The sequence below is a fragment of the Actinomadura madurae genome (genome assembly GCF_047130825.1).
Taxonomy (GTDB): domain Bacteria; phylum Actinomycetota; class Actinomycetes; order Streptosporangiales; family Streptosporangiaceae; genus Spirillospora; species Spirillospora madurae.
Genome location: NZ_CP083237.1, coordinates 6,914,653 through 7,021,807, shown reverse-complemented (window position 1 = coordinate 7,021,807; position 107,155 = coordinate 6,914,653). Strand labels below are relative to the sequence as shown.

At 72.8% G+C, this 107,155-nt stretch carries 113 protein-coding genes, 2 pseudogenes and 1 riboswitch (1 of these 116 cut by a window edge); of the genes and pseudogenes, 47 read left to right on the top strand and 68 right to left on the bottom strand.

Annotated elements, in window-relative coordinates:
* The 3 genes in view from K8Z49_RS32285 to K8Z49_RS32275 are tightly spaced (at most 58 nt apart) and all read left to right on the top strand, a layout consistent with a single transcriptional unit that may run on beyond the window.
* Nucleotides 1-1,733, top strand: the 3' portion of a protein-coding gene (locus tag K8Z49_RS32285) for a PQQ-binding-like beta-propeller repeat protein (protein WP_412515961.1). It extends 406 nt beyond the left edge of the window; only the last 1,733 of its 2,139 coding nucleotides appear in the window; the start codon falls outside the window, past its left edge; the stop codon is at nucleotides 1,731-1,733.
* A gap of 3 nt (nucleotides 1,734-1,736) precedes the next feature.
* Nucleotides 1,737-3,047 (top strand): serine/threonine-protein kinase, encoded by a 1,311-nt coding sequence (locus K8Z49_RS32280; protein ID WP_412515960.1) that lies wholly within the window; start codon nucleotides 1,737-1,739, stop codon nucleotides 3,045-3,047.
* Nucleotides 3,048-3,105: 58 nt separating this feature from the next.
* Nucleotides 3,106-3,780: a DUF6962 family protein gene (locus K8Z49_RS32275; protein ID WP_021596863.1), complete on the top strand. Its 675-nt coding sequence runs from the start codon at nucleotides 3,106-3,108 to the stop codon at nucleotides 3,778-3,780.
* On the opposite strand, the gene K8Z49_RS32270 is transcribed toward K8Z49_RS32275, so the two are convergent.
* From K8Z49_RS32270 to K8Z49_RS32260, 3 genes are all read right to left on the bottom strand, one after another.
* Complete coding sequence (locus tag K8Z49_RS32270; protein ID WP_143118425.1) at nucleotides 3,762-4,487, bottom strand: hypothetical protein; 726 nt, start codon at nucleotides 4,485-4,487, stop codon at nucleotides 3,762-3,764. The genes K8Z49_RS32275 and K8Z49_RS32270 overlap by 19 nt on opposite strands.
* A 110-nt stretch (nucleotides 4,488-4,597) precedes the next feature.
* Entirely contained in the window at nucleotides 4,598-4,795 is a 198-nt protein-coding gene (locus tag K8Z49_RS32265) for a hypothetical protein (RefSeq protein ID WP_412515959.1), read from the bottom strand.
* Nucleotides 4,796-4,922: 127 nt separating this feature from the next.
* Nucleotides 4,923-5,303 (bottom strand): VOC family protein, encoded by a 381-nt coding sequence (locus tag K8Z49_RS32260; RefSeq protein WP_412515958.1) that lies wholly within the window; start codon nucleotides 5,301-5,303, stop codon nucleotides 4,923-4,925.
* A gap of 114 nt (nucleotides 5,304-5,417) precedes the next feature.
* Between K8Z49_RS32260 and K8Z49_RS32255 the strand changes: the two genes are divergently transcribed.
* Nucleotides 5,418-6,449, top strand: coding sequence for a permease (locus K8Z49_RS32255; RefSeq protein ID WP_152563875.1), 1,032 nt, complete (start codon nucleotides 5,418-5,420; stop codon nucleotides 6,447-6,449).
* Complete coding sequence (locus K8Z49_RS32250; RefSeq protein WP_021596859.1) at nucleotides 6,446-7,198, top strand: TIGR03943 family putative permease subunit; 753 nt, start codon at nucleotides 6,446-6,448, stop codon at nucleotides 7,196-7,198. Before K8Z49_RS32255 ends, K8Z49_RS32250 begins: the two co-directional genes overlap by 4 nt.
* Before the next feature lie 54 nt (nucleotides 7,199-7,252).
* On the opposite strand, the gene K8Z49_RS32245 is transcribed toward K8Z49_RS32250, so the two are convergent.
* The 4 genes from K8Z49_RS32245 to K8Z49_RS32230 all read right to left on the bottom strand — a co-directional run bounded on the left by K8Z49_RS32245 (nucleotide 7,253) and on the right by K8Z49_RS32230 (nucleotide 11,281).
* Nucleotides 7,253-8,224 carry a polysaccharide lyase family 1 protein gene (locus tag K8Z49_RS32245; RefSeq protein WP_412515957.1) on the bottom strand — a complete coding sequence of 324 codons (972 nt, stop codon included), beginning with the start codon at nucleotides 8,222-8,224 and terminating at the stop codon, nucleotides 7,253-7,255.
* A gap of 17 nt (nucleotides 8,225-8,241) precedes the next feature.
* Entirely contained in the window at nucleotides 8,242-10,059 is a 1,818-nt protein-coding gene (locus tag K8Z49_RS32240; RefSeq protein ID WP_412515956.1) for a rhamnogalacturonan lyase, read from the bottom strand.
* Nucleotides 10,060-10,098: 39 nt separating this feature from the next.
* Nucleotides 10,099-10,665 (bottom strand): SigE family RNA polymerase sigma factor, encoded by a 567-nt coding sequence (locus K8Z49_RS32235; protein ID WP_412515955.1) that lies wholly within the window; start codon nucleotides 10,663-10,665, stop codon nucleotides 10,099-10,101.
* Between the two features lie 91 nt (nucleotides 10,666-10,756).
* Nucleotides 10,757-11,281: an Lrp/AsnC family transcriptional regulator gene (locus K8Z49_RS32230; RefSeq protein ID WP_021596855.1), complete on the bottom strand. Its 525-nt coding sequence runs from the start codon at nucleotides 11,279-11,281 to the stop codon at nucleotides 10,757-10,759.
* 108 nt (nucleotides 11,282-11,389) lie between these two features.
* Between K8Z49_RS32230 and pdhA the strand changes: the two genes are divergently transcribed.
* Genes pdhA through K8Z49_RS32215 form a run of 3 tightly spaced genes read left to right on the top strand, consistent with a single transcriptional unit; the run spans nucleotide 11,390 to nucleotide 14,720 of the window.
* A complete protein-coding gene (pdhA, locus tag K8Z49_RS32225; protein WP_412515954.1) occupies nucleotides 11,390-12,487 on the top strand; it encodes a pyruvate dehydrogenase (acetyl-transferring) E1 component subunit alpha in 1,098 nt (365 codons plus the stop codon).
* A 5-nt stretch (nucleotides 12,488-12,492) separates the two neighbouring features.
* A complete protein-coding gene (locus K8Z49_RS32220) occupies nucleotides 12,493-13,491 on the top strand; it encodes an alpha-ketoacid dehydrogenase subunit beta (protein ID WP_075021361.1) in 999 nt (332 codons plus the stop codon).
* The gene (locus K8Z49_RS32215; protein WP_111832589.1) at nucleotides 13,488-14,720 is read left to right on the top strand and encodes a dihydrolipoamide acetyltransferase family protein; all 1,233 of its coding nucleotides are present in this window, start codon (nucleotides 13,488-13,490) and stop codon (nucleotides 14,718-14,720) included. Before K8Z49_RS32220 ends, K8Z49_RS32215 begins: the two co-directional genes overlap by 4 nt.
* Here K8Z49_RS32215 and K8Z49_RS32210 read toward each other — a convergent pair.
* Nucleotides 14,707-15,348: a TetR/AcrR family transcriptional regulator gene (locus K8Z49_RS32210; protein WP_021596851.1), complete on the bottom strand. Its 642-nt coding sequence runs from the start codon at nucleotides 15,346-15,348 to the stop codon at nucleotides 14,707-14,709. The two genes, K8Z49_RS32215 and K8Z49_RS32210, sit on opposite strands and share 14 nt — an antisense overlap.
* Nucleotides 15,349-15,443: 95 nt before the next feature.
* On the opposite strand from K8Z49_RS32210, the gene paaA reads away from it, so the two are divergent.
* From paaA to paaE, 5 genes are read left to right on the top strand one after another with little or no spacing between them, the layout of a single operon-like run.
* Nucleotides 15,444-16,394 (top strand): 1,2-phenylacetyl-CoA epoxidase subunit PaaA, encoded by a 951-nt coding sequence (gene paaA, locus K8Z49_RS32205; RefSeq protein WP_021596850.1) that lies wholly within the window; start codon nucleotides 15,444-15,446, stop codon nucleotides 16,392-16,394.
* The gene (gene paaB, locus K8Z49_RS32200) at nucleotides 16,394-16,678 is read left to right on the top strand and encodes a 1,2-phenylacetyl-CoA epoxidase subunit PaaB (protein WP_021596849.1); all 285 of its coding nucleotides are present in this window, start codon (nucleotides 16,394-16,396) and stop codon (nucleotides 16,676-16,678) included. The genes paaA and paaB overlap by 1 nt, the downstream gene beginning before the upstream one ends.
* Before the next feature lie 7 nt (nucleotides 16,679-16,685).
* On the top strand, nucleotides 16,686-17,576 hold the full coding sequence (gene paaC / locus K8Z49_RS32195; protein ID WP_412515953.1) for a 1,2-phenylacetyl-CoA epoxidase subunit PaaC: 891 nt from the start codon (nucleotides 16,686-16,688) through the stop codon (nucleotides 17,574-17,576).
* Nucleotides 17,570-18,058, top strand: a complete 489-nt coding sequence (gene paaD, locus K8Z49_RS32190; RefSeq protein WP_024934526.1) for a 1,2-phenylacetyl-CoA epoxidase subunit PaaD — start codon at nucleotides 17,570-17,572, stop codon at nucleotides 18,056-18,058. Before paaC ends, paaD begins: the two co-directional genes overlap by 7 nt.
* Before the next feature lie 3 nt (nucleotides 18,059-18,061).
* Complete coding sequence (gene paaE, locus K8Z49_RS32185; protein WP_075021235.1) at nucleotides 18,062-19,141, top strand: 1,2-phenylacetyl-CoA epoxidase subunit PaaE; 1,080 nt, start codon at nucleotides 18,062-18,064, stop codon at nucleotides 19,139-19,141.
* 56 nt (nucleotides 19,142-19,197) lie between these two features.
* On the opposite strand, the gene K8Z49_RS32180 is transcribed toward paaE, so the two are convergent.
* From K8Z49_RS32180 to K8Z49_RS32170, 3 genes are all read right to left on the bottom strand, one after another.
* The gene (locus K8Z49_RS32180; protein WP_021598551.1) at nucleotides 19,198-19,917 is read right to left on the bottom strand and encodes a chitinase; all 720 of its coding nucleotides are present in this window, start codon (nucleotides 19,915-19,917) and stop codon (nucleotides 19,198-19,200) included.
* A complete protein-coding gene (locus tag K8Z49_RS32175; protein WP_021598550.1) occupies nucleotides 19,917-20,438 on the bottom strand; it encodes a lytic polysaccharide monooxygenase auxiliary activity family 9 protein in 522 nt (173 codons plus the stop codon). Before K8Z49_RS32175 ends, K8Z49_RS32180 begins: the two co-directional genes overlap by 1 nt.
* Nucleotides 20,439-21,207: 769 nt before the next feature.
* Entirely contained in the window at nucleotides 21,208-22,068 is an 861-nt protein-coding gene (locus K8Z49_RS32170) for a hypothetical protein (RefSeq protein WP_412515952.1), read from the bottom strand.
* Between the two features lie 481 nt (nucleotides 22,069-22,549).
* On the opposite strand from K8Z49_RS32170, the gene K8Z49_RS32165 reads away from it, so the two are divergent.
* Nucleotides 22,550-24,151: a GMC family oxidoreductase gene (locus K8Z49_RS32165; protein WP_412515951.1), complete on the top strand. Its 1,602-nt coding sequence runs from the start codon at nucleotides 22,550-22,552 to the stop codon at nucleotides 24,149-24,151.
* On the opposite strand, the gene K8Z49_RS32160 is transcribed toward K8Z49_RS32165, so the two are convergent.
* The 5 genes and pseudogenes from K8Z49_RS32160 to K8Z49_RS32140 form a co-directional block, all read right to left on the bottom strand.
* A complete protein-coding gene (locus K8Z49_RS32160; protein ID WP_021598547.1) occupies nucleotides 24,148-24,582 on the bottom strand; it encodes a protein-tyrosine phosphatase family protein in 435 nt (144 codons plus the stop codon). The two genes, K8Z49_RS32165 and K8Z49_RS32160, sit on opposite strands and share 4 nt — an antisense overlap.
* Nucleotides 24,579-25,130, bottom strand: a complete 552-nt coding sequence (locus tag K8Z49_RS32155; RefSeq protein ID WP_075021238.1) for a CGNR zinc finger domain-containing protein — start codon at nucleotides 25,128-25,130, stop codon at nucleotides 24,579-24,581. Before K8Z49_RS32155 ends, K8Z49_RS32160 begins: the two co-directional genes overlap by 4 nt.
* 38 nt (nucleotides 25,131-25,168) lie before the next feature.
* Nucleotides 25,169-27,679 carry an ATP-dependent Clp protease ATP-binding subunit gene (locus K8Z49_RS32150; protein WP_412515950.1) on the bottom strand — a complete coding sequence of 837 codons (2,511 nt, stop codon included), beginning with the start codon at nucleotides 27,677-27,679 and terminating at the stop codon, nucleotides 25,169-25,171.
* Nucleotides 27,680-27,889: 210 nt separating this feature from the next.
* Nucleotides 27,890-28,300, bottom strand: coding sequence for a helix-turn-helix domain-containing protein (locus K8Z49_RS32145; protein ID WP_412515949.1), 411 nt, complete (start codon nucleotides 28,298-28,300; stop codon nucleotides 27,890-27,892).
* Between the two features lie 91 nt (nucleotides 28,301-28,391).
* Nucleotides 28,392-28,781: pseudogene (locus tag K8Z49_RS32140) on the bottom strand (hypothetical protein); the annotation flags it as partial.
* 233 nt (nucleotides 28,782-29,014) lie between these two features.
* On the opposite strand from K8Z49_RS32140, the gene K8Z49_RS32135 reads away from it, so the two are divergent.
* A complete protein-coding gene (locus tag K8Z49_RS32135) occupies nucleotides 29,015-30,037 on the top strand; it encodes a methyltransferase (protein ID WP_412515948.1) in 1,023 nt (340 codons plus the stop codon).
* On the opposite strand, the gene K8Z49_RS32130 is transcribed toward K8Z49_RS32135, so the two are convergent.
* The 6 genes from K8Z49_RS32130 to K8Z49_RS32105 form a co-directional block, all read right to left on the bottom strand.
* A complete protein-coding gene (locus K8Z49_RS32130; protein WP_021599934.1) occupies nucleotides 30,009-30,962 on the bottom strand; it encodes a helix-turn-helix domain-containing protein in 954 nt (317 codons plus the stop codon). The genes K8Z49_RS32135 and K8Z49_RS32130 overlap by 29 nt on opposite strands.
* 100 nt (nucleotides 30,963-31,062) lie before the next feature.
* Nucleotides 31,063-32,400, bottom strand: coding sequence for an NADP-specific glutamate dehydrogenase (gene gdhA, locus K8Z49_RS32125; RefSeq protein WP_052357314.1), 1,338 nt, complete (start codon nucleotides 32,398-32,400; stop codon nucleotides 31,063-31,065).
* Between the two features lie 180 nt (nucleotides 32,401-32,580).
* The gene (locus K8Z49_RS32120) at nucleotides 32,581-33,228 is read right to left on the bottom strand and encodes a DUF4360 domain-containing protein (RefSeq protein WP_412515947.1); all 648 of its coding nucleotides are present in this window, start codon (nucleotides 33,226-33,228) and stop codon (nucleotides 32,581-32,583) included.
* Nucleotides 33,229-33,270: 42 nt separating this feature from the next.
* A complete protein-coding gene (locus K8Z49_RS32115) occupies nucleotides 33,271-33,921 on the bottom strand; it encodes a DUF4360 domain-containing protein (protein WP_024934529.1) in 651 nt (216 codons plus the stop codon).
* A gap of 246 nt (nucleotides 33,922-34,167) precedes the next feature.
* Nucleotides 34,168-34,524 (bottom strand): DUF488 domain-containing protein, encoded by a 357-nt coding sequence (locus K8Z49_RS32110; RefSeq protein ID WP_033330410.1) that lies wholly within the window; start codon nucleotides 34,522-34,524, stop codon nucleotides 34,168-34,170.
* Nucleotides 34,525-34,571: 47 nt separating this feature from the next.
* Nucleotides 34,572-34,787, bottom strand: coding sequence for a hypothetical protein (locus K8Z49_RS32105; RefSeq protein ID WP_024934530.1), 216 nt, complete (start codon nucleotides 34,785-34,787; stop codon nucleotides 34,572-34,574).
* 101 nt (nucleotides 34,788-34,888) lie between these two features.
* Between K8Z49_RS32105 and K8Z49_RS32100 the strand changes: the two genes are divergently transcribed.
* A complete protein-coding gene (locus tag K8Z49_RS32100; protein WP_024934531.1) occupies nucleotides 34,889-35,086 on the top strand; it encodes a hypothetical protein in 198 nt (65 codons plus the stop codon).
* Between the two features lie 62 nt (nucleotides 35,087-35,148).
* Here K8Z49_RS32100 and K8Z49_RS32095 read toward each other — a convergent pair whose 3' ends face one another.
* Nucleotides 35,149-35,940, bottom strand: coding sequence for a hypothetical protein (locus tag K8Z49_RS32095; RefSeq protein ID WP_024934532.1), 792 nt, complete (start codon nucleotides 35,938-35,940; stop codon nucleotides 35,149-35,151).
* Nucleotides 35,941-35,952: 12 nt separating this feature from the next.
* Nucleotides 35,953-36,201 (bottom strand): hypothetical protein, encoded by a 249-nt coding sequence (locus K8Z49_RS32090; RefSeq protein ID WP_021600580.1) that lies wholly within the window; start codon nucleotides 36,199-36,201, stop codon nucleotides 35,953-35,955.
* 454 nt (nucleotides 36,202-36,655) lie between these two features.
* Here K8Z49_RS32090 and K8Z49_RS32085 point away from each other — a divergent pair, with 454 nt between their 5' ends.
* The gene (locus K8Z49_RS32085; protein ID WP_024935848.1) at nucleotides 36,656-37,879 is read left to right on the top strand and encodes a PucR family transcriptional regulator; all 1,224 of its coding nucleotides are present in this window, start codon (nucleotides 36,656-36,658) and stop codon (nucleotides 37,877-37,879) included.
* Between the two features lie 53 nt (nucleotides 37,880-37,932).
* Here the strand turns inward: K8Z49_RS32085 and K8Z49_RS32080 are convergent, their stop codons facing one another.
* The 5 genes from K8Z49_RS32080 to K8Z49_RS32060 form a co-directional block, all read right to left on the bottom strand.
* Nucleotides 37,933-38,832, bottom strand: coding sequence for an alpha/beta hydrolase family protein (locus K8Z49_RS32080; RefSeq protein ID WP_412515946.1), 900 nt, complete (start codon nucleotides 38,830-38,832; stop codon nucleotides 37,933-37,935).
* 376 nt (nucleotides 38,833-39,208) lie between these two features.
* Nucleotides 39,209-40,801, bottom strand: coding sequence for a CocE/NonD family hydrolase (locus K8Z49_RS32075; protein WP_075021242.1), 1,593 nt, complete (start codon nucleotides 40,799-40,801; stop codon nucleotides 39,209-39,211).
* Between the two features lie 41 nt (nucleotides 40,802-40,842).
* A complete protein-coding gene (locus tag K8Z49_RS32070; protein WP_075021243.1) occupies nucleotides 40,843-41,958 on the bottom strand; it encodes a hypothetical protein in 1,116 nt (371 codons plus the stop codon).
* A gap of 59 nt (nucleotides 41,959-42,017) precedes the next feature.
* Nucleotides 42,018-42,620, bottom strand: a complete 603-nt coding sequence (locus K8Z49_RS32065) for a DJ-1/PfpI family protein (RefSeq protein WP_021599479.1) — start codon at nucleotides 42,618-42,620, stop codon at nucleotides 42,018-42,020.
* Entirely contained in the window at nucleotides 42,617-43,564 is a 948-nt protein-coding gene (locus tag K8Z49_RS32060; protein WP_075021244.1) for a GlxA family transcriptional regulator, read from the bottom strand. Before K8Z49_RS32060 ends, K8Z49_RS32065 begins: the two co-directional genes overlap by 4 nt.
* A 329-nt stretch (nucleotides 43,565-43,893) precedes the next feature.
* Here K8Z49_RS32060 and K8Z49_RS32055 point away from each other — a divergent pair, with 329 nt between their 5' ends.
* On the top strand, nucleotides 43,894-44,040 hold the full coding sequence (locus K8Z49_RS32055) for a hypothetical protein (RefSeq protein ID WP_412515945.1): 147 nt from the start codon (nucleotides 43,894-43,896) through the stop codon (nucleotides 44,038-44,040).
* Here K8Z49_RS32055 and K8Z49_RS32050 read toward each other — a convergent pair.
* The 3 genes from K8Z49_RS32050 to K8Z49_RS32040 all read right to left on the bottom strand — a co-directional run bounded on the left by K8Z49_RS32050 (nucleotide 44,024) and on the right by K8Z49_RS32040 (nucleotide 46,115).
* Nucleotides 44,024-44,575: an ATP-binding protein gene (locus K8Z49_RS32050; RefSeq protein ID WP_143118428.1), complete on the bottom strand. Its 552-nt coding sequence runs from the start codon at nucleotides 44,573-44,575 to the stop codon at nucleotides 44,024-44,026. The two genes, K8Z49_RS32055 and K8Z49_RS32050, sit on opposite strands and share 17 nt — an antisense overlap.
* Nucleotides 44,576-44,670: 95 nt before the next feature.
* The gene (locus K8Z49_RS32045) at nucleotides 44,671-45,312 is read right to left on the bottom strand and encodes a class F sortase (protein ID WP_412515944.1); all 642 of its coding nucleotides are present in this window, start codon (nucleotides 45,310-45,312) and stop codon (nucleotides 44,671-44,673) included.
* Entirely contained in the window at nucleotides 45,309-46,115 is an 807-nt protein-coding gene (locus K8Z49_RS32040) for a hypothetical protein (RefSeq protein WP_024935845.1), read from the bottom strand. Before K8Z49_RS32040 ends, K8Z49_RS32045 begins: the two co-directional genes overlap by 4 nt.
* A 200-nt stretch (nucleotides 46,116-46,315) precedes the next feature.
* Here K8Z49_RS32040 and K8Z49_RS32035 point away from each other — a divergent pair, with 200 nt between their 5' ends.
* Nucleotides 46,316-47,191 (top strand): arylamine N-acetyltransferase family protein, encoded by an 876-nt coding sequence (locus K8Z49_RS32035; RefSeq protein ID WP_412515943.1) that lies wholly within the window; start codon nucleotides 46,316-46,318, stop codon nucleotides 47,189-47,191.
* Here K8Z49_RS32035 and K8Z49_RS32030 read toward each other — a convergent pair.
* Nucleotides 47,188-49,869: a helix-turn-helix transcriptional regulator gene (locus K8Z49_RS32030; protein ID WP_024935844.1), complete on the bottom strand. Its 2,682-nt coding sequence runs from the start codon at nucleotides 49,867-49,869 to the stop codon at nucleotides 47,188-47,190. The genes K8Z49_RS32035 and K8Z49_RS32030 overlap by 4 nt on opposite strands.
* Nucleotides 49,870-49,964: 95 nt before the next feature.
* Between K8Z49_RS32030 and K8Z49_RS32025 the strand changes: the two genes are divergently transcribed.
* Nucleotides 49,965-50,516, top strand: coding sequence for a hemerythrin domain-containing protein (locus tag K8Z49_RS32025; protein ID WP_021598515.1), 552 nt, complete (start codon nucleotides 49,965-49,967; stop codon nucleotides 50,514-50,516).
* Nucleotides 50,516-50,704 (top strand): hypothetical protein, encoded by a 189-nt coding sequence (locus K8Z49_RS32020; RefSeq protein WP_021598516.1) that lies wholly within the window; start codon nucleotides 50,516-50,518, stop codon nucleotides 50,702-50,704. Before K8Z49_RS32025 ends, K8Z49_RS32020 begins: the two co-directional genes overlap by 1 nt.
* A gap of 73 nt (nucleotides 50,705-50,777) precedes the next feature.
* On the opposite strand, the gene K8Z49_RS32015 is transcribed toward K8Z49_RS32020, so the two are convergent.
* Nucleotides 50,778-51,137, bottom strand: coding sequence for a DUF3140 domain-containing protein (locus tag K8Z49_RS32015; protein ID WP_021598517.1), 360 nt, complete (start codon nucleotides 51,135-51,137; stop codon nucleotides 50,778-50,780).
* Between the two features lie 94 nt (nucleotides 51,138-51,231).
* Here K8Z49_RS32015 and K8Z49_RS32010 point away from each other — a divergent pair, with 94 nt between their 5' ends.
* Both K8Z49_RS32010 and K8Z49_RS32005 read left to right on the top strand, forming a co-directional pair.
* Nucleotides 51,232-52,698 (top strand): aminotransferase class I/II-fold pyridoxal phosphate-dependent enzyme, encoded by a 1,467-nt coding sequence (locus K8Z49_RS32010; RefSeq protein WP_021598518.1) that lies wholly within the window; start codon nucleotides 51,232-51,234, stop codon nucleotides 52,696-52,698.
* Between the two features lie 72 nt (nucleotides 52,699-52,770).
* Nucleotides 52,771-53,604, top strand: a complete 834-nt coding sequence (locus K8Z49_RS32005; protein WP_021598519.1) for a phosphoribosylaminoimidazolesuccinocarboxamide synthase — start codon at nucleotides 52,771-52,773, stop codon at nucleotides 53,602-53,604.
* Nucleotides 53,605-53,611: 7 nt separating this feature from the next.
* Here K8Z49_RS32005 and K8Z49_RS32000 read toward each other — a convergent pair whose 3' ends face one another.
* From K8Z49_RS32000 to K8Z49_RS31965, 8 genes are all read right to left on the bottom strand, one after another.
* Entirely contained in the window at nucleotides 53,612-54,001 is a 390-nt protein-coding gene (locus K8Z49_RS32000; protein WP_024935843.1) for a YccF domain-containing protein, read from the bottom strand.
* A 71-nt stretch (nucleotides 54,002-54,072) separates the two neighbouring features.
* Complete coding sequence (gene trxA, locus K8Z49_RS31995; RefSeq protein ID WP_024935842.1) at nucleotides 54,073-54,387, bottom strand: thioredoxin; 315 nt, start codon at nucleotides 54,385-54,387, stop codon at nucleotides 54,073-54,075.
* Nucleotides 54,269-54,766 (bottom strand): MerR family transcriptional regulator, encoded by a 498-nt coding sequence (locus K8Z49_RS31990; protein WP_146877540.1) that lies wholly within the window; start codon nucleotides 54,764-54,766, stop codon nucleotides 54,269-54,271. Before K8Z49_RS31990 ends, trxA begins: the two co-directional genes overlap by 119 nt.
* A gap of 101 nt (nucleotides 54,767-54,867) precedes the next feature.
* Nucleotides 54,868-56,160, bottom strand: a complete 1,293-nt coding sequence (locus tag K8Z49_RS31985) for a carbohydrate-binding protein (RefSeq protein ID WP_412515942.1) — start codon at nucleotides 56,158-56,160, stop codon at nucleotides 54,868-54,870.
* 169 nt (nucleotides 56,161-56,329) lie between these two features.
* Nucleotides 56,330-57,019 carry a maleylpyruvate isomerase family mycothiol-dependent enzyme gene (locus K8Z49_RS31980; protein ID WP_412515941.1) on the bottom strand — a complete coding sequence of 230 codons (690 nt, stop codon included), beginning with the start codon at nucleotides 57,017-57,019 and terminating at the stop codon, nucleotides 56,330-56,332.
* 141 nt (nucleotides 57,020-57,160) lie between these two features.
* On the bottom strand, nucleotides 57,161-58,444 hold the full coding sequence (locus K8Z49_RS31975; RefSeq protein WP_024935839.1) for an RNA polymerase sigma factor: 1,284 nt from the start codon (nucleotides 58,442-58,444) through the stop codon (nucleotides 57,161-57,163).
* Nucleotides 58,444-58,863, bottom strand: a complete 420-nt coding sequence (locus K8Z49_RS31970) for a YciI family protein (RefSeq protein WP_021595261.1) — start codon at nucleotides 58,861-58,863, stop codon at nucleotides 58,444-58,446. The genes K8Z49_RS31975 and K8Z49_RS31970 overlap by 1 nt, the downstream gene beginning before the upstream one ends.
* 136 nt (nucleotides 58,864-58,999) lie before the next feature.
* Nucleotides 59,000-59,401: a YybH family protein gene (locus K8Z49_RS31965; RefSeq protein ID WP_235206477.1), complete on the bottom strand. Its 402-nt coding sequence runs from the start codon at nucleotides 59,399-59,401 to the stop codon at nucleotides 59,000-59,002.
* 25 nt (nucleotides 59,402-59,426) lie between these two features.
* On the opposite strand from K8Z49_RS31965, the gene K8Z49_RS31960 reads away from it, so the two are divergent.
* On the top strand, nucleotides 59,427-59,795 hold the full coding sequence (locus K8Z49_RS31960; RefSeq protein WP_220126792.1) for a winged helix-turn-helix transcriptional regulator: 369 nt from the start codon (nucleotides 59,427-59,429) through the stop codon (nucleotides 59,793-59,795).
* Nucleotides 59,796-59,800: 5 nt separating this feature from the next.
* On the opposite strand, the gene K8Z49_RS31955 is transcribed toward K8Z49_RS31960, so the two are convergent.
* Both K8Z49_RS31955 and K8Z49_RS31950 read right to left on the bottom strand, forming a co-directional pair.
* Nucleotides 59,801-60,541: a tRNA(His) guanylyltransferase Thg1 family protein gene (locus K8Z49_RS31955; RefSeq protein ID WP_250372909.1), complete on the bottom strand. Its 741-nt coding sequence runs from the start codon at nucleotides 60,539-60,541 to the stop codon at nucleotides 59,801-59,803.
* 85 nt (nucleotides 60,542-60,626) lie between these two features.
* Nucleotides 60,627-61,634 carry a nitronate monooxygenase gene (locus tag K8Z49_RS31950; protein WP_412521212.1) on the bottom strand — a complete coding sequence of 336 codons (1,008 nt, stop codon included), beginning with the start codon at nucleotides 61,632-61,634 and terminating at the stop codon, nucleotides 60,627-60,629.
* Between the two features lie 63 nt (nucleotides 61,635-61,697).
* Between K8Z49_RS31950 and K8Z49_RS31945 the strand changes: the two genes are divergently transcribed.
* Nucleotides 61,698-62,606 carry an NAD(P)-dependent oxidoreductase gene (locus K8Z49_RS31945; protein WP_021595266.1) on the top strand — a complete coding sequence of 303 codons (909 nt, stop codon included), beginning with the start codon at nucleotides 61,698-61,700 and terminating at the stop codon, nucleotides 62,604-62,606.
* On the opposite strand, the gene K8Z49_RS31940 is transcribed toward K8Z49_RS31945, so the two are convergent.
* The 5 genes and pseudogenes from K8Z49_RS31940 to K8Z49_RS31920 form a co-directional block, all read right to left on the bottom strand.
* Nucleotides 62,603-63,121: a zinc-binding dehydrogenase gene (locus K8Z49_RS31940; RefSeq protein ID WP_412521210.1), complete on the bottom strand. Its 519-nt coding sequence runs from the start codon at nucleotides 63,119-63,121 to the stop codon at nucleotides 62,603-62,605. The two genes, K8Z49_RS31945 and K8Z49_RS31940, sit on opposite strands and share 4 nt — an antisense overlap.
* Before the next feature lie 2 nt (nucleotides 63,122-63,123).
* Nucleotides 63,124-63,267: pseudogene (locus tag K8Z49_RS31935) on the bottom strand (alcohol dehydrogenase catalytic domain-containing protein); the annotation flags it as partial.
* A gap of 139 nt (nucleotides 63,268-63,406) precedes the next feature.
* Nucleotides 63,407-64,657 (bottom strand): cytochrome P450, encoded by a 1,251-nt coding sequence (locus K8Z49_RS31930; RefSeq protein ID WP_111832607.1) that lies wholly within the window; start codon nucleotides 64,655-64,657, stop codon nucleotides 63,407-63,409.
* Between the two features lie 81 nt (nucleotides 64,658-64,738).
* Nucleotides 64,739-65,521: a crotonase/enoyl-CoA hydratase family protein gene (locus K8Z49_RS31925; protein WP_021595270.1), complete on the bottom strand. Its 783-nt coding sequence runs from the start codon at nucleotides 65,519-65,521 to the stop codon at nucleotides 64,739-64,741.
* A gap of 9 nt (nucleotides 65,522-65,530) precedes the next feature.
* Nucleotides 65,531-67,291: an acyl-CoA dehydrogenase family protein gene (locus K8Z49_RS31920; protein ID WP_021595271.1), complete on the bottom strand. Its 1,761-nt coding sequence runs from the start codon at nucleotides 67,289-67,291 to the stop codon at nucleotides 65,531-65,533.
* 86 nt (nucleotides 67,292-67,377) lie between these two features.
* On the opposite strand from K8Z49_RS31920, the gene K8Z49_RS31915 reads away from it, so the two are divergent.
* On the top strand, nucleotides 67,378-68,109 hold the full coding sequence (locus tag K8Z49_RS31915; protein ID WP_412515940.1) for a PaaX family transcriptional regulator C-terminal domain-containing protein: 732 nt from the start codon (nucleotides 67,378-67,380) through the stop codon (nucleotides 68,107-68,109).
* Nucleotides 68,110-68,120: 11 nt separating this feature from the next.
* On the opposite strand, the gene K8Z49_RS31910 is transcribed toward K8Z49_RS31915, so the two are convergent.
* Nucleotides 68,121-68,732 carry a TetR/AcrR family transcriptional regulator gene (locus tag K8Z49_RS31910; RefSeq protein ID WP_021595273.1) on the bottom strand — a complete coding sequence of 204 codons (612 nt, stop codon included), beginning with the start codon at nucleotides 68,730-68,732 and terminating at the stop codon, nucleotides 68,121-68,123.
* A gap of 72 nt (nucleotides 68,733-68,804) precedes the next feature.
* Between K8Z49_RS31910 and K8Z49_RS31905 the strand changes: the two genes are divergently transcribed.
* Nucleotides 68,805-69,095, top strand: a complete 291-nt coding sequence (locus tag K8Z49_RS31905; protein WP_075021258.1) for a hypothetical protein — start codon at nucleotides 68,805-68,807, stop codon at nucleotides 69,093-69,095.
* A gap of 4 nt (nucleotides 69,096-69,099) precedes the next feature.
* Here K8Z49_RS31905 and K8Z49_RS31900 read toward each other — a convergent pair whose 3' ends face one another.
* The 6 genes from K8Z49_RS31900 to K8Z49_RS31875 form a co-directional block, all read right to left on the bottom strand.
* On the bottom strand, nucleotides 69,100-69,522 hold the full coding sequence (locus tag K8Z49_RS31900) for an acyl-CoA thioesterase (protein WP_075021259.1): 423 nt from the start codon (nucleotides 69,520-69,522) through the stop codon (nucleotides 69,100-69,102).
* 122 nt (nucleotides 69,523-69,644) lie between these two features.
* A complete protein-coding gene (locus K8Z49_RS31895) occupies nucleotides 69,645-70,247 on the bottom strand; it encodes a superoxide dismutase (protein ID WP_021595276.1) in 603 nt (200 codons plus the stop codon).
* A gap of 95 nt (nucleotides 70,248-70,342) precedes the next feature.
* Entirely contained in the window at nucleotides 70,343-70,495 is a 153-nt protein-coding gene (locus tag K8Z49_RS31890) for a hypothetical protein (RefSeq protein WP_021595277.1), read from the bottom strand.
* 89 nt (nucleotides 70,496-70,584) lie between these two features.
* Complete coding sequence (locus K8Z49_RS31885; RefSeq protein ID WP_143118430.1) at nucleotides 70,585-70,881, bottom strand: hypothetical protein; 297 nt, start codon at nucleotides 70,879-70,881, stop codon at nucleotides 70,585-70,587.
* Between the two features lie 59 nt (nucleotides 70,882-70,940).
* Nucleotides 70,941-71,951 (bottom strand): ribonucleotide-diphosphate reductase subunit beta, encoded by a 1,011-nt coding sequence (locus K8Z49_RS31880; protein ID WP_235206476.1) that lies wholly within the window; start codon nucleotides 71,949-71,951, stop codon nucleotides 70,941-70,943.
* Nucleotides 71,948-74,224, bottom strand: coding sequence for a ribonucleoside-diphosphate reductase subunit alpha (locus tag K8Z49_RS31875; protein WP_412515939.1), 2,277 nt, complete (start codon nucleotides 74,222-74,224; stop codon nucleotides 71,948-71,950). The genes K8Z49_RS31880 and K8Z49_RS31875 overlap by 4 nt, the downstream gene beginning before the upstream one ends.
* Before the next feature lie 137 nt (nucleotides 74,225-74,361).
* Nucleotides 74,362-74,504, bottom strand: a riboswitch (cobalamin riboswitch).
* Between the two features lie 148 nt (nucleotides 74,505-74,652).
* Here K8Z49_RS31875 and K8Z49_RS31870 point away from each other — a divergent pair.
* The 8 genes from K8Z49_RS31870 to K8Z49_RS31835 all read left to right on the top strand — a co-directional run bounded on the left by K8Z49_RS31870 (nucleotide 74,653) and on the right by K8Z49_RS31835 (nucleotide 82,368).
* Nucleotides 74,653-75,285, top strand: a complete 633-nt coding sequence (locus K8Z49_RS31870) for a hypothetical protein (protein ID WP_143118431.1) — start codon at nucleotides 74,653-74,655, stop codon at nucleotides 75,283-75,285.
* A gap of 77 nt (nucleotides 75,286-75,362) precedes the next feature.
* Nucleotides 75,363-76,076, top strand: a complete 714-nt coding sequence (locus K8Z49_RS31865; protein WP_412515938.1) for a YcnI family protein — start codon at nucleotides 75,363-75,365, stop codon at nucleotides 76,074-76,076.
* A complete protein-coding gene (locus K8Z49_RS31860; RefSeq protein WP_412515937.1) occupies nucleotides 76,073-76,609 on the top strand; it encodes a copper resistance protein CopC in 537 nt (178 codons plus the stop codon). The genes K8Z49_RS31865 and K8Z49_RS31860 overlap by 4 nt, the downstream gene beginning before the upstream one ends.
* Nucleotides 76,610-76,668: 59 nt before the next feature.
* Nucleotides 76,669-77,448 carry a group II truncated hemoglobin gene (locus tag K8Z49_RS31855; protein ID WP_412515936.1) on the top strand — a complete coding sequence of 260 codons (780 nt, stop codon included), beginning with the start codon at nucleotides 76,669-76,671 and terminating at the stop codon, nucleotides 77,446-77,448.
* Nucleotides 77,449-77,480: 32 nt separating this feature from the next.
* Complete coding sequence (locus K8Z49_RS31850) at nucleotides 77,481-77,624, top strand: hypothetical protein (RefSeq protein ID WP_412515935.1); 144 nt, start codon at nucleotides 77,481-77,483, stop codon at nucleotides 77,622-77,624.
* Between the two features lie 119 nt (nucleotides 77,625-77,743).
* Nucleotides 77,744-79,885 carry an MMPL family transporter gene (locus tag K8Z49_RS31845; protein ID WP_412515934.1) on the top strand — a complete coding sequence of 714 codons (2,142 nt, stop codon included), beginning with the start codon at nucleotides 77,744-77,746 and terminating at the stop codon, nucleotides 79,883-79,885.
* 14 nt (nucleotides 79,886-79,899) lie between these two features.
* Complete coding sequence (locus K8Z49_RS31840) at nucleotides 79,900-80,466, top strand: TetR/AcrR family transcriptional regulator (protein ID WP_412515933.1); 567 nt, start codon at nucleotides 79,900-79,902, stop codon at nucleotides 80,464-80,466.
* A gap of 84 nt (nucleotides 80,467-80,550) precedes the next feature.
* Entirely contained in the window at nucleotides 80,551-82,368 is a 1,818-nt protein-coding gene (locus K8Z49_RS31835) for an asparagine synthase-related protein (RefSeq protein ID WP_412515932.1), read from the top strand.
* 84 nt (nucleotides 82,369-82,452) lie between these two features.
* On the opposite strand, the gene K8Z49_RS31830 is transcribed toward K8Z49_RS31835, so the two are convergent.
* Nucleotides 82,453-83,046, bottom strand: coding sequence for a TetR/AcrR family transcriptional regulator (locus tag K8Z49_RS31830; RefSeq protein ID WP_075021265.1), 594 nt, complete (start codon nucleotides 83,044-83,046; stop codon nucleotides 82,453-82,455).
* A 120-nt stretch (nucleotides 83,047-83,166) separates the two neighbouring features.
* On the opposite strand from K8Z49_RS31830, the gene K8Z49_RS31825 reads away from it, so the two are divergent.
* On the top strand, nucleotides 83,167-83,988 hold the full coding sequence (locus K8Z49_RS31825; protein WP_024935831.1) for an SDR family NAD(P)-dependent oxidoreductase: 822 nt from the start codon (nucleotides 83,167-83,169) through the stop codon (nucleotides 83,986-83,988).
* Nucleotides 83,989-84,171: 183 nt separating this feature from the next.
* Complete coding sequence (locus K8Z49_RS31820) at nucleotides 84,172-84,837, top strand: rRNA adenine N-6-methyltransferase family protein (protein ID WP_412515931.1); 666 nt, start codon at nucleotides 84,172-84,174, stop codon at nucleotides 84,835-84,837.
* 63 nt (nucleotides 84,838-84,900) lie between these two features.
* Here the strand turns inward: K8Z49_RS31820 and K8Z49_RS31815 are convergent, their stop codons facing one another.
* Genes K8Z49_RS31815 through K8Z49_RS31805 form a run of 3 tightly spaced genes read right to left on the bottom strand, consistent with a single transcriptional unit; the run spans nucleotide 84,901 to nucleotide 86,116 of the window.
* Nucleotides 84,901-85,104: a DUF397 domain-containing protein gene (locus K8Z49_RS31815; RefSeq protein ID WP_412515930.1), complete on the bottom strand. Its 204-nt coding sequence runs from the start codon at nucleotides 85,102-85,104 to the stop codon at nucleotides 84,901-84,903.
* A 14-nt stretch (nucleotides 85,105-85,118) separates the two neighbouring features.
* A complete protein-coding gene (locus tag K8Z49_RS31810; protein ID WP_412515929.1) occupies nucleotides 85,119-85,322 on the bottom strand; it encodes a DUF397 domain-containing protein in 204 nt (67 codons plus the stop codon).
* Entirely contained in the window at nucleotides 85,319-86,116 is a 798-nt protein-coding gene (locus K8Z49_RS31805) for a helix-turn-helix domain-containing protein (RefSeq protein ID WP_412515928.1), read from the bottom strand. Before K8Z49_RS31805 ends, K8Z49_RS31810 begins: the two co-directional genes overlap by 4 nt.
* Nucleotides 86,117-86,326: 210 nt before the next feature.
* Between K8Z49_RS31805 and K8Z49_RS31800 the strand changes: the two genes are divergently transcribed.
* Together K8Z49_RS31800 and K8Z49_RS31795 are read left to right on the top strand one after the other, a co-directional pair.
* Nucleotides 86,327-86,527 (top strand): hypothetical protein, encoded by a 201-nt coding sequence (locus tag K8Z49_RS31800; protein ID WP_143118432.1) that lies wholly within the window; start codon nucleotides 86,327-86,329, stop codon nucleotides 86,525-86,527.
* On the top strand, nucleotides 86,524-86,838 hold the full coding sequence (locus K8Z49_RS31795) for a hypothetical protein (protein WP_412515927.1): 315 nt from the start codon (nucleotides 86,524-86,526) through the stop codon (nucleotides 86,836-86,838). The genes K8Z49_RS31800 and K8Z49_RS31795 overlap by 4 nt, the downstream gene beginning before the upstream one ends.
* A gap of 51 nt (nucleotides 86,839-86,889) precedes the next feature.
* On the opposite strand, the gene K8Z49_RS31790 is transcribed toward K8Z49_RS31795, so the two are convergent.
* Nucleotides 86,890-87,105 carry an EF-hand domain-containing protein gene (locus K8Z49_RS31790; protein ID WP_075021271.1) on the bottom strand — a complete coding sequence of 72 codons (216 nt, stop codon included), beginning with the start codon at nucleotides 87,103-87,105 and terminating at the stop codon, nucleotides 86,890-86,892.
* A 263-nt stretch (nucleotides 87,106-87,368) separates the two neighbouring features.
* Between K8Z49_RS31790 and K8Z49_RS31785 the strand changes: the two genes are divergently transcribed.
* From K8Z49_RS31785 to K8Z49_RS31775, 3 genes are read left to right on the top strand one after another with little or no spacing between them, the layout of a single operon-like run.
* Nucleotides 87,369-89,051, top strand: a complete 1,683-nt coding sequence (locus tag K8Z49_RS31785; RefSeq protein ID WP_021595345.1) for an AMP-binding protein — start codon at nucleotides 87,369-87,371, stop codon at nucleotides 89,049-89,051.
* Nucleotides 89,048-90,691, top strand: a complete 1,644-nt coding sequence (locus K8Z49_RS31780; protein ID WP_075021272.1) for an AMP-binding protein — start codon at nucleotides 89,048-89,050, stop codon at nucleotides 90,689-90,691. The genes K8Z49_RS31785 and K8Z49_RS31780 overlap by 4 nt, the downstream gene beginning before the upstream one ends.
* A gap of 56 nt (nucleotides 90,692-90,747) precedes the next feature.
* Complete coding sequence (locus K8Z49_RS31775) at nucleotides 90,748-91,569, top strand: helix-turn-helix transcriptional regulator (RefSeq protein ID WP_075021366.1); 822 nt, start codon at nucleotides 90,748-90,750, stop codon at nucleotides 91,567-91,569.
* Here the strand turns inward: K8Z49_RS31775 and K8Z49_RS31770 are convergent.
* The 3 genes from K8Z49_RS31770 to K8Z49_RS31760 all read right to left on the bottom strand — a co-directional run bounded on the left by K8Z49_RS31770 (nucleotide 91,515) and on the right by K8Z49_RS31760 (nucleotide 95,250).
* Nucleotides 91,515-92,936 carry an MFS transporter gene (locus tag K8Z49_RS31770; RefSeq protein ID WP_412515926.1) on the bottom strand — a complete coding sequence of 474 codons (1,422 nt, stop codon included), beginning with the start codon at nucleotides 92,934-92,936 and terminating at the stop codon, nucleotides 91,515-91,517. The two genes, K8Z49_RS31775 and K8Z49_RS31770, sit on opposite strands and share 55 nt — an antisense overlap.
* Before the next feature lie 313 nt (nucleotides 92,937-93,249).
* Entirely contained in the window at nucleotides 93,250-94,485 is a 1,236-nt protein-coding gene (locus tag K8Z49_RS31765) for an alanine racemase (protein ID WP_075021274.1), read from the bottom strand.
* Entirely contained in the window at nucleotides 94,486-95,250 is a 765-nt protein-coding gene (locus K8Z49_RS31760) for an ABC transporter permease (protein WP_021595340.1), read from the bottom strand.
* Between the two features lie 83 nt (nucleotides 95,251-95,333).
* Here K8Z49_RS31760 and K8Z49_RS31755 point away from each other — a divergent pair, with 83 nt between their 5' ends.
* Nucleotides 95,334-96,170 (top strand): polysaccharide deacetylase family protein, encoded by an 837-nt coding sequence (locus tag K8Z49_RS31755; protein ID WP_244938795.1) that lies wholly within the window; start codon nucleotides 95,334-95,336, stop codon nucleotides 96,168-96,170.
* A gap of 16 nt (nucleotides 96,171-96,186) precedes the next feature.
* Here K8Z49_RS31755 and K8Z49_RS31750 read toward each other — a convergent pair whose 3' ends face one another.
* Nucleotides 96,187-98,346, bottom strand: coding sequence for an MMPL family transporter (locus K8Z49_RS31750; RefSeq protein ID WP_412515925.1), 2,160 nt, complete (start codon nucleotides 98,344-98,346; stop codon nucleotides 96,187-96,189).
* 209 nt (nucleotides 98,347-98,555) lie between these two features.
* Between K8Z49_RS31750 and K8Z49_RS31745 the strand changes: the two genes are divergently transcribed.
* From K8Z49_RS31745 to K8Z49_RS31735, 3 genes are all read left to right on the top strand, one after another.
* Entirely contained in the window at nucleotides 98,556-99,854 is a 1,299-nt protein-coding gene (locus K8Z49_RS31745) for a sensor histidine kinase (RefSeq protein ID WP_235206473.1), read from the top strand.
* Nucleotides 99,818-100,462: a response regulator gene (locus K8Z49_RS31740; RefSeq protein WP_021595336.1), complete on the top strand. Its 645-nt coding sequence runs from the start codon at nucleotides 99,818-99,820 to the stop codon at nucleotides 100,460-100,462. Before K8Z49_RS31745 ends, K8Z49_RS31740 begins: the two co-directional genes overlap by 37 nt.
* An 82-nt stretch (nucleotides 100,463-100,544) precedes the next feature.
* Complete coding sequence (locus K8Z49_RS31735) at nucleotides 100,545-101,411, top strand: hypothetical protein (RefSeq protein WP_111832624.1); 867 nt, start codon at nucleotides 100,545-100,547, stop codon at nucleotides 101,409-101,411.
* On the opposite strand, the gene K8Z49_RS31730 is transcribed toward K8Z49_RS31735, so the two are convergent.
* Nucleotides 101,408-102,181 (bottom strand): enoyl-CoA hydratase/isomerase family protein, encoded by a 774-nt coding sequence (locus K8Z49_RS31730; RefSeq protein ID WP_021595334.1) that lies wholly within the window; start codon nucleotides 102,179-102,181, stop codon nucleotides 101,408-101,410. The genes K8Z49_RS31735 and K8Z49_RS31730 overlap by 4 nt on opposite strands.
* Nucleotides 102,182-102,545: 364 nt before the next feature.
* Here K8Z49_RS31730 and rho point away from each other — a divergent pair, with 364 nt between their 5' ends.
* Nucleotides 102,546-103,784 (top strand): transcription termination factor Rho, encoded by a 1,239-nt coding sequence (gene rho / locus K8Z49_RS31725; protein WP_083597645.1) that lies wholly within the window; start codon nucleotides 102,546-102,548, stop codon nucleotides 103,782-103,784.
* Nucleotides 103,785-103,818: 34 nt separating this feature from the next.
* Here rho and K8Z49_RS31720 read toward each other — a convergent pair whose 3' ends face one another.
* Nucleotides 103,819-105,423 (bottom strand): serine/threonine-protein kinase, encoded by a 1,605-nt coding sequence (locus tag K8Z49_RS31720; protein WP_081842742.1) that lies wholly within the window; start codon nucleotides 105,421-105,423, stop codon nucleotides 103,819-103,821.
* A 117-nt stretch (nucleotides 105,424-105,540) separates the two neighbouring features.
* Nucleotides 105,541-107,115, bottom strand: a complete 1,575-nt coding sequence (locus K8Z49_RS31715) for an acyl-CoA synthetase (RefSeq protein ID WP_021597379.1) — start codon at nucleotides 107,113-107,115, stop codon at nucleotides 105,541-105,543.
* Nucleotides 107,116-107,155 lie beyond the last annotated feature (40 nt).

Below are 107,155 nucleotides of genomic sequence, written 5' to 3'. Positions count from 1 at the left end.
GCGACCTGAAGCCGGGGAACATCATGCTCACCGCCGCCGGGCCCCGGGTGATCGACTTCGGCATCGCCCGTCCCGACGACGCCATCACGATCACCCGGGTGGGCGCCACCCCCGGCACCCCGGGGTTCATGTCGCCCGAGCAGGCCGCCGGGCTGCGGACCGGACCGGCCGGCGACGTCTTCTCCCTCGGCACCGTGCTGGCCTACGCGGCGACCGGGGTGGAGCCGTTCGCGGACGACGGCATGGCGGCGGTCCTGCGGCGGGTGAAGGAGGCGCGGGCCGACCTCGCCGGGATAGCCGACCCCTGGCTGCGGGACCTGATCGGCGACTGCCTGCGCCTGGAGCCCGAGCGGCGCCCCACCGCCGCCGGCCTCCTCGCCAGGCTCGACGGAGCCGGGCCGGCGCAGGGCTCCGGCTGGCTGCCCGCGAGCGTCGCCGAGGCCATCGACCGCCGGACGGCCCGCGCCCGGAGGATGCCCGAGGACTCGCCGCCCGAGGACGAGCCGGCGCCGCCCACCGTCCCCGACCAGGACCGGATGTCGGAGGAGACCGCCGAGCCCGAGGCCGGGGACGGGGACGGGGACGGGGACGGCGCGACCGGCTCGCCGAGCAGGCGGGCGTTGCTCGTCGGCGGTGCCGCCGCGCTCGCGACCGCCGGGGTGATCGGCGGTGCGGTCACGCTGCGCCGCGGCCGGGGCGGCGGCGCGCGGGCGGCGGGCGCGCCGCCGAGGCCGACCGCGACGACGCCGACCGCCCCGCCGCCTCGGGCGACGTCGCGGTGGAAGGTGAAGGTGGACGACTACTACCCCGACCTGCTCGCCGCCGGCGAGGTCCTCCTGGCGCACGGCGACGGCATGCTGAAGGCCCTCGACCCCGACACGGGGAAGACGCGCTGGAAGCACCGCTCCTTCGGCATCGACCACGTCAGCGTGGACGGCGACGACGTGTTCGTCGTCGACCACTTCGCCTCGCGCCTCACCATGCTCCGCGCCGAATCGGGAGACGAGCGCTGGAGCCGCCCGTGGCCGTCCGAGCGCAAGGTCCCGATGTACCCCGTGGCGGGCGCGTCGACGGCCTGCTTCGGCTACGACTCGGTGACCGCCCTGGACAGGGCGGACGGCGACCGCCGCTGGAACGCGCGCGTGAAGACCGAGCTCGGGATCGCCGTCACCGAGGACCTGGTGATCACGGTCGACCGGACGAAGGTGTCCGCCCTGGACGCCGGCAGCGGACGCCCCCGATGGACCTGTCCGGCGTACTGGGCGCACTATCCGCAGGCCAGCTACGGGCTGGTGTTCTTCTGCGACGGGCGTGGGACCGTGCACGCGCTGCGCGCGGACACCGGCGCCCTCGTCTGGAAGAAGCGGATGGGCGAGACGGTCTACGAGAGCTTCGGCTTCGGGTCGGGCGGCGGGGTGGTCCACTTCGGCACCGCGGCCGGCGACGTGTCCGCCGTCCGGGCGGCGACCGGTGAGGTCGTGTGGTCGCGCCGGGTCGGGCCGCGGGCGTCCCGGAACACGTGGAACGCGCTCGGCACCACTGGCGACCGGGTGTACGTGGGCTGCGCCGACCGGAACGTCTACGCGCTCGACGCGGCCGACGGGCACACGGTCTGGACGTACCCGGCCGACGTCACGGTCCGGACGTCGGCGCCCGTCGCCATCGGCGGGTCGGTGTTCATCGGCACCGCCGGCGGATACGTGCGGGCCCTCTCCCCACCGGGCGGGGGCTAGCGGATGCAGGGGCTGGAGCACGCCGATCCCCGGCAGGCCGGGCGTTTCCGGCTGCTGGCGCGGGCCGGGTCGGGCGGCATGGCGGTCGTCTACCTCGGCCGGTCCGCGAGCGGGCGGGCCGCCGCGGTGAAGGTGATGCACGCCGACCTCGCGGGCGACCCCGAGCACCGGGCTCGCTTCCGCCGCGAGGTGGCCGCCACCCGGGCCGCCGGCGGGCCGTACGGGCCCGGCCTGATGGACGCGGACCCGGACGCGCCCCGGCCGTGGATGGCGACCGAGTTCCTCCCGGCGGTCTCGCTGCGCGACGCCGTCCGGCGGACCGGCCCCCTGCCCACGGACGCCGTCCGGTCCCTGGCCGCCGGGCTCGCCGAGGCGCTCGCCCTGATCCACCGCGCCGGGTACGTCCACCTCGACCTCAAACCGGCGAACGTGCTGCTCACCGCGGACGGGCCCCGGGTGATCGACTTCGGCATCGCGGCCGAGCGGGACGGCACGGGCGGGACGGCGCCGGGCACACCGGCCGGATCCCGCGGATACATGTCGCCCGAGCAGGAGGCGGGCGAGCCCATCGGACCGCCGAGCGACGTCTACTCGCTGGGCTGCACGCTGACCTTCGCCTGCACCGGCGCCCCGCCCACGGAGCGATCCGTCCCCATCGCCGACGAAGGGCTGCGGACGGCGATCGCCGAGTGCCTGCGGTCCGCCCCGGACACCCGGCCGGAGCCCGCCGAGCTGGCCGTACGGCTGGCCGCGCAGGAAGGGCAGGCGGCCTGGCCGCCACCGCCGATCGCGGCCGAGATCCGCCGGCAGACCGCCGCGATGGAGAACCCGCCGGCGCCCCGACCGCGTCCGGCGAAGCCCCGGAGGCCCCGGTGGGCACTGCTGTCCGCCGCGGGCGCCCTGGCCGTGGGCTGCCTCGCCGCGGGCGTGCTGCTCCTGGACGGGCCGGGCGGGGCCAAGGCGGGCGGGTCCCCGTCCCCGACCGCGCCGTCCCCGACCACGCAGGCGGCCGCCCCCGCCACCCCGTCGCCGCCCGCCGAGCGGACCCGCGTGCTTGAGTTCTACCTGACGGGCGACGTCACGCTGACCTCGCTGACGTACACGATCAACGGGAAGAGCACGACGCTGAAGGACGTCGAACTGCCGTGGCGGACCGCCGTCGACATCCCGGCCGCCCCCGGGCCGGCCGAGTGGAGCATCAAGTACCGCCACCCGCGCGGCGAGGTCGGCTACCGCGTCGTCGTGGACAGGATCATGAACGGGTACGGCGGCGGGGGCGGGAACACCAGCGGCGGGAGCCACGGCACCGCCTGACCCCGGACGGCCGGGGCGCCGGTGACCTGCTGGGCGATATGCCGGTAACGTGCGAAGTGTGCTTGCCGAACCCGCGCCCGCACTGACCGATCTCGCCCTGGGGCTGATCGTCGTGGCGCTCGCGGCACGGCTGGGGCGCGCGTCGACGGCGCACCGGCACTGGCGCACGTCCTTCTGGTGGGCGGGACTGGCGGCGATCGCCGGGTTCGTCCACCACGGCGTGGTGAAGTACTCGGAGCGGTGGAGCGAGCCGAGCTGGGCCGTCATCAGCGCGATGGTGGTCATCGCGGTGTCCTACCTGCTGGCGGCCACCGTCGCCGAGGTGCTCGGCCCGCGCCACCGCAGGACCTTCTGGCTGCTGCGGTCGGTCGGGATCGCCGCCTACGCCGTCCTCGCGGTCACCGGGCACGCGGGGGTGTCCGCCCTGCTGGCCTGCGAGAGCCTGACGATGATCTGCATCCTGGCGCTCTGGGGGTGGGCGGCCCGCCGCCGCCATCCGATGGCCGTCCCGGTGATCGTCGCGATGGTCGCCAGCGGCGCCGCGGCGGCGGCCAAGGCGATCGACCCGAGCGTCACCGAACGCGTCGCGCTCGACCCGACGTCCGTCTACCACCTCGCCCAGATCGTCGGCATGGTCCTGCTCTACCTGGCGGTCACCGCCCCGCGGCACGCGGACGCCCTGGCCGCGCCCGGCGGCCAGGGCGGCCCCGCCGGTCAGCGGACGTCGACGTAGTCGTCGCGCGACTTCTGCCGGTCGAAGTTGCTCGTGCCCGGGAAGTAGGCGCGCCAGGTCCCGTCCCGCTTGGCCTTGAACGCCTTGCGGAAGCGGCCGTCCTTGGCGGTCTTCGTGGCCCCCATGTACGTCCACGTCTTCGCGCCCTTGGGACGGAAGTAGACCCGGATCGGCTTCCCCGAGTAGGACGTGTATCCCAACCCGATGTTGTCGACACGCTTCAGGCGACCGGACACCGTGATCGCGCGGCCCTTCCGCACCGGCTCCGGCGCCGCGTTGGCGCTCTGGATCACCGTGTCCCACTTCTCGTACCAGTGGTCTTCGCGGCTCCCGAGGGCCTTCCCGCTCTTGTTGTAGGCGATGACCCGCACGCGCCATTTACCCAGGTGGCTGAGCTTCGAGGGGCATCCGGCGCCCCAGCCGACCTCGTCCCCGGGCAGGACGCGCTTGTAGGCCGACGGGACCCGCCCGTCGGGGTCGATGATGTACACCTTGGAATAGGCGACGACCGGCCCCTCGGTGCCCCAGACCCAGACGTCCATGGCGCAGGACTTGCTGTACCCGCCCTTGCCCACGGAAAGGCGCTTCGGCACCTTGATGTGGAACTGCAGCGTTTCGGCCCCGGCGGCGGTGGGGGCTCCACCGGCCACCAGGCCGGCCGCCACCCCGAGCGCGACGGCGCCCGAGACGGCCTTTCTCCGAGTCATCGACATTCCGTCCTCCTGTCCCAGACGATCATTCCAGTGATCTCTGTAACGGTGGACGAACCGCCCTGTCCACGGCCTGAACCGGTCATCGCCGGCCCGGAGCCGCTCGCTCAGTGTTCGAGGTGGTAGTCGGCGGGGTCGAGACGGCGGGTGCGGCGGCGGTAGGCGGTCATGGAGCCGGGCCAGTTGTTGGTGTTGCGGTGGTCGGCGTCCAGGTACCAGCCGTCACAGCCGCCCTGGTTCCACACGGTGCCGGCCAGGCGGCCCTGCGCGGCGGTGTCGAAGCCGTCCAGGACGTCCTCTCGCACGGCTCGGGCCGGCGCTGGCGGTGCCGGCCGTCGCCGCCGTCCCGCACCACGAGCCCGCGTCCCGCCCGTCCCCCGCCCGCGAGGACGGCGGCGGGGCCTTGGCGCCCCTTCCTTCCCGGCTGCCGGCTCAGCCGCCGCCGTAGGGACGGGTGATGATTTCCAGGAGGTGCCCGTCGGGGTCGTCCCAGTAGACGCCGCGCCCGCCGTCATGGCGGTTGATCTCGCCGGAGCGGCTGCGCATCGGGTCGGCGTAGTGGGCGAGGCCGCGCTCGCGGATCCGGCCGTAGATCGCGTCGAAGTCGTCCTCGCTCACCAGGAACGCGTAGTGCTGCGGCGCGGGGACGGAGCGCGCGTCCAGGAAGTCCAGGGTGACGTTGTTGGACAGCCCGACCGTCAGGAAGTGGCCGAACGGCGCGGGCGGGTCCACACCGAGCATCTCGGCGTAGAAGCGGGCCGACGCGGCCTTGTCCGTGACGTGGACGATCGTGTGGTTGAGCTCGACTGCCATGATCGGCCTCCGGATGAGAGTATAACTGGAGGATTATCCTCCGAATGCTACCACGGAGGGGTCCTCATGAGCGTCCTACCCGAACCCGGCGGCCGGCTCTGGAACGATGGCCGCATGGGTGATCGGGTCGGCCTCCGGGTGGCCGAGGACGAGGTGCTCCCGCCCGGTGACTGGGGGCGCCCCGCTGCGGCGGCGCCGGGAACCCGCGCCGCGTGGGCGTTCGCCGCGCTGGCCGCCGCGCTGGTGGCGGGGCGGGTCCTCGTGGCGCCGGACGTCGACGCGCGGGCGCTGGACGCGTGGGCGACGATCTTCGTGGCGGTGTGCGTGCAGGCGCTGCCGTTCCTGGTGTTCGGGGTCGCGCTGTCGGCCGCGATCACCGCGTTCGTCCCGCCCGCGGTGTGGCGGCGGGTGCTGCCGCGCCGGCCGGCGGCGGCGGTCCCGGTCGCGGGCGCGATGGGGGCCGTCCTGCCCGGGTGCGAGTGCGCCTCGGTCCCGGTGGCGGGCGGGCTGATGGCGCGCGGGGTGGTGCCGGCCGCCGCGCTCACGTTCCTGCTCGCCGCCCCCGCGATCAACCCGGTGGTCCTGGTCGCGACCGCGGTGGCCTTCCCCGGCAAGCCGGAGATGGTGGCCGGCCGTTTCGTCGCGTCGCTGGTGGTGGCCATGCTTGCGGGGTGGGCGTGGCTGCTGCTCGGCAGGGGCGAGTGGATCAGGATCCCGTCCCGCCCGCACGCGCACGGCGCGGCCGGACGGCTGGAGGCGTTCCGGCAGGCCATGCGGCACGACATCATGCACGCCGGCGGGTTCCTGGTGGTGGGCGCGTGCGCCGCCGCGACGATCAACGCGGTGGTGCCCGCGGCGTGGGTGGAGTCGGCGGCGGGCAGCGCCGCGGTGTCGGTGCTCCTGCTGGCGTTCCTGGCCGTGCTGATGTCCATCTGCTCCGAGGCCGACGCCTTCGTCGCGGCCAGCCTGTCGCAGTTCTCCACCACCGCGCGGCTGACGTTCCTCGTGGTGGGGCCCATGGTGGACCTCAAGCTGATCGCGCTGCAGGCGGGCTTCTTCGGCCGCCGGTTCGCCGTCCGTTTCGTCCCGCTGACCTTCTGCCTGGCGGTGGGCGTCAGCGTCCTGGTGGGAGGGCTGCTGTCATGAGCAAGTCCGCACAGAACCTGCTGCTGGTCCTCATCGGCGCCGCGATGCTGTGGATCACGCTGGGGAGCGGCGAGTACGTCAACTACGTGCGGCCCGCCTTCCGGTACCCGCTGGTGGTCGCCGCCGCGGCGCTGCTGGTGCTGGGCGCCGCCGGGCTGCGCAGGGAGTGGCGCGACACCGGCGGCTCCCACGACGACCAGGACGGCGACGGCTCCCAGGACGACGGTCACGGGCACGCCGGCGGGCCCAGGGTGGCCTGGCTGCTCTGCCTGCCCGTCCTCGCGATCTTCGTGATCGCCCCTCCGGCGCTCGGCTCGTTCACCGCCACCAGGAACACCGGCCGGACCGCGCCGCCGCCCGCGCCGTCCGGCGGGTTCGCCGCGCTGCCGAGCAGCGGCGAGCCCGTCCCGATGAAGATGGGCGAGTTCATCGGCCGGGCGTACCAGGCGCAGACGGGCGACCCCGCGACGTTCACGGGCGTCCCCGTCCGGCTGACGGGGTTCGTCACCCCGGCGGGGAAGGGGGCGCGGGGCTGGCAGCTCACCCGGCTGAAGGTCGCCTGCTGCGCGGGCGACGCCATCCCGTTCCCGGTGATGGTGCGCGGCCTCCCGCGCCCGCCCGCCGACGCGTGGGTGCAGGTCGACGGGGTCTGGGAGCCGCCCGCGACGGGGCAGGAGGCGACGGTCGTGCAGACGCTGCGCGGACGGTCCCTCAAGCGGATCAAGAAACCCGCCAACCCCTACGAGTGACCCGGCCCGCCACCGGCCTCGCCGTTGAAGCGGTGACGCGCCCGGACGGCCCGGTCAGATGCGGCCGACGCCCGCGCCGGCCATGACGGTCCCCTTCACCGTGGCGCTGGACTCGGGGGTGTAGGAGTACGGGATCGCCGCGACGGACCCGGGGTCGCGGGTCGCGGGCGTGCCCGAGTCGACGAGGTGGTTGTTCAGGGCCTTGATGTTGCCCTCGTCGGACGAGCCCTCCTGGAGCGAGGTCGGCCGCTCGACGTTCTCGAAGTAGTTGCGCTCGACGAAGACGCCCGCGTTCTCGGTGGACGCGACGCCGTAGCTCCCGATGTCGTTGTAGTAGTTGTTCAGCACGTGCACGGGGTTGGCGAACCGGACCCGCGGGTGGCGCTGTCCCGTCCCGTCGAACCAGTTGTGCACGTACGTGACCCGCAGGTGCCCGAGGTCCTCGCCGGCGTTGCCGTCGCTGTGGCCGAGCAGGGCGGTCTTGTCGTGGTCGTGGTAGTGGTTCCACGACACCGTGACGAAGTCGGACCCGCGCTTGACGTCGGTGAGGCCGTCGTTCCCGCCGGACAGGTCGTTGTGGTCGATCCACACGTTCGTCGAGTACTGGACGTTGATCGCGTCGTCGCTCGCGCCGGTGAACGTCAGGTTGCGGATGATGACGTTCCTGGCCTCGGAGACGTTGAGCCCGCCGCCGGTGATCCGGCCGGACGAGCCCACGCCGATGATCGTCTTGTCGGACGCCACCTTCTGCATGCCCGACACGGCGATCGTGCCGGTGATCCGGATGGTGTACGGGGTGCTCGACGTCGCGTAGGAGTCGAGCTGGTCCGCGTTCGCCGCGGTCACCGTGGCGCCGGACGCGCCGCCGGTGGTCCCGCCGTTCATGCTCGCGTACCCGACCGGGGACGCATCGGCCGCGGCGGCCGGACGGGCCGGGGCGGCGGCGCCGGTGGCCGGGGCGGCGGTGGCGGCGGTCGCGGCGAGGGCGGCGGCGAGCGTTCCGATGAGCAGGGGTCTGGTGGCCATGCGGGGTCTCCTTCGTCTCATCGCACGTAGATCTGCGGGCGGGGCGGGGCGGACATGCCGTCCCCGAGGAAGAAGCTCGGGTGCGGCGGCTGGTTGTAGGCGGTGTTCTGCCAGGCCAGCGCGGTCCGGTACTGGGTGTCGTGCAGGAGCGTGTAGATCTTGCGGTCGGTGACCTCCCTGGTGGTGAAGACACGGAGCCGGGTGTCGTCGCTCGACGGCCAGACGACCTCCTCGCGCCAGTCGCCGAGCAGGTCGCAGGACAGCGACGGGACGGCCTTCGTGCCGTTGTTGGAGTGCACGCCGGACGCGGTCAGCAGCCGGGTGTCGCCGGACGTGCCGTACTTGTCGACGCGGGTCCCGTCGAGCAGCTCGCGCACGGGGTCGGCGTCCCACCAGGCGAGGAAGTTGATCGACGACGGCTTGCGCCCCGCGTTGTTCCCGGCGACGCCGCGCAGCTCGGAGACCGACGCCGACCAGAACTCGGCCCCGGGACGTCCGGCCCAGATGTCCCCGGCCACGCCGCGGCCGTTGTCGCAGCACGCGGGCGTCGACCACAGGACCTGCCCGCTGCGCGGGTCGAGGTAGAGCGAGGACGGCTGCCCGGACGACTCGCTGACCTTGAAGTACTCCAGGCCGGGACGCGCCGGGTCGAAGTCGCCGAGGTGCTGGGCGTCGCCGTGGCCGGTCCGGGCCGTCCAGAGGCCGCGGCCGTCGTCGTCCACCGCCATGGCGCCGTAGACGATCTCGTCGCGGCCGTCCCCGTCGACGTCGCCGGCCGACAGGCTGTGCGAGCCCTGCCCGTCGTAGCCCCGGCCGGCGTTGGTGGAGCTGTCGGTGTCGAACGTCCAGCGTCGGGTGACGCGGCCGTCCCGCCAGTCCCACGCGGCGATCACGGTGCGCGTGTAGTACCCGCGCGCCATGATCAGGCTGGGCCGGACGCCGTCCAGGTAGGCGGTTCCGGCGAGGAAGCGGTCCACGCGGTTGCCGTACGAGTCGCCCCAGTCGGACACGTTCCCGCGGGCCGGGACGTAGTCCGTGGTCGCCAGCGCGGCGCCCGTCCGGCCGTCGAACACGGTGAGGTATTCGGGGCCGGTGAGGATATATCCGGCGGAGTTGCGGTGGTCGGCCGAGGCGTCGCCGATGACCCTGCCGGTGCCGTCGACGGTGGCGTCCGCGGTCTTCATGGCGACCTCGGCGCGCCCGTCGCCGTCGTAGTCGTACACCTGGAACTGCGTGTAGTGCTGGCCGGCCCGGATGTTGCGGCCCAGGTCGATCCGCCACAGCCGGGTGCCGTCCAGCCGGTAGGCGTCGATATAGACGTTGCTGGTGTAGCCGCTCTGCGAGTTGTCCTTCGAGTTGGACGGGTCCCATTTGAGGACGAACTCCAGGCGCCCGTCGCCGTCGAGATCGGCCGCGCTCGCGTCGTTCGCGCTGTAGCCGGACCCCGGCGGCTGGACGGGCACGTCCAGGTATCCGTCGCCGAACCGCAGCGCGGCCTCGGACGGTGCGCCCTCGACCCCGTCCACGACCGGCCGGACGGTGTAGGACGCTCCGGCGGGCGCGCCCTCGTCCCGGTAATTCGTCGAGTTCGTGACCGTGGCGACGCGGGCCGTGCCCCGGTACAGGTTGAAGGTCGTGCCGGGCGGGTCGGTGCCGAGCAGGCGCCAGCCGACGTAGTTGCCGTTGCCGGACCGGACGCTGATCAGGCCGCGGTCGAGGTCCTCGGCCTGCCGGGCGGCGGCCTGCGCCACGGCGGCCCGCGGTCCGGGCGGAGGGGCCGCGGTCCCGGCGAGAGCGAGGACGAGGGCGAGCGCGAGACGGAAGGTCGATCTCACGGCGACTCCCAGGGCGGGGGGCGGGAAAGCCTTTTCCCACTAGTCGCCGGCCGCGCCCGGAAGGTTGCCGCGCCGCTCCGGCGGCCGGTCCGCCAGCTGCCTCACCAGCTCGGCGGCGCCCTTGGCGGTCTGGCTCTTCACGGTGCCGACCGTGACGCCGAGGCAGCGGGCGGTGTCCTTCTCGGACAGGTCGAAGGCGAGCCGCAGGACCACGCAGGCGCGCTTGCGCTGCGGCAGCCGCCGCAGCGCCGCCCGGACGTCCACGGCCGCGGGGACGTCCGGCGGCGGGACGTGCTCCCCGGCGACCGCCCGCATCCGCTCCAGCGTGTCGCGCTCCCGGACGAGGGCCCTGATCCGGCTCCTCGACATATTGACGACCATCCGGCGCACGTAGGCGAGCGGCTGGTCGGCGGCCCGCACCCGGTCCCACCGCTGCCACGCGGCGGCCAGGGCGTCGGCCGCGAGGTCGTCGGCGCCGTCCGGATCGCCCAGCAGCAGGTAGGCCAGCCGCGCGAGCTCGCGGTGGTGCCGCTCGAAGAACCCGTGGAACTCGCTGCGGGCGGCATCAGGAGAGCGCTCCCATAACGCCCGCCGGGATCCGTTCACCGATACTCCTCTCGGCTCCGGCCCGCAGAGAAAGCGCTTTCAGCCGAACGTAGGGACGCGCCCGCCGCCCGTCAACCCGCCTTTCGGGCGTTCAGGTTCCCGGCGCCTCGGCGCCGTCCTCGGTGCGGTGCACCTGGGTCTCGTCGAAGATGAGCCAGGTCCGGGTGGAGCGAACCCCTTCGAGGGCGTGCACGCGAGCCAGGACGATGTCGCGCAGCGAGGCGTTGTCGGCCGTGCGGACCAGCATGACGAGGTCGACGTCCCCGCCGACGAAGGCCAGGTGCTCGATGCCGGGGACCTCCCGGAGCCGGGCCGACACGTGGCGCCAGGAGTTCTGCTCGATGGTGACCAGCACGTAGGCCGCCGTCCCGAGGCCGGCGCGGACCGGGTCCACCCGGGCGCCGAAGCCGGTGATCACGCCGTCGGCGATCAGCCGTTCCACCCGGGCGTGGGCGCTGGAGCGGGAGACGCTGACCCGCTCGGCGAGGGCGCGCATGGACAGCCGGCCGTCCGCCTGGAGTTCGCGGAGGATGGCGCGGTCGACGCCGTCGAGGGGCGCCGCCGATCGTCCGGCGGGCCCGGCGGGCGGCGGGGCCGCGGGCGACAGATGGTTCATCCGAGCTCCGTTACTGGGCCGTACGTCCTGGATTTATGCCGTCTATTGAGTCTTATGTCCGGTCTGGTTCATATTCCTAGCACCGATCGAGTGCGGAGGTGGGGGCGTATGGCGGGCCGGGTGGAGGAGCTGCTGCCCTCGGCGGAGCCCGTGCGGTTCCTGACCGACGGCGGCGCGGCGGTGCGCGGGCGGCAGCGCTACCCGGTGCCGGATCCGGAGCTGCTGCGCCGGGCGCACCGGGCGATGGTCGTCGGACGGCGGTTCGACGCGCAGGCGACCGCGCTGACGAAGCAGGGCCGGCTGGCGGTGTACCCGTCCAGCCACGGGCAGGAGGCCTGCCAGGTCGGGGCCGTGCTCGCGCTGGAGGACGGCGACTGGTTCTTCCCCACCTACCGGGAGTCGGTCGCGCTGGTGTCCCGCGGCATCGACCCCGTCGAGGTGCTCTCGCTGCTCAGGGGCGACGCGCACTGCGGCTACGACCCCGGCGCCCACCGCACGGCGCCGCAGTGCACGCCGCTCGCGACCCAGACCGTCCACGCGGCCGGCCTCGCGTACGCGGAGCGGCGCAAGGGGACGGGACGGGTCGCGCTGGCCTGCGTCGGCGACGGCGCCACCAGCGAGGGCGACTTCCACGAGGCGCTCAACTTCGCGGCCGTGTTCAAGGCGCCCGTCGTCTTCCTGGTGCAGAACAACCAGTACGCCATCTCGGTTCCGCTCGACCGGCAGACCGCCGCACCTTCCCTGGCCCACAAGGGGATCGGGTACGGCGTGCGCTCCGAGCGGGTGGACGGCAACGACCCGGTCGCGGTGCTCGCCGTCCTCGCCGCGGCCGTCGAGCACGCCCGGTCGGGCGGCGGGCCGTTCCTGGTCGAGGCGCACACGTACCGGCTCGAAGCGCACACCAACGCCGACGACGCGTCCCGGTACCGGCCGGACGCGGAGGCCGAGGAGTGGCGGCGGCGCGACCCGATCGCCCGGCTGGAGACGTACCTGCGGCGCCGCGGGCACCTCACCGACACCGACGTCGCCGCGTCGGCCGCCGAGGCGGAGGAGTTCGCCGAGCGGCTGCGCACCCGCATGAACGCGGACCCGGACCTCGCCCCCATGGGGCTGTTCGACCACGTCTACGGCACGCCGACCCCGCAGCTGGACGAGCAGCGCGCGCAGCTGCGGGCCGAGATCGAGGCCGAGGAGGCGCTGTCGTGATCACGATGGCCCAGGCGCTCAACACCGCGCTGCGGGACGCCCTCGACGGGGACGAGCGGGTCGTGGTGTTCGGCGAGGACGTCGGCGCGCTCGGCGGCGTCTTCCGCGTCACCGACGGGCTCGCCGCGAAGTTCGGCGGCGACCGCTGCTTCGACACCCCGCTCGCCGAGTCCGGCATCGTCGGGTTCGCGGTCGGCATGGCGATGGGCGGGTTCCGGCCCGTCGTCGAGATGCAGTTCGACGCGTTCGCCTACCCGGCGTTCGAGCAGATCGTGTCGCACGTGGCGAAGATGCGGAACCGTACGCGCGGGAAGGTCGCGCTGCCGCTCGTCATCCGCGTCCCCTACGCGGGCGGGATCGGCGGCGTGGAGCACCACTGCGATTCCAGCGAGGCCTACTACGCGCACACGCCGGGGTTGAAGGTCGTCACGCCGGCCACCGTCGAGGACGCCTACTCGCTGCTGCGGGAGGCGATCGACGACCCCGACCCGGTCGTCTTCATGGAGCCGAAAAAGCTGTACTGGTCGAAGTCGGACGTCGAGCGGCTCGACCGGACGGAGCCGTTCGGCCGCGCCGCCGTCCGCCGCCCCGGCCGCGACGCGACGGTCGTCGCCTACGGGCCGACCGTGCCGGTCGCGCTGGAGGCCGCCGGCGCCGCCGCCGCCGCGGAGGACTGGGACCTGGAGGTCATCGACCTGCGGACGATCGTCCCGTTCGACGACGCGACCGTGGCCGCGTCCGTCCGCCGGACGGGGCGCTGCGTGGTGGTCGGCGAGGCCGCGGGGTTCGGGGGCGTCGCCGCGGAGATCGCCGCCCGGGTGCAGGAGCGCTGCTTCCACAGCCTGGAGGCGCCGGTGCTGCGGGTGACGGGGTTCGACATCCCGTACCCGCCGCCCATGCTGGAGCACCATCACCTGCCGAGCACCGACCGGATCCTCGACGCGCTCGACCGCCTCCAGCGCGACGACCGTCCCGACACGCGGTTCCTGGACGGTGCCCGATGAGCGAGGCGACGGTCTTCCGGCTTCCCGATCTGGGCGAAGGGCTCACCGAGGCCGAGATCCTGGAATGGAAGGTGAAGGTCGGCGACACGGTGACCGTCGACCAGAGCATCGTCGAGGTCGAGACCGCCAAGGCGGCCGTCGACGTCCCCGTCCCCCTCGCGGGCACGGTCGCGGAACTGTACGCCGAGGCCGGGACCGTGGTGGAGGTCGGCGCCCCGCTCATCGCGATCACCGCCGAGGGCGCGGCGGCGGCCCGGTACCGGGAGGAGGAGCGGGCCGGGTCCGGGAACGTGCTGGTCGGGTACGGGACGCGGGAGCCGCGGCGGTCCCGGCGCCGGGTGGCGCGGCCGGACCCCGGCCCGACAGCCGTGCCCGCCCGCGGCGAGGCCCCCCGGGTCATCTCGCCCGTGGTGCGGCGGTTGGCGCTGGACAACGGCATCGACGTCGGGGCGCTGACGCCCAGCGGGCCCGGCGGGGTCGTGCTGCGGCGGGACGTCGAGACCGCGATCGCGGCGCGTCCCGGCGAGCCCGAGGACGGGGACGGCGTGGTGCGCGTCCCGCTGAAGGGCGCGCGCCGGACGGCGGCGGAGCGGCTGTCCCGCAGCCGCCGCGAGATCCCGGACGCGACCACGTGGGTCGACGTGGACGCGACCCGCCTGGTCAAGCTCAGGAAGGACATCCAGCGCTCCGGCGCGCGGGTGGGGATGCTGGCCCTGTTCGCCCGGATCTGCCTGGCCGGGCTGAAGCGCCATCCCGAGCTCAACGCCTACGTGGACGTCGAGCGGCAGGAGATCGTCCGGGTGCCGGAGGTCCATCTGGGGTTCGCGGCGCAGACCGACCGCGGTCTGGTGGTCCCGGTCGTCCGCGACGCGCACGCGATGACGCTGGCCGAGCTCGCCGCCGCCCTCCGGGAGCGGACGGACGGCGCCCGGGAGGGGCGGCTGGCTCCGTCCGACCTGACCGGTGGCACGTTCACGCTCAACAACTACGGCGTGTTCGGCGTGGACGGCTCGACCCCGATCATCAACCATCCCGAGGCGGCCATGCTCGGCGTCGGGCGGATCGTCGAGAAGCCCTGGGGCCACAAGGGGAAGGTCCGGCTCCGCAAGGTGACGCAACTGTCGTTCACCTTCGACCACCGGGTGTGCGACGGCGGCGTCGCCGGGGGATTCCTGCGCTTCGTCGCCGACTGCGTGGAGCGCCCCGAGGTCCTCGTCACGAATCTGTAGCGTCACCAGCGGGGCGGCGGCGCAGGCCGTCGAACGCGACCTTGCAGAGCGCGTCGGCGATCTCGCCGGCGCCCGCCCCGCCGCGCGGCCGGTACCACTCGATCAGCGAGTTGACGAGGCCGAACAGCAGCCGGGCCGCGATCGGCGGGTCGACGTCGGGGCGGATGTCGCCGTCGGCCTCGGCCTCCGCGACGAGCCCGGAGACGAGGTGGTCGAACTCGCGGCGGCGGGCCAGCGCCCGCTTCTCGACGGCGGTGTTGCCGCGCACCCGCAGCAGCAGCGTCACGAACGGCTGCTCGGCGACGAGGACGGCGACGCTGGCGCGCACGAGGTGCTCCAGCCGGTCGATCGCGCGGCCCGGCCGGGCCACGGCCTCGGCGGCGGCGGCGAAGAGCCCGTCGAGCGCGCGGTCCACGGCGAGCTGGAGCAGCTCGTCCTTGCCGGCGACGTGGTGGTAGATCGCGGACTTGCTGATGCCGAGCCGCTTCGCCAGGTCGTCCATGCTGGTGCCGTCGTAGCCGCGCTCGTTGAACACCGTGACGGCGACCCGCAGCAGCGACTCCTTGTCGTAGCCCGGCCGGCCGCGCCGGTTCGCCCGCCTGCCGCCCTCGTTGGTCACGGCGGTCATTATCGCAGCGTCCGGGGGTGCGCGCCCTTCCCCGCGGGCCGGTACCGAGCTAAAATACTGACTGAACGGACGGTCGGTAATTCACGGGAGGGCGGATGACGCTGGAGCAGTTCGAGCGGACGATCGACCGCGACCAGCGCATCGAGCCGCGCGACTGGATGCCCGAGAAGTACCGGTCCACGATGGTCCGGCAGATCGCCCAGCACGCCCACTCCGAGATCATCGGGATGCAGCCGGAGGGCATCTGGATCACCCGCGCGCCGTCGCTGCGCCGCAAGGCGATCCTGCTCGCCAAGGTGCAGGACGAGGCGGGCCACGGCCTGTACCTGTACTCGGCGGCCGAGACGCTCGGCGCCGACCGCACCGACCTGACCGAGCGGCTGGTCTCCGGCCGGCAGAAGTACTCGTCGATCTTCAACTACCCGACGCTGACCTTCGCCGACGTCGGGGTGATCGGCTGGCTGGTGGACGGCGCCGCGATCTGCAACCAGGTGCCGCTGTGCCGCAGCTCCTACGGCCCCTACGGGCGGGCGATGATCCGGATCTGCAAGGAGGAGTCGTTCCACCAGCGGCAGGGCTACGAGCTGCTGATGACGCTGATGCGCGGCACGCCGGCCCAGCGGGAGATGGTGCAGGACGCCGTGAACCGCTGGTGGTGGCCGTCCCTGATGATGTTCGGCCCGCCCGACGCCGACTCGACGCACACCGCGCAGTCCATGGCCTGGAAGATCAAACGGCACACCAACGACGAGCTGCGGCAGCGGTTCGTGGACATGACCGTCCCGCAGGCCGAGGCGCTCGGCGTCACGCTCCCCGACCCGGACCTGACGTGGAACGAGGAGCGCGGCCACCACGACTTCGGCGAGATCGACTGGTCCGAGCTGAAGCGCGTCATCAGCGGCGACGGCCCTTGCAACGCGGAGCGGATCGCGGTGCGCAAGGCCGCCCACGAGGACGGCGCCTGGGTCCGCGAGGCCGCCGCCGCGCACGCCGCCAAGCAGGCCGCGCGCAATGCCGGGCGACCGGTCGGGAGGGAGGCGTCCTGATGGAGAAGGACTGGCCGCTGTACGAGGTGTTCGTCCGGGGCAAGCGGGGCCTGAACCACGTGCACGTCGGGTCGCTGCGCGCCGCCGACGACACGATGGCGCTGCGCAACGCCCGCGACCTGTACACGCGGCGGAACGAGGGCGTGAGCATCTGGGTGGTCAAGGCGCGGGACATCACCGCGTCCAGCCCGGACGAGAAGGACGCGTTCTTCGACCCGAGCGGCGACAAGGTCTATAGGCACCCGACGTTCTACGAGATCCCCGACGACGTCCCGCACATGTGAGGCTCCGATGGCCCTCCACGACCCGTTCGACGCGGACAACCCGTTCCACGCGCTGACCCAGGACGACGGCGACCCCCGCTGGGCGTTCGGGACCGGGTTCCACGACCCGCTCGCCGGGATCGACGCCTCCGTCCCGGACGGCCTGGACCCGGGCGACCTCGCCGCCTACTGCCTGATGCTCGGCGACGACGCGCTGATCATGTCGCACCGGCTCCAGGAGTGGTGCACGCACGCGCCCGAGCTGGAGGAGGAGGTCGCGCTCGCCAACATCGCGCTGGACCTGCTCGGCCAGGCCCGGCTGCTGCTGGCCCGGGCCGCCGCCGCCGAGGACAAGGGCCGGGGCGAGGACGACTTCGCCTACTTCCGGGACGCGCCCGAGTTCCGCAACGTCGGCCTCACCGCGCTGCCGAACGGCGACTTCGCGCAGTCGACCGTCCGGCTGCTGCTGTTCGCGACATGGCGGCTGGCGCTGCTGGACCGGCTCACCGCGTCCGGCGACCAGGTTCTCGCCGCGATCGCCGCGAAGAGCGTGAAGGAGGTCGCCTACCACCGCGACCACGCCGCGCTGTGGACGATCAGGCTCGGCGACGGCACCGACCTCTCCCACGAGCGCGCGCAGCGTGCGGTGGACGAGGTGTGGCCGCACACGGGCGAGCTGTTCGGCGTCCACGAGATCGAGCGGCGGATGGCCGCCGCGGGCGCGGGGGTCGACCCGTCCGCCGTCCGCGCGGAGTTCGACGCGGTGCTCGACGAGGTGCTGGCGGCGGCGACGCTCCGGCGTCCCGACCCCGTACCGCCCCGCGTGGCCGGGCGCGACGGCGAGCACCCCGCCGCGATGACCGCCCTGCTCGCCGAGCTGCAGGGGCTGGCCCGCGAGCATCCGGGGGCGGAATGGTGAGCGCCCGCGCGGTCGCCGAGACCGTCACCGATCCCGAGCTGCCGATGGTCACGCTCGCCGAGCTCGGCGTGCTGCGCGAGGTCACCGAGGGGCCCGGCCGCGTCGAGGTGACGATCACCCCCACCTACACCGGCTGCCCGGCCCTGGACGCGATGCGCGACGACCTGCGGAACCGGCTCGCCGAGGCCGGGTACGCCGAGGTCCGGATCCGCACCGTGCTCGACCCGCCGTGGACGACCGACTGGATCAGCGGGCCGGGCCGCCGGAAGCTGGCCGCCGCCGGGGTCTCGCCGCCCGGCCCCGCGCCGCGCCGCGCGTCCGGCCCGATCCCGCTCGCGCTGGGCCCGACCCGGCGGGTCGCCTGCCCCCGCTGCGGGTCCGCCGACACGGTCGAGCTGTCCCGGTTCGGGTCCACGGCCTGCAAGTCGCTGCGGCGCTGCGACGCCTGCCACGAGCCGTTCGAGCACTTCAAGGAGATCTGAGCCGTGACGCTCACCGAGGTCGCACCGCGCCGCGCCGGCTTCCACTCGCTGCGCGTCGCGGACGTCGAGCCGCTCTGCGACGACGCGGTCGCGGTCACCTTCGACGTCCCGCCGGAGCTGGCGGACGCGTACGCGTTCCGGCCCGGCCAGTTCCTCACGCTCCGCCGCGTCCTGGACGGCCGGGAGGAACGCCGCTCCTACTCGATCTGCGCCCCCGCCGGGGCGGCGCCGCGCATCGGGGTCCGGGAGATCCCGGACGGGCTGTTCTCGTCCTGGCTGGTCCACGAGGTGCGGGCGGGCGATGTCGTCGAGGTCCTGCCGCCGTCCGGCACGTTCGTGCTCGACGCCCCCGGGGCCGAGCACCACGTGCTGATCGCCGCCGGCTCCGGGATCACCCCGGTGATGTCCATCGCCGCGTCCGCCCTCGCCGACCCCGCCGCCCGCGTCACCGTGCTCTACGGCAACCGGCGCAGCGGGACCGTCATGTTCGCCGACGAGCTCGCCGACCTGAAGGACGCCCACCCGGACCGGTTCGAGCTGGTGCACGTCCTGTCCCAGGAACCCCGCGAGGCCGAGCTGTTCAGCGGCAGGCTGAACGCGGACCGGCTGCGCGCCCTCCTGCCGCTCCTCGTCCCCGTCGCCGACGTCGGCCACTGGTGGCTGTGCGGGCCGTTCGGCATGGTCACCGACGCGCGGGACGTCCTGCGGGGCTTCGGGGTGCCGCGCGAGCGCGTCCACCAGGAGCTCTTCCACGTGGACGAGGTGCCGCCCGAGCCGAACCGCACGCGGTCCGCGCCGTCCGGCCCGGCCAGCGAGGTCACCATCGTCCTGGACGGGCGCTCCACCACGCTGACGCAGCCGCGGGACGCGACCGTCCTCGACTCGGCGCAGCGGGTCCGCCCCGACCTGCCGTTCGCCTGCAAGGGCGGCGTGTGCGGGACGTGCCGCGCGCGGGTCGTCGAGGGCGCGGCCGACATGCGCCGCAACTTCGCGCTCGACCCGGCCGAGGTGGACGCCGGGTACGTCCTCACCTGCCAGTCCGTCCCGGCCACGCCGGAGCTGACCGTCGACTACGACGCGTGACACCACCCCGGCGGAAGATGGCGGCCTTCCGCCGGGGTGGTGGGCCGGTGCCCGCGTCAGCAGGTCAGGTTGTCACCGGCGGGGACACCGAGGATCTGGGTCATCCTCTGGTAGGCGTTCACCCGGCTCTGCACCTGGGCCGGGTTGCGGCCGTCGCATTCCAGGCTGCCGTTGATGCTGCGGATCGTCTCGCCGAACCCGCGGCCGTTGACCATGGCGTCGTGCCCGGTCATGGTGCCGGGACCACGCTGGGTCATCCAGTACCAGAGCCCGGTCTTCCAGGCCACCGCGGAGTCCTGCTCCACCAGCCACGGGTTGTTCAGCAGGCCGATGCCGAGGGCATCGCCCGCCGCCTTGTAGTTGAAGTTCCAGCTCAGCTGGATGGGGCCGCGCCCGTAGTAGGCGGCCTGCCCGGCGGGGCAGCCGTAGGGCTGGCTCGCGTCGCAGTAGTGCGGGTAGTTGCCGGTGTTCTGCTCGACGATGTGGACGAGCCCGCCCGTCTCATGGCTGACGTTGGCGAGGAAGGCCGCCGCCTCCTGCTTCTTCACCGTGTCATTGCCGGTGTTGGCGAACCCGGGGAACGCGTCCATCGCCGCGGTCAGCCCGCCGTAGCTGTAGAACGCGTTGCGGTTCGGGAACATCTGGTTGAACTGGGCCTCGCTGACCACGAACGCGGCCGCGTTCGCCGCGGACGCCGTCGGCAGGACGGCCGACAGCGCGGCCACCATGAGCGCCACGACGCCGATCAGCGCGCGCCTCACCCTCTGGCGCGCCATCACTGCACCTGGAGGTCGACGCACGCGTAGAACGCGTTGGGGGTGTCGGCGACGTTCCAGACGGCCAGCACCTTCTGCCGTCCGGAGACCCCGCCGAGGTCGACCGGGTGCGACACGGTCGCCGGGGGCTGCTGGTCGCCGCCGTCGATGTCGGCGACCTTCCGGCCGCCGACGTAGTACTCGAAGTTGGTGGTGCGGTGCCGGGCGGTGAACGTCCAGGTGAAGGTGACCTGGCGGCCGACGGCGGCCGCCTGCCAGCCCTTGCCGTCGTCGTCGAGCTCGGCGAACCGCGCGTTGCCGCCGCTGCAGCTCGTCAGGCCCTTCGGCCCTTCGACGCTCTGCGGCTCCCACTGGATGTCACCGCACTGGACGATCTTCTGGGCGCACTGGGCCTGCCTGCTCAGCGGCGCCGACACGTAGCCGTGCGCGTAGGCGGCGGTCGCCGGCAGCACGACCGCGACGAGGGGAGCGATTCCGAGGCCGGCCGCGAGAGCGGCGAGCCTGCGCCTTGATTTCTTCATAGCGGGGGGTCCTTGCGTGCTGGGGTGGTCTGTCGTTCGGCGCGGCGGGGAGCGGCCGCGAGGGGAGCGGGCGGCGGGGAGCGGGGCATGGCGGCTCCATCAGATAGGAAACTTTCCTATCGAATTGGTGGAACGGTAACTCCCCCGCGGATGACGGGCAAGACCAACGCCGCACCGCCCGATCCACCCCGACAAGACCAGCGCAGGCTAGGACCCGAACCAGCCGCATCCGGCCAAGAAGATTGGCAGCATTACCCGTCCACCCGAGTAATCCATCGGCACCATCCGCCAAAACCCCCACAGCCCCGGCACGGTCCGTGCAGGAGAAGGAGCGTGCGGTCACACTCATGACGTGCGCCGACGCGGCCCCGAACCACCACGGCGGCGGCCAGCTCCTCCCCGGCCTTCGTGGAGACGGCCGGAGGCGCGGGACGCCGCACGTGGAACGCCTCGGCGAACTTCAGTGCCGGGAGGGGACGTCGCGCGGCTTCGCGGGCGGCAGGCTGACTTACTCGGTGGCGATCCGGTGCGCCTCACGGAAACGGCAGGTGGTGAGCAGGCCGACGCCGGACGCGGCGGCCCGGACGAGCAGTGCCCACACGGGAGACATGGTCGCCGCTTCGGCACCCTAGGAAGCCAGTGGGCGCCCAGAAGAAAATCTGGACGCCCATCACTTGAAGTCGCATCTTATGCGTGTTCAGTCATCTTCCATGCGATCATTGAATCATGGCCGAAGGATGGACCGCCGACTTTCAATGAAACAGGCCGCTCACTTGACCCGCTTCTGAAAGCTGCCGTCCGGCCAAACCCACCTGAAGCCGTAAGCATGATGCGGCTTTGCCCTGGGCACGGAGATCTGATACTCGACCGTGCCGGCCAAGCGGTCGACCGTCCGCACCGGGGCGATCGTCCCCACTTCACGCCTCTTGTGGTAGGTCGTTCCGTTATTCCAGACCAGGCCGTCGATCTTCAGAGGATCCTCAGCCAGCACGAACCTTATGGCGATCGATATCTCCCTGGTCTTGAACCTATTGCCACCCTTGCGGTAGTAGGGCTTCATGGTCTCGATATTGTCTTCGAAGACCTGTCGAATTCCGACCTCTTCGACGTCTCCCCTGAAAAGCGGTCTTCCGGGGTAGATCCACAGCCTCCTGCCGCCGTCCTCTTCCGCGGCGCGCGCCACGAAGAGGTCGTGTCCCGGTATCAGCGACTCGATCGAATTCTTTCCCCGGGAACCGCGACCGGTGAAGTGGGACCGGTGTTCCACCAGCCGTACGTTGTCGCGCAGCACTTTGATCGTTTGGCGTCGGGTATTCGTGTAGCGATGATATCCGCCGACCGGTTCGATGATCAGCAGGCCCTCGATACGGAGGATCTCATAGGGCGCCGGATCGCAATAGTGGACGCTGTAGTACCTGAAACAGGTGGCGGCGAGGAGCAGCAGGCCGAACTCAGCGACCGCCGTTCCGGCGAGGACCTTTGTGTCATCGAAGCGCGCGCTCACGAGATAGGTCAGATAGCCGCCGCCGGCCAGCAGCAGAGTCGCGAAGAGAGCGATGGACCTGATCGTCGCGCCGGCGTCCCTGACGATCTTCAGTGGACGGACATTGAGCAGGCGCTCAAGCTCCATGGTCAGCCCCAAGTGTCGCCGGTGACTAGGGGGACGAACGACGGTTTCACCCCGCATTGACTCGCAAATACCCATTGTCGACAATCTACAAACTGGCCACACCGTGACAACGCGTTCTGGATTGATCACCGAGCGGAGAGATTTTCCGATCAGTGTCACCAGACACAATTTTTGCTATCGCAAATGTCCGTCGCGCCATTATGGCGATCATTGTCGACATTCCTGGAAGGGCGGCGCTCACGGCGCCGGGCCACCCCGGGCACGGCGAGTCCGCTGTCCTGCCGAGCCGGTGCCCGGCGAGCCGTTCCGGTCATCGGGACTCGGGTCGACCGAGGTCTGGGGCCCTCTTACGATCGGCGGACGCTTTGCCGCCCGACCTGGCGGGACGCCCGCGTCCGGCCCGAACGGCGGTACCGACCGGGCCGGGCGCGGGCCCTCGTGAACGGTCGCGGCGTGACGCGATGGCCGCTGAGAGGACGTCATGGAGCAGAGCGCTGATTACGTGGTGGTGGGGGCCGGGAGCGCCGGGTGCGTGCTGGCCAGGCGGCTGGCGGAGTCCGGGGCGAGCGTCGTGCTGGTCGAGGCGGGCGGGCCGGACCGGACGCCGCTGGTGCGCAAGCCCGGGCTGATCGCCGTGTTCCACAACGTCCCGCAGCTCAAGAAGCGGCTGGACTGGGGGTTCTACAGCTCGCCGCAGGAGAACGCGCTCGACCGGAAGATCCCGCAGGTGCGGGGGCGCGTCCTCGGCGGGTCGGGGTCGATCAACGGGATGCTGTTCGTGCGGGGGCACCGCAAGAACTACGACGACTGGGCTGCCGAAGGGTGCGAGGGCTGGGCCTTCGACGACGTGCTCGGCAGCTACAAGCGGCTGGAGAACTGGGAGGACGGCGCCACCGACCTGCGCGGCGCGGGCGGGCCCATCCAGGTGACGCGGCAGAAGGACCTCACGCCGGCGTCGCAGGCGTTCATCGAGGCGGTCGCCGACACCGCGGGCGTGAAGCGGAACGACGACTACAACGGCGCCGAGCAGGAGGGTGTCGGGATCTTCCAGCAGAGCGTCGACAAGGGGCTGCGCTACAGCTCGTCCGTCGGCTACCTGGACGACCACGGCCTGGCGAACCTGACCGTGCTGACCGGCGTGACCGTGACCCGCGTGGTGATCGAGAAGGGGCGCGCGACGGGCGTCGAGGTCGTCACCAAGAAGGGGAAGGGGACGGTCCGGGCGTCCAGGGAGGTGGTGCTGGCGGCCGGGGCGTTCGGCTCGCCGCACCTGCTGATGCTGTCCGGGGTGGGTCCGGCGGCGCACCTGCGCGAGCACGGCATCGAGGTGCGCGCCGACCTGCCGGTCGGGGACAACCTGCACGACCACATGTTCGTGCCGATGACGTTCGTCATGGACAGCGCCCGCAACAAGGGCACGGCGCCCTACTTCGCCCGGGGCGTCGTCAAGGAGTGGACGCGGGGCGGGACGTGGGTGGCCCGGTCGGTCTTCGAGGCGGTCGGGTTCGTGCGCAGCGGCCAGGCCGGGGACGTCCCCGACATCCAGCTGCACGCGCTGCCGTGGTCGTACCCGTTCCCGAACCAGGACGCGCCCGTCCGGCACGCCGTCGACAAGCGGCCCGCGCTCACGGTCATGCCGACGCTGATCTACCCCAGGAGCCGCGGCACGGTCCGGCTGGCGTCGGCCGACCCGCTGGCCGCGCCGGTCATCGACCCGGGCTACCTGTCCGACCCGGACGACGCCCGGCTGCTGCTGGACGGCATCGAGCTGGTCCGCGAGGTGATGGGCAACAAGGTCATCGCCGGGGACGTCAAGGAGGAGCTGTCGCCGGGCCCGGAGTTCCCCGACCGCGCCGCGATGGCGAAGGAGCTGCCGAACCGCGCCACGACCGTGTACCACCCGGTCGGCTCGTGCCGGATGGGGACCGACGAGCGGGCCGTGGTCGATCCGGCGCTGCGGGTGCGCGGCGTCGAGGGGCTCCGCGTGGCGGACGCGTCGATCATGCCGAGCATCATCGGGGGGAACACCAACGCCCCGAGCATGATGATCGGCGAGCACGGCGCGGCGCTGATCCTCGGCTAGGCGGGCGGCGGGAAGGCCGTCACCCAGCGGCGCTGCCACGGGGTCTCCACGGCCCGCGGGTGGTGGTGCTCGCGCGTCCACGCGACGGCCTCGGACGGGTCCAGGCCGGACAGGACGGCCAGGCAGGCGATGACGGTCCCGGTGCGTCCGACGCCGCCGCCGCAGGCGACCTCGGCGGCGCCCGAGCGGGCCTTCTCGTGCAGGGCCCGGATCTGCCGGACGGCGTCGTCGCGGTCCCGGGGAAGCAGGAAGTCGGGCCAGACGATCCAGGCGGACGGCCAGCGCACGTGCGGCCCGTGCCTGCGGCGGAGGCGGCCGGAGCCCAGGTAGAGGCCGAACTCGGGGAGCGGCCCGTCCGGCAGGGGGTCGCGCAGGCCGCGGCCCCGGATCGGGGTGCCGTCCGGAAGGCGGATGGCGCCGGTGAGCGTCATCGGGTCACCTCCCGGCGGCGGGCGCGGTGGTTGGCGACGTTGAGGCGGTTGCCGCACCGCTCGGGCATGCAGTAGCGGCGCCGTCCGGCACGGCTGGCGTCGGCGAACACGCCCCGGCAGCCGGGGGCGGCGCAGGCACGGAAGCGCTCGTGCCCGAGGGCCCGGACGACCCCGGCCAGCGCGACGCCGATGATCGCGGCGAGCTGGTCGGCGAGGGGCGCGTCCGGTGCGGTCGGGACGTGCCACCGCCACCGCCCGGACGGGTCGTGGCGCAGGACCGGCGCGCGGCCGGCGCGGCGGGTCAGCACGGCGGCGCCCGCCGCCGCCTGCTCCGCGGTCTCGGTCTCGATGATCCCGCGGACCTCGCGGCGCAGGAGCTGGACCGGGAAGACGTCGTCGGCGGACGGCCGGAGGCCGTGCCCCGCCAGCAGGGCCGCGAGGGCCTCGGCGTCGGGGAGCGCCTCCGAGCCGCGGACGGTCGGCGACGTGCTGACCAGCTCGTTCGCCAGCTCGATGCCGGGTGTGTAGTCGGTGAGTGGGATGTGCACCCGATCCTCCTGTAAGTGTTACAGAAGGACTATATCCCTTACCTGGCGTCGGGCGCGGTGGTCACGTCGAACTGGAGGCCGCCGTTCACCGCCGACACCTCCACGTGCGCGCCGTGCCGGAGGTCCCCCGCGAGCAGGAGATCGGACAGCTCGTCGTCCACCTCGCGCTGGATCGTGCGGCGGAGGGGGCGGGCGCCGAACTCGGGCTGGTAGCCGCGCTCGGCGAGCAGGTCCACCGCCTCCGGGGTGAAGGTCACCGTGACGTCCTGCGCGCGGAGGCGGCGGCGCGTCTCGTCCAGGAGCAGGTCGGTGATCTGGCGGAGCTGCCCGGCCTCCAGCCGCCGGAAGACGATGATCTCGTCGATCCGGTTGAGGAACTCGGGCCGGAACGACTCGCGCAGCCGCCGCATGATCCGGTCGCTCAGCCCGGAGCCCGCGCCGTCGGACGAGCCGAACCCGATCTCGGTCGTGCCGGTGATCAGCTCCGAGCCGAGGTTGCTCGTCATGATCACGACGGTGTTGCGGAAGTCGACGGTCCGGCCCTGTGCGTCGGTGAGCCGGCCGTCGTCGAGCAGCTGCAACAGGACGTTGAACACGTCCTGGTGCGCCTTCTCGATCTCGTCCAGCAGGATCACCGAGTACGGCTGCCGGCGGACGGCGTCGGTGAGCTGGCCCGCCTCCTCGTAGCCGACGTACCCGGGCGGCGCGCCCATCAGGCGGCTGACCGTGTGCCGCTCCTGGAACTCGCTCATGTCGAACCGCAGCAGCCGGTCGCGGCTGCCGAACAGCGCCTCGGCCAGCGCCTTCGCCAGCTCGGTCTTGCCGACGCCGGTCGGGCCGAGGAACAGGAACCCGCCGATCGGGCGGTCCGGGTCGCCCATCCCCGCGCGGGACCGCCGGACGGCCCGCGCCACCGCCGCCACCGCGTCCTCCTGCCCGACGACGCGCTGGTGCAGGTGCTCCTCCAGCTCGACGAGGCGCTCCCGCTCGGCCTGGGTGAGCTGGGTGACGGGCACGCCGGAGATCCGGGAGACGACCTCGGCGATGTCCTCCGTGGTCACCTCGGGGACGGCCGCGGGCCCGCCGTTCTCGCGCGTCTCCGCGAGCTCCTTCTCCAGCCGGCCGATCTCGTCGCGCAGCTCGGACGCCTTCTCGTAGTCCTCGTCCGCGACGGCCTGGTCCTTCTCCCGGCGGCGCCGGTCGAGGCGCTGCTCCAGCCCGCGGCGGCCGCCGTCCCGCGTCCCGGACCGCAACCGGACGCGGGCGCCCGCCTGGTCGATCAGGTCGATCGCCTTGTCCGGCAGGAAGCGGTCGGTGAGGTAGCGGCTGGACAGGTCGACGGCGGCGACCAGCGCCTCGTCGGTGAACCGCACCTGGTGGTGCGCCTCGTACCGGTCGCGCAGGCCGCGCAGGATCTCGATGCTGTCGTCGGCGCTCGGCTCCGGCACGAGAATCGGCTGGAACCGGCGTTCGAGCGCGGCGTCCTTCTCGATGTTGCGGCGGTACTCGTCGATGGTGGTGGCGCCGACCACGTGCAGCTCGCCGCGCGAGAGCGGCGGCTTCAGCATGTTGCCCGCCGACATCGCGCCCTCCGCGCTGCCCGCGCCGACGATCGTGTGGATCTCGTCGATGAACACGACCAGCTCGTCGGCGTGCTCGCGGATCTCGTCCACGAGCTTCTTCAGCCGCTCCTCGAAGTCGCCGCGGTAGCGGGTGCCGGCGACGACGCCGCCGAGGTCGAGCTGGACGAGCCGCGTGCCGCGCAGGGTCTCCGGGACGTCGTCGTCCACGATCCGCTGGGCGAGCCCCTCGGCGATCGCGGTCTTGCCGACGCCCGGGTCACCGATCAGCACCGGGTTGTTCTTGGTGCGCCGCGACAGCACCTCGACGGTCTCCTCGATCTCGTCCTCGCGCCCGATGACGGGATCCACGCGGCCCTCCCGGGCGAGCGCGGTCAGGTCGCGGCCGAACTCGTCCAGCGTGGGCGTGCCGGTCGGCTGCCCGCCGCCGGGCCCGCCGGGCGGCTGGCCGCCGCCCGCCGCCGCCTGCTGCAGCGAGTCCGGCGTGACGTGCTCGTGGTCGAGGATCCGGCCCGCGGTGGACCCGCGGTCGAGCGCCAGCGCGAACAGCAGGTGCTCGGGCCCGATGTAGGACGAGCCGAGGGCGCGCGACACCTGGTGCGAGTCGAGCAGCGCCCGCTTGGCGGACGGGGTCAGCTCGGGCGGCACCTCCCGCGGGTCGCCGCGCCGCGCGTGCCCCTCGATCTCCTGCCTGATCTTGTCCGGGTCGGCGCCCGCCCGCGCCATCCACTGCCGCGTGCCCTGCTGCCGCGTCGCCGCCCACAGCAGGTGGTCGGTGTCCAGGTCGTGGCTGCCCCACTGCGCCGCCTGCGCGGCCGCGTCGCGCACCAGCTCGCGCGCCGGCTCGCTCATCAGCCGCGCGATGCTGATCCGCTCCATCGGGCGGCGTTGCGCCCGCGCCCCGAAGTAGCGGGCGAGCATCTCCTCGAACGGGTCCATCCCCTCGGGCCCGTACCACCCCGCGGTCATCTCAGAAACCCCCCGGTCGTCCAAGGACACGTCATAGCAACGGTCGGGTCCCTGCCCGTGCAGACTTGCCGAAAACACGGGCACGGCCTGCCGAAAGGCGGATCGGACGGGGAGCAGGGTCGTCCGGATTTCGAGGTAGATGTCCAGTGCGTCGGGGCCTCCTCGCGGGCCCCCGCCTGCCGTTGCGGACGCGGGCCTGCTCCGCCGAGGTCAGCGGTCGTTGACCGTGCCGGCGGGGCCGTTTCCCGTCCGCGCCCGGAACTCGCCGGGCGGCTCGCCGTGGACGGCCCGGAACACCCGGTTGAAGTGCGCGGCGTTCGGGAAGCCCCAGCGGGCGGCTATCGCGCTGACCGGACGGGCCCGCAGCGCCGGGTCGAGCAGGTCGGCGCGGGCGCGGTCGAGCCTGCGGAGCCGGATCCACTCGGCCACGCTCGTCCCCTGCGCCTCGAACAGCGTGTACAGGTGCCGGACGGAGATGTGGTGGGCCGCGGCGATGCGGCCGGGGGTCAGCCCGGGGTCGCCGAGCCGCGCGTCGATGTAGGCGTGGACGCGCAGGAGCAGGGCGCGGTGCCGGGCGTCCCGGGAGGCGTCGCCGGCCCGGTCGAGGCGGGCCGCGAACACCGCGGTCAGCAGGTCGAGGACGGCGCCGCCCCAGCCGGTGCGCGGCGGCGCCCATGCCGTCGAGCTGGCCGGGCAGCTGCCGGGCCAGCGAGGAGATCAGCGCGCCGGGCCCGCCGGTGCCCGGGACGCGGGTGCCGGTGAGCGTGCCGAGGTCCCGGTGGCGCAGGGGCAGCAGCGCGCGCGGGAAGCTCACGGCGACGACCCGGGCCGGGGCCGTGTTCACCCACCGGGCGGGACGGGACAGGTCGACGAACGCGAAGTCCCCCGGGGCGAGCATGGCCTGCCTGCCGTCCTGCTCGATCAGCGTCTCGCCCGCCACGCTCACGTCGATCTTGCACAGCCCCGGGTCGGATCGGCGGATCAGCCGCGGCGTGCGGACCGCCTCGCCCGCGGTGATGGACAGCTCGAAGATCTGCGCCGCCCCCGCGTCGCCCGCCACGACCCGGCCGCGGAAGCCGGGCTCGGTCAGGCGGAGGTCCATCGGCACGAGCATCTGGTGCATCAGGTGCTGCCAGTACTCGTGCCGCGAGGCGACCGGCGCGTCCTCGGCCTGGAAAACGACGCTCATGAGCACAGCCCAACGATGGCGGGACGTCCATGGTAACGCCGGGGTCCTGCCGTGCACCGGTCGTCAATGGTTGTGCGCCCAGTGCCAAGGACCTCCGCGCGTCCCCTCAGCAGAATCGGGCTGAAAACCAACGGGGAGGCACGATTATGGATCCTGAACTCATCGGGCAGATGATGGACCTCACCACCCGGACCTGGGTGTCCCAGGCCGTCAGCGTCGCCGCCGAACTGGGCGTGGCCGACACGCTGGCCGACGGCCCGCGGCATGTGGACGACATCGCTCGGACCGTCGGCGCGGACGCGGACGCGCTGTACCGGCTGCTGCGGGCGCTCTCCGACCTGGACCTGTTCCGGGAGCTGGAGGGGCGCCGGTTCGCCTCGACCCCGCTCGGCGACGTGCTGGGCACCGGCGTCCCGGGCTCGCTCCGCGACTGGGCGATCATGACGGGGCGGCCGTTCCACCGGGAGGCCTGGACGGCGCTGGCGCACACCGTCCGGACGGGCGAACCGGCCTTCGAGCACGTGCACGGCGCGATGGGGTTCGACCACTTCCGCGACCACCCCGCCGACGGCCAGGTGCTGAACGCCGCGATGACCGCGGTGTCCGGCCTGGTGATCGCGCCGGTCGTGGCGGCGTGCGAGTTCGAGCCCGGCTCGAAGATCGTGGACGTGGGCGGCGGGCACGGCGCCCTGCTCGCGGCGATCCTCGCCGCCGATCCGGACGCGCACGGGGTGGTGTTCGACCTGCCCCACGTCGTCGACGGCGCGGGCCGGGCCGCGGAGGACGCCGGGGTGGCCGACCGGTGCGAGTACATCGGCGGGGACTTCTTCGAGTCCGTCCCGTCCGGCGGGGACGCCTACGTGCTGTCCAACATCGTGCACGACTGGGACGACGGCAGCGCCGTGCGAATCCTCGCGAACTGCCGCGACGCCATGAACCCGAACGGGCGGGTGCTGCTGCTGGAGGCCGTGCTGCCCGACGACATCCGGCCGTCCCGCGCCAAGTGGATCGACCTCGAGATGCTGATCATGGCGCGGGGCGCCCGGCAGCGGACCGGAGCCGAGTACGCGGAACTGCTCAACCGCGCCGGCCTGCACCTCACCCGGGTCGGCGTCGACCACGACGCCGGCGCGTTCGGCGTCATCGAGGCGGTGCCGCTCCGGATGTGACCGACACGGCCAGCCGGAACTCCCCCGGCGGCAGCCCGTAGGCGGCGCGGAACACCCGGCTGAACACGGCCGGGTCGGTGAAGCCCCAGCGGGCGGCGATCGCGCTGACCGGGCGGTCGCGCAGCGCGGGGTCGAGCAGGTCGCGGCGGCACCGGTCCAGCCGGCGCCGCCGCACGCACTCGGCCACCGTGACCCGCTCCGCCTCGAACAGCTTGTGCAGGTACCGGACGGAGATGTGGTGGGCCGCGGCGATCGAGGCCGGGGACAGGCCCGGGTCGGCGAGCCGCTCGTCGATGTGGGCGTGGATCCGCCGGAGCAGCGGCGGGTCCGGGTCGGCCGCGTCCCACGCGTCCAGGACGGTCGCGAGCAGCTCCACGATCCGGGCGCCGAGCCGCCCGCTGCCCGTCACCTCGGTGTCGTCGAGGTGGCGCGGCAGCCCCCGGACGAACGCCGACAGCAGCCCGGCGACGCCGCGGTCGCCGGGGAACCGCACGGCGGCGAACCGCTCCGCGCACTCCATCGGCACCGGCAGCATCGCCGCGGGGAACGCGACCGCGATGTGCCGGCTGCCCTCGGTCACGCACCGCAGCGGGCGCCAGGAGTCGAGCGGGACGACGTCGCCCGGCTCCAGCCGCGCCGTGCGCCCGGCCTGCTCGACCGTCACCCGCCCGGAGACCAGGACGTGGATGTTGTAGAGGTCGTGCCGCGTCCGCGCGATCAGCTCCGGGCCCCGGCGGCACTCGCCGGCCGGGGCGGCGATCTCCGCGACGTGCACGGGTCCGAGGGTCCCGAGCAGGAGCCGGGCGGAGAAGTCGCGCTTCTCGGGACGCCCCTCCATCGCCAGGGGGATGCCGTCGATCGCCCTCTGCCACGCCTCCAGCCGGGTGGCCACCGGCTCGATCTCCGCGTCCACCACGGAGCCCATGTGCGACACCCCCACATCGCAGCCTCTCGACCACCCTAGCCGGGCGGCCGCTCGCGCGGTGCCGGGTCACGCGCGGTGCCGGGTCACGCGCGGCGCCGGGTCAGACGAGGCCCTGGGCCAGCATGGCGTCGGCGACGCGCTCGAAGCCGGCGATGTTGGCGCCGGCGACGTAGTCGCCGGGGGCGCCGTAGCGCTCGGCGGTCTCGTGGCAGGTCGCGTGGATGCCCGTCATGATCGCCGACAGCTCCTCCTCGACCCGGGAGAAGGACCAGGCGGCGCGGCTGGCGTTCTGCCGCATCTCCAGCGCGCTGACCGCGACGCCGCCCGCGTTGGCGGCCTTGCCCGGGCCGAACGCGACGCCCGCCTCCCGGAACACGGCCACGGCCTCCGGCGTCGCCGGCATGTTCGCGCCCTCGGACACGGCCTTCACGCCGTTGCGGACGAGGAGCGCGGCGGCGTCGGCGTCCAGCTCGTTCTGCGTCGCGGACGGCAGCGCGATGTCGGCGGGGACGTCCCACACCCGGCCGCCCGGCACGAACCGGGCCGAGGAGCCGCGCAGGTCGGCGTAGTCCGCCACCCGGCCGCGGTCGACCTCCTTGACCTTCTTGAGCAGGTCGAGGTCGATGCCCTTCTCGTCCACCACGTAGCCGCCGGAGTCGGACACCGTGATCACGTTCGCGCCGAGCTGCTGCGCCTTCTCGATCGTGTAGATCGCGACGTTCCCGGAGCCGGACACGACGATCTGCTGGCCGTCCAGGTCCTCGCCGCGGTGCCGCAGCATCTCGGCCGTGAACATGACGTTGCCGTACCCGGTCGCCTCCGTCCGGCAGGCGGACCCGCCCCAGAGCATGCCCTTGCCGGTCAGCATCCCGGCCTCCCACCGGTTGGTGACGCGGCGGTACTGGCCGAACAGGTAGCCGATCTCGCGGGCGCCGACGCCGATGTCGCCGGCGGGGACGTCGGTGTGCTCGCCGACGTGGCGGTGCAGCTCGGTCATGAACGACTGGCAGAACCGCATGACCTCCTCGTCGGAGCGGCCGTGCGGGTCGAAGTCGCTGCCGCCCTTGCCGCCGCCGATGCCGAGCCCGGTCAGCGCGTTCTTGAAGATCTGCTCGAAGCCGAGGAACTTGACGATGCCGAGGTTGACGGTGGGATGAAAGCGGAGCCCGCCCTTGTACGGCCCGAGCGCGCCGTTGTACTCGACGCGGAAGCCGCGGTTGACGTGGATCTCGCCCCGGTCGTCCTGCCAGGGGACGCGGAACATGATCTGCCGCTCCGGCTCGATCACCCGCTCGACCAGCTTGGCGGTGGCGAGCGCGGGCCGCGCGGCCAGCACCGGGCCGAGGGACTCCAGCACCTCGTGCACGGCCTGGTGGAACTCCGGCTCGCCCGGATCGCGCCTCAGCACCCTCGCGTAGGACTCCTCCAGAAGCTCCATCGTCTCGGGCGGTGCGGGCAGGCGGGGGGCCAACGGCATGGTGAAGATTCCTTCCTCGCGTCACCCCCACTGTAAAACCTCATCTCCACCGGCCCGGACGCGCCTCGCCGCAGGTCCCGGCATGTGCACGGGCCGCGCCCTCCCTGGGTCGGGGACGCGGCCCGGCGTTCGGGGCCCCGGTCAGGCGGGGCACTTCTTCCAGGCGAAGTGGTAGGTGGTCTTGACGCTGCCGTCGGTCGAGTCGAAGGTCATGAAGCTGGTCCTGGACGGGTCCGAGGTGCCCTTGTACACCCGCAGCTCGGTGTTGATGTTGAAGTTGCGGTCCTCGCCGCACGGCTTGAAGACCAGCTCGGAGACGTCCGTCCGGTCGGAGAACTGCCAGTTGTCGGAGTAGCCGCCGCGGATCGTGTGGCTGACGGGCGTCGTCTGCGCCATGCCCTGGTGGTAGTAGTTCGCCTTCTCCATGCCGCTCGCCCCGGCCTCCAGGTGCGCGAAGCCCCGGTAGTCGGCGCCGGCGATCGCGTAGGTGAAGCCTTGCGGGACGTGCACGCCCAGGTTGATCTGGCAGTTCTTCCGGAAGTCGGTCGGGTCGGAGTTCCCGCCGGCCTGGGCCAGGTAGTCGCTGTAGGTGACGGTGAACGAGGTGTTGTCGCTCGCCGTCGCGACCGCGGCCGTCCCGGCGTGGCAGCCCGACCCGTTCACGGTCAGCACGTCGATGACGATCCGGTCGGGCGTCGGCGGATCCGCGGCGGCGGACGCGGGGGCGGCGGACAGCGGGAGCGCCAGGGCGGCCAGGCACGCCGCCGAGACGGTCAGTCCAGTGCGCATCGGTCGTTCTCCTTTACTCGGTGCCTTCTCGGCCGGCGGGCGTCACCACGGGGGGCACTGTTTCCAGGCGAAGTGGTAGGTGGTCTTGATGCTGCCGTCGGTCGAGTCCATCGACATGAAGCTGGTCTTCGCGGGGTCGGACGTGCCCTTGAGCACGCGCAGCTCGGTGTTGACGTTGAAGTTGCGCTCCTCGCCGCACGGCTTGTAGACGAGCTGCGCGACGTCGTTGGTGTCGGTGAACTGCCAGTTGTCGGCGTACTCGCCCTTGATGGAGTGCGAGATCGCGGCGGTCTGCGGCATGCCCTGGAAGTAGTAGCTCGCCTTCTCGACGCCGCTGGCGCCCGGCTCCAGCCACGCGAAGCCGCGGTAGTCGGTGGACGCGATCGCGTAGGTGAACCCTTGCGGGACGTGCACCTTCATGCTGATCTGGCAGTTCTTGCGGAAGTCGGTCGGGCCGGAGGAACCGCCCGCCTGCGCCATGTAGTCGCTGTAGGTGACGGTGAACGCCTCCTTGTCGTCCGACACGGCGACGGCGGCCGTCCCGGCCGGGCAGCCCGACCCGTTGACGGTCGCGATCTCGATCGTCACCCCGTCCGGCCCGGGCACCCGCAGCGGCGCCGCGGACGCCGGCGCGGCGGACAGGACGCCCGCGGAAATTGCGGCGGCAGCGGAAACGGCAATCCCTTTACGCATGCGATTCCTCCTCGCTGGGACCTGCGCAAAGGGAGCGTAAACTTCCCAGGTCAGAGGGGTCAATCGCCGTTTTTTCAATTTTCATGGGCCACTGGAAACAGTGAAACCACCCCTTCCCGCCGGGCCGGAGCAGGCACAATGGAACGTCCAATGTGAAAGCGGCCGGCATGGCCACTGAAAGGAGCGTTCCATTCGACCGGCCGGGAAATTCAAGCGGCCCGTCCAGTCCGCGTAGAAGGCGCGGCGTCAGCCGGAGTCGCGGAGGCGGCCGGCGAGGACGGCGGCCTGGCTGCGCTCGGCGTCCTTGGTCGCGGTGAGGAGGGTGACCGTGCCCTGCCCGGCGAGCTCCCGCAGGTGGTCGAGCGCGGACGCGCGCTCGGGCTCGGCCAGCTCGGCGTCGTAGCGGCGGGCGAACTCCGCGAACTTCTCGGCGTCGTGCCCGTACCACTTGCGCAGCTCGGTGGACGGGGCGACGTCCTTCAGCCACTCGTCCAGCCGCGCGTCCTCCTTGGACAGCCCGCGTGGCCAGACGCGGTCGACCAGGATCCGCTTGCCGTCATCGGACGAGGGCGGCTCGTACACCCTGCGCAGTCGTACCTCCATACCCGGACGTATACCCTCCCCGCGGCCTCGCACCGCCCCGGGCCCCGTCAGCGGCCGGCCGCGGCGCGGCGGGCGAACTCGGCGGCGGCCGTGCGGCGGGCGAACTCGCCGGCGAGCGCGCGGCCGAGGACGTCGTCCTCGGGACGGTGCCGCTCCAGGTAGGCGAGCGCCTCGGCGAGCTCGCCCGTGGTCAACCGCCGCACCGGCTTCCCGGCCCAGCGCGGGAGGCCGGCGGCCGGGGCGGCGCGCTGCTCTGTGTTCATGGGCGGAGCCCTCTCGTCTCTGCCGGCAAAGAACCGCCGCGGCGGGCGGCGGGCGGCGCGGCGGCGGGGACCGCGTTCGCGCCCTCGAATAGGATCGCGGCGTGCATTGGTGGAGCCAGCAGGCCTGCGAGGCGGCCGCGGAGGCCCAGGCCGCCGACCCCTCGCCCGGGAACCTCATGGCGGCCGCGCAGGTGCAGGCGCTCGTCTCGATGGCGGAGGCGCTGCACCGCATCGCGGCCGCCCTGGAGGAGCGGGACGATGCCGAGGGCGCCCCGCCGCTGTCCGTCCGGCCCCGGTAGCGGCCGGTCCAGCGAAAATACCGGTGCACCCGGAAGGGGGCGCACCGGTATTTCCCGGGGTGTCACGCGTCGCTGAACGATTTGCGTTCCGTCCTGCCGTTGGTGCTCGGGGCGAGGCGGGAGGTCTTGGCCACCGACGGGCGGGCCGGGGCGGTCTCCAGCAGGTGGTCGTCCGGCGCCGGGGCGGCCTGGGCCGCCTGGCCGGCGGCCGGGCGGAGCTCGTCGCGGGGCCGGTCGCGCAGCCGCCGCGCCGCCTGCCGGAGGGCGCGCTCCCCGACGAGCCGGGTCAGCTCCAGCCCCCAGCAGTCCAGCTTGTCGGCGTCGGTGAGGTCGTCGCGGCTGCTCAGCTCGGCCGCCAGGCCCCCGAGCCGCTGCGCCTCGGCCAGGTCGAACTCGCGCAGGAGGTGGCAGCACAGCTCGGCGAGGGCGGCGTGGTCGCGTTCGAACGACAGGCCCGACAGGTCGTTGTGCGACAGCCGGCTGAGCGCGCGCTTGCGCTCCAGCTCACCGTCGGCGACCCGCAGGATGCCGCCGAGCAGGGCCACGGGGCCGGTGCCGCCGCTGTGCGCCGGGCCGAACGACATCCGCAGCACGGCCGCCGAGCCGATCCCCGCCGCGATCACCCGGACGACCATGAGGCTCGCCGGGGGCGTGGTGGGGGGCAGCCCGAACGTCCAGCCGGACGCGGTCATCGCGATCAGCGCGACGACGGACGCGCTGGCGTTGACGAAGACGAACAGCAGCCCGCCCGGGGACAGCAGGGCCGCGACGGGCTTGTCGCGGTAGCGCGCGAGGAGCTCGGCGAGGCCGAGCGCGCCGCCGATCACGGCGGCGAGGAGCATCTCGATGGTCACGGGGCCGCTCCTTCAGGCGCTGCGGGCGGCCAGCCGGCCGAACGGGGACTCCTCGGACCTGCCGCGCCGCGACAGCAGGGTGGCGGGACGCTGCCGGGCGGCGAGCTCGGCGCGCTCGACCTCCAGGAAGACCAGCAGCCATTCGGCCGGTCCGGCGGCGACCCCGGTGTGCGTGCGCAGCGCCTGCTCGCGGGCGCCGAGAAAGGCCAGCAGCCACCCGGTGGGACCGGACGGCCCGGTGGTTCGAATACGTGAATGCATGGGGAGAACCATTCCGCAGGCACTCTGCGAAGTCGACTTCCGCCGGGTCAAGTTTTCCGGCCCGGCGCCGCGGAACGACCATTTGGCGGAACATCGGGAAACGTCCCGCATGACGCCGCGATCTCCGCTTGATTGACACGTGTCCCGGGCCTTTTTCACGGCCCCGGGAATTCCTTTGCGAAGAATTCCGGTAACCCGCCGCGGAGCCGGCGCGGGGAGATCGCTCTTGGTGCGGCACCGCCCGTCGCACGCCGGTCGCGGGGCGGGCTCGCGGGGTTTCGCGCCGCCGCCGCGACACGCCGCGGGCCCCGCCTCGGGCGGGTCGCGGGCGGGTCGCGCGGCTGTCAGCCGGGTGACAATCCGGAACCATCGAAACTTTCCGTCCGTGCCTATCGCGGCGCCCCGCCGGAACCGAGCCTGAGAGGGCAGGAGACCGGAACCAGGAGGGCGTGCCATGAGCCGGACCACCCCGTCCCCGGGACGGGACTTCCCGCTGTCCGGGCTGCCGGCCGAGGTGGCCGGCCCGATGCGGCCCCACCTGGAGGCGGCGGCGGTGGAGATGGTCGCGGAGATCCAGGGGCTCGTCCCGGAGTACGCGCGCCCGCCGGAGAGCCGCTACGGCCGCCGGATGCGGTGGGCGGTCGAGGAGACGGTCCGGCAGTTCGTGGACGCCATCGGCCGTCCCGACATGGAGTGGGAGAGCGTCACCGGCATCTTCGAGAGGATCGGCGCGTACGAGGCCCGCACGGGGCGGAGCCTGGACGGGCTGCAGACCGCGATCCGGGTGAGCGGGCAGGTCGCGTGCCGCCGGTTCATCAAGGACGCCCGGCGGCTCGGCTGGTCGCTGGACACGCTCGGCTCGATCACCGAGTCGCTGTTCGTGTTCCTGGAGCGCATCGCCAGCGCGGCCGGCCAGGGCTACGCCAACGCCCAGGGCGAGCTCGCCGGGGAGCGGGAGCGGTTCCGGTGGCGGCTGCGCGACCTGCTGGTCATGGACCCGCCCGCGAGCGCGGAGGCGATCGGGGAGCTGGCGCGGTCGGCCGGCTGGCCGGTGCCGCGGACGCTGGCCGCCGTCGCCGTCCGGCCCGCCCCCGGCCAGGCCGTCCCGGTGCTGCCGCCGCTTTTCCTCGCCGACTGGCACGCTCCCGCCCCGTACCTGATCTGCCCCGACCCGGACGGCCCCGGCCGGGACCGGCTGCTCGCCGCGATCAAGGGGACGCGGTCGGCGGCGATCGGCCCGGCGGTGCCGCCGGCGCGCGCCGCGCTGTCGCTGCGCTGGGCGCGGCGGGGCCTCGCGCTGGTGGAGCGCGGTGTGCTGCCCGGCAAGGAGCCCGTGCGCTGCCTCGACCATCTGCCGAGCCTGGTCGCGGCGCAGAGCGAGGAGCTGCTCGACGTCGCGCTGAGCACCCGGCTCGCGCCGCTGATGAAGCTGCCCCCGCACCGGCGGGACGCGCTGTCCCGGACGCTGCTGACCTACATGGAGTGCCGCGACAACGCGGTGGCGGCGGCGGAGCGGCTGCTGGTGCACGAGCAGACCGTCCGGTACCGGATCCGGCGCCTGGAGGAGACCCTCGGCGGCGTGCTCCTCGATCCCGGACGGCGCATCGAGCTGCTGCTCCTCCTGCACCATCTCGTCCGGCTGGATCCGGGCGACCGGCGCGTCTCCCCCGCGGGCTGAACCCCGGAGGGCGGTGGTGACGGCCTGCCGGGACCGTCACCACCGTCCGCCGGTCAGCCGGTGGGGCAGGTGCCCTCGTACTGGGCGATGGTCGCGCCCGGCGCCGGCTCCGGGCACAGGAACCGCTCGTAGCGGGCGTCGTCGTCCACGAACCGCTTCATCCACGCGATGGTGTATTTCGCGATGGTCGTGTTCGGCGAGTTGAAGGTCATGTGCCCGGCGTTCTTCAGCTCCAGGTACGCCTTCTCCGGGACGGACGTGAGGTTGTCGTAGTACGACTCGGCCATCGAGTCCGCGGGGGCGATGGCGTCGTTGTCCGCACCCATGATCATGGTCGGGACCCGGACGCTCTTCCAGTCGTAGTTGGTGTTCCACGGGGCGAGCGGCACGGCGGCCTGGAGCGCCGGGCGGTCGTCGGCCGCCTCCAGCGTCCCGCCGCCGCCCATGGAGTGCCCTATGACGGCCAGGCGCGACGCGTCGATCCGGTCCTTCACCCTGCTCCCGCCGGTCATGTAGTCGAGGGCGGCGAGGAGCTGCTCGCCGCGGGCGGCGGGCACGTCGAAGAGGCTGTTGGTCTCCAGGGTCATGACGACGAAGCCCTGTGTCGCCAGGCGCGGGCCGTACCAGTCGATCCAGGCCTGCGGGGAGACGAACCCGGGCGAGACGGCGATGGCGCCGAACGTCCCCTGGCTCAGGTCGGTCGGCGCGTAGATCGTGCCCTTGTTGAAGCCGGGCCCGCTGCCCGCCGGAACGTCGATCCTCTCGATGGCGAACGGGCCCTTCTCGGCCGTGATGCTCGCCTCGGTCGGGGTCGGTCCGCGCTCGTAGGGATTGGCGGCGAGCCGGACCGGATGGGCGGGAGCGGCGGCGTTCGCGGCGGGCGCCAGCGCGGCGCCGGCCACCAGCGCCACGGCGGGGAGCAGTCTGAACGCACGCGTCAGATGCCTTTTCATCGGGGGCGTACCCTTCACTAGCCGATACCGCGATGGGGGAATTCGCGGGTGCCAGAATTGTGGGACGTCCCGTCCGGCTTTACTGCTTGCGCATCTCCATCTTCGTGCCGCGGTCCTTATAGCGATCTTATAAAGACCGCGGGAACGGACGGAGGGGCCACTCCCCCCGAAGTGACCCCTCTCCCCCCGTTCCGCCGTGCCGGCCCGGTGCGCTCACAGGACCGGCCACTCCCCCCGAAGCGGCTTCGCACCGGCCGTTCTGCGGATGTGAAGAACGTAGCGAGCACCCGCGGGCGGATCGAGGCTTTGCCCGGCCGTGTCGACGAACGGACCACCGTCTGCGACGAACGGATTACGCTCCGATGTCGAAGCGGCCCTAGCCGCCCCAAACGGGCAGGTGGAGGGCGGATGGGCGGCTCCTGGCGCGGAGTACCTCGAAGCGGGTGCGGCGGAACGCGACGGCCCGGCCCGCGGGCTCGCCGGTGCCGGGGTTGCGGGCGAAGCGGGGGAACGCGCCGCCCGCGAGCATGACGCGCAGGCGGTGGCCGCGCCGGAAGCGGTAGGCGGTCGGGTGCATCTCGATCTCGGCGCGGACGACGCCGCTTTCCGTGATGCGCGCGATGCCGTCGGTGACGTTCCGCGAGACGCCGTCGCGGTCGACGTCGCAGAGGCGGACGAAGAGGTCGCCCCGGCCGGTGCTGGTGCGGACGTGGATCGTCGCCGAGACGGGACCGATCAGATCGAGGTCACGGGTCAGCGGCGCCCCGGTGAGGACGACCACGTCGTCACGGCGTTCGAGGCGCGCGTTGGCGCGCTGCCCGCCCTTGCCGGGTGACAGCAGCGGGCCTCCGACGTTCGGCGTGGGGTCGTAGGGGTCGTAGGTGAACGTGGCGGGTTCCTCGTCCGGCACGTCCCAGGCGAGGCCCTGAGAGAGGTAGAGCGGCGTGGGCCGGGTCCCGGGCGGGGGCCACCGGTCGAAGTCCAGCCACGTGCCGGCCTTCTGCAGGTGCAGCCTCACTCGCGCCGTGCGGAGTTGGGCCTTGTCCCCGTTGAGGTGGGCGTTCAGCCAGGACACCTGGTCGGAGAGCGTCGCGCGGAGGGCTCTGAGGTCGTGTCCCCATGGGCCGATGGTGATGCGGACGTCCCGCCCCGCCGCGTGGAGGGCGGCGAAGTCCTTGAGCTGGCGGCGCAGGAAGAGGTCCCACCAGCCCGCCACCATCGTGGTGGGCGCGGTCGTCTCCGGTACGGCGGCGCTGTGGTCGGTGCCCTCCCAGAAGCCGTCGCCGGGCTCGGCATGGGCCGCGACCTCGCGGAGGAAGGTCTCGGGACGTCCGATGGCCGCGACGTCGGCCTCGTCCAGCGGCAGGTGCCGCATCGCCTGCCGGACGCGCCTGTTGTGGAACGGCCGCCTTCTTTCGTCCTGCGTGCCCATCAGCGACGACCAGACGAGCGTGTTGTGCAGGGCGAGCGCACCGCCCGGATAGAACGAACTCACGAATTCGGACGCGGTGATGCCGAGCCCCATGGCTTCCAAGGGCGGGTCTGCGTAGGGCGCGACCGCCCACTCGGTGAACCCGAGGTAGCTGGCGCCGACCATGGCGACCTTGCCGTCGCACCAGGGCTGGGCACGGAGCCACCTGAGCGTCGCCAGGCCGTCGTCCTTCTCGTTGTGGAAGGCGTGGAACTCGCCCTCCGACCCCAGGACCCCGCGCACGTTCTGGATCACGACCTGGAACCCCCGCCGGGTGAGAACGCCCGCGAACAGCCGCACGGCGCCCTGCCGCTTGCCGTACGGGGTGCGGATCAGCACGGCCGGCAGCGGGCCGGCGCCGCGCGGGCGGTACAGGTCGGCGACGAGCGCGATCCCGTCCGGCATGGGCACGCGCAGGTCGCGCGCGACCTCGGCGTGCGGCGACGGCGACTCGGGAAGGCCGAGGAGGCGGTCGACGAGTCGTCCCGGAACGGTCATGGACGCGCCTCCCCCGTTCTCCCCGGCTGCGAAGAATATCGTCAGAGGGTGAGGAGCCGTTCGTACTCGTAGAGGATGCCGCCGAACTCTCCGGTGGGGATCTCGCAGGCGTGGCCGGGCAGCCACAGGTGCTCCAGCCGGACGGTCTGGACGTCCAGGCGCAGGTGGCAGGCGTTGCCCGTGTGCTCCCAGCCCGGACGGGCGGCGCGGAGGACCTCCAGGTGGTGGCGATGGCTCTGCACGTCGTGGAGCAGGAACGCCGTGAGGACGTGGCGCGGCCCGTTCACCGACGCGGTGAGCTCGCTCGCCGCGGACGCCGCGGACTCCAGGTCGACACCCGAATCGGCCAGCTCAGGAAAGAACGCCCTGACGCGCCGGACGACGCCCCCGATCTCGATCGGCTCGCAGGGGAGCCGCAGGACGGTCTCCGGGTCGACGTAACCGTGCGCGGGAACCCCTGCGACGACCCCCGACCACGCTCCCGGGACGGACTTGAGGAAACGGGCCTGGGTCAGGGCGGTCCCCAGCTCGCCCATGAGGCGTTCCGGGTCGATCCCCCTCGGCATGAACGTCTTGGTGCCCCCGCGCAGGCGCGTGCCCGTCTCGTCCAGGACGGCGAGGTCGGCCCAGCAGGCGCCGGAGCCGGTTCCGAGGACGCCGTGCGGCAGGCAGGCGTCCGGGTGCGGGGTCAGCCCGGCGAGGTCCTCCAGGACGGCGCGCGGGGTCTGGATCAGGCCCCAGCCCTGGGTGCGCGGGGAGACGGCGCCGAGGGCGAGCGACGTGGCCACGGGCTCGCCGTCGCGGGCCTGGCCGAGGCCGCGTTCCAGGCTCCGGCGGCTCTTGAGGGCGCCGACCTCCTGGAGGTACTCGTCCAGGCACTGCCGGAGGACGGCCGGGTCGAGGTCGCAGGACGCCCACCCGGCGACGTCCCGGACGTGCACGATCGTGCCGTCGAAGTCGAGGCGGTGGTAGCGGTAGTGCTCCTGCCAGGGCCGGGCCGGGTCGCCGTTCAGCCGGCCCTGCGCGCGGGCGATCGCGGAGAGGTCCTCGCCCAGGTCGTTGATGAGGAAGTCGCGCAGCGGGGCGTGCAGGGGGTCGGTCTCCACGGCCACCCGCACGCCGTCGCTGCGGAACCTCACCGGAAGCGATATCGCCATTCGCGTGATTATGCCGATAAGCGAAGATCATCACTGGTATGGCGGAATGTTCGTTCCGATCAGCCGGGTTCGTCGGCCATGTACGGCGGCGCCGGCTCGTACTGGATGTAGCGGCGCACCGCCCGCGCGTGATCGCGGCCGTGGATCCGCCCGACCAGCCAGAGGGCCATGTCGATCCCGGCGGAGACCCCCTGGCTCGTGACCAGGTTGCCGTCCACCACGTAGCGCGCGTCCCGGACGACGGTCACGTCGCCGCGCGCCTCCAGCGCGTCCTCGGAGGCCCAGTGGGTCGCGACCCTCCGTCCCTTCGCCGGACCCGCGGCGTGCAGCAGGATCGAGCCGGTGCACACGCTCGTCACCCAGTCGACCTGTTCCGCGACCTTCGCGATCCAGCCGGTGACGGCGGGGTTGTCCGGCTGGGTCTCCCTGGCGCCACGCCCACCGGGGACCAGGAGGACGTCCAGGTCCGGGTGGTCGTCCAGGGTGTGGTCCGGCACGACCCGCATGCCCTTGTTGCAGCGGACCGGCCCGGCCTGCTCGGCGACCAGGACGGCCGTGTCGCCCTGGTCGCGGAGCATGGCCGATGCCGTGAACACCTCCCACGGGCCCGCGAAGTCCAGCTCTTCCGCGTTCTCGAAGACCAGCAGCCCATACGTCGTCATGCGTACTCCCTCGTCCCTCTGAATCGGTCCCTGTAGTCGGACGGCGCGACCCCGACATGCCGGTGGAACGCCCTGCGCAGCGTCTCCGCCGTCCCGAAGCCCAGCCGCCGCGCCAGCGTCTCGACGGGCTCGTCCCCCTCCGCGAGCGCCCGCCGCGCCGCCTCGATCCGGACCCGCTCGACGTACGCGGCCGGCGGCACCCCCAGCTCGGCGGTGAACCTGCGCTGCAGGTGCCGCGCGCTGAGGCCGGACCGCTCGGCCAGGTCGGCGATGGTGTGCCGGGCGCCCGGATCGGCCTGGACGGACGACACCGCCGCCCGGATCGGGTCCGTCGCGGGCTGCGCCGACCACAGCGGCACGCTGAACTGCGACTGGCTGCCGGGCCGCCGCAGGAACATCACCAGCTCGCGCGCCACCGCGTGCGCCGCCTCCCGCCCGTGGTCGTCCTCGACCAGCGCCAGCGCCAGGTCCATCCCGGCCGTGACGCCGGCGGACGTCCAGACGGGCCCGTCCCGGACGAAGATCGGGTCGCAGTCGACGTCCAGGCGCGGGTACTCCCTCCTCAGCTGGTCCTCCCGCCGCCAGTGCGTCGTCACGCGGCGCCCGTCCAGGACCCCGGCCTCGGCCAGCAGGAGCGCGCCGCTGCACACCGACGCGACCCGGCGCGCCGCGCCCGCGGCCGCCGCGACCCAGCCGACGAGCGCCGCGTCCCGCCGCGCCGCGTCGACCCCGGTGCCGCCGGCCACGACCAGGGTGTCGATGGCGGCGGGCCGCAGGTCCGGGCCGGAGTCGGCGTGGACGCGGAGCCCGCCGGAGGACGTCACCGGACCGGGCCGCGGCCCGGCGACCAGGCAGTCGTACAGCCCGGTGCTGCGGAACACCTCGTGCGGGCCCGTCAGGTCGAGGACCTGGAACCCGTCGTAGATCACGAACACGACGCGCATGTCTCCAGGCTGAGCGCCCGGCGTCCATGGCGTCAACGACACGTACCCCACGGATCGCGCCATCCCCCGCCACGGAATAGGGAGTCCACGGAAACGCATTTTCCGGGTTGACACTCCGGCGAGGCTATGGCTAACTCTTACGCATGAAGCTTTGATTCTTCTCCGGTTGAGCCGCCCCCGGCACCGCCGCGGGCCCGCTCCCGTTCCTTCCAAGGCGCTCCCGTATCGCATGTACACCTCGTGTGACCTGCGACGTCGCCGTGCGCCCCCATCCCTTTTCATCGGCCCTCTCACGGCCGAATTCAGACGTGCCCGGAGGTGGTCTCTTCATGCGTGCCATTGACAACGACCCGTTCGCCAAAAACGGAAAGAAGAATCGGCGGCGGAAGAACTCCGACTTCAAAGCGAACCTCGCGAACAACAACCGCCGCAACGTCCGGCAGATGCCGACCCGGCAGCTCAACCGGGGCCGCTGAGCGGCGTCTCCCCGTCCCCGCCCCGGCCCCGCTCCGCGGCGGCCGGGGCCGGGAACTCGGCCCACACGACCGTCCGGGCGCCGTCCGCCCGGAACCCCCAGCGCGCCGCCAGCGCCTCCACGATCCGCATCCCGCGGCCCGTCTCCGCGCCGGCCTCCGCCTTGACGTGCGGGCGCCCGCCGGCCGCGCCGTCGTCGGCGACCTCCAGCCGGTACGTCCCGGCCTCGACGGCGACGACGACCGTCACCAGCCCGCCCTCCCGCCCGGACGCGGTGTGCGTGATCGCGTTCGCGACCGTCTCGCTCACCACCATGACCATGTCGTCCAGCGCGGGATGGCCGGCCGCCACGTTCCGGACGAAGCCGCGCGCGCACCCGACCGCCCGCCGCACGCCCGGCAGCATGATCTCGCCGACCACCACGCGGTCCCGCGTCCCTTCCACAGCACCGCCTCCCCCGAGCCGGTGAGGACCGGGCACGGCGCCCGCCCCGTCCGGCACCCGGCCGGCCGCTCGCACCACGTCCTCGACGCTCACCACGACGGCTCCTTCGCCTCCGGAAAGTCGCCCGTCACCTCGAAGTACGGCCCGGGACCCGCGTCCCGTTCAGGGCTCCGCCCCGGCGCCCCGCACTACCCGTCGCCGAGGACGGCGGTCAGCCGCGCGAACGCCACGACGTTGGCGCGGTAGTGCCCGGCACGCGCGTCGAAGTCCCCGCCGCACGTGATCAACCGGAGGGACGGCTCCGGCGTGTCGCCGTACACGGCCCGCGCGGGGAAGCCGTCCTTGGGGAAGGTGCGGACGGCGTCCACGGTGAAGACGGCCGTGGCGCGGTCGGCGCGCAGCACGCTCACCCGCTGCCCCGGCCGGAGGCGGCCGAGCCGGTAGAACACCGACGGTCCCGAGGCCGAGTCCAGATGCCCCTCGATCACCGCCGTGCCGGGCTGCCCGGGGGTGACCGAGCCCGTGTACCAGGCCGCCTCGTCCTCGTTCGGCGGCCGGGGCGGCTCCAGCGAGCCGTCCGGGCGCAGCCCGGCCCGCGCGACGGGCGAGTCGACGCCCGCGGCCGGGATGACCAGGCGGACCGGCGGGGACGCGGGCAGCCGGGCCGGACGCGGAGCGGGCGAGGGCCGGGACACGGTCACCGCCCGCGGAGCCGGACCGTCCACGGCGGCCCGCGGCGCCCGGCCGTCCACCCCCGCGGCCGCCGCCACCATCGCCGCGGCCACGCCGAGGGCGGCCGCCGGACCCTTCGCGCGGGTCCTCGCGATCACCCCTCCGTCCGCCCTCGGCGCCGCAGGAGGAAGCGGACCAGCAGTGCCACGGCCGCCATTGCGACGGCGCCGCCGAGAACCCACGCCCCCTGCACGGTCTTGCTCGGCGCGTCATGGGCGGCGGTGGACCCGGTCCCGGTCACGGCGCCGCCGTCCGGCATGGCTCGCAGCACGCCGCAAAGGACGGGCGACGTCGCCGCCAGGGAAAGCGACGGCAGGATGTCGCTCGGCTTCTTCTGGATGCCGGGGCGGAGCAGGGCCGGGTCGACCCCGTGCACCACGACGACGGCGGTGCCCGCGCGCAGGGACCCCAGCGTGGCCGCGTCCAGCCTGGTGACACGCGTGTAGTCGGTCTCGGCCCCCGTCGGCGCGTTCTCGACGTCGGAGCCGGCCTTCGCCGAGGTGCTCCCCTTGACCGACAGCGTCGTCTGGACCGGCCCGTAGAACGGCGCGGCCTCCGTGGCGCTGACGACGCCGTCGCCGTTCTCGTCGGCGGCCGTGGTGGGGCAGTCGCCCCGGCCGCCGCCGCGGATGTGCTGCAGGTGCGGGTAGGGCATGCCCTCCGACGTGCCGGTCAGCCCCTCGAAGTGCTCGTCGATCGTGGCGCGGCGGCCGTCCAGCCGCAGCGTGAGCGAGCCGGAGGCGTTCTGGTGGTTGAGCGGCTCCAGCGTCGCCTGGTAGGTGACGCTGCGGGAGGCGGCGCCGTCCTCGGCGGACGCCGGCGTGACCATGACCGGCGCCGCGGCGGCGCAGGCGAGCGCGAGCCCCGCGACGCCGGCGCACGGCCGTCTGCCCTTCACCATGCCTGCCCCTTCCCCCTGCGGATCCCCGGCGCTGTGTGGCTGCCCCGGCGAGGACCGCGCTAATACGCCGAGCCGGTACCTGAAGGGCAAAGCATCCAGGCGGGCACTTCTACGCTGGGTCATGAACGCCGACGCCGTGCGGCGCACGGAAAGATCCGCGCCTCGCCCGTTGTTACGACGTCGACAGGCGAGAGGACAATATGAGCGACGATCTCGGCTACGGGTGGCAGGGCGACCTGCTCGGCCTGCCCGCCTACCTCAAGCGCGTCGCCTACGACGGCGACCTGGCCCCCACGGGGGAGACGCTGCGCGCCCTGCACCGGGCGCACGTCACGTCCATCCCGTTCGAGAACCTGGAGATCATGCTCGGGCGGCCGGTGGAGATGTCGCTCGACGCCGTCCAGGCGAAGCTCGTCGGCCGCCCGCGCGGCGGCTACTGCTTCGAGCACAACCGGCTGTTCGCGGCCGTGCTGGAACGGCTGGGCTTCGAGGTGACCGCGCTCGCGGCGCGGGTGACGCTGGGCTCGCCGAAGCTCCGCCCGTCCACGCACGCGCTGCTGCACGTCCGCCCGCCGGGAGGGTCGCGGGACGAGCCGGCGTGGCTCTGCGACGTGGGCTTCGGCGCCGGGCCGCTGGAGCCGCTCCCGCTCGTCGACGGCGAGGAGGCCGTCCAGGACGGCTGGGGGTTCCGGCTCCGACGGGGCCGCACCGTCGAGACGTGGACGCCCAACACCGCGGGCTGGGAGATGCACCAGCGCGGCCCGGACGGATGGGTCCAGCGGCACACGTTCCCGCTGAACGAGACGTTCCGCATCGACTTCGAGGTGTTCAACCACTACGTCTCGACCAACCCGCGCTCGCCGTTCACGGCGCGCCCGTTCGTGCAGAAGTTCTCGCCGGACGTCCTCCACGTGCTGGACGGGACGACCCACACCCTCACCCGCCCGGACGGCACGGTCGAGACCCGCACGCTCACCCCCGCCGAGCTGCCCGCGACGCTCGCCGCCGACTTCGGCATCGTCCTCGAAGGCGAGGACGCGCCCGACCTCGTCAGGTTCGTGCGGGACAGGAGCTAGGTCAGGTCGAGCCGGCCGAGTTCGGCGCGGCCGGCGACGCCGAGCTTCGGGTAGGCCTTGTAGAGGTGGTAGCCGACCGTCCGGGGGCTGAGGAAGAGCTGGGCGCCGATCTCCCGGTTACTCAGGCCCGTCGCCGCCAGCCGGACGACCTGGAGTTCCTGTGGGGTGAGGCGGGCGGCGAGGACGTCCCGCCCGTCTCCGCCGTCGGTGAGGCTCTCCCCGGCGGCGCGCAGTTCGGTGCGGGCGCGCTCCGCCCACGGCACCGCGCCGAGCCGGTCGAACGCCTCCAGCGCGGAGTGCAGCCGCGCCCGCGCGTCGTTCCGGCGCCGTGACCGGCGCAGCCACTCGCCGTACAGCAGCTCGGTACGCGCCTGCTCGAACGGCGTCCCGCCCTCACGGTGCAGCTCCAGGGCACGCGAGTACAGCGCGTCAGGGTCCTCCGAGGTGAGCAGAGCCGCACAGCGCGCCGCGATGGCCTCGGCCCATGGCCGCCCTACATGCGCGGCCCATTTGCCGTACCACTCACCGGCTTCCTGCGCGCGCTCTGGAACCCCGGCCCGGACGGCCGCTTCGACGAAATCGGGCAGGGCGGCGATGGCGCCCTGCCGGTTCGGGCCCGACAGGACATCCGAGAGACGTTCGACGGCGGCTTCGTAGCGTCCGAGACCCAGGTCGAGCAGGGCGCGCGCCGACGCCGCGTGCACGCTGCTCGGCGGGACGCCACGCGCCAGCGCCTCCTCCGTCAGCTCCGTGCACCGGTGCTCGTCGCCCCCGATCGCGGCGAGCTGCGCCAGCACGGTGTCGAGGTAGACGCGGATCCGCCGCTGCCCGGTGTCGAGGGCGATCCGCCTGCCCTCCGAGGCGGCGGTGAGCGCGTCGCGGTGCCGGCCGAGCAGCAGGTCCGTCCGGGAGCGCAGCATCAGCACCGCGGCGAGCAGCCCGATCGCGCCCTCCTCGCGGTGGCGGCGCTCCAGCGCGGCGGCGGCCTCCGCGGCGCCCCGCACGTCCCCGACCAGCAGATGCCACAGCCCGGCGCGGATCCTGTCGCGGGGTCCGTAGCAGGTGCGCATCGCGTCCATCAGCTCCCGCAGCGCCGCCACGCCGTCCGCGAGATCGGCGCCGGTCGCGAGCGGCCGCTGCCCCGCGAACACCCGGCTCAGCGCCCGCAGATGGGACGCGTTCGGGACGCCGGCGCGGACCCCTTCGGCGACGATGTCGTCCAGCGCCGCGAAGTCCCCCGCGTTGGCCGCGGCGGACGCCGCCTGGAAGTACAGGTAGCCGGACGTGTACGGGTCGAGCTCGACGACCGACGCGGCCGTCTCGGCGAACAGCCGGTAGGCGTCCCGCGTCCGGTCCTGCTCGTCGGCGAGCGAGGCCCGGGTCAGCGTCAGCTCCGCCCGCGCCACCGGATCGGGCAGGTCGGCCTCGGCGCGGGTCGCCAGCTCGACCGCCCGCTCCGGCAGGCCCGCGTCGGCCGCGGCGCGCGCGGCCGCCGCCAGCCGCCGCCCGCGCTCCGCCCGGTCCTCGCTCAGCTCGGCGGCGGCCTCGTACATCGCGGCGACCGACGCGTTGCCGCCCCCGTCGCGCTCCGTCTCGGCGGTCTTCTCCAGGACGGCCGCGACGCGCTCGTCCGGCTCGGTGACCCCGCTGATCAGATGCCACGCGTGATGGCAGTCGTCGCCGCGCTCCCGGTACGCCTCCGCCAGCGCGCGATGCGCCGCCAGCCGCGCGTTCAGCGGCGCCTCCTCGACGGCGGCGGTGCGGATCAGCGGATGCCGCACCTCCAGCCGCCCGTCCGCCGTCGTGCGCAGCAGCCCGGCGCGCTCGGCCGGGGCGGCGTCGTCGACGGACGCGCCGCACCGCCCCGCCGCCGCCACGATCGCCCCGACGTCCCCGAGGTCGTCCGAGGCCACCAGCAGCAGGAGCCGCCGCGCCCGCTCCGGCAGCGCGGCGATCCGCTCGGCGTACGACCGGCGGATCCGCTCGTACGCCGACCCGTGGCCGCCCCGCGCCGGCAGTTCGAGCAGCGCGAGCGGGTTCCCCATCGCCGCGGCCAGCACCTCCTGCTCCGTCCGGCCGGGCAGCGTCGCGGTGCGCTCGGCGAGCAGCCGCCGCGCGGCGTCCCGGTCGAGGCCGCGCAGGCGCAGCTCCGGTATCCCCTCGGCGGCGAACTCCGGCGCGTCCGCGTCACGGGCCGCGAAGATCATCGCGATGGGCTCGGCCTCCAGGCGGCGGGCGGCGAACAGCAGCGCGCCGGCGGACGGGCCGTCCATCCAGTGCGCGTCGTCCACCAGCACCAGCAGCGGCCGCTCCTCGGCCAGGTCGGCAAGCAGGGTCAGCACCGCGAGCCCCACCAGGAACCGGTCGCCCTCGCCGGGCCGCCCGCCCATGTTGAGCGCCGCGCACAGCGCGAGGCCCTGCGGCTCCGGCAGGCCGCCGAAGCGGTCCGCGTACCGCCCGAGCAGCAGGTGCAGGCCCGCGTACGGCATGCCGCTCTCGTTCTCGACGCCCGTCGCCCGCAGGACGCGCATGCCGTCCGCGGCGGCCGCGTGGTCGAGGAGCGCGGACTTGCCGATCCCGGCCTCGCCGCGCAGGACGAGGGTGCCGCTGCGCCCGTCACGGGCCCGGCGGAGAAGCCCGTCGATCGCGGCCAGTTCCCCGTCCCGCCCGTAGAGCATGTGGTTCAGCCTACTCAGCGCCGCCCGCGGCCCGGAGGGTTGAAGCGCGCCCTCCGGGTATCGGCCCGTTCGAACCCATGAGGAGGAGGTCGATCATGGCCGCAGAGGCCGAGAACGTCGTGGACCTGCTGCTCTCGCAGCACGAGGAGATCCGCCGGCTGGCGTCCACGGTGGAGAAGAACCACGGGCAGGTGCGCAAGGACGCCTTCGACCGGCTGCGCGAGCTTCTCGCGGTGCACGAGACCGCCGAGGAGCAGATCGTCCATCCGTTCGCGCGGCGCGCCATCGGCGACGGCTCTTCCATCGTGGACGAGCGGCTGCAAGAGGAGCACGACGCCAAGGGCGTCCTGTCCGAGCTGGAGAAGATGGACCCCGAGTCCGCCGACTTCCACGAGACGTTCGCCGAGTTCCACAAGGACCTGGAGGCGCACGCCTCGCACGAGGAGAAGGAGGAGTTCCCGCGCATCGCCCGCGAGGCGACGCCCGAGCAGATGCGGGGCATGGCCAAGGCCGTCCGGGCCGCCGAGGCGGTCGCGCCGACGCACCCCCACCAGGGCGTGGAGTCGCCCGCCAAGAACCTCGCGGTCGGCCCGATGGCGGCCGTCGCCGACCGCGTCCGCGACGCGATCGGGAAGGTGCGCGGCTGATGGGCGACCGCAGGAACGACCAGGACAAGCCGCTCGCCGACCGGCGCGCCGAGGCGAACGCGCCCCAGGAGGACGACACCGACTTCGCCGCAGAACACACGCCCGGCCCGACCGACCCGCCGGTCGCGGAGGCGGAGACGCCCGGCGGCGAGGACGACGGCTACAGCCCGCAGACCGAGGTCCCCTGACCCCTACCGACAAGGAGGCCGCCCCGGGGTCGTCCCCGGGGCGGCCTCCACGTCGTTCAGGGGTCTTCGCCTCCTATGCGCTGGACGGTTCGGGACGCAGCGGATCGTGGCCGACGCTCATCAGCGCGTGCCGCCACTCCTCGTCCCGTTCCGCGTTCGGCGGGCGGTTCTCCAGGCGGTCCTCGACGAAGGCGACGACCTCCTGCATGACCTCCGCGTCGTTCTCCGTGAGGTCGACCTTGCGCTTGCGCAGCACGTCGACCACGCGGGCGCCCAGTTCCGACACCCCCGGGCCCGCGCCGTCCGCCGGGAAGGCCTCCTCGCCGGAGGCGTCCGTGAGCAGCCACACGCGCAGCTCGTCGGACGTCATGTTGACGAGCCGGTGGAAGTCCTCCCAGGCCAGCTCCGCCTCGGCCGGTACTCGATCGTTCATCCCTCACTCCCTGTCGGCCGTTCACGCCCGCCCTACCCGGTGGCCGCGTCCCCATTCGCGTTACGGAGGCACCCTCACGGGAACGGGTCGGCCCATGGACCACTCGCAGGCCCCCGTCCTGGACGCCCTCGCCGCCTACCATCGCGAGGACCAGCTCCCCTTCACGCCGCCCGGCCACAAGCAGGGCCGCGGCGCCGACCCGCGCGTGCGCGAGGCGCTGGGCGACGCGGTGTTCCGGTCGGACGTCCTCGCGATCTCCGGCCTGGACGACCGCGAGTCGGGCGGCGGGGTGCTGGAGCGCGCCCAGGAGCTCATGGCGGACGCCGTCCACGCCGAGCGGACCTTCTTCTCCACCTGCGGCAGCTCCCTGTCGGTCAAGAGCGCGATGCTGTCGGTGGCGGGTCCCGGCGAGAAGCTGCTCGTCGGGCGGGACGCCCACAAGTCGGTCGTCTCGGGGCTGATCCTGTCCGGCGTCCGCCCGATCTGGGTGGAGCCACAGTGGGACGCCACGCGGCATCTCGCGCACCCGCCGTCGGCGGCGGCGTTCGCGGCGCGGTTCGACGAGCATCCCGACGCGCGCGGCGCCCTGGTCACCAGCCCGACCCCCTACGGGACGTGCGCCGACCTCGCCGCGATCGCCGCCGCCTGCCACGGCCGCGGGAAGCCGCTGATCGTGGACGAGGCGTGGGGCGCGCACCTGCCGTTCCACCCCGGCCTCCCGAGCTGGGCCATGGACGCCGGCGCCGACGTCTGCGTGACGAGCGTCCACAAGATGGGCGCCGGGCTGGAGCAGGGCTCGGTGTTCCACCAGCAGGGCGATCTCGTCGATCCGGCCGTGCTCAAGCAGCGGGAGGACCTGCTCGGGACGACCAGCCCGTCCGTCCTGCTCTACGCGGGCCTGGACGGCTGGCGGCGGCAGATGGTCGAGCACGGCCGCGGCCTGCTGCAGGACGCGCTCGACCTGGCGTCCGCCGTCCGCGCGGAGATCGCGTCGCTGCCCGGCTTCGACGTGCAGGGCCCCGGCGAGTTCACCGGACCGGGACTGGCGCACGACCTCGACCCGCTGCCCGTCGTCATCGACATCGCCGGCCTCGGCGTCACCGGCTACCGGGCGGCCGACTGGCTGCGCGAGCACCATCGCGTCAACCTGCACCTGGCCGACCACCGGCGGATCAGCGCGCAGCTCACCTTCGCCGACGACAAGGAGACCGCCGGTCGCCTCCTAGCGGCCCTGCGCGACCTCCACGCGCACATCGGCTCGCTGCGGGGCGGGCCCGCCGTCGAGGTGCCGTCACCCGAGAAACTGCGGCTCGAACTCGTGATCCTGCCCCGCGACGCGTTCTTCGGCCCGGCGGAGCAGGTGTCCGCGGACGACGCCGTCGGACGGGTCTGCGCGGAGATGCTGACCCCCTACCCGCCCGGCATCCCCGCCGTCCTGCCGGGCGAGCGGATCACCGCGCCCGTCCTGGACTACCTGCGCTCCGGCGTGGCCGCGGGCATGGTCGTCCCGGACGCGGCGGACGCGTCGCTCGGCGGCGTCCGGGTGCACATCGAGGAGTGAGGTGCCGTTGCGTGTCGGCGGGATCCCCTGTGCGAAACTCCTGTCCGGCGGGAGTACGAGATAGGGAGCCTCATGGAGCTGGTCCACTCGGGCAAGGTCAGGGACGTCTACGCGGACGGCGACGAGCTGATCCTCGTCGCGTCCGACCGGGTGAGCGTCTACGACGTCGTGCTGCCGACGCGGATCCCCGACAAGGGCAAGATCCTCACGCAGCTGTCCCTGTGGTGGTTCGAGCGGCTCGCCGACATCGTCCCGAACCACATCGTGTCCGCGACCGACGTGCCGGACGAGTGGGCGGGGCGCGCCGTCCGCTGCCGCCGCCTCGCCATGCTCCCCGTCGAGTGGATCGCCCGCGGCCACCTCGCCGGCCTCGGCCTCAAGGAGTACGAGAAGTCCGGCACCGTCTCCGGCGTCCCGCTGCCGGACGGCCTGGTCGAGGCGTCCCGGCTGCCCGAGCCGATCTTCACCCCGACCACCAAGGCCACCGAGGGCCACGACGAGTTCATCACCTACGACGACGTGGTCCGCGAGATCGGCGCCGGCACGGCCGCCCGGCTCAGGGACGTCACGCTGGAGATCTACCGGCGCGGCGCGGCCCTGGCCGCCGAGCGCGGCATCATCATCGCCGACACCAAGCTGGAGTTCGGCCGCGCCCCGGACGGCGCCCTCGTCCTCGCCGACGAGGTGCTCACGCCCGACTCGTCCCGCTTCTGGCCGGCCGACCAGTGGCGTCCGGGCCGTCCCCAGCACTCGCTCGACAAGCAGTACGTCCGCGACTGGAGCAGCACCCTCGACTGGGACCGCACCCCGCCGGGCCCGGCCGTCCCCGACGACGTCGTCGAGGCCACCCGGGCCCGCTACATCGACGTCTACGAACGCCTCACCGGCAGGGCCTGGACGTCCTGACGCGCGGTCAGAAGCCGGACCGGCCGTCCGACCGGACGACCTCGTGGCCGAGCGGGGTGAGCGAGATCGGGATCAGCTTGAAGTTGGCGATGCCGAACGGGATGCCGATGATCGAGATGCACAGCAGGACGCCCGTGACCAGGTGCCCGAGCGCGAGCCACCAGCCGGCGACGATGATCCAGATGATGTTCCCCAGCGTCGAGCCGAGGCCCGCGCTCCGCTTCGGGACGGCCGTCCTGCCGAAGGGCCACAGCGTGAACGCCGCGATGCGGAACGAGGCGACGCCGAACGGGATCGTGACGATGAGAACGCAGCAGATGATCCCGGCCACCACGTAGCCCAGGGCCATCCAGAACCCCGCGAGTACCAGCCACACGACATTCAACAGCGTTCGCACTAAACCCTCCAGATACCGGCCGTCACGTTCAGTCAATAGGACGACGGATCGGGAGAATGCGTTCCCTCGGCTTAGAAGTGGCCGTCCAGATCGGCGAGAAGGGCGCGTTTGGGCTTCGCGCCGACGATCTGCCGGACGACCTCGCCGTCGCGGAACAGGCTCATCGTGGGAAAGCCCATGACGCCGTACCGGGAAACGATCTGCGGGTGATCGTCGCCGTTGAGCTTGGCGATCGTCAGCCGATCGCCGTGTTCGGCCTCGATCTGCTCAAGGATCGGCGCGATCATTTTGCAGGGAGGGCACCAGTCCGCCCAGAATTCGACCAGTACCGGCTTGCCGGCGCGGAGCACCCGCTCGTCGAAGTTCTCGGCCGTCAGCGTGATCATTCATCCCCTCCTCGGGAGTCGGCGCGCAGCCGGGGCAGGCCCGCGCGAGCTGGCCGGCCACGTCGGCGCGGCGGCGGATGAGGGTGCGGATCTCGGCGTCGATCTCCGCGAGCTTCCGCCGGTAGACCGCGACCGATTCGGGGCAGGACGCGCCGTCGGGATGCCCGGCGCGCAGGCAGTCCACGAACGGGCGGGTGTCGTCCAGCGAGAACCCGGCCGCGAGCAGCCCGCGGATCTCCGTGACCAGCCGGACGTCGGACTCCTCGTACTCCCGGTAGCCGTTGGCCGCGCGCCGCGCCGGCAGCAGCCCCTGCTGCTCGTAGTAGCGCAGCGTGCGGGTGCTCACGCCCGCCCGCGCGGCCAGTTCCCCGATCCGCATCGGCCCTCCTCGCCTTCATGGCCGGTGACGACGGTAACCCTTCACACCGGCGTCAAGGTCAAGCCGCGGGACGGGCCCGGCGCCCGTCCCGCGGCGCGCGGTCAGCGCCCCTGGAGACCGCGGACGTTGTCGCCGAACGTCCAGCCCTTCGACCCGTCCCAGTTGATGGACCAGGTCATCAGGCCTTTCAGCTGCCCGTTGAAATGGTTCCAGGCCTGGCCGACGAGGCTCGGCGGCATGTATCCGCCGCCGGCGCCCTGCTGCGCCGGAAGGCCCGGCACCTGCTTGTCGTAGGGCACCCGGATCGTGGTTCCCTGAATGGTCAGGCCGTTGTTCAGGCATTCGGTCTGCCGGACGAATCCCTCGACCGTCCCGGCGGAGTAGGAGTCGCCGGAGCAGCCGTACATGCTGCCGTTGTAGTACTGCATGTTGAGCCACCACAGCCGGCCGTTGTCCGCGTATTTCTTGATGATCGGCAGGTAGGCGCCCCAGATGGAGCCGTAGGTGACGCTGCCGCCGGTCACGTACGCCGTCTCCGGCGCCATGGTGAGCCCGAACCCGGACGGCATTTGGGCTAGCACACCGTCGATGATGCGGATCAGATTGGCCTGCGACGTGGACAGCTGGCCGATGTTCCCGCTGCCCGTCAGGCCCGTCTCGATGTCGATGTCGATCCCGTCGAAGTTGTACCGCTTCAGGATCGGCACGACCGTCTCGACGAACCGGTCCGCGACGGCGCTGGAGCTGAGGTCGATGCCCGCGGTCGCGCCGCCGATCGACATCAGGATGGTGGCTCCCGCGGCCTTCGCCGCGCACATCTCGGCGGGCGTCGCGACCTTGACCGTGGCGTCCATTCCGTCCTCCCACAGGACGGTGCCGTCCGACCGGATGACGGGGAACGCCGCGTTGATCACGTTGTGGCCGTGCCGCCTGATCGCGGGGTCGTCGATCGGCGTCCAGCCGAACGGCGGGTGGACGCCGTTGGCCGCGCCGTCCCAGTTCTCCCAGTAGCCCTGCAGCACCTTCCCGGCGGGCTTGCCCTTCAGGGGGCAGACCTCGTCCTCGGCCGGTGTCGTGGGCGGTGTCGTGGGCGGCTGCGTTCCGTCGCAGGCGCCCAGCCCGCGCCAGAGCGTCGGCGTGGACGCCGGATCCCAGCCGGCGCCCGGATGGGCGGTGTGCGCGACGATCGCCTCGTAGCCGTGACCGCCGTGGACGACCTTGTCTCCGACCTTGTACGAGGCTCCCTCCGCCCACGCGGGATACGTGCAGGCGATCAGGGGGACGGGCCGGGCGGACGACGGGGCGGACAGCGCGACCAGCGACACGGCGGCCGCGACGAGGGCCGAGGCCAGCGCGGCGACCAGCGCGGGCCATCGCTTGCGGGGGGATTTCACGGGGACGACTCCTCAGCTGAGCGGGGGACACAGAGGAGCCGGTGCAAGAGCCGTACGGATCCCGCGGACGGGACCCTCCCAGGCGCAAGGCACGAACAACCGGCATGGACGCCACAAGCAGATTAACCGCACCGCCCCGAACCGGGAAGCGCCCCGAACCGGGAAGCGCTCAGCGCCCGCCCAGCCGTGCGGCCAGCAGCTCGGCTCCCGGACCGGTCAGCCCGGCGAGCCCCGTCGGCCGGCCGGAGACCGCGAGCAGCAGGTCCTCGGCGTTCCCCCGCACCTGCGGCCCGAGGCCGGACCACCAGTCCGCGTCGGTCGCCACGAGCGTCAGGCCGGCGACCCGCCCGCTGCCGCCGTGGAACCGGCTGGCGGCGACGTAGGCCAGGGCCGGCACCGCGAGCGCGATCGGCACCGGGTGGTGCCGCTCCAGCGGGCGGGCGATGTCCTGCCCGTGCACGAGCAGGTCCATCAGCGGGTCCATGGGGGAGCTGCCGGGCATCCGCCGGGACGACTCGGCGCTCTCGCGCAGCTGCCGCACCAGCTCGTCCGGCGTGTACCTCGCCGCCCGGTCGTGGGCCATCATCGCGGCCATCCGGTCGAGGTCGCCGCGCGCCTTGATCGCGGGCAGGATCACCGAGCCGAACGTGGCGCGCGTGCTGAGCGTCAGGTGGGCGACGACCTCCCGCACCGTCCAGGCGTCGCACAGCGACCGCACGGCCCACTCGGCCTCGCCGAGGTCATCGAGAAGGTCGGAGAGCCGCCGCCGCTCGGTCTTCACGGCGTCCGCGATCCGGTCTTCGCCCAGCGCGATCAGGTCCTGCTGGGGCGGCTGTTCTCTCCGCACTTCGGCGGCCATCCGGTTCACTCCCTCGCCGGTCCGACATCGAGATGGTGTCGGGGGACGGACTCCACGAACGACCAGAACTCATCGCCACCATCGCCTGTTCCCGCTGGTCACAAGATTGTTTTTGGTTCAAGGACCCCTGGCGTTCGCCGTTCAGCCGAGGGCGGCGAGCTTGCGGCGCAGGACCGTGCGCTCGCGGTCGTTGGCGCACAGGTCGATGGCGCGCCGCAGTTCGGTGCGCGCCTCGTCCGTGCGGCCGAGGCGGGTGAGGAGTTCGCCGCGGACGCCGGGCAGCAGGTGCGAGTTCGGCAGCGCCTCGGCGGTGACCAGGGCGTCCACGATGGGGAGGGCCGCGGCCGGTCCGTGGGCCATCGAGACCGCGACCGCCCGGTTCAGGTCGACCACGGGCGAGGGCGCCAGGCGGCCGAGCGCCTCGTAGATGAGGACGATCCGCTCCCAGTCCGTCGCGTCGACGGACGCGGCGACGGCGTGGCATTCGGCGATCGCCGCCTGGAGGCCGTAGGCGCCGAGGCCGCGGCCGGCCTTCTCCGCGCGGGCGAGGGCGGCCCGCCCGCGGCGGATCGCGGACCGGTCCCAGCGGCTCCGGTCCTGGTGCTCCAGCAGGACCGGCTCGCCGTCCGGGCCGGTGCGGGCGGGGAAGCGCGCCGCGGTGAGTTCGAGCAGCGCCAGCAGGCCGTGCGCCTCGGGCACGTCCGGCATGAGCCGGCTCAGCACCCGGGCGAGCCGCTGCGCCTCGCCGGCGAGGCCGAAGCGGATCAGGTCGCCGCCGGAGCTCGCCGACGAGCCCTCCGTGAAGATCACGTAGATCACGTTGAGGACCGAGCCGAGGCGGCCGGCCCGGTCCTCGGGCGGCGGCACCTCGAACGGCACCCGGGCCGCGCCGAGGGTCTTCTTCGCCCGGGTGATGCGGGCCTGCACGGTGGCGGTCGGGACGAGGAACGCCTTGGCGATCTCGTCGCTGGTGAGGCCGCCGACGACCCGCAGCGTGAGCGCCACCCGCGCCTCCCGCGACAGGACGGGGTGGCAGGAGACGAACATCAGCGCGAGCACGTCGTCGTCGATCCGGTCGGGGTCCCACAGCACGTCGCTCTCCCGGGAGGGGTCGGCGGGCGCGGGGCCCGCGGCGGTCCCGCCCTCGCCCAGCTCGTGGGCGAGGGCGGCGTACCGCTCGTCGCGGGCCGCGCGGCGGCGGAAGGCGTCGATCGCGCGCCGCCGGCCGACGGTGAGCAGCCAGCCGGCCGGGTTGCGGGGGACGCCGTCGCGCGGCCAGGTCACCAGCGCCTCGGCCAGCGCCTCCTGGGCGAGGTCCTCGGCCAGCGCGAAGTCGCCGGTGTAGCGCGCGAGCGCGCCGACGATCCGCGCCGACTCGATCCGCCAGACGGCGGCGACGGCCTCGCGTCCGGTGGGGTCGCCCATCAGAGCTGGCCGGTCGCCTCGCGCCACGCCCGCTCCTTCTTGATCCACTCGTTGTCCTGCGGGAGCTCGTCGATCGTGGTGACCCGGCGGATCTCGGTCTTGAAGCCCGGCCCGGTGAGCGGTTGGCGCTTCGCCCACTCGACCGCCTCCTCCTTCGAGGCCACGTCGAGGATGTAGAACCCGCCGAACAGCTCCTTGGTCTCGCCGTACGGGCCGTCGGTGACCACGGGCGGCTCGGCGGAGTAGTCGACGACCACGCCCTCCTCGGCGTCGTCGAGGCCCTCGGCGGCGAGCAGCACGCCGGCCTGGATCAGCTCCTGGTTGTACCTCCCGACCGTCGCGATCATCTCGTTGAAGTCGATCTCGCCCATCCCGGCGAAGGCCTCGTCGGTGGCGCGCATGATCAGCATGTACTTCACGGTTCCGTCTCCCTTGATCGTCGGGCCATCTTCCGGACCCTCTCACCCCTGGGTCGAACGGGAGGCGCCGCGGATCAACACGACCGCCCAACTTTTTCCAGGAAATTTCCGGACGGCCGCGTCGCACCCCCGCCGACTAGGCCGCGGCCGTCCCGAAAGGGTCGTCGACGACGTAGCGCCAGCGGCCGTCCGGTCCCCGCCGGGCGACGTCGGCGGCGGTGCCCTCGATACGGACGGGACGCCCGTCCGCCGTCCCTTCGATCACCCAGTCGACGATCAGCAGGGCCAGGTCGTCCACGGCGTACACGTGCCGCGGGCGGACCTCGATCGGCAGTCCGAGGGCCATGAACCGCGCGTTGGCGGCGTGGGCGTTCGTGCCCGTCAGCGCGGTACCCGGTTCCGGGACGAACACGGCCCCTTCCTCGTACACCTCCGCGACCGCCTCCGGATCGCCGCTGTTGAAGCGTTCGGCGAACACGAAGGGGAGGTCCTCGGGGCGGTCGGCCAGTGAGCGCATCGCCTTCCTTCCGGTAGACATGACCGGGACGTTAGGAGGCGCCCTCGTGACTCACCAAACGGTTGGCCTACCGGGACTGCCGGACGATCCGCGGGCGGACGCCGCCGAACCGGTGCCGTCCTGCCCGGTGGAGATCACGCTCGATGCGCTACGCGGGCGCTGGACGACGCTGGTCGTCCGCGAGCTGCTGCGCGCGGACCGCTCGTTCAGCGACCTGCGGCAGGCGCTGCCGGCTCTTTCGGACAAGGTGCTGGCCGACCGCCTGGCCCATCTTCTCCAGGCGGGCGTGCTCGAACGGCGCAGGCGGCCGGGCTGGCCGCCCCGGACCCGATACACGCTGACTCCGCGGGGCCGGCGTCTGGGCCCGGTGCTCCAGGCCCTCTGGGACTGGGGCGCCGAAGCGCAGGCCGGGTAGGGCGGTCATTCCAGGATGGTGCGGGCGAGGTCCCGGTAGGCGTCCTTCATGGGAAGGTCGCGCTCGACATGGACGCGGCGGCGGGTGGCGGTCACGTCCACGTTGCGGATCGGGTCGTGGCCCTGCTTCTCGTACGTCTCCCACCACAGCCCGACGCCGCGCCGCTGCCAGGCGGGGACCTCGTTGAAGTTGATGCCGCGCGCGAACAGCAGCTCGTTCTTGGCGGAGACCGACGTGCGGTCCAGCTCCCGGGTCGCCTGCCGCGGGGAGAGGCCCTCGTGGCGCAGGGTCCAGTAGCACCAGCCGTTGAGGGCGCAGCGGGCCGCGTCGTCCTGGCGCCAGGTGAGGTAGTCGACGACGTCGTCGAGGCCGGTGCCCATCCAGACGCGCCCGTCGAAGACGGCCGGTTCACCGGCGGCATGGGTGAAGGCGGCCGTCGCGATGCCCGCCGACAGCGAGACGAGCTTCTCCACCTCGCGGCCGAACAGGTCGAAGGCCGGGTCGAGGACGACGGAGATCTCGTCGCTCTCGGTGTAGGCGTAGCGCCCGCCCAGCTCGGTGAGGAGAGCCGTCGCGGTCTCCTCCATCAGCGCGGAGAAGCGCGGGTCGAAGGGCTTGTCGAAGCGGGCCTCGGTGAAGCGCGAGAAGGAGCGGCCGTCCACGCGAACGATGGCCCAGGAGCCGGGGAGCAACGTCAGCGAGTGGAAGTACTCCCGGGCGCGCATCCGTTCTTCAAGCTCGTTCATCGGGAGTCTCCTCGGTCATGGCGGCGGAGACGCTTGAGCGTGGCACAGAAGCCGGCGTCCGGCACGCGGTTTTCGGGGGTGCGGGTCATCGCGGGGCGAGGGCGGCGACGATCTCGGCGGCCGGGGCTTCGGTTGTTCCGCGGAACGACTCGCCTGCCCAGAGGTTGACGCCGTCGGGGTCGCCCTTGGCGGCGGACGCCTTGCGCAAGGAAGAGGTCAGGTAGTGGACGTCCGGGTACACGGCGGGGGCGTATGGGGAGTGCTCGCGGAGGAAGCGGTTGACGAGGCCGCGGGCGGGCCGTCCACTGAAAGCCCTGGTCATCGCGGTCGCCGTGAAGCGGGGGTCGGCCAGGGCGGCCTTGTGGACGGCGCTCGCCCCGCTCTCCGGGCAGCGGACGAAGGCCGTCCCGAGCTGGGCGGCGGCGGCGCCCGACGCGAGGACCTCGGCGACGTCCGCGGCCGTGGCGAGGCCGCCGGCGGCGATGAGGGGCTGCGCGGTGACCTCGCGGACCGACGCCAGCAGCGCGCGCAGCGACAGCGGGTCGTCGAGGGTGTTGGTGAACGAGCCCCTGTGTCCCCCTGCCTCGGAGCCCTGGAGGCAGAGCGCGTCGGCGGCGGACGCCCGGCGGGCCTCGTCCGCCGAGGTCACGGTGACGATGACGACCGTGCCGCGGTCCTGGAACGCGCGGACGACGTCCGGCGACGGGCAGCCGAACGTGAAGCTGACGAAGGCCGGCGGATCGGACAGCAGGTCGGCGACCTTGGCGTCGTAGGCGTCGTCGCGGGCGGACGGGCCGCCCGGTGACACGCCGAGGCGGGCGGCCTCGGGCGCGAGGCGCTCGCGGTAGGCGGCGACCGCGGCCGGGTCGGCCTCGTCCAAGGACGGCATGAAGAGGTTCATCCCGAACGGGCGGGAGGTCAGCCTCCGCGTCGCGGCGATGTCGGCGCGCATGGCCTCGGGCGTCTTGTAGCCGGCGGCGAGGAAGCCGAGGCCGCCCGCATCCGACACGGCGGCGGCGAGTTCCGGCGTCGACGGCCCGCCCGCCATCGGCGCCTGCACGATCGGCACGTCCGTCCACATGATCGGCACCATAGTCTCCGGGAACACCGGGCTCGCGTGCCAGGGTTCCATGGACGGACGAAAGGGGTCATCAGGATGCGGGTGCTGCTGCACTACGACATGGATCACGAGGAGCCCGGCCTCGACATCGTGTCCTGTTCGGAGCAGGACGAGGCGCGCTTCGCGGAGCTGCTGCCGGACACCGAGGTCATCTGGCATGTGCTGCGCCCGCTCACGGCCGCCGACATGGACCGGGCGCCGAAGCTGAAGCTGATCCAGAAGCTCGGCACCGGCGTCAACACGATCGACCTCGACGCCGCGCGGGAGCGCGGGATCGCGGTCGCGAACATGCCCGGCCGGAACGCGCAGGCCGTGGCGGAGACGTCGCTGCTGCTGATGCTGGCGGCGCTGCGGCGGGTCGTCGCGTTCGACGCGCGGACGCGGCGCGGCGAGGGCTGGCCCGCCGACCGGTCCCTGGTGGGCGGCGAGCTGGCCGGGCGGACGGTCGGCCTCCTCGGCGGCGGCGAGATCGCGACGCTGCTGCGCGGCATGCTGGAGGCCGTCGGGGCGGAGGTCGTCTACACGTCGAGGACGCCGCGTCCCGACGACCCTGCCTGGCGCGAGCTGGACGGGCTGCTGCGCGCGAGCGACATCGTGTCCGTGCACATCCCGCTCACGGACGAGACCCACCATCTCCTGGACGCCGAACGGCTCGCGCTGCTGCCGGAGGGCGCGATCGTGGTGAACACGGCGCGGGGCGCGGTGATCGACGAGCCGGCGCTGGTGGCGGCGCTGGAGTCGGGGCGTCTCGGCGGTGCCGGGCTGGACGTCTTCGAGAAGGAGCCGGTCGACGCCGGGAACCCGCTGCTCGCCCTCGACAACGTCGTCGTCATGCCGCACGTGGCGTGGCTGACCGGCGAGACGTGGGACCGGTACTTCACGGTCGCCGCGGAGAACTGCCGCCGCCTAGCGCGAGGCGGCGACATCCTCCACCGCGTGGTCTAGGGGATCAGGACGGGCTTGACGACCTTGCCGGACGTCGCGTCCGCCTCCGCCCGGTTGATCTGGTCGAGCGGGTAGGACGTGACGAGCCGGTCGAACGGGAACCGGTCCTGCCGCCACAGCTCGATCATCTTCGGGATGAAGGTGTGCGGGACGGCGTCGCCCTCGATGATGCCCTTCACCGTCCGGCCCATGAGCAGGAGGTTCGCGTCCAGCCGGTACTCGGTGGCGCCGACGCCGACGAGGCCGCAGACGCCGGAGGTGCGCAGCGACGCGACCGCCGCCGAGACGACCTCGGGCACGGCGGTGGTGTCGAAGGAGTACCGCACGCCCTCGCCGCCGGAGATCGCCCGGATCTGCCCGGCGATGTCGTCGTCCGCCCCGTTGAGGACGTGGGTGGCCCCAGCTCGCCGTCCGGCCCGGTGGCGCGGGGCGTCCCGTCCAGCGGCATCGCGAGCATGTTGAGCGCGGTCATCTGCGGGCAGGCGCCGGGAAGCGCGGCGCGGCAGGTGTCGCACGTCCCGCACGAGTCGAACGACATGACCACGTGGTCGCCCTCGGCGACGCCGGTGACGCCCGGCCCGACCGCCTCGACCGTGCCGGAGCCCTCGTGGCCGAGGACGACCGGCTTGGCGACCAGGTCCCCCGGGACGCGGCCCAGCATGTCGGTGTGGCACATCCCGGCCCCCGCGATCTTCACGAGGATCTCGCCGGGGCCCGGGGCCGCCAGGTCGAGCGGCTCGATCGTGTAAGGGGCGTCCGCGGCGCGGAGCACCGCCGCGTCGATCTGCACCGGGGCTCCTTCAGGCGATGGAGTAGCGGACGGGAAGGCGCTTGAGGCCGCCGACGAACGTGGTGGCGATGCTCTCCGGCGTCCCGGCCGGCTCGATCGAGTTCAGCCGGGGCAGCAGCTCCTCGAAGAAGGCGCGGACCTCGATCCGGGCCAGCGCGGCGCCCAGGCAGTAGTGGACGCCGAACCCGAACGCCAGGTGCTTGTTCGGGTCGCGCCCGACGTCGAAGCGGAACGGGTCGTCGAAGACGTCCTCGTCCCTGTTCGCGGACGGGTAGGAGAGCAGCACCGCGTCGCCTTTCCGGATCGTGGTGCCGCGCAGCTCGTAGTCCTCGCCCGCGGTGCGCATGAACTCCTTGACCGGCGTGACCCAGCGGATCATCTCGTCCACGGCCAGCGGCAGCAGCTCGGGCTTCTCGCGGAGCCGGTCGAGCTGGTCGGGGTGCTCGATCAGGGCGTGCAGGCCGCCGGCGATCGTCGCGCTGGTCGTGTCGTGCCCGGCCGTCGCGATGATGACGTAGTAGGACGCGGTGTCGAAGTCGTTCAGCGGCTCGCCGTCGACGCGCGCGTTGGCGATGGCGGAGGCGAGGTCGTCGGTCGGGTTCTTGCGGCGCGCCTCGGTCAGCCCCTGGAAGTAGGCGAAGAAGTCGAGCAGGACCTGCAGTTTCTCCTCGTTGGTCGTCCCGCGCTGCAACTCGTCGTCATCGCCGCCGAAGAGCTCCTGGGTCAGCTTCAGCATGCGGTCGAAGTCGCTCTCGGGCAGGCCGAGCAGCGACAGGATCACGTACAGCGGGAAGTGGACGGCGATCTCCCGCGCGAAGTCGCACTCGCCGCCGAGGTCGACCATCCGGTCGACGTACCGTTTCGCCAGCTCGCGGACGCGCGGCTCCAGGGCCCGCATCGCGCGCGGCCGGAACCAGTCCGCGCCGATCGCCCGGATGACCCGGTGGTCGGGGTCGTCCATGTGGATGAGCGTGCGCAGCGCGATGCCCTGCTCGACCCGTTCCCGGTTCATCGCGTCGAACTCGGCGGTGCCGAGGATCGGGCGGGGCTCGTTGAGGAAGACCTGGTGGTTGCGCTCGATCTCCAGGACGTCCTCGTGCCGGGTGATCGCCCAGAAGGGGTTGTAGTCGGGCGTGGCGTCGACCCAGTGCACGGGGGACTCGCGGCGGAGCAGCGCCAGCGCGTCATGGAACCGCCGGTCGTCGGCGTGGGCCTTCGGATCGGCGAGCGCCCGGCCCGCCTCGTCCACCGTCAGCGTCATTTCTCGCTCCCTCGGTCTCGGGCGGCCCGCCCATGGGAAAGCTACGGTCCCGATAGTTGTACGGTCAATGACCGACGCCGATCAGATGTCGGCGAAGTCGCCGTGCCGCCCGTGACCGCCCGCGAACCGGGCGGCGCCGCGCAGGGCGTCCTCCAGCGACCCGGTCCCGTGCCGGTGCTCGACGGCGATCGCCTCGTCCTCCGGGAGGCCCTCGGCCTCCAGGACCGAGGCGCGGTCGTTGCGCAGGCACGCCTGCGGGAACCGCGCCAGCTCGGCCGCGAGGGCCTCGGCCGCCTCCCGCGCCTCCCCCGGCGGGACGAGCCGGTTCGCCAGGCCGATCTCGAACGCCTCCCGCGCGGGCACCGGGCGTCCCGTGAGGATCAGGTCCATCGCGCGGCTCGTGCCGATGAGGCGGGGAAGCCGGAACGTGCCGCCGTCGACGAGCGGGACGCCCCAGCGGCGGCAGTACACCCCGAAGGTGGCCGTCTCCTCCACGACGCGCAGATCGCACCAGAGCGCCAGCTCCAGCCCGCCCGCGACCGCGTGGCCGGCGACCGCCGCGATGACCGGTTTCGACAGGCGCATCCGGGTGCAGCCGAGCGGGCCGTCCGCCGGGGGCGGGTCGACGCGCGGGCTGCGCTCGGTGCCGATGGACGTCAGGTCGGCGCCGGAGCAGAACGTCCCGCCCTCGCCCCACAGGACGGCGACGCTCGCGCCCTCGTCGGCGTCGAACGCGCGGAAGGCGGCGGCGAGCTCGCGCGCCGCCGGCCCGTCCACGGCGTTCCGGGTCTCGGGACGGGACATCACGACCGTCGTGACCGGGCCGTCCCGCTCGATCCGCACCTGCTCGATCCGTGCCGCCAACAGGGCCTCCTAGACGCCGATGAACGCGCCGTCCGCCAGGTCCTTGAAGCGGTCGAGGTCCTCCGCGGGAGCGTCGATCGCGCGCAGCGGGCCGGCGTCGGCGAGATGGGTCCGAGCGTAGAGGCGTGCGACCAGCGCCTTGCGGTCTTCCCCCGAATCGGCGCGTTCCCAGCCCGCCTGCTCAAGCAGCAGCGCCGCCGCGTACACGTCCGCCATGTACTGGGCGAGGGGGTAGAGGCGTGCCTCGGCGACGGTCCTGTCGAGCCCGCGCCACTTTTCTATGGCCTCCCTGAGATGCCCGATGCGCTCGCTCACCAGTCCGGCCGTGGCGTCGTCCCCGGCAGGTGCCTGCCGGACGGCGCTCGTGAGCCTTTCGAGGAACGGCTCGTGCGCGTCCTGCCGTTCGATGGCGCGGCGGACGTCCAGGCACAGGATGTTGTCGCCGCCCTCCCAGATCGGGTTGACCTGCGCGTCTCTGAGGATTCGCGCGACCGGCCACTGCTCGATGTAGCCGTTCCCGCCGTGGATCTCGATGGCGTCGCCGGCGGCCGTCACCCCCAGCCTGGCGGCCCTCAGCTTGATGAGCGCCGCCCCCATCCTGAGCCGCGGCCGTCCCAGGTATCCGTCGAAGACGAGGGCCTGGACGGCCTCCGTCTCCACGATCAGCTCGGCGAGCTTTCTCCGCATGAGCGGCTGCTCGATGAGGGAGGCGCCGAACGCCTCCCTGGCCCGCGTGTAGCAGAGCGACTCGACGAGGGCCCTCCGCGCGCAGCCGAGCCCCATCATCGAGATGCCGAGCCGGGCGCCGTTCGTCAGCTCCATCATGCGGGCGAGGCCCTTGCCGTCCCCGCCCTCGCCGGCGCTCGACGCCGGGGCCAGCAGGAACGCCTCCGCGTCCGTGAACTCGATCTCCGCCGACGCGACCGACCGCGTGCCCAGCTTGTCCTTGAGCCGCCGGATCCGGACGCCGTTGCGCGCCCCGTCCCGCCGTTCCCTGAGCACGAGGAAGGGCGCGATTCCCCGCACCCCGTCCACGGCCCCTTCCGGCTTGGCCAGCACCACGAACGCCGAGCCGTTGGCGTTGGACGCGAACCACTTGAACCCGTTGAGGCGCCAGGCGTCCCCCTCCCGGGAGGCCGTCGACTCAAGGGCACCCAGGTCCGAGCCTCCAGAGCGCTCGGTGAGCATCTGGGCGGCCTCTCCCGACATCTCCCCGGCCGCGAACAGCTCCCGCACCCGCGCCCTGACGTCCTCGGGCGCGAACAGCTCCGCCAGCCCGACGACCATGTCGCCGCCCGTGCCGAGCGCGCACGCCATGCCGATGTCGGCCTGGTCCAGCAGGTAGCTCCAGGCCACGCCCATCGGCGCGGGATCGACCCCCTCGCGCCTGGCCTCCGCGACGAAGCCGGGCCGGGTGAACGACGTCGCCACGATCTCCCGCCGCGCCGCCTCGAACGACGGCGGCATGACGACCTCGCTGACGTCCCGTCCCCACCGGTCGTACTTCTCCAGGCGCGGCGGGTTCCGGTCGGTCTCCTCGGCCCACGCGGCGACCGGCCCGCCCATCAGCGCGCCCATCTCCCTGAGCCGCGGCTCCGCCCAGCCGAAGCCGTCCCCCAGATGGCGCCGCATGAGGAACCGCAGCGTGGGGTCGCAGTCGTACCAGTTGAGGCCCGCGGCGCCCTGGTACCGCTCCGTCGCGTACCGGCGCGCCTTCTCGGCGCTCCCGAACGGCAGCCTGTCGAACGACTCGGTCAGGTAGGAGGTCATGCCCTCGACATTACACTTTTCTGTCACCCGAAGGAAGATCGTAATCCCGCAGCCGGGCGGGCGGGCCGATAGGCTCGGCACCAGACATGGACAGCCTGGAGATTCGCCCGCTCACCGCCCGGTCCGTCGTCCTGAGCACGCTGCTCGGCGTCCACCCGCCCCGGCTCCCCGCCCGGTACCTCGTCCGCGTCGGCGAGCTGTTCGGCATCGCGGAGGGGACGATCCGGGTCGCGCTCTCCCGGATGGTCACCGCGGGCGACCTCGTCCAGTCCGGCGGCACCTACGCCCTCACCGAGCGGCTCCTCGAACGCCAGGCCCGCCAGGACGAGGCCCGCCTCCCCCCGACCCGGCCCTGGGACGGCACCTGGGAGATCGCCGTCATCACCGCCGAGCGCCGTCCCGCCGCCGACCGCGCCGCGCTCCGCCAGGCCATGTCGACGCTGCGGCTCGCCGAGCTCCGCGAGGGCACCTGGCTGCGCCCGGCCAACCTGACCCGGCCGCGGCCCGGCCCGGTCGTCCGCCAGTGCACCTTCCTGGTGGGCCGTCCCGAAGAGGACCCGGCGACCCTGGCCGCCGCCCTCTGGGACCTGGACGCCTGGACGGCCAAGGCCGGCGCCCTCCGCACGGCCCTCACCGGCGCGACCACGATCGCCGCGCGCTTCACCCACGCCGCCGCCGTCCTGCGCCACCTCCTGAACGACCCGCTGCTCCCGCCGGCCCTCCTGCCGGCGGGCTGGCCCGGCCCCGAACTCCGCGCGCAGTACGAGGCGTTCGAAACGGACTTCGAGCAGCTCCTCACCACCCACGTCCTCACATAGCGCTCGACCTGTCAGGAGAGGAGAGTGCGTTCGGCGGTCTCGATGAGGAGCCGGGCGACGTCTTCGGGGGGCCGGGAGCGGGCGGTGTGGAGGTGGTCGAAGCCGTCGAAGCTCGTCAGGAGGCAGAGGACGTCGGTGGCTTCGGCGGGGGTGACGTCGGGGCGCAGGGCGTTCGCGGCGGACAGGCGCTCGGCCGTCTGGGCCATGCCCCGGGCGCGGCGGGCCTCCAAGCGCTGGACGGCGCCGCCGACCGCCGCGGCGTCCAGCATCGCCATCGAGTGCAGGGCGCGCAGAACGTCGCGGTGGGTCGCGTACATGGCGACGACGCCGCGGATGCCGCCACGGAGGGCTTCGCGGGCGTCGGGATGCGCGGACGCGCGGAGCATGTCCTGGAAGCCGCCGCGGTCGAGGAGGTCGGCGCCGACCGCCTCGAAGAGACCGGCGCGCGAGCCGAAGACCTGGTAGACGGTCGGCCGCGCCACGCGGGCGAGGCGTGCGATCCGGTCGATGCTGACGGGCTCCGACGGGGCCTCGCGCAGGCGCGCGCAGACGGCGTCCAGGATGCGCCGGCGGGTCTCCTGGGCGGCCTCCGCGCGGAGGCGCTGCTCGTACTTGCGCACCATGCCGCCAGGATACCTAATTGAGTTGACAGTTCGTCTTTCGAAATACAGGCTGTTGCATGAAAGGAGGCCGTGATGCACGTGATGATCCGGAGCAAGGTCGGGGCCGAGCATGTGGAGCGCAGCCTGGAACTGCTGCGCGAGGTCTACGCGGAGCTGGACCGGGTGCGGCCGGAGAGGCTGCGGTACGCGTCCTACCAGCTCGACGACAAGGTCACGTTCGTGGCGTTCGCGGAGATGGACGGGCCCGAGGTACTGCGCCCGCTGGAGGCCTTCCAGCGCTACCGCGCGGCCCTGGACGAGTTCTGCGAGGACCCGCCGGAGCTGACCATGCTGGACGAGGTGGGCTCGTACGGCTTCCGATGACCGGTCAGGCGCCCGGCGCCAGGATCTTCTCCATCTCGGCGCGGAGGTTTCCGGTGATCTCGGCCGGGCGGCGGGTGTGCCGGTCGACGAAGACGTGCACGAAGTGCCCCTCGGCGACGGGCGCGCCGTCCGAGTCGCGGAACATGCCGACCTCCCAGCGCACGCTGGAGCGGCCGAGCCTCCCGACGCGGAGCCCGACCCGGATCGCGTCCGGGAACGAGACCTCGGCCTTGTACTCGCAGTGCGACTCGACGCAGAGCCCGATGGCCCCGGAGGTCGCCGGGTCGAAGCCGGCGGTCCGGATCATCCACGCGTTGATGACGGTGTCCATCAGCGAGTAGTGGACGACGTTGTTGACGTGCCCGTAGACGTCGTTGTCCTTCCACCGCGTCGGGACGGTCTCCCAGTGCAGGTACTCGCCGGTCATGGGCAGCAGACTAGGGGCGTCCGGAGAAGCGGCGTTCACCAGGCCGCGAGGAAAGGTTCTGAGCACGATCCCGGCCAGGTGAACGCCGCCCCCGAGCGGCGCCCGCGAGGACGCCGCCGTTCTCAGGACGCGCGGGCCGCGTCGAATCGCGCGGTCACGTCCGTCCAGTTCACAAGGGACCAGAGCTTCTCGACGTAGTCGGGACGCACGTTGCGGTACTGCAGGTAATAGGCGTGCTCCCAGGCGTCGAAGACCAGCAGCGGTGCCGTGTTCATGCCGACGTTGCCGTGGTGGTCGTAGACCTGCTCGACGATCAGCCGCCTGCCCAGGGGCTCCCACGCGAGGACGCCCCACCCGGACCCCTGCACCGTGGACGTCGCCGCCGTGAGCTGCCGCTGGAACGCCTCGAACGTCCCGAAGTGCTCGTTGATGGCCGCCGCGAGCTCCCCGCCGGGACGGTCGCCGCCGTCCGGCGACAGGTTGTCCCAGAAGATCGAGTGCAGGACGTGCCCGGACAGGTTGAACGCGAACGTCTTCTCCAGGCCGACCAGCCCGCCGAACCGCTCCTTGTCGCGCGCCTCGGCGAGCCTCTCCAGCGTGTCGTTGGCGCCCTTCACGTAGGCGGCATGGTGCTTGGAGTGGTGCAGCTCCAGGATCTCACCGGTGATCGCCGGCTCCAGGGCGGCGTAGTCGTACGGCAGGTCGGGCAGCGTGTACTCAGCCATGCCGCCACTATTGCAAACAAGTTGCAGTTACGTCCAGCAAGCAACAAGCGCGCGCTGGACGGCCCGTCCCGGTGTGGGGCGGGCCGTCGTGCGCGTCAGTGCCGGCGGCCGCCGCGTACGCGGGCCAGCAGCCCGCGCGCCTTGGCCTGGGTACGCGGGTCCCGGGCGAGCCGCTCCGCCCTCGCCCGCGCCTTCTGCCCTTGCGGGCTCCGCATGAACCGCTTGATCCGGTCGATGAGAGAAGCCATGTTCTTCCTCCTCGGCCTAGCCTTGACAGTTCAACGCGTGCCCACTTCGGAAAGTTCGGAACGTGCCGCGAGGAGACGTTTCCGAACGGTCAACGGCGGGGGCTTCCGCGGAGACGCGAGAGGAGGCTGCGGGCCTTCTCCTGGTTGCGGGGGTCGTTGATGAACCGCTCCGCCCGCGCCCGAGCCTTCTGTGCCTGCGGACTTCGGGCCAGCTGCTCCGCCTTCGCCCGCGCCTTCTGGCCCTGCGGGCCGTGGGCGAACTGCTCCGCCTTGGCCCGCGCCTTCTGTGCCTGCGGGCTGTGCGCGACCTGCTCCGCCTTCGCGCGGGCCTTCTGCCCCTGCGGGCCCCGGACGAACTTCATGATCCGGTCTATGACTGAAGCCACGTTCTCTCTCCTCCGCCTAGCGTCTCCCAGTTCAACGCGCGTCCCGGCAGGGAAGTTCGTCAGAACGCCTCGTCGAGGGTCACACTGCCCTCCACCCCGATCTGGTAGGCCGAGACCCGGCGCTCGAAGAAGTTGGACAGCTCCTGGACGTCCTGCAACTCCATGAAGGCGAACGGGTTCGCGGTGCCGTAGCGGGGCGGGAGCCCGAGGCGGACGAGGCGCTGGTCGGCGACGTATTCGAGGTAGGCGCGCATGTCGCCGGCGCTCATCCCGGGCAGGCCGTCGCCGCAGAGGTCGCGGGCGAAGTCGAACTCCGCCTGGACGGCCTCCTCCAGCATCGTGGTGACCTGGGCCGTGAGGTCCGCGTCGAAGAGCTCGGGTTCCTCGGCCCGGACGGTGTCGACCACGGAGAACGCGAACTCCATGTGCATGGACTCGTCGCGGAAGACCCAGTTCGTCCCCGACGCGAGGCCGTTCAGCAGGCCTCGCGACCGCAGCCAGTACACGTAGGCGAAGGCGCCGTAGAAGAACAGCCCCTCGATGCAGGCCGCGAAGCAGATGAGGTTCAGCAGGAACGCCCGGCGGTCGTCGGCGGTGCGGAGTTCGTCCAGGGCGCCGAGCGAGTCGATCCAGCGGAAGCAGAACCGCGCCTTGGACCGGATGGACGGGATGTGCTCGATGGCCGCGAACGCCTTGGCCCGTTCGTCCTGGTCGGGCAGATAGGTGTCCAGCAGGGTCAGGTAGAACTGGACGTGGACGGCCTCCTCGAAGAGCTGCCGCGACAGGTAGAGCCGGGCCTCGGGCGCGTTGACGTGCTTGTACAGGTTGAGCACGAGGTTGTTCGCCACGATCGAGTCGCCGGTGGCGAAGAACGCGACCAGCCGGTTGACCAGGTGCAGCTCGGCGGGCGTCAGGCGCGCCAGGTCGGCGAGGTCGGTCGCGAGGTCGACCTCCTCGACCGTCCACGTGTTGCGGATCGCGGCCCGGTACCGCTCGTAGAAGTCGGGGTAGCGCATGGGACGCAGGGTCAGGTCCATGCCCGGGTCCAGCAGCATCGCTCGCTCGTTCACTGGCACGCCTCGCACGTCTCCGGGTTCTCCAGGGAGCAGACGGCCGCGGCGACCGTCGTCTGCGCGATCCGCGTCGCCGGACGGGACCGCAGGTAGTAGGTGGTCTTGAGCCCGCTGCGCCACGCGTACGCGTACATCGAGGAGAGCTTGCCGATCGTCGGCGTCTCCATGAACAGGTTCAGCGAGTGCGCCTGGTCGATGTAGGGGGTGCGGCCGGCGGCCATGTCGATCAGGGCCTTCTGCGGCAGCTCCCAGGCCGTCCGGTAGAGGGCGCGCATCTCGTCCGGCAGGTCGAGCAGGCCCTGGACGGAGCCGTTCGCCTTCTTGATCGCCTCCCGTACGGCGGGCGTCCACAGCCCGAGCGACTTCAGGTCGTCCACCAGGTAGCGGTTGATCTGCAGGAACTCCCCGGAGAGGGTCTCGCGCTTGAACAGGTTGGACACCTGCGGCTCGATGCACTCGTAGCAGCCCGCGATGGACGCGATCGTGGCCGTCGGGGCGATCGCGATCAGCAGCGAGTTGCGGAGCCCCACGTCGGCGACGCGCGCGCGGAGCGCCTCCCAGGCGTCCGGACGGGACGGTGCCGCGTCCGGGAAATGGTCCGGGTGCAACTGGCCGCGGGCCGTCCGCGTCATGCCGTAGGCGGGCAGCGGTCCGTGCAGGGCGGCGAGGTCGGCGGACGCGTGGTAGGCGGCCAGCGCGATCTCCTCCGCGATCCGCGTGGACAGCTCGCGCGCCTCGGCCGAGTCGAACGGCAGGCGGAGCGTGAAGAACACGTCCGCCAGGCCCATCACGCCGAGGCCGACCGGCCGCCACTTGCGGTTGGCCTTCTCCGCCTCCGGCGTGGGGTAGAAGCCCCTGTCGATGGTGCGGTCCAGGAACCGGACGGCGGTGCGCACGGTCGAGCGGAGCCGCTCCCAGTCGATCCCGGACGCGTCCACGTGCGCGGCCAGGTTCACCGAGCCGAGGTTGCAGACGGCCGCCTCCCCGTCCGCGGTCACCTCCAGGATCTCCGTGCACAGGTTGGACAGGTGGACGGTCTGGCCGGGCTCGGCGGTCTGGTTGCAGGCGCGGTTGGCGGCGTCCTTGAACGTCATCCACCCGTTGCCCGTCTCGGCGAGCGTCCGCATCATCCGGCCGTACAGCTTGCGGGCCGGGATCTGCCGGACGAACCGCCCCGCCTTCTCCGCCGCCCGGTACGCCTCGTCGAACGCATCGCCCCAGAGGTCGGCCAGCTCGGGGACCTCCTTCGGGTCGAACAGCGACCACGTCGCGTCGGCCTCGACGCGGCGCATGAACTCGTCCGGGATCCAGTTGGCCAGGTTCAGGTTGTGGGTGCGGCGCGCGTCCTCGCCCGTGTTGTCGCGCAGCTCCAGGAACTCCTCGACGTCGGCGTGCCACGGCTCCAGGTAGACGCAGGCCGCGCCCTTGCGGCGGCCGCCCTGGTTGACGGCGGCGACGGACGCGTCGAGCGTGCGCAGCCACGGGACGATCCCGTTGGCGTACCCGTTCGTCCCGCGGATCAGAGAGCCGCGCGACCGCACCTTCGTCCACGAGACGCCGATGCCGCCCGCGTACTTGCTGAGCCGCGCGATCTGCCCGTACCGCTCGTAGATCGATTCCAGCTCGTCGCGCGGCGAGTCGAGCAGGAAGCAGGACGACAGCTGCGGGCGGCGGGCCGCGGAGTTGAACAGCGTCGGCGAGCTGGGCAGGTACGACAGCGTGCTGAGCAGCCCGTACAGCTCCGCGACCTCCTCGACGCTCTCGGACAGGCCGCAGGCGACCCGCAGGAAGAAGTGCTGCGGGCGCTCCAGCACGAGCCGCGACCGCGGATGCCGCAGCAGATACCGGTCGTAGAGCGTCCGGAGCCCGAAGTACTCGAACCGGTCATCGGCGGACTCGTCGACCAGGGCGTCGAGGTCGGACGCGTGGGCGGCGACGAACGCGGCCGGAGCCTCCGCCAGGAGGCCCTCCCGGTGCGCGGCGGCGACCGACTCGGCGAACGTCCGGACGCCCGCGGACGCGGCCTCGTCCCGGATCCGGCCGCCGAGGAGCCGGGCGGCGACCCTGGAGTATCCGGGTTCGGCGGGCACCAGGGCGGCGGCCTCGCCGATCGCCAGGTCCCGCAGCGCGCCCGCGTCGCCGTTGTCCCCGGCCCGGGCGGCGGCCGACAGCCGCCCGGCGTCCACGCCGGGCACCCCGTCGCAGGCCGCCTCGACCTCGGCGACGATCCGCGCCGAAGGCGGCGCGGCCAGAGCCTGTGTCACGTGCATCTCCCCTCGCAAGCCGCCTCGCGGAGGCATGCGAACGGGACGCGGCGGCATGCCGCGCTCCGTCCCCGGCCCACCCGCGAGGCCTGGACGTGGTGATCCGGGGGTCGACCCCGGACCCCCGAAGCGGTCGTGCGGGCAGGTCTTCGGACTCGCGGGCGCCGCCTCGAAAGGCGTCCTACTGGCCGTCGCTTCCCAGGCCGTGCGGCCCAGTGCGTGATGACGGCGGTCGTTCCCGCTCACCGCTGCGGGGCAGTCCCGGACTCACACCGGGTTCCCTCTTGCGACGCCCCCGCCGCGCGAGCGGCGGGGGCGTACCAGCACGGGATTGAACCCTACATGTAGTCGACGATCTTTGCACAACCCCAAGATGTTGGGTGTGTCGCGGATTCGCCAGGGTCGGGTGCGCGACCCCGGCCCGGGGTGGGACGATGGGTGGCGCCATGTCCCCGCCCGCCTCGCAGCCGCTGTTCAGGACCGCGCGCGCGGTGGTGTTCGCCACCGTGTGCGTCACGCTGGCGACCCTCGGGCACGTCCTGGCGAGCGGGGCGCCGGTCCCGGTCTGGTCGGCGATGGCGGGGTTCGCGGCGGTGCTCGGCGTGACGGCGGTGCTGGCGGGCCACGAGCGCTCGCTGGCGACGATCTTCGGCGGGCTGCTCGGCGGGCAGTTCGCGCTGCACACGCTCTTCGCCGCCGCGTCCGGCCCGATGGGCCATCACACGCCGGAGACGCACGCCGCGATGGCGGACGGAGCCACCCGGGGCGGCGCGGAGAACGGCCTCGCGATGACGCTCGCGCACTGCGTGGCCGCGCTGGTCGCGGCCTGGTGGCTGCGCCGCGGCGAGCGGGCCGCGTGGGCGCTGGCGCGGCAGGTCGCCGCGCTGGCGAACCGTCCGATCAGGCTGTTCCTGGCCCTCCTCGCCGTCGAGCCGGCCGAGCCGCCGGCGCGTCCCCGCCGGGCGACGCCCGCGCCGGCCGGCGTCACCTCCACCGGGCGGGCCCTGCGGCACCAGGTGGTCCGGCGGGGTCCCCCGCCGCGTTCGAGGGCGCTCGCTCACCTCTGAGCCCGAGCGCAGTACGTCACCGGACGCCGTTTCCCGCGCGTTCGGCCTTTCCCGTACGACTCGAACGGAGTTCCTCCATGCGTTTCCTTCCAGGCGCCCGGCGCGCCGGCGCCGTCGCGTCGCTCGCCTCCATGGCCGTGATCGGGCTCGCCACGGCCGCGTCCGCGCACGTCACCGTCAACCCGAAGGCGGCCGAGCAGGGCTCGTACGCCAAGGTCTCGTTCCGCGTGCCGAACGAGCGCGACGACGCGTCCACGACCAAGCTCGTGGTGCACCTGCCGGCCGACCATCCGCTGGCGTCGGTGTCGGTCCGCCCGACCCCCGGCTGGACGGTGAAGACGAAGAAGTCCAAGCTCGCGAAGCCGATCCAGTCGCACGGCGGCGAGCTGACCGAGGCGATCACCGAGATCACCTGGTCGGGGGGCGAGATCGAGCCGGGGCAGTTCCAGGAGTTCGACGTCTCGCTCGGCCCGCTGCCCACCGACACCGACCAGCTCGTCTTCAAGGCCGACCAGACCTACTCGGGCGGCGAGGTCGTCAAGTGGGAGGAGCCCCCGGCCGAGGGCGCGGCGGAGCCGGAGCACCCCTCGCCGGTGCTGAAGCTGCTCCCCGAGGGCAGCACGACCGGAACCGGCCTGAGCGCCCAGGTGAAGCCCGTCTCGGCGAGCGAGTCCGCGGCGTCCGCCGATGACGGGACGGCGCGGCTGCTCGGCGGCGTCGGCATCGCGGTGGGCGTGATCGGCATCGGCGTCGGCGCGTACGGCGTGACCAGGGCGCGGAGCCGGGCATGACGCGGGCAGCGCTCCGGGTCGCCGCGGGCGCCGCGGCCGTCGGGACGGTGCTCGCGCTGACCGCGCCCCCCGCCTCGGCGCACGCCGCGCTCACCGGCGCCAGCCCGGCGAAGGACGCGACGGTCGCGGCGCCGTCCGAGATCGTCCTCACCTACTCCGATCCGATCCGGCTGCCGCGCGTCGTGCTGACGGACACCGCGGAGCGGCAGTACCAGGCGGGGCCGCCCCGCGCGGTCGACAACAAGGTCACGCAGGCGGTCACCGGAGCGCTGCCCAACGGCGAGTACACGGTGGGCTGGCGGGTCGTGTCGGCGGACGGCCACCCGGTGAGCGGCTCCTACACGTTCACCGTGCGGGGGTCGGCGGGCGGCGCGCAGCCCGCCGCGCCGGCCCCGTCCACGACGAAGGCCGCGTCCTCGGAGGATTCGGGCGGCTCGTCGGGCTGGCTGTGGATCGGCCTGATCGCGCTGGTCCTGGCGGCGGCGGCCGGCGTGGTCGGCTGGCTCCGCCGGTCCTCCGCCCCCGCGGACTGAGCCACCGGCTTCCGGTCGGGTGATTACAGGATTACAGTGATCACCCGACCGGAGGCATCGTGGGGGCCGTCATGATCGTCGAGTACATCCGCTACCGCATCGACCCGCAGGACGCGGAGGAGTTCGAGGCCGCCTACGCACGCGCTTCCGTGCCGCTCGCCGCCGCACCCCAGTGCGTGGACTACGAGCTGTCGAGGTGCGCCGACGAGCCGTCCTCCTACATCCTGCGCATCTGCTGGACGTCCGCCGACGACCACATGCGGGGGTTCCGGGGCGGCGAGCACTTTCCGGCGTTCTTCACCGAGATCAAGCCGTACGTCCAGCAAATCGAGGAGATGCGGCACTACGGGCTGACACCCGTCCGCGGGGCTGGGTCGTCCGTCCCAACGCTGTACGACTGGGCGGGTGGCGGCGAGGCCCTGGAGCGGCTCACCGAGGTCTTCTACACGAACGTCCTCAAGGACGAGCTGCTGCGCCCCCTCTTCGAGCACATGGCCCCGGACCACCCGAAATGGGTCGCCGCATGGCTCGGTGAGGTGTTCCGCGGTCCCGAGCGCTACAGCCGGGAGCGCGGCGGCTACCACCACATGGTGCGGCACCACCTCGGCAAGGCCATCACGGAGGCGCAGCGCCGCCGCTGGGTCTCGCTGCTGATGGACGCGGCCGACGAGGCCGGCCTCCCGGACGACCCCGAGTTCCGCGCCGCGTTCGCGTCCTACATCGAGTGGGGCACGCGCATCGCGCTCGCCAACTCCCAGCCGGACGCGAAGCCGCCCCTGCAAGCGCCCATGCCGCACTGGGGCTGGGGCGTCGCGCCGCCCTACATCCCGGCGCAGTAGCCTGCACGCCGTTCCTGCGACGAGGGAGGTTGATGAATATGGCCCGCGCGGCCCTTCGTCAGCATGCCCTCGTCCGGTGCGCGCGGCGGGGCCACTGGGCGGACGACTTCCCCGAGAACGCCGGGCTGCGCCGCGTCACCACCGGCGCGGAGACGGCCGCGTACGCCACCGACTGATTCCTCGCAGCACCGAACGTGCCGCCCTTCCCCGGGAAGGGCGGCACGTTCGCGTTTCCGGGAGCGATTGACAAATTACGCTAGTTCACTAACACTTCCTATTCGACTAGCGATTGGCGGTGGGTGTCGTGGCGGTCGTCCTGGCCCGGCTCGGGCGCTTCTGTTACCGGCGGCGCGGGCTCGTCGTCCTGCTGTGGGCGGGGCTGCTCGTCCTGACCGTGTCCGGCGCGGCCCTCCTGTCGGAGCCGGCGCCGGACACCTTCTCGGTCCCCGGCACCGAGGCGCAGCGCGCGAACGACCTGGTCGCGGAGCGGTTCCCGCGGGCCGCCGCCGGCGGGGCGTCCGCCCGCGTCGTGTTCGCCGTCCCGGCCGGACGGTCGCTGGCCGCTCCCGCGACCCGGGCCGCCGTCGAGCAGGCCGTCGCCCGGATCGAGGCCGCGCCGAAGGTCGCCGAGGTCGCCTCCCCCTACGCCCGGCACACCGTCTCGGCCGACGGCCGCATCGCGCTCGCGGAGGTCGGCTACCGCGTCCCGGCCGAGGAGCTGACCGGCGCGGACCGCGAGGCGCTGCGCGAGGCCGCCGCCGTCCCGGGCGTGCGCACGGAGATGAGCGGCGACGCCGTCGCACCGCCGGAGGAGGGCGCGGGCGAGCTGCTCGGCGTGGTGGCCGCCGCGATCGTCCTGCTGGTCACGCTCGGGTCGCTCGTCGCGGCCGGGCTGCCGCTGCTCACGGCCGCCGCCGGGATCGTCATCGGGCTGTCGGCGATCGGTACCGCGTCCGCGTTCGCGGAGGTGAGTTCCGAGACCCTGGCGCTCGCGCTCATGCTCGGCCTCGCCGTCGCGATCGACTACGCGCTGTTCATCATCTCCCGCTACCGCGAGGAGGTCCTGGACGGCCGCGAGCCCGCCGACGCGGCGGGCCGGGCCACGGGCACCGCGGGATCCGCCGTGGTGTTCGCCGGCCTGACCGTCATCATCGCGCTGGCCGGGCTCGCCGTCGTGAACATCCCCATCCTGACCCGGCTCGGGCTCGCCGCCGCGTTCACCGTGGCCGTCGCGGTGCTGGTCGCCCTCACGCTGCTCCCGGCCCTGCTCGGGTTCGCGGGCCGCCGCGCGCGGGCCCGCCGCCGTCCCGCCGCCTCCGCCGGGCTGCGCTGGGGACGGTTCGTCACCTCCCACCCCGTCCCGGTGCTGATCGTGGCCGTGGTGGGGCTGCTCGCGGCGGCGACGCCCGCGCTCGGACTGCGGCTCGGCCTGCCCGACGACGGCACCGCCCCTCCCGGGACGACCCAGCGCCAGGCCTACGACCTGCTCGCGGAAGGGTTCGGCCCCGGGATCAACGGGCCGCTGACCCTCGTCGTGCAGGCCGGGGACGACACGAAGGCCGCCGCCGAGCGCGTCGCTGCGACGATCGCGGCCCTGGACGGCGTCGCCTCGGTCGACCCGCCCGTGGTGAACCCCGCCGGCGACACCGCGCTGGTCGGCGTCGTCCCCGACGGCGGGCCGACGGCCGAGGCCACCGAGGACCTCATCCACACCATCCGCGACCGCTCCTGGGACGGGGCGTCCGTCGCGGTCACCGGGCAGACCGCGATCGACATCGACACGTCCGGGAAGCTCGCCGGCGCGCTCGTCCCCTACCTCGCGGTCGTCGTCGGCCTCGCGTTCCTGCTGCTGACGCTGGTGTTCCGCTCGATCCTGGTGCCGCTGAAGGCCACGCTCGGCTTCCTGCTCAGCGTCGCCGCCACGTTCGGCGCGGTCGTCGCCGTGTTCCAGGAGGGCCGGCTGGAGGGGCCGCTCGGCGTCCACGCGTCCGGCGTGATCGTCAACGTGCTGCCGGTCATGCTGATCGGCATGGTGTTCGGGCTGGCCATGGACTACCAGGTCTTCCTCGTCACCCGGATGCGCGAGGAGCACGTCCGCGGCGCCTCCCCCACCGGCGCCGCCGTCGCCGGGCTGGCGCACGGCTCCCGCGTCGTCACCGCCGCCGCGATCATCATGATCTTCGTGTTCGCCGGGTTCCTGCTGTCCGCGACGCCGATGGTGCAGTCGTTCGGCTTCGCGCTGGCCGCCGCCGTGCTCTTCGACGCGTTCGTCGTCCGGATGACGATCGTCCCCGCCGTGATGGCGCTGCTCGGCCGCGCCGGCTGGTGGCTGCCCGCCCGCCTCGCCCGCGTCCTGCCGCACGTGGACGTGGAGGGCGAGCGGCTCCGAGACGCCCCGGGGGAGGTGACAGTAGGCTCCTCGGTCGGGACGAGGTAGCGAAAGGGCCGGAGATGCCGCCGAAGCAGGGACTGCGAGAGCTGAAGAAGGCGAGGACCCGGGCCGCGATCCAGCGCGAGGCCCTGCGGCTGTTCCGCGAGCGCGGCTACGAGGCCACGACCGTCGAGCAGATCGCGCAGGCCGCCGAGGTCGCGCACACCACCGTCTTCCGCTACTTCCCGACCAAGGAGGACCTCGTCATCAGCGACGAGGCCGACCCCTTGTTCTTCGCGTCGCTGCGCGCCCAGCCGCCGGAACTGACCCCGGTCCAGGCCCTGCGCGCCGCGATGCTGGACGTCCTCGGCGGGTTAACCCCCGAGGACCTCGCCGCGGGACGCGACCGGGCCGTCCTCATCCTGTCGGTCCCCGCGCTGCGCGGCGCCGCGTTCGCCAACTTCGTCGACACGATGCGCACGGTGACCGCCATCCTCGCCGAACGGGAGGGCCGCGCCCCCGGCGACGTCCGCACCCTCACCGGCGCGGCCTTCGGCATCATGCTCGACCTGATGCTCCGCTGGGCGGAGGACCCGTCCCTGGACCTCCCCGCTGCCCTCGACGAAGCCCTCGCCACCCTCGGCTAGGCACACTCCCCCGATTTAGCGGGATTTACGGCTGTATGCCCGGCGTTTACCGGGTGTTCGCCGGGTGATGGTTGGGTGCCGGCCATGCGCGCTTGCCTGGTGGTCTCCGCACGCGATCCCGACGAGCGGATCACGCCCGCCGTGCTGGCGACAGCCCGGCGGGCCATCGACCAGGCGGTGCCCGCGCCCGCCGGCCGCCGGCGCCCCGCCGAGTGGATCTCGCCCGACCGCGGCACCGCGCTGCTGGCCTGGTCCAACGAACCGTCCGGGGCGCCGTTCCCGGAGCCGATCCTCACCTCCGGCGACCGCGCCCTGACCTACTGCGGCTACCTGGGCGGCAAGGGCGACGCCGACCTGCTGCTGAGCATGGACGCCCTCGGCGACGGCCTCGACGGCCTCGGCGGCTGCTTCTCGGTGTTCCGCGCCGGTCCGGACGGGTTCGAGGCCGCCACGTCCATCACCCGCGCCTGCCCCGTCTACCACGCCGAGGCGGGCGGCCTGCGGTTCGCCGCGTCCCGCGCCCTGCTCGCCCACCTGGCGGCGCGAGCGGCGGCGACCGGCCTGGCCCGCCCGGCGCCCGCCTACGACGTGATGGCGCTCCAGGCGATGGTGCGGCACGGGTTCTTCGTCTCCGACGAGACGCCGTTCGAGGGCGTGCGGGCGGTCCCGAACGCGGCCACGCTCGTCGCGCGGCGCGGTCACGACCCGCGCACCGTCGCGCGCCCGCTGCCCGCCCAGGAGCCCGCGCCGCGCGGGCGCCGGGAGGCCCGCGCGCGGGTGAAGCCGCTGGCCGAGGCGCTGCTGGCGGCGGTGGAGCCGCTCGGCCGGCACGACCGCCCGGCGCGGCTGGCGCTGTCCGGGGGACGCGACAGCCGCCTGATCGCCGCCGCCTGCCACGCCGCCGGGGTGCCGTTCTTCGGCGCCACCCACGGCCTGGACGGCAGCCCCGACGTCGTGCTGGCGCGGCGGGTGGCCGCGGCGCTGGACGTGGAGTGCCAGGTCACGCTGGACAGGCAGCGGTCCGGCGCGGTCGTCGTCCGGCACCCGCTGCGGCGCGCCCACGCCCTGGTCCGCATGTGCGAGGGCATGAACTCGGCGTACGAGAACGTGAACCGGTGGGCGCCCTACGATCCCGAGCCGCGCACCTCCGGCTCCGGCGGGGAGCGGCTGCGCGGCGGCTTCCTCACCGACCAGGCCGACCTGTCCCGTGACGGTGTCCTCCGCAGGCTGGACACCATCTTCCTGGCGCAGAGCGAGTTCCTCACCGAGGACGCCAACGCCTACGCCAGGCGCCGTCACGACCAGTGGGCCGCCCGGTACGAGCATGACGGCCTCGACGTGCTCGACAAGCTGCACATGTTCTACAAGACCGGCCGCTGGCTGGCCGGATCGCACACCGCGACCCTCATGAACTGGGCCTACTACCACCCCTTCCTCGACAACCGGGTGGTGCGCGAAGCGCTGGCGCTGCCCGTGGAGTGGCGGCTGAGCGAGGAACCGGTCGCGCTCGTCCTGGGGATGCTCGCGCCCCGGCTGCGGGACGTCCCGCTCGCCGGGAAGCGGTGGCGGTTCGAGGAGCAGGGCCCCAGGTCGCTGCGCGAACGGCCGGGCTGGCGGCGCCGCGCCACCCCGCCGAGCACCGCGGCCGCCGGGTTCAACTGGCGCAAGTCGTACGGACCTGAGCTGGCCGACGTGTTCCGGGAGCACATCCTGGACGGGCCGCCCGAGCTGTTCTCCATCCTCGACCGCGGCGCGGTGGAGCGGCGCCTGGCCGAGGTGCCGCCGCGCCGTCCCGGGCAGAGCTGGCACCTGCTCTCCCTGAGCGTCCTGCTGTCGAACGCCTGGCGCGAGCCCGAGCCGGACGACCTGCCGGACATGGAGATCCCTCTCCCCACCCCATGAGGCAGGTCACGGGCGGTAAGACCGCTCCTGCTACCCCAGTTCGGGGGTGGCGTGCGTCACTCGGATGGCCGCACGGATCGGCCGTCAGGGAGCGAACGCGCGAAGAGCGGCCTCCACGAGCGCGTCGGCGTACTCCGGGGTGAGCGGTCCGGCGCGGTGCAGCCACCGCTGGTGGAGCGGGGCGTAGAGCACCTCCAGCACGAGGTCGAGGTCGGCGTCGGCGGCCAGCTGGCCCGCGCGCTGGGCGCTGCGCAGCCGCTCCTTCTTGGCCTCGTCGACGGGGGCGGCGAGCTTCTCCCGGTAGAGGGCGGCCAGCGCGGGGTCACCGACGATCTCCAGGTTGAGCGCTCTGATCGGCGCCTCGAACGCCGGGTCGGCGAACTCGGCGACGGTCGCCCGCATGACGGTCTTGAGGTCGGCCTCAAGGTCACCGGTGTCGGGCAGCCGCACCCCGTCCCCGCCCTCGCTCAGCTCCAGGAACGAGTCGAAGATCACCGCGCCTTTGGAGGGCCACCAGCGATAGATGGTCTGCTTGCCCACTCCGGCACGGGCGGCGATGGCCTCGATCGACACCTTCGCGTACCCGAGCTCGGTGACCAGTTCGCGTGCGGCGGCCAGGACGGCCCGCCGGGACCGCTCGCTGCGCCGCGCGGGGTCCGGCCTTCTGGGGTGCGACACGCCCGGGAGCCTACCACCGATCCGAGACGAGACGGTCCGTCTTGTCAATCGCCTCTCCGGTCGCTAGGGTGGCGGAGCAACGAGACGAACCGTCTCGTCTAGTCAAGGAAGGGGCAGCCCATGACGACAGCCCGAGTGTGGTTCATCACCGGCGCTTCGCGAGGCCTGGGCAGGGCCTTCGCGGAAGAGGCGCTCGCCGCCGGAGACCGCGTCGTCGCCGCCGCGCGCGACCTCGGCCCCCTCGCGGATCTCGCCGCCGCACACCCGGACGGCCTCGTCCGGCTGGCACTGGACGTCACCGACCGGGAGGCCGTGCTGAGGGTGGTGGATCAGGCGGCCGCGGTGTTCGGGCGGCTGGACATCGTGGTCAACAACGCCGGCGCCATGCTGCTCGGCATGGTGGAGGAGGCGACCGAGGAGCAGATCCGCGCCCAGTTCGACGTCAACTTCTTCGGCGCGGTCTGGGTGACCCAGGCCGTGGTGCCGCACCTGCGCACCCAGGGATCCGGCCATATCGTGCAGGTCACCACGATGGGGACCGGCGGCGGGGTCGCGTCGGCCGGGTTCTACGCGGCGAGCAAGTCCGCGCTCGACTCGCTGGGCCAGGCGCTGGCGATGGAGGTCGCGCCGTTCGGGATCAAGGTGACGATCGTCCAGCCCGGCGGGTACGGCACGGACCTGTTCACACGCGGCACCACGACGGCGGAGCCGCGTCCGGAGTACGAGCCGCTGCGCGCCCGGCTCGCCGAGATGTGGGGCGACGACGCCGGCCCCGACCCGAGCACCGCCGCCCCGGTGCTCATGGAATTGGCCGACCTGCCGGAGCCGCCGCTGCGCCTGATCGTCGGCGGCGCCTCCTACGATCTCGTCCAGCAGATGGACGAGGCCCGCACGGCTGAATACCGAGCCTGGGAGCACCTGAGCCGCAAGGCCCCCGGCTGACCCGGCCACCGGCCCCCCGACGTAACACCAAATTCGTTCCCACTGAGAGCAATGATCCGTGCACTCTCAGCAAGAAGGCGTCGGTGGGAAAGCACGGCAGACAAGAGGACTGCTCCGTCTGCAACGGCAGGGGAAAATTGAGCGGTGGCAGCACGGGAAGAAGGACGAGGTGAGCTGCTCGGCATGCCGGGGGACGGGGAAGGTGTAGATCGGCGGTTGTTCATCTCCGAAGTCGTGTGGATCGCTCCGGGAGACGGTGAGGACCTCGTTCCCCTGCACAGGGCGGACGATCCGGAGGCGTGGGAGCGGCTGGTCGCGGCGGACGAGAGCGTCGTCACTCAGGTGGACGACGACGATCCAGGCAAGTGGGGCGTGCATTTCCCGACGTCGTCGTCAACAGCGCCGTGGCTGATGCGGCGGATGATCGAAGCGCTGGACCTGGCGCCGGGAATGGCCGTCTTGGAGATCGGCACCGGGACGGGCTACAACGCGGCACTGCTCGCCGAGGCCGGCGCGGTGGTGACCACTGTGGAGATAGACGCCCGGCTCGCGAACGAGGCGCGGCGGTCGCTGGAGCGCGCCGGATTCGGCGACCGGGTGGCGGTCGTGACCGGCGACGGCGGCTGGATCGTTTTCCCGTACAGCGGTCCGCGCGGGGCAGGCGCCCTGGTGGCACTGGACGTCGCCGGCGGCACCGCCCGTGGACACGTCATCGACCACGAGTCCTTCTTCATGCCACTACGTGGCCAACGCATGAACCAGCGCGAGATACAGGCCATGCCCCGCACGTTGGACGCACGACTGCACTTCACCGTGACCAGCACACGCCAATACATCACCACGAAGTAAGCCCGGCACAAACGAGCCCTCGGCCACCGTCGATCTGGCCGAGGGCTCCCAGGTATGAGCATGTCAGGGCAGGTCACGGACCCCGGACTTGATGTCGGCAGTGAGGGTGCCCCAAGCGGCCTTGGAAAGAGTCAACCTCGGCCCGTCTGGATCCTTGGAGTCACGCACCCCGATCGCGGCGGCAAGATCCGCCACCTCGACACAATCGCCGCCGCTGTGGCCGCTGTACCTGCTCTTCCGCCAGCGAACGCCGAGCAAGTCCTTCATAGGCTCTCCATCAGTCAGGGCAGGTCGCGTGCGCCGGACTTGATGTCGATGGTGAGAGCGTCCCAGGCCTGCCGGGAAAGGGTCAGCCTCGGACCGTCTGGATCCTTGGAGTCACGCACACCGATCGCGGAGGCAAAATCCGCCACCTCGACGCAATCGCCGCCCGCGTGGTCGCTGTAGCCGCTCTTCCGCCAGTGAACACGGAGCACGTCGTTCATAGACCCTCCATAACCGTCCTGATCATGGCCCGTGACTCCTCGATGGGGAGCGCATGGCCGCGGAGCAGGTCCCAGCGTACGACTTTGTCTCTGACTCTGGCAGGCCTCTCGATCAAGAGCCCCTCACCCGCCGACTCGGTATAAGCGAGGTCCGGCGTGTCGTCAAAACTCAGGATGGTGAAGCTACCGCCGAGCCCAGCGTGATATCCCACCCTATTTGGGACGACTTGCACCATGGTGTTGACCCGCTCAGACGCGTGGAGCAACGAATTGAGCTGCTCGCGCATGATGTCAGCGCTCCCCACCGTGCGACGCAGAACAGCCTCGTCCAGAACGATCCATGTGTGCGGCGGGTTCTCACGGGTTAGAACTTCTTGCCGTTCCATACGCTTCGCCGTCAATTCCGAGATATTAATTCCATCGCTCATGGTGAGGATGGAGCGAGTGTAGTCCTCCGTTTGAAAGAGACCGTTGACGAGCAGCGCGCAGAAGATGCGGTACGAGGTCGCCCTCCTCTCGTAGTCCAGGTATTCGGGGAAGCCGGGCGGAAGGATAAACTGGACCTCGATCTCCTTGATGAGCTTCCAGTGGCGGTGGAAGTGGCCGTCGGTCTTGAAATAGGTGTCGAGGTCCTCGGCGCTCTGTTCAGAGACCTTGCGACCGCTCTCCATGGTGCTGATCCATTGGGGGGTGCAGCCGAGCGCGTCCGCCAGGTCCTTGCCAGTGAGCCCGGCCCGCTCCCGCATGCGGCGGAGTTCGGTGCCGAAGAAGATGCGCGCTCGATTCTCACTCATGGGGATCCTCTGGGGAGTTAACCGGTGGGGGCCGGTTGAGGTGATCTTGGCTAGGCTTGACCACAGGTGTTGAATGGTCACTGGTCGTCTTTTACCCGGCAGGTGAAGCTGGACGCAAGCATTTCAGCACTGCGACCGGACATCGAGGTCTCCGAAATGAAAAAGACTCCGCTATCGCCCACTTCTGAGGGAGTAAGGGGAATGCCTCTCATGTCCGATTGGTATGGCGAGCCGTCGGGGGACGGGTTCGTCGCGCGGCGGCTTGGCGGGCTGAGCGACTACCAGGCGCTCAACGGCTGCCTGGACGAGGTCCTGGCCAAGGACGAGGGCGAGTTGTGGCTGCTCTGCGACGCGCAGACCCGGCTGTCCGAGCGGGTCGCGCTCGCCGAGTCCACGAGGCGGCGGACGTGAGCGTTCCCGAGCACGAGGCCCCGGCGGCGGAGTCGTACGTCCGGTTGGAGACCCTGGGCATGCACCTCAGGGCGCAGGGCTTCACCGTCGAGTACGTGGCCGGAGGGCTGGTCGTCCGCAACGAGACGTCCACCGCGCGGAGCGTCTGCGGGGCGCGGGGCGGGTCCGGCGACACGATCACCTGTCGCCCGCACGACGGGGACGAAGGGCGCTACTGGTACTACACGTCCTGGCGGCAGCCCATCGCCGAGGCCGAGCGCATCACCGACGCCCTGGTGATGATCAAGGGGTATCTCGGGGCCCCCGCATGACGGCCGACGACGGGCCCCGGCGCCTGCTCGAACTGCTCGCCGGCGGGAGGGTCACCGGTCCCAGGCGACGAGGAACTCCGCCAGGGAGATGCGCCCGTCGGCGTCCCCGTCCTTCTCGTCCGCCGCCCGGAAGATCGAGTCGAGCTCGCCCGAGGCGACCTCCTCGCCGCGGGCGGCCATGGCGGCGGCGAACTCGTCGCGGGTGATGTAGCCGTCGCCGTCGCGGTCGAACTCCTTGAACGTGGCGGTCGGGTCGAGATCGGCCATCACGGACCTCCGATGCACACTTTCCGGACAAAGCAGTAAAGCAGCATCGAAGCACGGTGGGGCCCGGCGGCGGGCCGGGTTCCCGAAACCGCATCGGCCGGACCCGATGCAAAGAGGCGACCACAGGGCGCTTTTCCTGCGGTCGACGTTCGTCACGGGCGGGTAAGACCACTCCTGCTACCCCCGTTCGGGGGTGGCGTGGGTCACTCGGATGGCCAACGATCCTTCTGACCGGGTGACCGTGGCGGCCACGAGGAGAGACCATGCCCGCAGTCGAGTTCCGGGCGGCGCGCGACTTCCTGCTCGCGCACCGCGACGACTACGCGACGGCCTACGAGAAGTTCCGCTGGCCGGTGCTGACCGGCTTCAACTGGGCGCTCGACTGGTTCGACAAGATCGCCGAGGGGAACGACTCGCCCGCGCTGTGGATCGTCGAGGAGGACGGCTCCGAGGCGAAGTACTCGTTCGCGCAGATGGCGCGGCGGTCCAACCAGGCGGCGAACCTGCTGCGCCGGGCGGGCGTGCGGCGCGGCGACCGGATCATCCTGATGCTCGGCAACCAGGTCGAGCTGTGGGAGACGGTGCTGGCGGCGATGAAGATCGGCGCGATCCTGATCCCGTGCACGCCGCTGCTCGGCACCGCCGACCTCCAGGACCGGCTGACCCGCGGCAAGGCCAGGCACGTGGTGGCGAGCGCGGCCGACGCCGGGAAGTTCGACGGCGTCGAGGGCGACTTCACCGGGATCGCCGTGGGCGAGCCGGTGGAGGGGTGGCTGCGGTACGCCGACGCCTACGAGGAGGGCGAGACCTTCACCCCGTACGGGCTGACGATGTCGCGGGACACCCTGCTCCTCTACTTCACGTCCGGGACGACGGCGAAGCCGAAGCTGGTCGAGCACACGCACGCGTCGTACCCGGCGGGACACCTGTCGACGATGTACTGGATCGGGCTGCGGCCCGGGGACGTCCATCTGAACATCTCGTCGCCCGGCTGGGCGAAGCACGCGTGGAGCAACATCTTCGCGCCGTGGGACGCCGAGGCGTGCGTGTTCATCTTCAACTACACGCGGTTCGACGCCGACCGGCTGCTCGACACCCTGGAGCGGTGCGGCGTGACGAGCTTCTGCGCGCCGCCGACCGTGTGGCGGATGCTGATCCAGTCCGACCTCGGGCGGCTCGCCACCCCGCCGCGCGAGGTGGTCGCGGCCGGGGAGCCGCTGAACCCCGAGGTGATCGAGCGGGTGAAGGACGCGTGGGGCCGGACGATCCGGGACGGGTTCGGGCAGACCGAGACGACCGTCCAGATCGCCAACACGCCCGGCCAGCCGGTCAAGCCGGGCTCGATGGGACGTCCCGTGCCGGGCTACCAGGTGGTGCTGGTCGACCCGCTGACCGGGGAGCCCGCGGACGAGGGGGAGATCTGCCTCGACCTGGAGGACCGGCCGCTCGGCCTGATGACCGGCTACCACGGCGACGAGGAGCGCACGGACGAGGCGATGGCCGGCGGCCGGTACCACACCGGCGACATCGGCTCCCGCGACGAAGACGGATACATCACCTATGTCGGACGGGCCGACGACGTGTTCAAGGCGTCCGACTACAAGATCTCGCCGTTCGAGCTGGAGAGCGTGCTGATCGAGCACGAGGCGGTCGCGGAGGCCGCGGTCGTGCCGTCGCCCGACCCGGTCCGGGCGGCCGTCCCGAAGGCCTACGTCACGCTCGCGAACGGCTGGGAGCCGACCGCCGAGACGGCCAGGGCGATCTTCGCGCACAGCCGGGCGCAGCTGTCCCCGTACAAGCGGGTCCGGCTGCTGGAGTTCGGCGAGCTGCCGAAGACGATCTCCGGGAAGATCCGCCGGGTCGAGCTGCGGACGAGCGAGCTCGGCAAGCACGCGAGCCCCGACGACCGGCCCGAGGGCGAGTTCCGGGAGGAGGACCTGCGATGACACTCTCCTATGCATCGGGCATATCGAGCACCCCCCTGCTCGGCGCCACCATCGGCGCGAACCTCGACAAGACGGTCGCCGCGTTCTCGGAGCGGGACGCGCTCGTCGACCGGGCGTCCGGGCGCCGCTGGACGTACGAGCAGCTCCAGGACGACGTGGAGGCCGTCGCGCTCGGCCTCCGCGACCTCGGCGTCGTCAAGGGCGACCGGGTCGGGATCTGGGCGCCGAACTGCGCGGAGTGGATGCTCGTCCAGTACGCGACGGCCAAGCTCGGCGCGATCCTCGTCAACATCAACCCCGCCTACCGGGTGCACGAGCTGGAGTTCGTCCTCAACCAGGCCGGCATCCGGACGCTGGTGGCGGCGGTGGCGTTCAAGACGTCCGACTACGCGGCGATGATCGAGCAAGTGCGCCCGGCGTGCGCCGCGCTGCGGGACGTCCTGCTCATCGGCACCCCCGAGTGGGACGCGCTCGTCGAGGCGGGCCGGGCGGGCGACCCGGCCGTCCTGGTCGAGATCGGGCGGACGCTCACCGCCGACGACCCGATCAACATCCAGTACACGTCCGGGACGACGGGCTTCCCCAAGGGCGCGACGCTGTCGCACCACAACATCCTGAACAACGGGTACTTCGTAGGCGAGCTGTGCGGCTACGACGAGGAGGACAGGATCTGCGTTCCCGTCCCCTTCTACCACTGCTTCGGCATGGTGATGGGCAACCTGGCGTCGACGAGCCACGGCGCGTGCGTGGTGATCCCGGCGCCGGCGTTCGACCCGAAGGCGACGCTGGAGGCGGTCGCGGCCGAGCGCTGCACGTCGCTGTACGGGGTCCCGACCATGTTCATCGCGGTCCTGAACGAGCCGGGGCTGGACGGGCTCGACCTCTCCACCCTGCGGACCGGGATCATGGCCGGGTCGCCGTGCCCGGTCGAGGTGATGAAGCAGGTCATCGACCGGCTCGGGATGAGCGAGGTCGCGATCTGCTACGGCATGACGGAGACGTCGCCGGTGTCGACGCAGACCCGCGCGGGCGACTCGCTCGACCGGCGGGTGTCCACGGTCGGGACCGTGCTGCCGCACCTGGAGATCAAGGTGGTCGACCCGGAGACGGGCGTGACCGTCCCGCGCGGGGTGCCCGGCGAGTTCTGCACCCGCGGCTACTCGGTGATGCTCGGCTACTGGGAGCAGCCGGACAAGACGGCCGAGGCCATCGACGCCGCCCGCTGGATGCACACCGGCGACCTCGCCGTGATGGACGGCGACGGCTACGTCAACATCACCGGCCGGATCAAGGACATGGTGATCCGGGGCGGCGAGAACATCTACCCGCGCGAGATCGAGGAGTTCCTCTACACCCACCCCGACATCGTGGACGCGCAGGTCATCGGCGTGCCGGACGAGAAGTACGGCGAGGAGCTGATGGCCTGGGTGCGGCTGCGCGAGGGCGTGCCGGGCCTGACCGCCGGCGAGCTGCGCGCGTTCTGCGAGGGGAAGCTGGCGCACTACAAGATCCCGCGCTACGTGCACGTCGTGGACGAGTTCCCGATGACGGTCACCGGGAAGATCCGCAAGGTGCAGATGCGCGCCGAGGCGGTCGACATCCTCGGGCTGGAGGACGCCGCCGCGACCCGGCACGCCTGACTTTCCGGGCACCGGAGCCTTTCGTCGCGGGGGTCGTGCAGGGCATGCTCGGAGGCATGGGCGATGACGCGGGAGCCGTCCGGTCGGCGGTGCTGACCCTGCACCGCACGACGGGGCTGCCCATGGTGTTCGGCGGCGCGCTCAGCGGCCAGGACCGGCTGCGCATCACCGAGCTCGTCGGCAACACGACCGACTCGCTGAACGGGCTCGTCGTCCGGCAGGGCAACGGGCTCGGCGGCAAGGCGATGGCCATGGGACGCCCGGCGTGGGTGAGCAACTACCCGTGCGCGGCGTCGATCAGCCACGACTACGACAAGCCCGTCGGGCGCGAGGGGCTGCTGTCGATCGTGGCCGTCCCGATCGTCGTGCGGCGGCGGTGCCGCGGCGTCATCTACGGCGCGCTGCGCGAGCCCCTGTCGCTCGCCGACCGGGTCGTGGGCGCGGCCGTCCAGGTCGCCCGCGACCTCGAACAGGACCTCGCCGTCCAGGACCGCGCGGACGAGGCGCTGGCGCGGGCGCGGCCCGCCACGTCAGCGGCGCGCTGGGAGGAGGTCCGGGCGGTGCACGCCGAGCTCCGGGCGCTGGCCGAGCAGGTCGGCGACGCGCCGACCCGCGACCGGCTGCGGGAGGCGTCGCTGCGCCTCGCGGCTGCGGGCCTGGAGGAGCCGGACGGGTCCCCCCGCCCCGTCCTGTCGCCGCGCGAGCTGGACGTCCTGTCCTACGTCGCGCTCGGCTGCACGAACGCGGAGGCCGCCGAGCGCCTGGGCCTGCTGCCGGAGACGGTGAAGAGCTACCTGCGCTCGGCGATGCGCAAGCTCGACAGTCACACCCGCCTGGAGGCCGTCACCACCGCCCGCCGTGCGGGCCTGCTGCCCTGACCGTCGCGCCGGGACGCCCGGTGCCCGGCGAAGGACGCGGCCGCCGCGGCGAGGGCCGTCGCGCCGAACCCGAGCAGGACGACGGTCAGCGCGTGCGCGTGGCCGCCGGGGACGCCGAGGTAGAGCGTCCCGAAGACGGCGATGCCCGCGACGCCGGCCAACTGGAAGTTCATGTTGACGATGCCGCTGAGATCGGCCGCGTGCCGGGCCGGGACGGCGGCCGTCAGCCGCCCGAGCTGCGGCGCGAACCCGAGGCCGAGGCCGAGCCCGCCGAACCCGAGCAGGATGGCGAGCGCCGTCCCGTCCGCGTGCGTCAGCCCGATCGCCGCGTACACCGCCGCGAGCAGCAGGTAGCCGGCGACGGGCGCGCGTTCGGCGGCGCGGGCCGGCAGGCGCGGCACGAGCGGCCCGGCGACCCCGAACGCGGCGACCCACGGCACGAGCACCATCCCCGAGAAGAGCGCGCTGCGCGCGAGCCCCTGCTGCAGGTAGAGCGCGAGGACGAACAGCAGCGCGTAGAACGTGCCGGTGGCCGCGCCGAGCGCCGCCAGCGTCCACGCCACGACGGGGCGGGCCAGCACACCGAGGTTGAGCAGCGGAGTCGCGACCCGGCGCTGCCGGCGGGCGAACAGCGCGAGCACCGGCGGGCAGGCCGCGAGGGACGCCCACGTCCAGGCGGGCCAGCCCGTCTCCCGCCCGAACAGCAGCGGGACGATCGCCAGCAGCGTCGCCGCCGACAGCAGCGCGACCCCGCCGAGGTCGAGCCGCCTCCCCGCACCCGGCGTGTCCGCGGGCAGCAGCCGCGCCCCGGCCGCGAGCAGCACGATCCCCACCGGCACGTTGACCAGGAAGATCGGACGCCAGCCGAGGCCGGACAGGTCGGCCGTGACCAGCACGCCGCCGAGCACCTGGCCCGCCACCGCGCCGCCGGACAGCGCGACGGCGAGCATCCCTTGCGCCCGCGCACGCGCCGTACCGGTGAGGTGGATCTGGATGCCCGACAGCACCTGCGGCACCATCAGCGCCCCGGCCGCGCCCTGGGCCAGCCGCGCCGCGACCAGCGCCCCGGTGGACGGGGAGAGCCCGCACCCGAGCGACGCCAGCGTGAACGCGCCGAGCCCGAGCAGGAACATCCGCCGGTGCCCGCGCACCTCCCCCAGCCGGGCGCCGGTGACGAGCAGGACGGCGTACGCGAGGGTGTAGCCGGAAACGATCAGTTCGAGGGCGCCGCCGGACGGCCGGAGGTCGTGGTGGATGGAGGGCGCGGCGACGTTCACGACCGCGATGTCGACGTTGACCATGAACTGGCCGGTCAGCAGCACCGCGAGCATCAGTGCGGGTCGCGCGGGCCCGGTCGTCGAGCACATGGCCGGTGAACACCGGCCGCCGCCACCGGGTTGCGGTGGCAGGCCGGCGGGCCGGAGGGAACCGCGGGGCCGCGCGGTTTCTTCCGGTGGATCGGGCCCGGCGACGGGGTCAGCGACGCGCGGTACGGGCGTCGTCCAGCACAGATCGGCCCCCGTGGCGCACTGCCTGGACAACGGGCACCACTCGCCGGCTGCGCCGGGCCGTGATCGCACGGCCGTCCCGCCTCGTTCCGGGCTGGACGTCCGGCCCCCGAAATGCACTGGAAACCGTAACACCTAGACGAACACGAATGTTCAGGTAAATCGGATACCGCTAGAAGTAGGTCCGGAGGTAGTCGACCACGACGGGGCGGTCCGCGCCGGCGTCGTCCACGACCGGGATCATCGTCCACTTGTCGAGCGCCGTGCAGGGGTGGGAGAGGCCGAGCCTGACCACGTCGCCGATCTCGGCGGAGGAGTCGCGGAGGAACGCGTGCTGGTCGTTGAGCGCGGTGATCCGCCCGCCGACCGGCCCCTTCCCGCGGACGAGCTGCGGCACCGGGAGCCCCTCGTCGAACGGGACGTCGCGCTTGCCCGCGTCCAGCAGCGCGAGCGCGGGCTCCGGACGGGACACCACCCGCGCCCACCCGTGCATGGCCGACCGCAGCCGCTCCCCGGCCGCACCGCGCGCGAACGGGGAGATGCCGCGGTAGAAGCCGTCGTCGTGGACGACGTACGCGCCCGACCGCAGCACGACCCGCCCTTCCGCGCCGGCGAGCACCTCCGCGACCTGGTCGAAGAACGCACTGCCGCCGACGGTCACGATCGGGTCGTCCACCTCGTACTCCAGGCTCCGGTGCAGGTTCGCGAGCCGCCGCAGGTAGGCGTCCACGGCGGCACGGCCCTTCTCGGACGCGTCGTGGGCGAGCGCGCCCTCGTAGCCGGCGATCCCGGCGAGCCGGAGCGTCCGGGCCGCGCGGACGGCGGCGGCGACCTCCCGCGCGCCGCCGTCGTCCCGGACGCCCGTGCGGCCGTGCGGTCCGCCCAGCTCGACGCACACGTCGACCTGCCGCTGGCCGCGCGCCGCCCGCAGCGCCTCGTCCATGAGCCGGACGGTGTCGGCCGAGTCGGCCCACGACGTGAACTCCGCTCCGGGGTCGCCGTCCAGCTCGGCCGACAGCCACGCGAGGCCGGCCGGGTCCAGCAGGGCGTTCGCGTACATGACGCGCCGCACGCCGAACGCGCGGGCGACCCTGAGCTGCGGCAGGTTGGCGACGGTGATCCCCCAGGCCCCGGCCTTCAGCTGCCGCCGCCACAGGGCGGGCGCCATCGTCGTCTTCCCGTGCGGGGCGAGCAGGAGGCCGGCCTCGCCCGCCCACCGCGCCATCGCCCGGATGTTGTGGTCGAGGGCGCCGGCGTCGAGGGTGAGGAGCGGCGTGCCGAAGTCGTCCAGCGGCAGCCGGGCCCGCCGCGCCGCGTCGACCGTCATCCCCTGCGCGGACGCCGGGATCGCCTTGAACCGCCAGTCGAGCAGTTCCTCGCCGAGCGCGCCCACCGCGTTGTCATGCATCTACACCCTCCTGTACGACCCGGGATCGTCGAGGCGGCCGGTGGCCACCAGCTCCAGTGTGATGAGGACGGCGACCGACTCCACGGCCAGCAGCCCGATCAGGACGAGCAGCTGGATCGCGCCCGCCTCGACGGGGTCGGCGCCGCCGAGCAGCACCCCGACGAACGCGCCCGGCAGCGTCACCAGCCCGACCGTCCGCGTCTGGTCGAGGGCGGGGGACAGCGCGAGCGCCGCCGACGACCGGCACACCTCCAGCGCCGCGTCGCGCGGCATGAGGCCGAGCGCGAGCCCGCCCTCGTACTCGCCGCGGCGCGCGGCCAGCTCGTCCAGGGCGCGCCGCCCGGTCAGCCCGGTCGCCGTCATCGCGCCGCCGATGAAGATCCCCGCGATCGGCAGCACCGCCACCGGGCGGGACGGCACCAGCCCCGTCGCAAGCAGCAGCGCCAGGACGGGCGCGACCCCCGCGGCGATCGGCAGCGCCGTCCACCGGCCGGGCCCGCGGGCCGCCCCGGTGACGCGGCGGCCCGCCGTCATCGTCGCGACCACGACCATGCCCGCGACGAACGCGGCGGTCCAGCCGGCGCTGCGCAGCACCGCCGCGATGAGCAGCGAGACGGCGGTGAGCTGCGCGGCGGCCCGCGCCGCGACGACGAGGACCTCCCTGCCGGGACCGAGCCCGCCGGCCCTGACCAGCAGCGCGGCGACGGCCGCGAGGGAGGCCAGGACGAACGCCAGCAGCGGCCCGACCTGCGGCGCCGCGTTCACGCCCGCGCCCTTCCCCGCAGGTGAGCCGATTGTGATCCCATAGGCCTCTCCTACCCCCGCAAAACCCCGATAGCGTTGGACTTGTGGAGGTTGAGGACTCAGGTGGGGCGTCCCGCCGCAAAGCTCTCTGGTTGATGGGCGCGGCCGCCGGACTCGCCGCACTCGGCGCGGACTCCGCGCGCACGTCCGACCCGACCCGGGGCCCCGGCTGGGCGACGGCGACGCCCCGCGCGCGGCCGGTCATCCATCCGACGCCGACCCCCACTCCGACCCCGACGCCGCGGCCCGCGGCGTGGACGCCGGCGAAGCTCACCGCGACGGAGAAGCCGATCCGCGAGCTGACGGAGCTGTCCCCGCCGCCGCCCCCGACGTCGATCGCGCTCACCATCGACGACGGCCCGAGCCCGATGTGGACGCCGCGGATGCTGGACCTGCTCGCCGAGCACGAGGTCCGCGCGACGTTCTTCATCATCGGCGAGCAGGTGAAGGAGTTCCCGAAGCTCACCCGCCGGATCGCCGACGCGGGCCACCAGATCTGCAACCACACCGAGACGCATCCGATCTCCATCGGCGGCATGTCGCGCAAGCGGGTCCGCAAGGAGATCGTCGAGGCGCACGACCGGATCGCCGACGTCACCGGCGTCGTCCCGCAGTTCTTCCGGTCGCCCGGCGGCGCCTGGTCGAAGACGGTCCTGGAGCTCGTCGCCGAGCACGACATGCTGCCGGTCGACTGGGCCGTCGACCCGCGCGACTGGGCCCAGCCCGGCGTCGGCCGCATCCGCCGCTCGCTCCTCAAGGGCAAGGCGGGCAACATCATGCTGGTCCACGACGGCGGCGGCGACCGGTCCCAGACCCTCAAGGCCCTGAAGACCGTCATCCCGAAGATGAAGAAGCGCGGCCTGACCTTCGTCGCCCTCTGACGAGCCCGGCGGCGCACTAGGTTTGCGGGACGAGCGGCTCGGGCGCCGGGGCGGGGTCCTCGCCGTGCGTGACGCCGGGCAGCCACCCCAGCCAGCGCGGAAGGTACCAGTTCGCCCGCCCGAGCAGGGACATGACGGCGGGCAGCAGGACCACCCGGACGACCGTCGCGTCGATCAGCACCGCCACGGCGAGGCCGACGCCGAGCTGCTTGAAGTCCTGCATCGACAGCGTCCCGAAGATCCCGAACGTGGCGATCATGATGACGGCGGCGCCGGTCACGACGCCGGCCGTGGCGCCGATGCCCTCCCGGACGGCGCGCGTGGTGTCCAGGCCCCGGTCGTAGGCCTCGCGGATCCGGGAGACCACGAAAACGTGGTAGTCCATCGACAGCCCGAACAGGACCACGAAGACGAACAGCGGGATCCAGGACTCCAGCGCGCCGGCGCCCTTCGTCCCGACCAGCCCGTCGCCCCAGCCGTGCTGGAAGACCGCGACCATCACTCCGTAGGCGGCGCCCACCGACAGCAGGTTGAGGACGATCGAGCACAGCGCGATCGGCAGCGACCGGAAGAAGACCAGCATCAGCAGGAAGGTGATGCCCATGACGAACAGGAACACCGGGACGATGCTCGACTTCAGCCGGTCGTTGTAGTCGACCGACCAGGCGAGCTGGCCGGTGACCGGCGCCTCGCCGACCTTCCCGACGGTCTGCGGGACGATCCGCTCCCGCAGCGTCCCCAGCGCGTGCTTGGACGCCGCGTCCGAGCCCGTCCCCGTTAGCGGCACCTCGATCTCCGCGATGTTCTCCCGCCCGTGCACGGTGACGTCGATCGGCTCGTTCATCTCGCCCGACGCGACCGCCCGCCGCTTCAGGTCGGCGATCGCGGCCTGGACGCGCGGCGCGTCGATGTCGCGGGCCTTCACCACGACGACCGCGGGCTCCGGGTTCCCGGGGAACGCCTGGTTGAGCCGCGTGTAGGTCTGCGCGATCTCCTCGCCGGGCGGGATCTGCTGGTCGACGCGGAGCCGCTCGGTCTTCATGCCGAGTGCGGGCGCCGCCAGGGCGAGCAGCAGCCCGGCGGACAGCACGGCCGCGATCCCGGGACGCGCGAGGACGGGCCTCAGCATCGTCCCGACCAGCCCGGCACGCCCCTCGCGGCGCCCGGGAAGGCGGATCCGGCCGAAGTCGACCTTGTCCCCGAGCAGCGACAGCAGCGCCGGCAGGACGGTCACCGAGCCGAGCATCGCGATGAACACCACGAGGATCGTCGCGATCGCCATCGCCTTGAACAGCAGCAGGCCGGACAGGAACATCCCGGACATCGCGACCATCACCGCGAGGCCGGAGACCAGCACCGAGCGTCCCGAGGTGGCGGCGGCGATCGCCAGCGCCGCCTCCCGGTCGCTGCCCCGGCGCCGCTCCTCCCGCTCCCGCTGCAGGTAGAACAGGCAGTAGTCGACGCCGACGGCGAGGCCCATCAGCAGCATCACCGAGTTCGTCGTCTGGTCGACGTGCAGCGCGTGGCTGGCGAACGCGAGCAGCCCGCCGGCGGCGAGGAACGCGGTGAAAGCCAACACGACCGGCAGCACCGCCGCGAGCAGCGCCCCGAACGCGACCAGCAGAATGCCGAGCGCGAGGGGCACGGCCGTCATCTCGGCCCGGTGGAAGTCGTCGCCGAGCGCCTTGTCGAACCAGGCGTCGGCCGTGGCGCCGCCGAACTCCCCGATCCGGACGGACGGGTTGTCGCGCTGCGCCTTCTCCACCGCGCCCCGGATGGCGGGCAGCGGATCGTCCGGCGTCTCCTTGACCGTGAACTGCACGATCACGTGGCGGCGGTCCTTGGACGTCACGTCCGGACGCAGCTCGGTGATGACACCGGTGGCCGAGACGTTCGCCCGCACCGCCGCGACCGCCCGCCGCATCTCGGGCGAGTCCGCCGCGACGCCCGAGAGCAGCACGGTCTCGTGGTCGGGGTCCTCGACCCCGGCGTCCGTGAGGATCTGCACCGCCCGCGCGGACTGCCCGGTGCCCTGCTCGTGGTCCTCCATCGTCACCTGGCCGGCCGCCCCGCCGAGCACCGAGGCGAGGACGACGAACAGCAGCCAGCCGAGGATGGCGGTCATGCGGTGCCGCGCGCTCCAGCCTCCGAGCGCCGCGGCGAGATTCCGTTCCATGGGGGTCCCCTGAGTGGTCGAATGCGGGGTGGCACCTATGAAGCTAGGAAGCCCGCACCCGCCGCGACATGGGGCTGGACGGCGTCAGGGGGTGTACTCAACTACACCGCCGGGCCGGGTTGCGGGCACACTGTGCACAGGGACGCCCGCCGGAAGACTGGACGCCAGACGGCAAGCGACCCGCGGAGGACCCGGTGGACGGTGGACTGGTGAAAGAGACTCGGTTGCAGCAGCACGTCCGGGCACCCTGGCGAGGCCTGGCCCTGTGGCTGCTGAGCGTCCCGGCGACGCTCGTCGGCCTGTGGTTCATCACGGTCATCTCGATGATCACGAGCTTCGTCGGGGTGCTGCTGTTCCCGTCCGCGGCGATGCTGCTGCGCACGCAGCTCGACGCCTACCGGGAGCGCATCAACCGGTGGACCGAGGTCCGGATCGAGCGCCCGTACCTGCCGGAACCCGAGCAGGAACCCGGCCTGAACGGCATGTTCAAGCGGTTCGTCGCGCTGATCTCCGACCCGGCCACCTGGCGCGACTACCTCTGGGTCGTCGCCGACCCGTTCGTCGCGATGTTCACCGCGGCGCTGCCCGGCCTGCTGATCCTGTACGGGATCTGGGGGTACGCCCTCGCCGCGTTCGCCGGCGGGATGATCGGCCACTACGGCGGGAGCGAGTGGTACACCTACATCCACATCACCGAGGGCTATGACCAGGACACCGGGCGGGTCCTGTCCACGGTGGCCGTCGCCACCGCCTGCATCGCCGCCGGGTACTTCATGGGCCCGAAGATGATGAACGCCTACGGGCACTGGGGCCGCGCCGTCCTCGGCCCGACGCGCAAGTCGGAGCTGGCGCTGCGCGTCCAGCACCTCACCGAGACCCGGTCCGACGCGGTGGACGCGTCCGCCGCCGAGCTGCGCCGCATCGAGCGCGACCTGCACGACGGCGCGCAGGCCCGGCTCGTCGCGATGGGGATGAGCCTCGGCGCGATCGAGCACCTGCTCGACAAGGACCCGGAGAAGGCCCGCACCCTGCTCGCCGAGACGCGCGCGTCGTCGGCGAAGGCGCTGCACGAGCTGCGCGACCTCGTCCGCGGCATCCACCCGCCGGTGCTCGCCGACCGCGGCATCGGCGACGCGGTCAAGGCCCTCGCGCTCGACCACCCGATGCGGGTCGAGGTGTCGGCGGACCTGCCGGCCCGGCCCGAGCCGCCGGTCGAGTCCGCCGCCTACTTCGCGGTGTCGGAGATCCTCACCAACGCGGCCAAGCACTCCGGCGCGTCCCGCGTCTGGGTCGACATGCGGTACGAGCGGGGCATGCTGCGGATCAGCGTGACCGACGACGGCCGCGGCGGCGCGTCCCTCGACGGCGGCGGCGGGCTGCGCGGGATCGAACGGCGGATCGGTACATTCGACGGCGTCCTCGCCCTCAACTCCCCCGTGGGCGGCCCGACGATCGTGACCATGGAGCTGCCGTGCGCGTTGTCCTCGCCGAAGACCTCGCCCTCCTGAGAGCGGGCCTCGTCAGTCTCCTGGAGTCGCACGACTTCGAGATCGCGGCCGCCGTCGACAACGGCCCCTCCCTGCTGAAGGCACTGCTCGACCACCGCCCGGACGTGGCGGTGGTCGACGTGCGCCTGCCGCCGTCCTTCACCGACGAGGGACTGCAGGCGGCGCTGGAGGCGCGGCGGCAGGTCCCGGGCCTGCCCGTCCTGGTGCTGTCGCAGTACGTCGAGCAGCTGTACGCCCGGGAGCTGCTCGCCGACGGCACCGGCGCCGTCGGCTACCTGCTGAAGGACCGGGTGTTCGACGCGGCCCAGTTCGTGGACGCGGTCCGCCGGGTCGCCGCGGGCGGCACCGCGATGGACCCGGAGGTCATCTCCCGGCTCGTCGCCAGCAACACCCGCGACACCCCGCTGGCCCGCCTCACCCCGCGCGAGACCGAGGTCCTGGAGCTGATGGCGCAGGGCCGCTCCAACGCCGCGATCGCGGAGAAGCTCGTGGTCACCGAGCGCGCCGTCACCAAGCACACCGCGAACATCTTCGCCAAGCTCGACCTGCCCGTCACCGGCGACGACAACCGCCGCGTCCTCGCCGTCCTCGCGTACCTCAACCGCTGACGGCGCCCCGCACGTACCGCGGGTACCCGGGGCCACGCCGATTGGCATAGTCTGCCCGGCGAGCAGGCCCGGGGAGGGCGCGATGACGGTGATTCTGGTTCTGCTGTGCCTGGCCATCGCCGGGCGGGAGCTCTACCTGGCGTTCGAGCGCAGGCGCACGCCGGGCGCGCCCGAGATCGCCGACATCCGCACGCAGCTCCGCGCGCTCAAGGGCACCCGCGACGAGCTGGAGTCGTTCCGCGCGTCCCAGCAGGACCGCCTCGACCGGCTCACGGCCGAGCAGGACCGCGACCGGGAGGCGCTCGCCGAGACCGACGCCCGGATCAGGTCGCTGATCACGCAGATCAACGACCGGCTGGTGCCGGACGTCAGCGACCGGCTCAAGCGGCAGCGGGAGGCCGCCGACGAGCAGCGGGAGGCCGTGGACCGGCTGTCCACCGAGATCACCGGGCTCCGCGCGCACCTCGTCGGACGGCTCGACGGTGCCGTGGCCGCGTCCCTCGGCGCCGACCCGGCCGACCTGGTCGCCGGGGCCCTCACGGTCGTCCCGGCCGGGGCGCGGCCCGCGCTGACCGGCCCCTACGAGCGGTTCGCCGAGCATCACGGGCTCCGCGTCGAGCTGACCGACCGCGACCGCTACTACCTGTCCGGACGCAGCCCGCGCGGCCTGGAGAGCGACTTCCTCGACCTCGTGGCCGCGATCCGGGAGAACTGCACGGAGACCACCGGGAAGGCGCTGACCCTGCTGGGCGCGCTGCGCGACACCGGGCGGGGCGGCGCGCAGGTCGGGCCGCTCGTCATCGTCCGGACGCCGGAGTCGCTCGTGTGCGGGGTGCTGCCGCTCGCCGAGCTGCTCCGCCCCGAGGCGGCCCGGCTGCTGGACGACCCGGCCGGCACGGCCGCGCGCCTGCGGCGCCTCCCGCGGGGCCGGTTCTGCGAGGCGCCCTAACGCGCCGGGGACGTCCAGGTGAACGCGGGCGCGCGGCGTTCGAGGAACGCGGCGACGCCCTCGTCGACCTCCCCGCTCGCGGCGACCTCCGCGTGCCACCGCCGCGCCCTCTCCTCGACGGGGCCGGCGGCGACGATGGCGTCCACGATGTCCTTGGTCGCCTGCTGGGTCAGCAGGGACCGGGACGCGAGCGTCGCGGCGAACGCGGCCACGCGTGCCGCCAGCCCGCCCGCCGGGACGACCTCGTCCAGCAGCCCGACGCGCAGCGCGTGCGCGGTGTCGATCAGGTCCGCCGAGTACAGCAGGTACTTCGCGGCGGCCGGCCCGACCAGCCCGACCAGCCGGGCCGTCGCGGCGGCCGGGTAGACGATGCCGAGCCTGGCCGGCGTGACGCCGAACCGCGCGCCCTCCGCCGCGAACCGCAGGTCGCAGGCCGCCGCGAGCTGGCAGCCGCCGCCCACGCAGTACCCCTCGATCGCGGCGAGGGCCGGCTTCGGGAACGCGGCGAGCGCCCGCTCCGCGACCGTCGCCAGGTGCGAGTCGTCGGAGCGGTGGATGTCGGCCAGCTCGGAGATGTCGGCGCCCGCGCAGAAGTTCCCGCCGGCACCCGTCAGCACCACGACCCGGACGTCCGGGTCCGCGGCGAGACCGTCCAGGATGCCGGGGAGCGCCCGCCACATGTCCGCCGACATGGCGTTCCGCTTGGCCGGACGGTCGATCGTGACCGTCCCGACGCCTCCGGCGACCTCGTAGACCAGCCCCTCGCCCATCGTCCTCCCTCGCTCTGCCGCGACCGCGATGCTAGCGACCGGGTCCGGCACCGCCGTCACTGACCTTGGGGGAATGCGGAAGGGTCTTCCGGTGCTGTACTGTCAAGGCAGCACCTCCGGATGTCCGCGACTTGCATCGGGAGTGCTTCTTCCCCGCCCGGGCCATCTGAGAGCCCGGTGATTCTCCGTTCCGCACGCTGCAAGGCGTGCGGGATCGCCGCACCAAGGGAGCCACGTCAGCCCGGTGAACCGAGCTGCATTCCTCGCATTCCCCTCGCGTACGCGCCGCGGGTTCCGCCGCCGTACGCGGGATTCGACCCCGGGCGGCGCGGAGCGTTCCGCGCCGGCCTGAGAAGGGACCCGCATGTCCACTTCCACACTCACCTCCGAACCCCCCGCCACCGGCCGCAAGGCGCCGACGCGGTCCCCGTCGCACGGCGTGCCCGCGCAGAGCGCCCGGAAGGGCGGGCAGCAGGGACGGCGCGCCGCCGACGATGCGCCGGCCGTCCCGTTCCACGGCCTCCTCGTCGTCCAGGACAAGCACGCGTTCGTCCGCACGTCCGGCTACCTCGCCGGGCAGGACGACGTGCACGTCTCCCTCGCCCAGGTCAAGGCGCACCACCTGCGGCCGGGCGACGCCGTCGCCGGCACCGCCCGGCCGCCGAAGTCCAGCCGGGAGAAGCACTCCTCCCTCGCCCGCGTGGAGACCGTGAACGGCCTCCCGGCGGCGGAGGCGGCGCACCGGCCCGAGTTCGGCAAGCTGACCCCGCTGTACCCGGACGAGCGGCTGCGCCTCGACACCGGGCCGCTCGCGACCCGCGTCATCGACCTGGTCGCGCCGATCGGCAAGGGCCAGCGCGGGCTGATCGTGTCGCCGCCGAAGGTCGGCAAGACGATGGTGCTGCAGGCCGTCGCGAACGCGATCGCGCAGAACAACCCCGAGGTGCACCTCATGGTCGTGCTCATCGACGAGCGGCCCGAGGAGGTCACCGATCTGCAGCGGTCGGTCCGCGGCGAGGTGATCCACTCGACGTTCGACCGGCCCGCGCAGGACCACACGGCGCTCGCCGAGCTCGCGATCGAGCGGGCCAAGCGCCTCGTCGAGCAGGGCCACGACGTCGTCATGCTGCTCGACTCGATCACCCGGCTCGGCCGGGCGTACAACCTCGCGGCGCCCTCCAGCAGCCGCATCCTCGCCGGCGGTGTCGCGACCACCGCCATCTACCCGCCGAAGAAGTTCTTCGGCGCCGCCCGCAACATCGAGAACGGCGGCTCGCTCACCATCCTCGCCACCGCCCTGGTGGAGACCGGGTCCCGCATGGACGACGTCTTCTTCGAGGAGTACAAGGGCACCGGCAACATGGAGCTGAAGCTCGACCGGGGCCTCGCCGACCGCCGCGTCTTCCCCGCCGTCGACATCGAGGCGTCCGGCACCCGCCGCGACGAGCTGCTCATGTCGCCCGAGGAGCTCGCCCTCTCGTGGCGCCTGCGCCGCGCCCTCCAGGGGCTGGAGAGGCAGCAGGCCGTCGAGCAGCTCCTGGAGAAGATGAAGGGGACCTCGTCCAACGCCGAGTTCCTGCTCCGCCTCCAGCAGACGACCTGACCGGGCCGCGGGGCCCAGTCACCCGTCCTTGGCGTCACTCGCCCTTCTCGGGCTTGAACGATCTGAGGATCCGGTCGTAGAGGCGCTGGCCCGGCGTCCAGTCCGGATCGGGCGCCGAGAAGCAGAACTGGTAGCCGGCCGCGCGCCCGCACAGCACGTGCCGGACCTCCCGGGCGCCTTCGCGCCAGGTGAACTCCCATTCGGCGGCGCCCGCGACGACCTCGGGCACCGGTTCCAGCCGCAGCCGCCGGTAGCCGGGGTAGCGGTGCTCCGCCAGCGCGCCGCCCTCCTCCGCGCGCAGCCCCGCCAGCGGGTCGCCGGGGGCCGGGGAGATGCGCAGCCCCCGTTTCGAGCCGATGTCCCTCCAGGTCATGACCTTGCCGCGCCGCTCGGCCTGCCACCCCGCCGGCACGCGCACCGAGTAGGCCCCCGCCTCGTGGTAGCGCGCCGTCTTCGCCGTCACGCCCGCCGCCGGGCGCAGCGCGACCGCGTCGCCCTTGCCGATCGACGTCCACCGGGCCGTCCAGGTGCCCGCCCCGGCCGCGAGCGCCGCGAGGACCGCCACGCTGGCGACCGCCCCCGGACGCAGGCGCCGCCCCCGGGGCAGGACCGGGGCCGTCCAGCGCGACCCGCACGGCGGAGCGCCGCCGGGCCGCCTCCCGTCACGCAGCGTCCACGGGACGCGCGGGCCCCGGAACGTGCGCGCCCGCGCCGCCGCCGGCCGGGACGCCCTGCCCCGGAAAGGGATCCGGGGCGCGGAGAAACGGCGCGGGCGGGGGACCACGGCCCGGGTGAGGCCCGATTCCGGGACGGTTCCGATGACGTTCCGCAACATTTCCGCGGTCGCTTCGGCCGTCAATCTGTCATCCGGATTCTGCCGCAGCAGCCCTTCGATGACGGGAGTGAGCGGCCCGGCCCTCACCGGGCGGGCATAGTCGCCCAATAGGACGGCCACCATGGACGCGAGAGCATGGCAACGCAAGAACGGCGAGAAACCCTCGACCGCCATGTAAAGCGTCGCTCCGAGTGCCCACAGGTCGGACGCCTCCACGCTCGGCTGGCCGTTCACCCGTTCCGGCGGGAGGTACGCGGGGGAGCCCTCGATGCCCGCGAGCAGCGTGTCGGCCGGTTCGGGGCCCTTGCCGTTGTGGACGGCCAGGCCGAAGTCGCTGAGCAGGACCCGCCCGTCGTCGCAGATCAGGACGTTGCTGGGCTTGACGTCGCGATGCAGGATGCCCACCGCGTGCGACGCGCGGAGCACCGACAGCACCGCGGCGCCGATCTCCGCGGTCCGCCGGACGCCGACCGGGCCGCCCTCCGTGACCAGCCGGTTCAGTGAGCACGCCTCCAGGAACTCCATGACGATCCACGGGCGACCGCCCTCGACGATGAGGTCGTGGACGGCGACGACGCCCGGATGGCGGAGCGCGGCGGTGGCGCGCGCCTCGCAGAGCAGGCGCCGGCACATCACCCTGCGCTCGCCTTCGGTGATGCGCGGAGGGAGCTGCACCTCCTTGACGGCGACGTTCCGGTCCAGCATCTCGTCGTAGGCCCGCCAAACGGTGCCCATGCCGCCCCTGCCGACCACGGAGAGCAGGCGATACCGTCGCGCGAGCGGAATCAGCCGATCCCCACTCATGCCGGAGGTAATCGCCGGAACGCACCCAAGGCACGCTCCCTCGGCATCAATTGATTCTTGACCGGTGCCTGCCCGGGAAAAGGGGCGGGGGCGTGGTATAAGCCACGCCCGCGCAATTCACGCGAGGACGCTCTTCGCCCACTTGTAGTCGGACTTGCCGACGGCCGTGCGCTGCACCTCGTCCACCACCGTGATCTGCCGCGGCAGCTTGTAGCCGGCGAGGCGGCCGCGGCAGTATTCGGTCAGTTCCTCAAGCGTGATCGTGCTGCCGGGACGCGGCGCGACGACGGCGGCGACGCGCTGCCCGAAACGCTCGTCCGGCAGGCCGACGACGACCGCGTCGTACACGGCGGGGTGGTCCTTCAGCGCGACCTCGACCTCCTCCGGGTAGACCTTCTCCCCGCCGGTGTTGATCACCAGGGAGCCGCGGCCGAGGAGGGTGATCGTGCCGTCCTCCTCCAGGCTCGCGTAGTCGCCGGGGATCGACCAGCGGGTGCCGTCGGCGGCGGTGAAGAACGTCGACGCCGTCTTCCCGGGGTCGTTGTAGTAGCCGAGCGGGATGCGGCCGCTGCGCGCGAGCCGGCCGGTCCCGCCGGGCTTCACCGGGTTCAGGTCGTCGTCCAGGACGGTGATCCCCGGCTTCATCATGAACCGGGCCGTCCCCTCGTTGCCGCCGACGGACGGCCCGCACGCGCCGGTCTCCGAGGCCCCGTAGTTGTCGAGGAACATGATGTCCGGCAGGTGCTCCTGGAGCGCCGCCTTGGCGCCCTCCGTCAGCGGCGCGCCGCCGGACGCGATCGCCATCAGCGAGGACGTGTCGTGGCCGCCGCCGGCCAGGGCCTTCGCGACCGGCCGCGCCATGACGTCCCCGACCAGCATCAGCACGTTCGCCCGCTCCTCGGCGAGCAGCCGCAGCGCCCGGTCCGCGTCGAACGCGCGGTCGGTGTAAAGGACGACCTTCGCGCCGCTGAACAACCCCATGCACGCGACCCACTGCCCGGCGCCGTGCATCACCGGCGCGCAGTCCAGGACGGCCATCGCGGGCTGGTCGGCGTTGGCGGCGATCTCCTCCGGGGCGCCGATCGGGTCTCCGAGGACGTTCCCGCCGCCGAGCGCGCCGAAGAAGATGTCCTCGCAGCGCCACTCGACGCCCTTCGGGTAGCCCGTCGTGCCGCCCGTGTACATGATGTAGCGGTCGTCGCTGGACCGCTCCGGGAAGTCGGCGCCCGGGTCGGCCGCGGCGAGCGCCTTCTCGTACTCGACCGCGTCGGGGATGTCGTCCGCGCACCCGTCCTCCAGGACGACGACGTGCCGCAGCTTCGGCAGTTCGGCGCGGATCTCCTCCACCGTCGCCAGCAGGGACCGCTCCCCGATCAGCGCGACCGCGTCGGAGTCGGCGAGGACGTGCCGCAGCTCGGCGGCGACGTACCGGAAGTTCACCGGAACCGGCACGGCGCGGATCTTGAACGCGCCGAACATCGCCTCGATCCACTCGGCCCGGTTGTGGGCGAGGATCGCGACGTGCTCGCCCGGCCGGACGCCGGCCGCCGCGAGATGGTGTCCGACCCGGCTCGCCCGCTCGTCCAGCCGCCGGTACGTTCGCCGCTCGTCCCCGGCCACCAGGGCGGGGCGGTCCGGCCCCGCCTCGGCGAGGATTTCGAGCAGGTCGGCCAGGTTGTAGCTTCGCGCCATGCCACGTCCTCGCGGTGTCGGGGTGGGAACCGTCCCGATC

What these genes read in the sequence shown, in the direction of transcription:
- K8Z49_RS32280 (WP_412515960.1), top strand. Translation starts at nt 1,737, where the DNA reads ATGCAGGGGCTGGAGCACGCCGATCCCCGGCAGGCCGGGCGTTTCCGG.
- K8Z49_RS32270 (WP_143118425.1), bottom strand. Translation starts at nt 4,487, where the DNA reads ATGACTCGGAGAAAGGCCGTCTCGGGCGCCGTCGCGCTCGGGGTGGCG.
- K8Z49_RS32260 (WP_412515958.1), bottom strand. Translation starts at nt 5,303, where the DNA reads ATGGCAGTCGAGCTCAACCACACGATCGTCCACGTCACGGACAAGGCC.
- K8Z49_RS32255 (WP_152563875.1), top strand. Translation starts at nt 5,418, where the DNA reads ATGGGTGATCGGGTCGGCCTCCGGGTGGCCGAGGACGAGGTGCTCCCG.
- K8Z49_RS32250 (WP_021596859.1), top strand. Translation starts at nt 6,446, where the DNA reads ATGAGCAAGTCCGCACAGAACCTGCTGCTGGTCCTCATCGGCGCCGCG.
- K8Z49_RS32245 (WP_412515957.1), bottom strand. Translation starts at nt 8,224, where the DNA reads ATGGCCACCAGACCCCTGCTCATCGGAACGCTCGCCGCCGCCCTCGCC.
- K8Z49_RS32230 (WP_021596855.1), bottom strand. Translation starts at nt 11,281, where the DNA reads ATGAACCATCTGTCGCCCGCGGCCCCGCCGCCCGCCGGGCCCGCCGGA.
- pdhA (WP_412515954.1), top strand. Translation starts at nt 11,390, where the DNA reads ATGGCGGGCCGGGTGGAGGAGCTGCTGCCCTCGGCGGAGCCCGTGCGG.
- K8Z49_RS32220 (WP_075021361.1), top strand. Translation starts at nt 12,493, where the DNA reads ATGGCCCAGGCGCTCAACACCGCGCTGCGGGACGCCCTCGACGGGGAC.
- K8Z49_RS32215 (WP_111832589.1), top strand. Translation starts at nt 13,488, where the DNA reads ATGAGCGAGGCGACGGTCTTCCGGCTTCCCGATCTGGGCGAAGGGCTC.
- K8Z49_RS32210 (WP_021596851.1), bottom strand. Translation starts at nt 15,348, where the DNA reads ATGACCGCCGTGACCAACGAGGGCGGCAGGCGGGCGAACCGGCGCGGC.
- paaA (WP_021596850.1), top strand. Translation starts at nt 15,444, where the DNA reads ATGACGCTGGAGCAGTTCGAGCGGACGATCGACCGCGACCAGCGCATC.
- paaB (WP_021596849.1), top strand. Translation starts at nt 16,394, where the DNA reads ATGGAGAAGGACTGGCCGCTGTACGAGGTGTTCGTCCGGGGCAAGCGG.
- paaC (WP_412515953.1), top strand. Translation starts at nt 16,686, where the DNA reads ATGGCCCTCCACGACCCGTTCGACGCGGACAACCCGTTCCACGCGCTG.
- paaD (WP_024934526.1), top strand. Translation starts at nt 17,570, where the DNA reads ATGGTGAGCGCCCGCGCGGTCGCCGAGACCGTCACCGATCCCGAGCTG.
- K8Z49_RS32180 (WP_021598551.1), bottom strand. Translation starts at nt 19,917, where the DNA reads ATGGCGCGCCAGAGGGTGAGGCGCGCGCTGATCGGCGTCGTGGCGCTC.
- K8Z49_RS32175 (WP_021598550.1), bottom strand. Translation starts at nt 20,438, where the DNA reads ATGAAGAAATCAAGGCGCAGGCTCGCCGCTCTCGCGGCCGGCCTCGGA.
- K8Z49_RS32170 (WP_412515952.1), bottom strand. Translation starts at nt 22,068, where the DNA reads ATGGAGCTTGAGCGCCTGCTCAATGTCCGTCCACTGAAGATCGTCAGG.
- K8Z49_RS32165 (WP_412515951.1), top strand. Translation starts at nt 22,550, where the DNA reads ATGGAGCAGAGCGCTGATTACGTGGTGGTGGGGGCCGGGAGCGCCGGG.
- K8Z49_RS32160 (WP_021598547.1), bottom strand. Translation starts at nt 24,582, where the DNA reads ATGACGCTCACCGGCGCCATCCGCCTTCCGGACGGCACCCCGATCCGG.
- K8Z49_RS32150 (WP_412515950.1), bottom strand. Translation starts at nt 27,679, where the DNA reads ATGACCGCGGGGTGGTACGGGCCCGAGGGGATGGACCCGTTCGAGGAG.
- K8Z49_RS32135 (WP_412515948.1), top strand. Translation starts at nt 29,015, where the DNA reads ATGGATCCTGAACTCATCGGGCAGATGATGGACCTCACCACCCGGACC.
- K8Z49_RS32130 (WP_021599934.1), bottom strand. Translation starts at nt 30,962, where the DNA reads ATGGGCTCCGTGGTGGACGCGGAGATCGAGCCGGTGGCCACCCGGCTG.
- gdhA (WP_052357314.1), bottom strand. Translation starts at nt 32,400, where the DNA reads ATGGAGCTTCTGGAGGAGTCCTACGCGAGGGTGCTGAGGCGCGATCCG.
- K8Z49_RS32120 (WP_412515947.1), bottom strand. Translation starts at nt 33,228, where the DNA reads ATGCGCACTGGACTGACCGTCTCGGCGGCGTGCCTGGCCGCCCTGGCG.
- K8Z49_RS32115 (WP_024934529.1), bottom strand. Translation starts at nt 33,921, where the DNA reads ATGCGTAAAGGGATTGCCGTTTCCGCTGCCGCCGCAATTTCCGCGGGC.
- K8Z49_RS32110 (WP_033330410.1), bottom strand. Translation starts at nt 34,524, where the DNA reads ATGGAGGTACGACTGCGCAGGGTGTACGAGCCGCCCTCGTCCGATGAC.
- K8Z49_RS32105 (WP_024934530.1), bottom strand. Translation starts at nt 34,787, where the DNA reads ATGAACACAGAGCAGCGCGCCGCCCCGGCCGCCGGCCTCCCGCGCTGG.
- K8Z49_RS32090 (WP_021600580.1), bottom strand. Translation starts at nt 36,201, where the DNA reads ATGCATTCACGTATTCGAACCACCGGGCCGTCCGGTCCCACCGGGTGG.
- K8Z49_RS32085 (WP_024935848.1), top strand. Translation starts at nt 36,656, where the DNA reads ATGAGCCGGACCACCCCGTCCCCGGGACGGGACTTCCCGCTGTCCGGG.
- K8Z49_RS32080 (WP_412515946.1), bottom strand. Translation starts at nt 38,832, where the DNA reads ATGAAAAGGCATCTGACGCGTGCGTTCAGACTGCTCCCCGCCGTGGCG.
- K8Z49_RS32075 (WP_075021242.1), bottom strand. Translation starts at nt 40,801, where the DNA reads ATGACCGTTCCGGGACGACTCGTCGACCGCCTCCTCGGCCTTCCCGAG.
- K8Z49_RS32070 (WP_075021243.1), bottom strand. Translation starts at nt 41,958, where the DNA reads ATGGCGATATCGCTTCCGGTGAGGTTCCGCAGCGACGGCGTGCGGGTG.
- K8Z49_RS32065 (WP_021599479.1), bottom strand. Translation starts at nt 42,620, where the DNA reads ATGACGACGTATGGGCTGCTGGTCTTCGAGAACGCGGAAGAGCTGGAC.
- K8Z49_RS32060 (WP_075021244.1), bottom strand. Translation starts at nt 43,564, where the DNA reads ATGCGCGTCGTGTTCGTGATCTACGACGGGTTCCAGGTCCTCGACCTG.
- K8Z49_RS32055 (WP_412515945.1), top strand. Translation starts at nt 43,894, where the DNA reads ATGCGTGCCATTGACAACGACCCGTTCGCCAAAAACGGAAAGAAGAAT.
- K8Z49_RS32040 (WP_024935845.1), bottom strand. Translation starts at nt 46,115, where the DNA reads ATGGTGAAGGGCAGACGGCCGTGCGCCGGCGTCGCGGGGCTCGCGCTC.
- K8Z49_RS32035 (WP_412515943.1), top strand. Translation starts at nt 46,316, where the DNA reads ATGAGCGACGATCTCGGCTACGGGTGGCAGGGCGACCTGCTCGGCCTG.
- K8Z49_RS32030 (WP_024935844.1), bottom strand. Translation starts at nt 49,869, where the DNA reads ATGCTCTACGGGCGGGACGGGGAACTGGCCGCGATCGACGGGCTTCTC.
- K8Z49_RS32025 (WP_021598515.1), top strand. Translation starts at nt 49,965, where the DNA reads ATGGCCGCAGAGGCCGAGAACGTCGTGGACCTGCTGCTCTCGCAGCAC.
- K8Z49_RS32020 (WP_021598516.1), top strand. Translation starts at nt 50,516, where the DNA reads ATGGGCGACCGCAGGAACGACCAGGACAAGCCGCTCGCCGACCGGCGC.
- K8Z49_RS32015 (WP_021598517.1), bottom strand. Translation starts at nt 51,137, where the DNA reads ATGAACGATCGAGTACCGGCCGAGGCGGAGCTGGCCTGGGAGGACTTC.
- K8Z49_RS32010 (WP_021598518.1), top strand. Translation starts at nt 51,232, where the DNA reads ATGGACCACTCGCAGGCCCCCGTCCTGGACGCCCTCGCCGCCTACCAT.
- K8Z49_RS32005 (WP_021598519.1), top strand. Translation starts at nt 52,771, where the DNA reads ATGGAGCTGGTCCACTCGGGCAAGGTCAGGGACGTCTACGCGGACGGC.
- trxA (WP_024935842.1), bottom strand. Translation starts at nt 54,387, where the DNA reads ATGATCACGCTGACGGCCGAGAACTTCGACGAGCGGGTGCTCCGCGCC.
- K8Z49_RS31990 (WP_146877540.1), bottom strand. Translation starts at nt 54,766, where the DNA reads ATGCGGATCGGGGAACTGGCCGCGCGGGCGGGCGTGAGCACCCGCACG.
- K8Z49_RS31980 (WP_412515941.1), bottom strand. Translation starts at nt 57,019, where the DNA reads ATGGCCGCCGAAGTGCGGAGAGAACAGCCGCCCCAGCAGGACCTGATC.
- K8Z49_RS31975 (WP_024935839.1), bottom strand. Translation starts at nt 58,444, where the DNA reads ATGGGCGACCCCACCGGACGCGAGGCCGTCGCCGCCGTCTGGCGGATC.
- K8Z49_RS31965 (WP_235206477.1), bottom strand. Translation starts at nt 59,401, where the DNA reads ATGTCTACCGGAAGGAAGGCGATGCGCTCACTGGCCGACCGCCCCGAG.
- K8Z49_RS31955 (WP_250372909.1), bottom strand. Translation starts at nt 60,541, where the DNA reads ATGAACGAGCTTGAAGAACGGATGCGCGCCCGGGAGTACTTCCACTCG.
- K8Z49_RS31950 (WP_412521212.1), bottom strand. Translation starts at nt 61,634, where the DNA reads ATGGTGCCGATCATGTGGACGGACGTGCCGATCGTGCAGGCGCCGATG.
- K8Z49_RS31945 (WP_021595266.1), top strand. Translation starts at nt 61,698, where the DNA reads ATGCGGGTGCTGCTGCACTACGACATGGATCACGAGGAGCCCGGCCTC.
- K8Z49_RS31930 (WP_111832607.1), bottom strand. Translation starts at nt 64,657, where the DNA reads ATGACGCTGACGGTGGACGAGGCGGGCCGGGCGCTCGCCGATCCGAAG.
- K8Z49_RS31920 (WP_021595271.1), bottom strand. Translation starts at nt 67,291, where the DNA reads ATGACCTCCTACCTGACCGAGTCGTTCGACAGGCTGCCGTTCGGGAGC.
- K8Z49_RS31915 (WP_412515940.1), top strand. Translation starts at nt 67,378, where the DNA reads ATGGACAGCCTGGAGATTCGCCCGCTCACCGCCCGGTCCGTCGTCCTG.
- K8Z49_RS31910 (WP_021595273.1), bottom strand. Translation starts at nt 68,732, where the DNA reads ATGGTGCGCAAGTACGAGCAGCGCCTCCGCGCGGAGGCCGCCCAGGAG.
- K8Z49_RS31905 (WP_075021258.1), top strand. Translation starts at nt 68,805, where the DNA reads ATGCACGTGATGATCCGGAGCAAGGTCGGGGCCGAGCATGTGGAGCGC.
- K8Z49_RS31900 (WP_075021259.1), bottom strand. Translation starts at nt 69,522, where the DNA reads ATGACCGGCGAGTACCTGCACTGGGAGACCGTCCCGACGCGGTGGAAG.
- K8Z49_RS31895 (WP_021595276.1), bottom strand. Translation starts at nt 70,247, where the DNA reads ATGGCTGAGTACACGCTGCCCGACCTGCCGTACGACTACGCCGCCCTG.
- K8Z49_RS31890 (WP_021595277.1), bottom strand. Translation starts at nt 70,495, where the DNA reads ATGGCTTCTCTCATCGACCGGATCAAGCGGTTCATGCGGAGCCCGCAA.
- K8Z49_RS31875 (WP_412515939.1), bottom strand. Translation starts at nt 74,224, where the DNA reads ATGCACGTGACACAGGCTCTGGCCGCGCCGCCTTCGGCGCGGATCGTC.
- K8Z49_RS31870 (WP_143118431.1), top strand. Translation starts at nt 74,653, where the DNA reads ATGGGTGGCGCCATGTCCCCGCCCGCCTCGCAGCCGCTGTTCAGGACC.
- K8Z49_RS31865 (WP_412515938.1), top strand. Translation starts at nt 75,363, where the DNA reads ATGCGTTTCCTTCCAGGCGCCCGGCGCGCCGGCGCCGTCGCGTCGCTC.
- K8Z49_RS31860 (WP_412515937.1), top strand. Translation starts at nt 76,073, where the DNA reads ATGACGCGGGCAGCGCTCCGGGTCGCCGCGGGCGCCGCGGCCGTCGGG.
- K8Z49_RS31850 (WP_412515935.1), top strand. Translation starts at nt 77,481, where the DNA reads ATGAATATGGCCCGCGCGGCCCTTCGTCAGCATGCCCTCGTCCGGTGC.
- K8Z49_RS31840 (WP_412515933.1), top strand. Translation starts at nt 79,900, where the DNA reads ATGCCGCCGAAGCAGGGACTGCGAGAGCTGAAGAAGGCGAGGACCCGG.
- K8Z49_RS31835 (WP_412515932.1), top strand. Translation starts at nt 80,551, where the DNA reads ATGCGCGCTTGCCTGGTGGTCTCCGCACGCGATCCCGACGAGCGGATC.
- K8Z49_RS31825 (WP_024935831.1), top strand. Translation starts at nt 83,167, where the DNA reads ATGACGACAGCCCGAGTGTGGTTCATCACCGGCGCTTCGCGAGGCCTG.
- K8Z49_RS31820 (WP_412515931.1), top strand. Translation starts at nt 84,172, where the DNA reads ATGCCGGGGGACGGGGAAGGTGTAGATCGGCGGTTGTTCATCTCCGAA.
- K8Z49_RS31815 (WP_412515930.1), bottom strand. Translation starts at nt 85,104, where the DNA reads ATGAAGGACTTGCTCGGCGTTCGCTGGCGGAAGAGCAGGTACAGCGGC.
- K8Z49_RS31810 (WP_412515929.1), bottom strand. Translation starts at nt 85,322, where the DNA reads ATGAACGACGTGCTCCGTGTTCACTGGCGGAAGAGCGGCTACAGCGAC.
- K8Z49_RS31805 (WP_412515928.1), bottom strand. Translation starts at nt 86,116, where the DNA reads ATGAGTGAGAATCGAGCGCGCATCTTCTTCGGCACCGAACTCCGCCGC.
- K8Z49_RS31800 (WP_143118432.1), top strand. Translation starts at nt 86,327, where the DNA reads ATGTCCGATTGGTATGGCGAGCCGTCGGGGGACGGGTTCGTCGCGCGG.
- K8Z49_RS31790 (WP_075021271.1), bottom strand. Translation starts at nt 87,105, where the DNA reads ATGGCCGATCTCGACCCGACCGCCACGTTCAAGGAGTTCGACCGCGAC.
- K8Z49_RS31785 (WP_021595345.1), top strand. Translation starts at nt 87,369, where the DNA reads ATGCCCGCAGTCGAGTTCCGGGCGGCGCGCGACTTCCTGCTCGCGCAC.
- K8Z49_RS31780 (WP_075021272.1), top strand. Translation starts at nt 89,048, where the DNA reads ATGACACTCTCCTATGCATCGGGCATATCGAGCACCCCCCTGCTCGGC.
- K8Z49_RS31775 (WP_075021366.1), top strand. Translation starts at nt 90,748, where the DNA reads ATGGGCGATGACGCGGGAGCCGTCCGGTCGGCGGTGCTGACCCTGCAC.
- K8Z49_RS31770 (WP_412515926.1), bottom strand. Translation starts at nt 92,936, where the DNA reads ATGTGCTCGACGACCGGGCCCGCGCGACCCGCACTGATGCTCGCGGTG.
- K8Z49_RS31765 (WP_075021274.1), bottom strand. Translation starts at nt 94,485, where the DNA reads ATGCATGACAACGCGGTGGGCGCGCTCGGCGAGGAACTGCTCGACTGG.
- K8Z49_RS31750 (WP_412515925.1), bottom strand. Translation starts at nt 98,346, where the DNA reads ATGGAACGGAATCTCGCCGCGGCGCTCGGAGGCTGGAGCGCGCGGCAC.
- K8Z49_RS31735 (WP_111832624.1), top strand. Translation starts at nt 100,545, where the DNA reads ATGACGGTGATTCTGGTTCTGCTGTGCCTGGCCATCGCCGGGCGGGAG.
- K8Z49_RS31730 (WP_021595334.1), bottom strand. Translation starts at nt 102,181, where the DNA reads ATGGGCGAGGGGCTGGTCTACGAGGTCGCCGGAGGCGTCGGGACGGTC.
- rho (WP_083597645.1), top strand. Translation starts at nt 102,546, where the DNA reads ATGTCCACTTCCACACTCACCTCCGAACCCCCCGCCACCGGCCGCAAG.
- K8Z49_RS31720 (WP_081842742.1), bottom strand. Translation starts at nt 105,423, where the DNA reads ATGAGTGGGGATCGGCTGATTCCGCTCGCGCGACGGTATCGCCTGCTC.
- K8Z49_RS31715 (WP_021597379.1), bottom strand. Translation starts at nt 107,115, where the DNA reads ATGGCGCGAAGCTACAACCTGGCCGACCTGCTCGAAATCCTCGCCGAG.